At 55.8% G+C, this 111,601-nt stretch carries 117 protein-coding genes, 5 tRNA genes and 3 rRNA genes (2 of these 125 running past the window's edge); 40 read left to right on the forward strand and 85 right to left on the reverse strand.

Annotation, left to right across the window (positions count from 1 at the left end):
* The 5 genes from ACKXGA_RS08005 to ACKXGA_RS08025 all read right to left on the reverse strand — a co-directional run.
* Positions 1–203: the 5' portion of a GNAT family N-acetyltransferase gene (locus ACKXGA_RS08005; RefSeq protein ID WP_423729248.1), read on the reverse strand. Its footprint begins 316 nt before the window's first position; 203 of the gene's 519 nt are visible here — the first part of the coding sequence; the start codon lies at positions 201–203; its stop codon lies beyond the left edge, outside the window.
* 119 nt (positions 204–322) lie between these two features.
* Positions 323–793, reverse strand: a complete 471-nt coding sequence (locus ACKXGA_RS08010; protein WP_005935115.1) for an LURP-one-related/scramblase family protein — start codon at positions 791–793, stop codon at positions 323–325.
* Between the two features lie 145 nt (positions 794–938).
* Positions 939–1,055: ribosomal RNA gene (gene rrf / locus ACKXGA_RS08015) — 5S ribosomal RNA — on the reverse strand.
* A gap of 124 nt (positions 1,056–1,179) precedes the next feature.
* Positions 1,180–4,013: ribosomal RNA gene (locus ACKXGA_RS08020) — 23S ribosomal RNA — on the reverse strand.
* Between the two features lie 272 nt (positions 4,014–4,285).
* Positions 4,286–5,796 (reverse strand): 16S ribosomal RNA (locus tag ACKXGA_RS08025).
* The 16S, 23S and 5S rRNA genes sit together here, the layout of an rRNA operon.
* A gap of 816 nt (positions 5,797–6,612) precedes the next feature.
* On the opposite strand from ACKXGA_RS08025, the gene nrdD reads away from it, so the two are divergent.
* Positions 6,613–8,784: an anaerobic ribonucleoside-triphosphate reductase gene (gene nrdD, locus ACKXGA_RS08030; protein ID WP_117477375.1), complete on the forward strand. Its 2,172-nt coding sequence runs from the start codon at positions 6,613–6,615 to the stop codon at positions 8,782–8,784.
* Complete coding sequence (nrdG, locus tag ACKXGA_RS08035; RefSeq protein ID WP_423729249.1) at positions 8,784–9,335, forward strand: anaerobic ribonucleoside-triphosphate reductase activating protein; 552 nt, start codon at positions 8,784–8,786, stop codon at positions 9,333–9,335. Before nrdD ends, nrdG begins: the two co-directional genes overlap by 1 nt.
* 126 nt (positions 9,336–9,461) lie before the next feature.
* Here nrdG and ACKXGA_RS08040 read toward each other — a convergent pair whose 3' ends face one another.
* Positions 9,462–11,042, reverse strand: coding sequence for a RecQ family ATP-dependent DNA helicase (locus ACKXGA_RS08040; RefSeq protein WP_423729250.1), 1,581 nt, complete (start codon positions 11,040–11,042; stop codon positions 9,462–9,464).
* Positions 11,043–11,302: 260 nt separating this feature from the next.
* Between ACKXGA_RS08040 and ACKXGA_RS08045 the strand changes: the two genes are divergently transcribed.
* Together ACKXGA_RS08045 and ACKXGA_RS08050 are read left to right on the forward strand one after the other, a co-directional pair.
* A complete protein-coding gene (locus tag ACKXGA_RS08045; RefSeq protein ID WP_423729251.1) occupies positions 11,303–12,331 on the forward strand; it encodes a glycosyltransferase family 2 protein in 1,029 nt (342 codons plus the stop codon).
* A gap of 73 nt (positions 12,332–12,404) precedes the next feature.
* The gene (locus ACKXGA_RS08050; protein ID WP_423729252.1) at positions 12,405–13,700 is read left to right on the forward strand and encodes a cation:proton antiporter; all 1,296 of its coding nucleotides are present in this window, start codon (positions 12,405–12,407) and stop codon (positions 13,698–13,700) included.
* 123 nt (positions 13,701–13,823) lie between these two features.
* Here the strand turns inward: ACKXGA_RS08050 and ACKXGA_RS08055 are convergent, their stop codons facing one another.
* From ACKXGA_RS08055 to ruvC, 11 genes are all read right to left on the reverse strand, one after another.
* A complete protein-coding gene (locus ACKXGA_RS08055) occupies positions 13,824–16,127 on the reverse strand; it encodes an ATP-dependent Clp protease ATP-binding subunit (protein WP_098924279.1) in 2,304 nt (767 codons plus the stop codon).
* A 23-nt stretch (positions 16,128–16,150) separates the two neighbouring features.
* Positions 16,151–16,846, reverse strand: coding sequence for a hypothetical protein (locus ACKXGA_RS08060; protein ID WP_423729253.1), 696 nt, complete (start codon positions 16,844–16,846; stop codon positions 16,151–16,153).
* A 186-nt stretch (positions 16,847–17,032) separates the two neighbouring features.
* The gene (locus ACKXGA_RS08065; protein ID WP_423729254.1) at positions 17,033–18,235 is read right to left on the reverse strand and encodes a DUF5711 family protein; all 1,203 of its coding nucleotides are present in this window, start codon (positions 18,233–18,235) and stop codon (positions 17,033–17,035) included.
* Positions 18,232–18,981 (reverse strand): tRNA pseudouridine(38-40) synthase TruA, encoded by a 750-nt coding sequence (truA, locus tag ACKXGA_RS08070; RefSeq protein ID WP_117477367.1) that lies wholly within the window; start codon positions 18,979–18,981, stop codon positions 18,232–18,234. The genes ACKXGA_RS08065 and truA overlap by 4 nt, the downstream gene beginning before the upstream one ends.
* Before the next feature lie 104 nt (positions 18,982–19,085).
* Positions 19,086–19,901, reverse strand: coding sequence for an energy-coupling factor transporter transmembrane component T family protein (locus ACKXGA_RS08075; RefSeq protein WP_005934862.1), 816 nt, complete (start codon positions 19,899–19,901; stop codon positions 19,086–19,088).
* Positions 19,895–20,815, reverse strand: coding sequence for an energy-coupling factor transporter ATPase (locus tag ACKXGA_RS08080; protein ID WP_005934863.1), 921 nt, complete (start codon positions 20,813–20,815; stop codon positions 19,895–19,897). Before ACKXGA_RS08080 ends, ACKXGA_RS08075 begins: the two co-directional genes overlap by 7 nt.
* A gap of 15 nt (positions 20,816–20,830) precedes the next feature.
* Positions 20,831–21,670, reverse strand: coding sequence for an energy-coupling factor transporter ATPase (locus ACKXGA_RS08085; protein ID WP_227612799.1), 840 nt, complete (start codon positions 21,668–21,670; stop codon positions 20,831–20,833).
* 243 nt (positions 21,671–21,913) lie between these two features.
* Positions 21,914–22,789, reverse strand: a complete 876-nt coding sequence (locus tag ACKXGA_RS08090; protein ID WP_097771272.1) for a class I SAM-dependent methyltransferase — start codon at positions 22,787–22,789, stop codon at positions 21,914–21,916.
* 29 nt (positions 22,790–22,818) lie between these two features.
* Positions 22,819–23,874, reverse strand: a complete 1,056-nt coding sequence (ruvB, locus tag ACKXGA_RS08095; protein ID WP_005934866.1) for a Holliday junction branch migration DNA helicase RuvB — start codon at positions 23,872–23,874, stop codon at positions 22,819–22,821.
* Positions 23,875–23,877: 3 nt separating this feature from the next.
* Positions 23,878–24,486, reverse strand: a complete 609-nt coding sequence (gene ruvA / locus ACKXGA_RS08100; protein ID WP_156067035.1) for a Holliday junction branch migration protein RuvA — start codon at positions 24,484–24,486, stop codon at positions 23,878–23,880.
* 176 nt (positions 24,487–24,662) lie between these two features.
* Entirely contained in the window at positions 24,663–25,175 is a 513-nt protein-coding gene (gene ruvC, locus ACKXGA_RS08105) for a crossover junction endodeoxyribonuclease RuvC (protein ID WP_005934868.1), read from the reverse strand.
* Positions 25,176–25,398: 223 nt separating this feature from the next.
* Between ruvC and ACKXGA_RS08110 the strand changes: the two genes are divergently transcribed.
* The 4 genes from ACKXGA_RS08110 (at position 25,399) to ACKXGA_RS08125 (ending at position 27,002) form a co-directional block, all read left to right on the forward strand.
* Positions 25,399–25,474 (forward strand) — tRNA-Val (locus ACKXGA_RS08110).
* Positions 25,475–26,125: 651 nt separating this feature from the next.
* A complete protein-coding gene (locus ACKXGA_RS08115) occupies positions 26,126–26,359 on the forward strand; it encodes a hypothetical protein (protein WP_202183597.1) in 234 nt (77 codons plus the stop codon).
* A 42-nt stretch (positions 26,360–26,401) separates the two neighbouring features.
* Positions 26,402–26,641, forward strand: a complete 240-nt coding sequence (locus ACKXGA_RS08120) for a hypothetical protein (RefSeq protein WP_423729255.1) — start codon at positions 26,402–26,404, stop codon at positions 26,639–26,641.
* Positions 26,634–27,002 (forward strand): hypothetical protein, encoded by a 369-nt coding sequence (locus ACKXGA_RS08125; protein ID WP_423729256.1) that lies wholly within the window; start codon positions 26,634–26,636, stop codon positions 27,000–27,002. The genes ACKXGA_RS08120 and ACKXGA_RS08125 overlap by 8 nt, the downstream gene beginning before the upstream one ends.
* Positions 27,003–28,024: 1,022 nt before the next feature.
* Here the strand turns inward: ACKXGA_RS08125 and ACKXGA_RS08130 are convergent.
* The 5 genes from ACKXGA_RS08130 to ACKXGA_RS08150 all read right to left on the reverse strand — a co-directional run bounded on the left by ACKXGA_RS08130 (position 28,025) and on the right by ACKXGA_RS08150 (position 32,288).
* Positions 28,025–28,156 (reverse strand): hypothetical protein, encoded by a 132-nt coding sequence (locus ACKXGA_RS08130; protein ID WP_423729257.1) that lies wholly within the window; start codon positions 28,154–28,156, stop codon positions 28,025–28,027.
* Between the two features lie 52 nt (positions 28,157–28,208).
* Positions 28,209–28,586 carry a hypothetical protein gene (locus ACKXGA_RS08135; protein WP_423729258.1) on the reverse strand — a complete coding sequence of 126 codons (378 nt, stop codon included), beginning with the start codon at positions 28,584–28,586 and terminating at the stop codon, positions 28,209–28,211.
* Positions 28,558–29,268 carry an ABC transporter ATP-binding protein gene (locus ACKXGA_RS08140; protein ID WP_212791821.1) on the reverse strand — a complete coding sequence of 237 codons (711 nt, stop codon included), beginning with the start codon at positions 29,266–29,268 and terminating at the stop codon, positions 28,558–28,560. Before ACKXGA_RS08140 ends, ACKXGA_RS08135 begins: the two co-directional genes overlap by 29 nt.
* Positions 29,265–31,760 carry an FtsX-like permease family protein gene (locus ACKXGA_RS08145; RefSeq protein ID WP_423729259.1) on the reverse strand — a complete coding sequence of 832 codons (2,496 nt, stop codon included), beginning with the start codon at positions 31,758–31,760 and terminating at the stop codon, positions 29,265–29,267. The genes ACKXGA_RS08140 and ACKXGA_RS08145 overlap by 4 nt, the downstream gene beginning before the upstream one ends.
* A gap of 135 nt (positions 31,761–31,895) precedes the next feature.
* A complete protein-coding gene (locus tag ACKXGA_RS08150; protein ID WP_423729260.1) occupies positions 31,896–32,288 on the reverse strand; it encodes a hypothetical protein in 393 nt (130 codons plus the stop codon).
* A gap of 240 nt (positions 32,289–32,528) precedes the next feature.
* Between ACKXGA_RS08150 and ACKXGA_RS08155 the strand changes: the two genes are divergently transcribed.
* The 16 genes from ACKXGA_RS08155 to ACKXGA_RS08230 all read left to right on the forward strand — a co-directional run bounded on the left by ACKXGA_RS08155 (position 32,529) and on the right by ACKXGA_RS08230 (position 45,667).
* Positions 32,529–33,227: a LytR/AlgR family response regulator transcription factor gene (locus ACKXGA_RS08155; RefSeq protein WP_371293035.1), complete on the forward strand. Its 699-nt coding sequence runs from the start codon at positions 32,529–32,531 to the stop codon at positions 33,225–33,227.
* 1 nt (position 33,228) lies between these two features.
* Positions 33,229–34,491 (forward strand): GHKL domain-containing protein, encoded by a 1,263-nt coding sequence (locus ACKXGA_RS08160; protein WP_423729261.1) that lies wholly within the window; start codon positions 33,229–33,231, stop codon positions 34,489–34,491.
* 347 nt (positions 34,492–34,838) lie between these two features.
* Positions 34,839–35,414 carry an accessory gene regulator B family protein gene (locus tag ACKXGA_RS08165; RefSeq protein ID WP_423729262.1) on the forward strand — a complete coding sequence of 192 codons (576 nt, stop codon included), beginning with the start codon at positions 34,839–34,841 and terminating at the stop codon, positions 35,412–35,414.
* Positions 35,415–35,474: 60 nt separating this feature from the next.
* Positions 35,475–35,615 (forward strand): cyclic lactone autoinducer peptide, encoded by a 141-nt coding sequence (locus ACKXGA_RS08170; protein WP_423729263.1) that lies wholly within the window; start codon positions 35,475–35,477, stop codon positions 35,613–35,615.
* Between the two features lie 37 nt (positions 35,616–35,652).
* Complete coding sequence (locus ACKXGA_RS08175; RefSeq protein ID WP_423729264.1) at positions 35,653–36,111, forward strand: hypothetical protein; 459 nt, start codon at positions 35,653–35,655, stop codon at positions 36,109–36,111.
* Between the two features lie 32 nt (positions 36,112–36,143).
* On the forward strand, positions 36,144–37,277 hold the full coding sequence (locus tag ACKXGA_RS08180; protein ID WP_423729265.1) for a hypothetical protein: 1,134 nt from the start codon (positions 36,144–36,146) through the stop codon (positions 37,275–37,277).
* The gene (locus ACKXGA_RS08185; protein WP_423729266.1) at positions 37,238–38,023 is read left to right on the forward strand and encodes a hypothetical protein; all 786 of its coding nucleotides are present in this window, start codon (positions 37,238–37,240) and stop codon (positions 38,021–38,023) included. The genes ACKXGA_RS08180 and ACKXGA_RS08185 overlap by 40 nt, the downstream gene beginning before the upstream one ends.
* On the forward strand, positions 38,020–38,925 hold the full coding sequence (locus ACKXGA_RS08190; RefSeq protein ID WP_423729267.1) for a hypothetical protein: 906 nt from the start codon (positions 38,020–38,022) through the stop codon (positions 38,923–38,925). The genes ACKXGA_RS08185 and ACKXGA_RS08190 overlap by 4 nt, the downstream gene beginning before the upstream one ends.
* Entirely contained in the window at positions 38,873–39,496 is a 624-nt protein-coding gene (locus ACKXGA_RS08195) for an ABC transporter ATP-binding protein (protein WP_423729268.1), read from the forward strand. Before ACKXGA_RS08190 ends, ACKXGA_RS08195 begins: the two co-directional genes overlap by 53 nt.
* A 156-nt stretch (positions 39,497–39,652) precedes the next feature.
* Entirely contained in the window at positions 39,653–41,188 is a 1,536-nt protein-coding gene (locus tag ACKXGA_RS08200) for a recombinase family protein (RefSeq protein WP_423729269.1), read from the forward strand.
* 47 nt (positions 41,189–41,235) lie between these two features.
* Positions 41,236–41,406: a hypothetical protein gene (locus ACKXGA_RS08205; RefSeq protein ID WP_181966877.1), complete on the forward strand. Its 171-nt coding sequence runs from the start codon at positions 41,236–41,238 to the stop codon at positions 41,404–41,406.
* Positions 41,407–41,431: 25 nt separating this feature from the next.
* Positions 41,432–41,875, forward strand: a complete 444-nt coding sequence (locus ACKXGA_RS08210; protein ID WP_423729270.1) for a GNAT family N-acetyltransferase — start codon at positions 41,432–41,434, stop codon at positions 41,873–41,875.
* Between the two features lie 311 nt (positions 41,876–42,186).
* Positions 42,187–42,789 (forward strand): Type 1 glutamine amidotransferase-like domain-containing protein, encoded by a 603-nt coding sequence (locus tag ACKXGA_RS08215; RefSeq protein WP_423729271.1) that lies wholly within the window; start codon positions 42,187–42,189, stop codon positions 42,787–42,789.
* Between the two features lie 290 nt (positions 42,790–43,079).
* Positions 43,080–43,325 (forward strand): hypothetical protein, encoded by a 246-nt coding sequence (locus ACKXGA_RS08220; protein WP_097771280.1) that lies wholly within the window; start codon positions 43,080–43,082, stop codon positions 43,323–43,325.
* 144 nt (positions 43,326–43,469) lie between these two features.
* A complete protein-coding gene (locus ACKXGA_RS08225) occupies positions 43,470–44,792 on the forward strand; it encodes an MATE family efflux transporter (protein WP_097771281.1) in 1,323 nt (440 codons plus the stop codon).
* Positions 44,793–45,175: 383 nt separating this feature from the next.
* Positions 45,176–45,667: a GNAT family N-acetyltransferase gene (locus ACKXGA_RS08230; RefSeq protein ID WP_186851260.1), complete on the forward strand. Its 492-nt coding sequence runs from the start codon at positions 45,176–45,178 to the stop codon at positions 45,665–45,667.
* A gap of 81 nt (positions 45,668–45,748) precedes the next feature.
* On the opposite strand, the gene ACKXGA_RS08235 is transcribed toward ACKXGA_RS08230, so the two are convergent.
* The 7 genes from ACKXGA_RS08235 to ACKXGA_RS08265 form a co-directional block, all read right to left on the reverse strand.
* The gene (locus ACKXGA_RS08235) at positions 45,749–46,681 is read right to left on the reverse strand and encodes an ABC transporter ATP-binding protein (RefSeq protein WP_098924261.1); all 933 of its coding nucleotides are present in this window, start codon (positions 46,679–46,681) and stop codon (positions 45,749–45,751) included.
* Complete coding sequence (locus ACKXGA_RS08240) at positions 46,682–47,779, reverse strand: ABC transporter ATP-binding protein (protein WP_097771285.1); 1,098 nt, start codon at positions 47,777–47,779, stop codon at positions 46,682–46,684.
* A 13-nt stretch (positions 47,780–47,792) separates the two neighbouring features.
* A complete protein-coding gene (locus tag ACKXGA_RS08245) occupies positions 47,793–48,896 on the reverse strand; it encodes an ABC transporter permease (protein ID WP_423729272.1) in 1,104 nt (367 codons plus the stop codon).
* 1 nt (position 48,897) lies between these two features.
* Positions 48,898–49,833 (reverse strand): ABC transporter permease, encoded by a 936-nt coding sequence (locus tag ACKXGA_RS08250; RefSeq protein WP_097771287.1) that lies wholly within the window; start codon positions 49,831–49,833, stop codon positions 48,898–48,900.
* A 133-nt stretch (positions 49,834–49,966) separates the two neighbouring features.
* Positions 49,967–51,673, reverse strand: a complete 1,707-nt coding sequence (locus ACKXGA_RS08255; protein ID WP_423729273.1) for an ABC transporter substrate-binding protein — start codon at positions 51,671–51,673, stop codon at positions 49,967–49,969.
* 532 nt (positions 51,674–52,205) lie between these two features.
* A complete protein-coding gene (rny, locus tag ACKXGA_RS08260; RefSeq protein ID WP_423729274.1) occupies positions 52,206–53,780 on the reverse strand; it encodes a ribonuclease Y in 1,575 nt (524 codons plus the stop codon).
* Positions 53,781–54,109: 329 nt separating this feature from the next.
* The gene (locus ACKXGA_RS08265) at positions 54,110–55,870 is read right to left on the reverse strand and encodes a tyrosine-protein phosphatase (RefSeq protein ID WP_423729275.1); all 1,761 of its coding nucleotides are present in this window, start codon (positions 55,868–55,870) and stop codon (positions 54,110–54,112) included.
* A gap of 189 nt (positions 55,871–56,059) precedes the next feature.
* On the opposite strand from ACKXGA_RS08265, the gene ACKXGA_RS08270 reads away from it, so the two are divergent.
* Both ACKXGA_RS08270 and asnA read left to right on the forward strand, forming a co-directional pair.
* Complete coding sequence (locus ACKXGA_RS08270) at positions 56,060–56,428, forward strand: RidA family protein (protein ID WP_097773256.1); 369 nt, start codon at positions 56,060–56,062, stop codon at positions 56,426–56,428.
* 137 nt (positions 56,429–56,565) lie between these two features.
* Positions 56,566–57,579: an aspartate--ammonia ligase gene (asnA, locus tag ACKXGA_RS08275; protein ID WP_423729276.1), complete on the forward strand. Its 1,014-nt coding sequence runs from the start codon at positions 56,566–56,568 to the stop codon at positions 57,577–57,579.
* Positions 57,580–57,633: 54 nt separating this feature from the next.
* Here asnA and ACKXGA_RS08280 read toward each other — a convergent pair whose 3' ends face one another.
* The 47 genes from ACKXGA_RS08280 to ACKXGA_RS08510 all read right to left on the reverse strand — a co-directional run bounded on the left by ACKXGA_RS08280 (position 57,634) and on the right by ACKXGA_RS08510 (position 90,267).
* Positions 57,634–58,296 carry a hypothetical protein gene (locus tag ACKXGA_RS08280; protein ID WP_423729277.1) on the reverse strand — a complete coding sequence of 221 codons (663 nt, stop codon included), beginning with the start codon at positions 58,294–58,296 and terminating at the stop codon, positions 57,634–57,636.
* Positions 58,293–58,883, reverse strand: coding sequence for a CDP-diacylglycerol--glycerol-3-phosphate 3-phosphatidyltransferase (pgsA, locus tag ACKXGA_RS08285; protein ID WP_423729278.1), 591 nt, complete (start codon positions 58,881–58,883; stop codon positions 58,293–58,295). The genes ACKXGA_RS08280 and pgsA overlap by 4 nt, the downstream gene beginning before the upstream one ends.
* Positions 58,884–58,901: 18 nt before the next feature.
* Entirely contained in the window at positions 58,902–60,227 is a 1,326-nt protein-coding gene (gene rimO, locus ACKXGA_RS08290) for a 30S ribosomal protein S12 methylthiotransferase RimO (RefSeq protein ID WP_098924252.1), read from the reverse strand.
* A 114-nt stretch (positions 60,228–60,341) separates the two neighbouring features.
* Positions 60,342–60,857: a regulatory protein RecX gene (locus ACKXGA_RS08295; protein ID WP_215665441.1), complete on the reverse strand. Its 516-nt coding sequence runs from the start codon at positions 60,855–60,857 to the stop codon at positions 60,342–60,344.
* The gene (gene recA / locus ACKXGA_RS08300; protein ID WP_082210798.1) at positions 60,858–62,039 is read right to left on the reverse strand and encodes a recombinase RecA; all 1,182 of its coding nucleotides are present in this window, start codon (positions 62,037–62,039) and stop codon (positions 60,858–60,860) included. It lies immediately after the preceding gene.
* A gap of 126 nt (positions 62,040–62,165) precedes the next feature.
* Positions 62,166–63,017: a peptide chain release factor N(5)-glutamine methyltransferase gene (prmC, locus tag ACKXGA_RS08305; RefSeq protein WP_423729279.1), complete on the reverse strand. Its 852-nt coding sequence runs from the start codon at positions 63,015–63,017 to the stop codon at positions 62,166–62,168.
* Positions 63,011–63,958 carry a DUF1385 domain-containing protein gene (locus tag ACKXGA_RS08310; RefSeq protein WP_097771298.1) on the reverse strand — a complete coding sequence of 316 codons (948 nt, stop codon included), beginning with the start codon at positions 63,956–63,958 and terminating at the stop codon, positions 63,011–63,013. The genes prmC and ACKXGA_RS08310 overlap by 7 nt, the downstream gene beginning before the upstream one ends.
* A gap of 81 nt (positions 63,959–64,039) precedes the next feature.
* Positions 64,040–65,461: a sensor histidine kinase gene (locus ACKXGA_RS08315; RefSeq protein ID WP_253494899.1), complete on the reverse strand. Its 1,422-nt coding sequence runs from the start codon at positions 65,459–65,461 to the stop codon at positions 64,040–64,042.
* Between the two features lie 81 nt (positions 65,462–65,542).
* Complete coding sequence (locus ACKXGA_RS08320; protein ID WP_005934889.1) at positions 65,543–66,247, reverse strand: response regulator transcription factor; 705 nt, start codon at positions 66,245–66,247, stop codon at positions 65,543–65,545.
* Positions 66,248–66,363: 116 nt separating this feature from the next.
* Complete coding sequence (locus ACKXGA_RS08325; protein ID WP_423729280.1) at positions 66,364–67,668, reverse strand: hypothetical protein; 1,305 nt, start codon at positions 67,666–67,668, stop codon at positions 66,364–66,366.
* A 299-nt stretch (positions 67,669–67,967) separates the two neighbouring features.
* Positions 67,968–68,309: a 50S ribosomal protein L17 gene (gene rplQ, locus ACKXGA_RS08330; protein ID WP_005934891.1), complete on the reverse strand. Its 342-nt coding sequence runs from the start codon at positions 68,307–68,309 to the stop codon at positions 67,968–67,970.
* 25 nt (positions 68,310–68,334) lie between these two features.
* Positions 68,335–69,291: a DNA-directed RNA polymerase subunit alpha gene (locus ACKXGA_RS08335; RefSeq protein ID WP_035394747.1), complete on the reverse strand. Its 957-nt coding sequence runs from the start codon at positions 69,289–69,291 to the stop codon at positions 68,335–68,337.
* 110 nt (positions 69,292–69,401) lie between these two features.
* The gene (gene rpsD / locus ACKXGA_RS08340; protein ID WP_005934893.1) at positions 69,402–70,004 is read right to left on the reverse strand and encodes a 30S ribosomal protein S4; all 603 of its coding nucleotides are present in this window, start codon (positions 70,002–70,004) and stop codon (positions 69,402–69,404) included.
* Positions 70,005–70,024: 20 nt separating this feature from the next.
* Positions 70,025–70,435 (reverse strand): 30S ribosomal protein S11, encoded by a 411-nt coding sequence (gene rpsK, locus ACKXGA_RS08345; RefSeq protein WP_005934894.1) that lies wholly within the window; start codon positions 70,433–70,435, stop codon positions 70,025–70,027.
* A 14-nt stretch (positions 70,436–70,449) separates the two neighbouring features.
* On the reverse strand, positions 70,450–70,821 hold the full coding sequence (gene rpsM / locus ACKXGA_RS08350) for a 30S ribosomal protein S13 (RefSeq protein ID WP_005937976.1): 372 nt from the start codon (positions 70,819–70,821) through the stop codon (positions 70,450–70,452).
* Positions 70,822–70,902: 81 nt separating this feature from the next.
* The gene (gene rpmJ, locus ACKXGA_RS08355) at positions 70,903–71,016 is read right to left on the reverse strand and encodes a 50S ribosomal protein L36 (RefSeq protein ID WP_005921832.1); all 114 of its coding nucleotides are present in this window, start codon (positions 71,014–71,016) and stop codon (positions 70,903–70,905) included.
* A gap of 35 nt (positions 71,017–71,051) precedes the next feature.
* Complete coding sequence (gene infA, locus ACKXGA_RS08360; protein WP_005937979.1) at positions 71,052–71,303, reverse strand: translation initiation factor IF-1; 252 nt, start codon at positions 71,301–71,303, stop codon at positions 71,052–71,054.
* Between the two features lie 383 nt (positions 71,304–71,686).
* Positions 71,687–72,478, reverse strand: coding sequence for a type I methionyl aminopeptidase (gene map, locus ACKXGA_RS08365; protein ID WP_005934899.1), 792 nt, complete (start codon positions 72,476–72,478; stop codon positions 71,687–71,689).
* Between the two features lie 2 nt (positions 72,479–72,480).
* Positions 72,481–73,113: an adenylate kinase gene (locus tag ACKXGA_RS08370; protein WP_005934900.1), complete on the reverse strand. Its 633-nt coding sequence runs from the start codon at positions 73,111–73,113 to the stop codon at positions 72,481–72,483.
* Between the two features lie 143 nt (positions 73,114–73,256).
* Positions 73,257–74,552 carry a preprotein translocase subunit SecY gene (gene secY, locus ACKXGA_RS08375; RefSeq protein WP_097771299.1) on the reverse strand — a complete coding sequence of 432 codons (1,296 nt, stop codon included), beginning with the start codon at positions 74,550–74,552 and terminating at the stop codon, positions 73,257–73,259.
* A gap of 1 nt (position 74,553) precedes the next feature.
* On the reverse strand, positions 74,554–74,994 hold the full coding sequence (rplO, locus tag ACKXGA_RS08380) for a 50S ribosomal protein L15 (protein WP_005934902.1): 441 nt from the start codon (positions 74,992–74,994) through the stop codon (positions 74,554–74,556).
* 20 nt (positions 74,995–75,014) lie between these two features.
* On the reverse strand, positions 75,015–75,200 hold the full coding sequence (gene rpmD / locus ACKXGA_RS08385; RefSeq protein ID WP_005934904.1) for a 50S ribosomal protein L30: 186 nt from the start codon (positions 75,198–75,200) through the stop codon (positions 75,015–75,017).
* Between the two features lie 14 nt (positions 75,201–75,214).
* Positions 75,215–75,715 carry a 30S ribosomal protein S5 gene (rpsE, locus tag ACKXGA_RS08390; RefSeq protein WP_097771300.1) on the reverse strand — a complete coding sequence of 167 codons (501 nt, stop codon included), beginning with the start codon at positions 75,713–75,715 and terminating at the stop codon, positions 75,215–75,217.
* 19 nt (positions 75,716–75,734) lie between these two features.
* Entirely contained in the window at positions 75,735–76,094 is a 360-nt protein-coding gene (rplR, locus tag ACKXGA_RS08395) for a 50S ribosomal protein L18 (RefSeq protein WP_005934906.1), read from the reverse strand.
* An 18-nt stretch (positions 76,095–76,112) separates the two neighbouring features.
* The gene (rplF, locus tag ACKXGA_RS08400; protein WP_156067074.1) at positions 76,113–76,664 is read right to left on the reverse strand and encodes a 50S ribosomal protein L6; all 552 of its coding nucleotides are present in this window, start codon (positions 76,662–76,664) and stop codon (positions 76,113–76,115) included.
* A gap of 17 nt (positions 76,665–76,681) precedes the next feature.
* Positions 76,682–77,080: a 30S ribosomal protein S8 gene (gene rpsH / locus ACKXGA_RS08405; RefSeq protein WP_005934908.1), complete on the reverse strand. Its 399-nt coding sequence runs from the start codon at positions 77,078–77,080 to the stop codon at positions 76,682–76,684.
* A gap of 110 nt (positions 77,081–77,190) precedes the next feature.
* Positions 77,191–77,376, reverse strand: a complete 186-nt coding sequence (locus ACKXGA_RS08410; protein WP_005921866.1) for a type Z 30S ribosomal protein S14 — start codon at positions 77,374–77,376, stop codon at positions 77,191–77,193.
* A gap of 16 nt (positions 77,377–77,392) precedes the next feature.
* A complete protein-coding gene (gene rplE, locus ACKXGA_RS08415) occupies positions 77,393–77,941 on the reverse strand; it encodes a 50S ribosomal protein L5 (RefSeq protein ID WP_005934909.1) in 549 nt (182 codons plus the stop codon).
* A gap of 18 nt (positions 77,942–77,959) precedes the next feature.
* A complete protein-coding gene (gene rplX / locus ACKXGA_RS08420; RefSeq protein ID WP_005934911.1) occupies positions 77,960–78,274 on the reverse strand; it encodes a 50S ribosomal protein L24 in 315 nt (104 codons plus the stop codon).
* Between the two features lie 13 nt (positions 78,275–78,287).
* On the reverse strand, positions 78,288–78,656 hold the full coding sequence (rplN, locus tag ACKXGA_RS08425) for a 50S ribosomal protein L14 (protein WP_005921875.1): 369 nt from the start codon (positions 78,654–78,656) through the stop codon (positions 78,288–78,290).
* A gap of 43 nt (positions 78,657–78,699) precedes the next feature.
* Positions 78,700–78,957 carry a 30S ribosomal protein S17 gene (gene rpsQ / locus ACKXGA_RS08430; RefSeq protein ID WP_005921877.1) on the reverse strand — a complete coding sequence of 86 codons (258 nt, stop codon included), beginning with the start codon at positions 78,955–78,957 and terminating at the stop codon, positions 78,700–78,702.
* Between the two features lie 12 nt (positions 78,958–78,969).
* Entirely contained in the window at positions 78,970–79,155 is a 186-nt protein-coding gene (gene rpmC / locus ACKXGA_RS08435) for a 50S ribosomal protein L29 (protein ID WP_423729281.1), read from the reverse strand.
* Positions 79,145–79,585, reverse strand: coding sequence for a 50S ribosomal protein L16 (gene rplP / locus ACKXGA_RS08440; RefSeq protein WP_005934913.1), 441 nt, complete (start codon positions 79,583–79,585; stop codon positions 79,145–79,147). The genes rpmC and rplP overlap by 11 nt, the downstream gene beginning before the upstream one ends.
* Positions 79,585–80,289, reverse strand: a complete 705-nt coding sequence (gene rpsC, locus ACKXGA_RS08445; RefSeq protein WP_005934914.1) for a 30S ribosomal protein S3 — start codon at positions 80,287–80,289, stop codon at positions 79,585–79,587. The genes rplP and rpsC overlap by 1 nt, the downstream gene beginning before the upstream one ends.
* A 12-nt stretch (positions 80,290–80,301) precedes the next feature.
* On the reverse strand, positions 80,302–80,637 hold the full coding sequence (rplV, locus tag ACKXGA_RS08450; protein WP_005921882.1) for a 50S ribosomal protein L22: 336 nt from the start codon (positions 80,635–80,637) through the stop codon (positions 80,302–80,304).
* 18 nt (positions 80,638–80,655) lie between these two features.
* Positions 80,656–80,922, reverse strand: coding sequence for a 30S ribosomal protein S19 (gene rpsS, locus ACKXGA_RS08455; protein ID WP_005934915.1), 267 nt, complete (start codon positions 80,920–80,922; stop codon positions 80,656–80,658).
* Positions 80,923–80,939: 17 nt separating this feature from the next.
* Positions 80,940–81,770: a 50S ribosomal protein L2 gene (gene rplB / locus ACKXGA_RS08460; protein WP_097771302.1), complete on the reverse strand. Its 831-nt coding sequence runs from the start codon at positions 81,768–81,770 to the stop codon at positions 80,940–80,942.
* Between the two features lie 78 nt (positions 81,771–81,848).
* Positions 81,849–82,145, reverse strand: a complete 297-nt coding sequence (gene rplW, locus ACKXGA_RS08465; RefSeq protein ID WP_005934919.1) for a 50S ribosomal protein L23 — start codon at positions 82,143–82,145, stop codon at positions 81,849–81,851.
* Positions 82,145–82,768 carry a 50S ribosomal protein L4 gene (gene rplD / locus ACKXGA_RS08470; RefSeq protein ID WP_005934920.1) on the reverse strand — a complete coding sequence of 208 codons (624 nt, stop codon included), beginning with the start codon at positions 82,766–82,768 and terminating at the stop codon, positions 82,145–82,147. Before rplD ends, rplW begins: the two co-directional genes overlap by 1 nt.
* A 14-nt stretch (positions 82,769–82,782) precedes the next feature.
* Positions 82,783–83,415 carry a 50S ribosomal protein L3 gene (gene rplC, locus ACKXGA_RS08475; protein WP_097771303.1) on the reverse strand — a complete coding sequence of 211 codons (633 nt, stop codon included), beginning with the start codon at positions 83,413–83,415 and terminating at the stop codon, positions 82,783–82,785.
* Between the two features lie 93 nt (positions 83,416–83,508).
* The gene (rpsJ, locus tag ACKXGA_RS08480) at positions 83,509–83,820 is read right to left on the reverse strand and encodes a 30S ribosomal protein S10 (protein ID WP_005934923.1); all 312 of its coding nucleotides are present in this window, start codon (positions 83,818–83,820) and stop codon (positions 83,509–83,511) included.
* Between the two features lie 584 nt (positions 83,821–84,404).
* Complete coding sequence (locus tag ACKXGA_RS08485; RefSeq protein WP_423729282.1) at positions 84,405–86,162, reverse strand: Rqc2 family fibronectin-binding protein; 1,758 nt, start codon at positions 86,160–86,162, stop codon at positions 84,405–84,407.
* A 233-nt stretch (positions 86,163–86,395) separates the two neighbouring features.
* Positions 86,396–87,172: a Nif3-like dinuclear metal center hexameric protein gene (locus ACKXGA_RS08490; protein ID WP_423729283.1), complete on the reverse strand. Its 777-nt coding sequence runs from the start codon at positions 87,170–87,172 to the stop codon at positions 86,396–86,398.
* Positions 87,173–87,315: 143 nt separating this feature from the next.
* Positions 87,316–87,987 carry a class I SAM-dependent methyltransferase gene (locus ACKXGA_RS08495; protein WP_097773246.1) on the reverse strand — a complete coding sequence of 224 codons (672 nt, stop codon included), beginning with the start codon at positions 87,985–87,987 and terminating at the stop codon, positions 87,316–87,318.
* On the reverse strand, positions 87,988–88,242 hold the full coding sequence (locus ACKXGA_RS08500) for a DUF1858 domain-containing protein (protein ID WP_005934504.1): 255 nt from the start codon (positions 88,240–88,242) through the stop codon (positions 87,988–87,990).
* Positions 88,243–88,467: 225 nt separating this feature from the next.
* Entirely contained in the window at positions 88,468–88,755 is a 288-nt protein-coding gene (locus ACKXGA_RS08505; protein ID WP_005921120.1) for a zinc-ribbon domain containing protein, read from the reverse strand.
* A 315-nt stretch (positions 88,756–89,070) separates the two neighbouring features.
* Positions 89,071–90,267, reverse strand: a complete 1,197-nt coding sequence (locus tag ACKXGA_RS08510) for an acetate kinase (RefSeq protein WP_317332243.1) — start codon at positions 90,265–90,267, stop codon at positions 89,071–89,073.
* Positions 90,268–90,450: 183 nt separating this feature from the next.
* Here ACKXGA_RS08510 and ACKXGA_RS08515 point away from each other — a divergent pair, with 183 nt between their 5' ends.
* The 6 genes from ACKXGA_RS08515 to ACKXGA_RS08540 all read left to right on the forward strand — a co-directional run bounded on the left by ACKXGA_RS08515 (position 90,451) and on the right by ACKXGA_RS08540 (position 97,705).
* Complete coding sequence (locus ACKXGA_RS08515; RefSeq protein ID WP_423729284.1) at positions 90,451–91,677, forward strand: nucleotidyltransferase family protein; 1,227 nt, start codon at positions 90,451–90,453, stop codon at positions 91,675–91,677.
* Positions 91,678–91,801: 124 nt separating this feature from the next.
* Entirely contained in the window at positions 91,802–93,121 is a 1,320-nt protein-coding gene (locus ACKXGA_RS08520; RefSeq protein WP_423729285.1) for an NAD(P)-dependent oxidoreductase, read from the forward strand.
* Between the two features lie 199 nt (positions 93,122–93,320).
* A complete protein-coding gene (locus tag ACKXGA_RS08525) occupies positions 93,321–94,871 on the forward strand; it encodes a DUF1538 domain-containing protein (RefSeq protein ID WP_005934510.1) in 1,551 nt (516 codons plus the stop codon).
* A gap of 12 nt (positions 94,872–94,883) precedes the next feature.
* On the forward strand, positions 94,884–95,558 hold the full coding sequence (locus ACKXGA_RS08530) for a P-II family nitrogen regulator (protein WP_156182140.1): 675 nt from the start codon (positions 94,884–94,886) through the stop codon (positions 95,556–95,558).
* Positions 95,559–95,712: 154 nt separating this feature from the next.
* Complete coding sequence (locus ACKXGA_RS08535) at positions 95,713–96,582, forward strand: YitT family protein (protein ID WP_186851241.1); 870 nt, start codon at positions 95,713–95,715, stop codon at positions 96,580–96,582.
* A 142-nt stretch (positions 96,583–96,724) separates the two neighbouring features.
* On the forward strand, positions 96,725–97,705 hold the full coding sequence (locus ACKXGA_RS08540; RefSeq protein WP_227622256.1) for an alpha/beta hydrolase: 981 nt from the start codon (positions 96,725–96,727) through the stop codon (positions 97,703–97,705).
* Positions 97,706–97,773: 68 nt separating this feature from the next.
* Here the strand turns inward: ACKXGA_RS08540 and ACKXGA_RS08545 are convergent, their stop codons facing one another.
* Together ACKXGA_RS08545 and ACKXGA_RS08550 are read right to left on the reverse strand one after the other, a co-directional pair.
* Entirely contained in the window at positions 97,774–99,393 is a 1,620-nt protein-coding gene (locus ACKXGA_RS08545) for a phospholipase D-like domain-containing protein (protein ID WP_117533707.1), read from the reverse strand.
* Positions 99,394–99,405: 12 nt separating this feature from the next.
* Complete coding sequence (locus ACKXGA_RS08550) at positions 99,406–100,023, reverse strand: C39 family peptidase (protein WP_423729286.1); 618 nt, start codon at positions 100,021–100,023, stop codon at positions 99,406–99,408.
* 145 nt (positions 100,024–100,168) lie between these two features.
* On the opposite strand from ACKXGA_RS08550, the gene udk reads away from it, so the two are divergent.
* Positions 100,169–100,798 (forward strand): uridine kinase, encoded by a 630-nt coding sequence (gene udk, locus ACKXGA_RS08555; protein ID WP_098924230.1) that lies wholly within the window; start codon positions 100,169–100,171, stop codon positions 100,796–100,798.
* Positions 100,799–100,883: 85 nt separating this feature from the next.
* Here the strand turns inward: udk and nifU are convergent, their stop codons facing one another.
* The 4 genes from nifU to ACKXGA_RS08575 form a co-directional block, all read right to left on the reverse strand.
* Positions 100,884–101,333, reverse strand: coding sequence for a Fe-S cluster assembly scaffold protein NifU (nifU, locus tag ACKXGA_RS08560; RefSeq protein ID WP_005934520.1), 450 nt, complete (start codon positions 101,331–101,333; stop codon positions 100,884–100,886).
* 1 nt (position 101,334) lies between these two features.
* Positions 101,335–102,552, reverse strand: a complete 1,218-nt coding sequence (locus ACKXGA_RS08565; protein ID WP_423729287.1) for a cysteine desulfurase family protein — start codon at positions 102,550–102,552, stop codon at positions 101,335–101,337.
* A 158-nt stretch (positions 102,553–102,710) separates the two neighbouring features.
* Entirely contained in the window at positions 102,711–103,142 is a 432-nt protein-coding gene (locus ACKXGA_RS08570; RefSeq protein ID WP_117533711.1) for a hypothetical protein, read from the reverse strand.
* Between the two features lie 140 nt (positions 103,143–103,282).
* Positions 103,283–103,606 (reverse strand): rhodanese-like domain-containing protein, encoded by a 324-nt coding sequence (locus ACKXGA_RS08575; RefSeq protein ID WP_117477331.1) that lies wholly within the window; start codon positions 103,604–103,606, stop codon positions 103,283–103,285.
* 139 nt (positions 103,607–103,745) lie between these two features.
* Here ACKXGA_RS08575 and ACKXGA_RS08580 point away from each other — a divergent pair, with 139 nt between their 5' ends.
* The 5 genes from ACKXGA_RS08580 (at position 103,746) to ACKXGA_RS08600 (ending at position 106,240) form a co-directional block, all read left to right on the forward strand.
* Positions 103,746–104,195 (forward strand): RrF2 family transcriptional regulator, encoded by a 450-nt coding sequence (locus ACKXGA_RS08580; protein WP_097771320.1) that lies wholly within the window; start codon positions 103,746–103,748, stop codon positions 104,193–104,195.
* A 71-nt stretch (positions 104,196–104,266) separates the two neighbouring features.
* Positions 104,267–104,342 (forward strand) — tRNA-Trp (locus tag ACKXGA_RS08585).
* 284 nt (positions 104,343–104,626) lie between these two features.
* Positions 104,627–104,703 (forward strand) — tRNA-Asp (locus ACKXGA_RS08590).
* A 3-nt stretch (positions 104,704–104,706) separates the two neighbouring features.
* Positions 104,707–104,782 (forward strand) — tRNA-Thr (locus tag ACKXGA_RS08595).
* A 240-nt stretch (positions 104,783–105,022) separates the two neighbouring features.
* On the forward strand, positions 105,023–106,240 hold the full coding sequence (locus ACKXGA_RS08600; RefSeq protein ID WP_423729288.1) for an iron-containing alcohol dehydrogenase: 1,218 nt from the start codon (positions 105,023–105,025) through the stop codon (positions 106,238–106,240).
* Between the two features lie 215 nt (positions 106,241–106,455).
* Here the strand turns inward: ACKXGA_RS08600 and ACKXGA_RS08605 are convergent.
* The 3 genes from ACKXGA_RS08605 to ACKXGA_RS08615 all read right to left on the reverse strand — a co-directional run bounded on the left by ACKXGA_RS08605 (position 106,456) and on the right by ACKXGA_RS08615 (position 109,215).
* A tRNA-Thr gene (locus ACKXGA_RS08605) sits at positions 106,456–106,531 on the reverse strand.
* A gap of 192 nt (positions 106,532–106,723) precedes the next feature.
* On the reverse strand, positions 106,724–107,593 hold the full coding sequence (locus ACKXGA_RS08610) for a patatin family protein (protein WP_423729289.1): 870 nt from the start codon (positions 107,591–107,593) through the stop codon (positions 106,724–106,726).
* A 62-nt stretch (positions 107,594–107,655) separates the two neighbouring features.
* A complete protein-coding gene (locus ACKXGA_RS08615) occupies positions 107,656–109,215 on the reverse strand; it encodes a recombinase family protein (protein WP_423729290.1) in 1,560 nt (519 codons plus the stop codon).
* Positions 109,216–109,649: 434 nt separating this feature from the next.
* Here ACKXGA_RS08615 and ACKXGA_RS08620 point away from each other — a divergent pair, with 434 nt between their 5' ends.
* Both ACKXGA_RS08620 and ACKXGA_RS08625 read left to right on the forward strand, forming a co-directional pair.
* Positions 109,650–110,630, forward strand: coding sequence for a helix-turn-helix transcriptional regulator (locus tag ACKXGA_RS08620; protein WP_156062223.1), 981 nt, complete (start codon positions 109,650–109,652; stop codon positions 110,628–110,630).
* A gap of 78 nt (positions 110,631–110,708) precedes the next feature.
* Positions 110,709–111,601, forward strand: partial view of a GLUG motif-containing protein gene (locus tag ACKXGA_RS08625; RefSeq protein ID WP_156062224.1) — the 5' portion only. It continues 403 nt past the right edge of the window; 893 of the gene's 1,296 nt are visible here — the first part of the coding sequence; its start codon is at positions 110,709–110,711; the stop codon falls past the right edge of the window.

Raw genomic sequence — 111,601 nt, forward strand, 5'->3', positions numbered from 1 at the left:
TTGCGGACAACGCTGTAACGGGTCTGTCCCGCAAATTTCTGCATCAGACGGTCATATTCCTCATCCATTGCATCAAAGGCATGATAACCGCCGCAATCCAGCGTGGTCTGCTCATCCGAGAAAATCGCAAATACGTCCTGCGCGTCCTTCACCCGGAACTGCCGCAGCTGCAGACGCTCTGTCTCGATTTCAAATACTTCCATTTGCACCTCGTTATTTTCAGGTTTTATCGTACTTTTTAATGATACCACTGTTTCCCAACCCATGCAACGTAAAAAGCCCGGCCATGCGGGCACTCCCACACAGTCGGGCCAATTCAATTTCATTTTGCAGAACACTTTTCGGCATCAATAGCCAGCACGAACATCAGCACATGGAGCGCGTCTGCCGGGTCAACGATATCCAGCACATAGGTGTCCGTCCATTGCAGCAGCTCTTTGGAAACCGTTGCGACTGTCTCTCCCACCGGCTTTGTAATGGTGTAATCCCACCCAGGGAAATCTCCCTCCACATGCCAGCCGTTGAAATCGATGTTATACTTGGGCTTGAACCAGCCCAGTTCCTTTTCGAGGCAGCCGATATAATTTTCGCCCTCATAGAGTTCAAACTTGGGCAGCCAGGTCAGCACCTCCTGCTTGACAGTACCAAGCTCGTTCTCTTCCGTGTCGAAGATTTTCAGGCAGTGCCCCCACGAGAGCTGCCCTTTTACCACATAGACCGTGTTCTCGTTTTCATCATAGATATCGTAGCTGTCGAACCACGAAAACATCCGCTGTTTGAATAAAAGCTTCATCCTGCCCCTCCTCTTTTTGCGATCTCACCGCAGACGGAATACATGCTTATCCCATATACGATTCAGGGACGGGTTTTAAGGCAGAAGCTACAAATTTTTTAAGCAACAAACCCCCAAGGAATTTCTTCCTCAGGGGTTTCATGTAAGTCGGCGACTACCTATTTTCACGCGCCGTTTCCAGCGAACTATCTTGGGCACGAGTGAGCTTAACTTCTGTGTTCGGAATGGGAACAGGTGGAACCTCACCGTCATCGTCACCGACCAATATGACTGGTTCAGTATAACATTTCTGTTTTACTTTGTCCAGTATTTCTTGAAGGACGTGCCTTCAAAACTGAATAATCACTGCTCACATTTTATCATTGACTTGAGAATTCAAGCGAATTGTGGTCAAACCCTCGATCTATTAGTACACACTTGCTGAATGGATCACTCCACTTACACATCGTGCCTATCAACCTCGTAGTCTACAAGGGATCTTACCTGATTGAATCAGTGGGATATCTTATCTTTGGGTCGGCTTCACGCTTAGATGCTTTCAGCGTTTATCCGATCCGTACGTAGTTGCCCAGCTATGCTCCTGGCGGAACAACTGGTGCGCCAGAGGTACGTCCGTCCCGGTCCTCTCGTACTAGGGACAGCTCCCATCAAATATCCTGCGCCCACGACAGATAGGGACCGAACTGTCTCACGACGTTCTGAACCCAGCTCGCGTACCGCTTTAATTGGCGAACAGCCAAACCCTTGGGACCGAATACAGCCCCAGGATGCGATGAGCCGACATCGAGGTGCCAAACCTCCCCGTCGATGTGGACTCTTGGGAGAATTAGCCTGTTATCCCCAGGGTAACTTTTATCCGTTGAGCGATGGCATTTCCACTCACATACCACCGGATCACTAACTCCAACTTTCGTTACTGCTCGACCCGTCAGTCTCGCAGTTAGGCTCGCTTCTGCGTTTGCACTCTTTTGCTTGATTTCCGTTCAAGCTGAGCGAACCTTTGAACGCCTCCGTTACTCTTTAGGAGGCGACCGCCCCAGTCAAACTGCCCACCTAACAATGTCCCCCGACTCGATTCAGAGCCGCAGGTTAGAATTCCAATATCGCAAGGATGGTATCCCAACGGCCTCTCCGCCAAAGCCAAAGCCTTGGTTTCCAAGAGTCCCATCTATCCTGTGCATGCAACATCGAAACCCAATATTAGGCTACAGTAAAGCTCCATGGGGTCTTTCCGTCTTGTCGCGGGTAACCGGCATCTTCACCGGTACTACAATTTCGCCGGGCGGGCTGTTGAGACAGTGCCCAAATCATTACGCCTTTCATGCGGGTCAGAACTTACCTGACAAGGAATTTCGCTACCTTAGGACCGTTATAGTTACGGCCGCCGTTCACTGGGGCTTCGATTCAATGCTTGCACATCTCCTCTTAACCTTCCAGCACCGGGCAGGCGTCAGCTCGTATACGTCATCTTTCGATTTAGCACAAACCTGTGTTTTTGGTAAACAGTTGCTTGGGCCGATTCTCTGCGGCTCCATCTCTGGAGCACCCCTTCTCCCGAAGTTACGGGGTCAATTTGCCGAGTTCCTTAACAACCCTTCTCCCGTTGGCCTTAGAATCTTCTTCCTACCTACCTGTGTCGGTTTGCGGTACGGGCACCTCAGAAATACACACAGCTTTTCTCGCCATCTTCCATCTCAGACTTCGGTACTAATTTCCCTCGATCTCTACCGGAACCAACACCCGGCTCTGAGACTTCATATGTGTCCCTGTGCTTAACTCTTTTGGTGGTGACGGAATCTCTACCGTCTGTGCATCGGCTACGCCTTCCGGCCTCACCTTAGCTCCCGACTAACCTGGAGCGGACGAACCTTCCTCCAGAAACCTGAGGCTTTCGGCCATGCAGATTCTCACTGCATTCGCGCTACTCATTCCGGCATTCTCACTTCTATACACTCCACAGCCGCTTACGCTACTGTTTCTCCGCGTATACAACGCTCCCCTACCCAATACATTGCTGTATTGCCTAAGCTTCGGTGTCAGGTTTAGCCCCGTTAAATTCTCCGCGCAAAGACGCTCGACCAGTGAGCTATTACGCACTCTTTGAATGAGTGGCTGCTTCTGAGCCAACATCCTGGTTGTCTGCGTATCTTCACATCGTTTTCCACTTAACCTGACTTTGGGACCTTAGCTGTAGATCTGGGCTGTTTCCCTTTTGACAATGACATTTATCTGACACTGTCTGACTCCCAAGCATCAATACTCTGGCATTCTGAGTTTGATAAGCTTCGCTAACCTCTCGGCCGCTAGGCTATTCAGTGCTTTACCTCCAGGTATCTAACTTGAGGCTAGTCCTAAAACTATTTCGGGGAGAACCAGCTATCTCCGGGTTCGATTGGAATTTCTCCGCTACCCACAGTTCATCCGCCGCCTTTTCAACGGAGGTCGGTTCGGTCCTCCATGGAATTTTACTTCCACTTCAACCTGACCATGGGTAGGTCACCCGGTTTCGGGCCCATTATATGCAACTTAACGCCCTTTTCAAACTCGCTTTCGCTTCGGCTCCAGACCTTAAGTCCTTAACCTTGCTGCATACAATCGCTCGCCGGACCGTTCTACAAAAAGTACCCTATCACGCTTTGACGCGCTCTAGGTGCTTGTAGGCACAGGGTTTCAGGTTCTTTTTCACTCCCCTCCCGGGGTGCTTTTCACCTTTCCTTCACAGTACTATACGCTATCGGTCACTGGGTAGTATTTAGGGTTGGAGGGTGGTCCCCCCGTATTCCGACCAGGTTTCACGTGTCTGGCCGTACTCTGGATCCTGCGCAGCTCTCTCCGTTTTCACCTACGTGGTTCTCACACTCTCTGACCGGCCTTCCCATGCCGTTCGGTTAACAGATTAAGTCTTAAAAGCAGTCCGTACCCCGAAAGTATTTCTACTCTCGGTTTGCCCTCTTCCGCGTTCGCTCGCCACTACTTACGGAATCTCGTTTGATGTCTCTTCCTCGCCCTACTTAGATGTTTCAGTTCAGGCGGTTCCCTCAATACACCTATTTTAAATTTCAATGTATTGTACCTGAGTATGAACCCAGGTGAGTTTCCTCATTCAGAAATCTCCGGATCAATGCTTATTTGCAGCTCCCCGAAGCTTATCGCAGCTTATCACGTCTTTCATCGGCTCCCAGTGCCAAGGCATTCGCCCTGCGCCCTTGTTCGCTTGACCTTTCAAACGTTCTTTCAGAACATTTGGTATCCTCTTGATTCTCTCTTATTGCCAACGAAGATTATTGTTACCCTTCCTTTTGAAATTGCAATGTTTCTTAAAAGAACTTACTATAATCTTTGTTTCGCAGTTATTATTCAGTTTTCAAGGTACGTCTTTGAGTGTCCTTTTCAGGGCCCTCAAAATCGAACAATATCTACTCTGCTTGTATCTGTCACCTGTTCCAGATGGCCGACCATCTTCGATGTTCTTCCATCTGCCTGACTCCTTAGAAAGGAGGTGATCCAGCCGCAGGTTCTCCTACGGCTACCTTGTTACGACTTCACCCCAATCACCAGTTTTACCTTCGGCGGCGTCCTCCTTGCGGTTAGACTACCGACTTCGGGTCCCCCCGGCTCTCATGGTGTGACGGGCGGTGTGTACAAGGCCCGGGAACGTATTCACCGTGGCATGCTGATCCACGATTACTAGCAATTCCGACTTCGTGCAGGCGAGTTGCAGCCTGCAGTCCGAACTGGGACGTTGTTTCTGAGTTTTGCTCCACCTCGCGGTCTTGCTTCTCTTTGTTTAACGCCATTGTAGTACGTGTGTAGCCCAAGTCATAAAGGGCATGATGATTTGACGTCATCCCCACCTTCCTCCGTTTTGTCAACGGCAGTCCTGCCAGAGTCCTCTTGCGTAGTAACTGACAGTAAGGGTTGCGCTCGTTGCGGGACTTAACCCAACATCTCACGACACGAGCTGACGACAACCATGCACCACCTGTCTCTGCGTCCCGAAGGAAAATACTGTTTCCAGCATCGTCGCAGGATGTCAAGACTTGGTAAGGTTCTTCGCGTTGCGTCGAATTAAACCACATACTCCACTGCTTGTGCGGGCCCCCGTCAATTCCTTTGAGTTTCAACCTTGCGGTCGTACTCCCCAGGTGGATTACTTATTGTGTTAACTGCGGCACTGAAGGGGTCAATCCTCCAACACCTAGTAATCATCGTTTACGGTGTGGACTACCAGGGTATCTAATCCTGTTTGCTACCCACACTTTCGAGCCTCAGCGTCAGTTGGTGCCCAGTAGGCCGCCTTCGCCACTGGTGTTCCTCCCGATATCTACGCATTCCACCGCTACACCGGGAATTCCGCCTACCTCTGCACTACTCAAGAAAAACAGTTTTGAAAGCAGTTTATGGGTTGAGCCCATAGATTTCACTTCCAACTTGTCTTCCCGCCTGCGCTCCCTTTACACCCAGTAATTCCGGACAACGCTTGTGACCTACGTTTTACCGCGGCTGCTGGCACGTAGTTAGCCGTCACTTCCTTGTTGAGTACCGTCATTATCTTCCTCAACAACAGGAGTTTACAATCCGAAGACCTTCTTCCTCCACGCGGCGTCGCTGCATCAGGGTTTCCCCCATTGTGCAATATTCCCCACTGCTGCCTCCCGTAGGAGTCTGGGCCGTGTCTCAGTCCCAATGTGGCCGTTCAACCTCTCAGTCCGGCTACCGATCGTTGCCTTGGTGGGCCGTTACCTCACCAACTAGCTAATCGGACGCGAGGCCATCTCAAAGCGGATTGCTCCTTTTCCCTCTGGTCGATGCCGACCCGTGGGCTTATGCGGTATTAGCAGTCGTTTCCAACTGTTGTCCCCCTCTTTGAGGCAGGTTCCTCACGCGTTACTCACCCGTTCGCCACTCGATTGAGGAAGCAAGCTTCCTCTCTCTCGTTCGACTTGCATGTGTTAGGCGCGCCGCCAGCGTTCGTCCTGAGCCAGGATCAAACTCTTTATAAATGACATTTATCACTTAAAAGTGTTAAATCTTGTTTCGCTCAGCACGCAATCGCTTGCGTCCTGTGTGAATTACTTTGTTTGGAATTGTTTAACGTGTTTTTCCAACACGAAAATAGGTTCCGTTACAAGTTTTTCGATATTGTTCAATTTTCAAGGTCCTGTGCGCCTCAGCCTTACGGCTGACGACCTGATTATTTTACCACAGATGTGATTTTTTGTCAAGCACTTTTTTAGAAGCTTTTCGATCTTTTCGAACATAAGTTCCGCTTTTCAGCGTTCCCTCATTGGTTCTTTCGCTTTGCTTCTGCCGCTTTCAGAAGTCATTCTTTCCGGCGGCCCTTGGCGCTCAAGTATAATACCATATCCCGACACGTTTGGCAACCCCTTTTTTCACTTTTTTCTTTTCTTTTTTCGTCTTTGACTTTTTGACTAGTTTTTTAACTGCAATTTACACGTTCCTTGACACGGAAGCTGCGGCGACCTCAGAGGTCATTTTTCTCTATATAATAAGGTATTGTTCTATCCAAACTTCCAGAGAAGTATACACCGTCGTGGATATTACGCCCCGGAATGCAAACACTTTCCTTGCACAGTTTGTCAAGAGCTTTGGCCTCAAATTTTGCTCCAAGATTCTCGGCTCAATTTTGGCGAAACCGCCAAAACACAAAATGTAGTGGTTTCTCCATTGACATATCACTAAATAGTGATATCATAGAATCACATCAATTGAACGCATCCCAAGACTGCTTTGCGGGTGTCTCTTTCGCAAGAGGCACCCGTTTGAACTGTACACAGATAGAACGACGGAGGAACACTATGAAGATCATCAAGCGCAACGGTTCGGAAGTTCCATTTGATATCACCAAGATCATTACTGCGGTCACCAAGGCCAGCGATTCGGTCAGCCGCAAGAGCAGCCTGACCCAGGAGCAGATCCTGTCCATCGCCAACGATGTCACGGAGCAGTGCCAGGCGCTGAACCGTGCCGTGAGCGTGGAGGAGATCCAGGACATGGTGGAGAACAAGCTGATGGACATTCAGGCCCACGATGTAGCCCGCCATTATATCACCTATCGTTATGTGCAGAGCCTGAAGCGCCAGACCAACACCACCGACGAGCGCATCCTCAGCCTGATCGAGTGCCAGAACGAGGAAGTCAAGCAGGAGAACGCCAACAAGAACCCCACCGTGAACAGCGTCCAGCGTGACTATATGGCTGGTGAGATCTCCAAAGACCTGACCGCCCGCCTTCTGCTGGACCCGGAGATCGTCAAGGCACACAACGAGGGCCTGATCCACTTCCACGATTCCGACTACTTTGCGCAGCACATGCACAACTGCGATCTGGTCAACCTGGAGGATATGCTGCAGAACGGCACCGTGATCTCCGGCACCTATATTGAAAAGCCCCACAGCTTTTCCACCGCCTGCAACATTGCCACCCAGATCATTGCGCAGGTGGCATCCAACCAGTACGGCGGCCAGAGCATCAGCCTGACCCATCTGGCTCCCTTTGTGGATGTCTCCCGCAAGAAGATCGCCGCTGAAGTCGAAGCGGAGATGGAAGGGCTGGACGTTACCCCGGAGCGCAAGAAGGAGATCGTGGAGCGCCGCCTGCGCAACGAGATCAACCGCGGTGTCCAGACCATCCAGTATCAGGTCGTGACCCTGATGACCACCAACGGTCAGGCCCCCTTCATCACCGTGTTCATGTATCTGGGGGAAGCCCGCAACCCGCAGGAAAAGGCCGACCTTGCCATCATCATCGAGGAGACCATCCGTCAGCGCTATCAGGGCGTGAAGAACGAGGCCGGTGTCTGGATCACCCCCGCCTTCCCCAAGCTGATCTATGTGCTGGAAGAGGACAACATCCGCCCCGGCACTCCTTATTATTACCTGACCGAATTGGCTGCCAAGTGCACTGCCAAGCGGATGGTGCCCGACTACATCTCCGAGAAGAAGATGCTTGAGCTCAAGGTGGACAAAAACGGTGAGGGCCACTGCTACACATGCATGGGCTGCCGCAGCTTCCTGACTCCCTATGTGGACCCCGAGACCGGCAAGCCCAAATACTACGGCCGCTTCAATCAGGGTGTTGTCACCATCAATCTGGTGGATGTAGCCCTTTCCTCCGGCGGCAACTTCGAGAAGTTCTGGAAGATCTTTGACGAGCGCCTGGCTCTCTGCCACAAGGCACTGCAGGCCCGCCATCAGCGCCTGATGGGCACCCCCAGCGATGCCGCCCCCATTCTGTGGCAGTACGGCGCACTGGCCCGCCTGAAGAAGGGCGAGAAGATCGACAAGCTGCTCTTTGGCGGCTACTCCACCATCAGCCTGGGCTACGCTGGTCTGTATGAGTGCGTGAAGTATATGACCGGCAAGAGCCACACCGATGCCGGTGCCAAGCCTTTTGCCCTGAGCGTGATGCAGCACATGAACGACAAGTGCACCGAGTGGAAGAAGGCCGAGAACATGGATTACTCTCTCTACGGCACCCCGCTGGAATCCACCACCTACAAGTTTGCCAAGTGCCTGCAGAAGCGGTTCGGCATCGTGCCCGGTATCACCGATAAGAACTATATCACCAACAGCTACCACGTCCATGTTTCGGAGCCCATTGATGCCTTCACCAAGCTCAAGTTTGAGAGCGAGTTCCAGAAGCTGTCCCCGGGCGGTGCCATCAGCTATGTGGAAGTGCCCAACATGCAGGACAATCTGGAGGCCGTGATAAGCGTGTTGCAGTTCATCTATGATAACATCATGTACGCCGAGCTGAACACCAAGTCCGATTACTGCCAGTGCTGCGGCTACGACGGAGAGATCAAGATCGTTGAGGATGACGGCAAGCTGGTGTGGGAGTGCCCCAAGTGCGGCAACCGTGACCAGAACAAGCTGAACGTTGCCCGCCGCACCTGCGGTTATATCGGCACCCAGTTCTGGAACCAGGGCCGGACACAAGAGATCAAGGATCGGGTGCTGCATCTGTGATGAATTACGCAACAATCAAGTATTACGACATTGCCAACGGGCCGGGGGTGCGCACCAGCATCTTTGTTTCGGGCTGCAGGCATCACTGCCCGGGCTGCTTCAACGAGGTGGCATGGGATTTCGGGTACGGTCAGCCCTTCGGCAAAGCCGTGCGCAATGAGATCTTTGCATCCTGCCAGCCCGACTATATTGCAGGCATCTCCCTGCTGGGCGGTGAGCCTTTTGAGCCGGAGAATCAGCGGGAGCTGCTGCCCTTTGTCCGCAACTTCAGGGCGTTATACCCGAATAAGAGCGTCTGGTGCTATTCTGGTTACACCTGGGAGCAGCTGACCGGCAGTGTTCCCTGCCCGGCCCGCTGTGAGGTCACCGATGAGCTGCTGAGCCTGCTGGATGTTCTGGTGGACGGCCGCTTTGTGGAAGCCCAGCACGATATCTCCCTGCGCTTCCGGGGCAGCTCCAACCAGCGGCTTCTGGATGTGCCCAAGAGCCTTGCCGCAAAGTCCCCCGTCTGGTGGGAGGACGAACAGGTGTTTGCTACACACACGATGTAATCCTCTCAGTCGCGCTGACGCGCGCCAGGCCCGGGTTGCGGCACCCAGCATACGTCTCGCGTTGTAAACAACGCCCGATTTTCCACGCTCTACGCAGAGCGAGTGGAAAATCGGGCGCTTTGTCATTTAACGGGATGAAACCATATCCTCAATGACACTCAGGAACTCCTGCCCGTAGCGGGCGGCTTTTTTCTCGCCCACACCCGGGATATTGAGCAATTCCTCCACGCTCAGGGGCTTTTTCAGCGCCATCTGGCGGAGGGTGGAATCATTGAACACCATATAGGCAGGGAGCTTCTGCTTTGCGGCCAGCCGCTTGCGCAGGGCATAGAGGGCAGCCAGCAGCTTCTCGTCTGCTTCGCTGAGGGCATCTTCGTCGGCACGGCGGCGGGAGGCCGAGGCCAGCCGCTTTGCACTGGCCGCGGCGCGCTGGCGGGCTTGTGCCGCCTGCTCCTCCACCTGTTCGGCAGCCTGTGCTGCCAGCAGACAGTTGGAACAGTTCTCGCACCTCTGGGGTGCGGCCTCGCCGAAGTAACTCAGCAGATACCCCCGCAGGCAGCGCGGCGTGGTGGAGTAGAAGGTCATGTACTTGAGCCGCTCCTCTGCCTTGCGTGCCGCTTCGGCCTTGACATCCGCAGGCAGGCCGTTGTCAGCCTCCATCTCCTTGTCGATGAAGAACCGGATGGTGCGCACATCGGTGCCGGAATAGAGCAGGGTGCAGCGGGCTGGCTCCCCGTCACGGCCCGCGCGGCCCGCCTCCTGATAATAGCTCTCCAGATCCTTGGGCATATTATAATGGATGACGAACCGGACGTTTGGCTTATCGATGCCCATGCCGAAGGCATTGGTCGCCACCATGATCTGCACCCGGTCATAGAGGAAATCGTCCTGATTCTGCCGCCGGGTGTCCGCATCCAGCTTTGCGTGGTAGGCTGCCGCACGGATGCCCCGGCTCTGCAGCAGGCGGGTGGTCTCGTCCACCTGCCGGGTGGTGCTGCAATAGATGATGCCCGCATGGTCCCGCTCCCTGAGCACAAGGTCGAGCAGAACTTTGGGCTTCTCGCTGGGCAGGGCCCTGCGGGTGGCAAAATAGAGGTTGGGCCGGTCGAAGCTGGTGGTCACCTCGTAGGGGGTGTGGAGTTCCAGATGGGTGCGGATGTCCTCCCGCACATGGGCCGTGGCGGTGGCCGTAAAGGCTCCCACCACCGGGCGCTTGGGCAGGCTGTCCACAAACGCCTTGATGCGCAGGTAGCTGGGGCGGAAATCCTGCCCCCACTGGCTGATGCAGTGGGCCTCGTCCACCGTGACCATGCTGATCTCCCGCTCCTGCGCAAACCGCTGGAAGCCCGGCATCTCCAGCCGCTCCGGAGCCACATAGATGATCTTATACCACCCCTCCCGGGCGCGGCGGAGCATCAGGGCCTTCTGGTTGTCCGTCAGGCTGTTGTTCAGGAAAGCTGCCGCCACACCGGCCTGTACCAGCGCCCCCACCTGATCCTTCATCAGGCTCACCAGCGGCGAGACCACGATGGTGATGCCCGGCAGCAGCAGGGCCGGCACCTGATAGCAGATGGACTTGCCCGCACCTGTGGGCATCACAGCCAGCACATCCTGCCCGGCCAGCAGACGGGAGACGATCTCCTCCTGCCCCGGGCGGAAGCTGTCGTAGCCAAAGACTTTTTTCAGAATACTATGCGGACTTTCCATGGTTCCTCCTATCCATACAAAACCGCTCCATCATTGCTTCGCAATGCCAGCTCCCCTACTAGGGGAGCTGGACGCAAAGCGGCCTGAGAGGTTTATAACCCAATCAGTATACCACAACTCCCCGGATAATTGTAAAACATCTCTGACATTTCCCACGTTCGATAGCATTTCCTGCACAAAAATGCTATAATATGGGTACATATCTCCATCCCGGCCCCTGCCTTGCGCATCTGCCGGAAAAGAGCAAAGGAGTATTTTGTATGGCTCAGAAATTGATCACTTTCGCCGTCCCGTGCTACAACTCGGCGGCATATATGCGCCACTGCATCGAGACCCTGCTCTCCGCCGGGGAGCAGGCCGAGATCATCCTGGTGGACGATGGTTCCACCAGGGATGACACCCCCGCCATCTGCGACGAGTACGCTGCCAAATATCCCACCATCGTCAAGGCCATCCATCAGGAGAACGGCGGCCACGGCGAGGGCGTGAATCAGGGCATCCGCAACGCCACCGGCCTGTATTACAAGGTAGTGGACAGCGACGACTGGCTGGACGAAGCCGCCCTCCGGACCGTGCTGGCCAAGCTGAACACGCTGACTGCCCGGGGCACCGCGCCTGACCTGATGATCTGCAACTATGTCTACGAGCATGTGGAGGACAACACCAGCCACACCGTGCGCTACACCAACGTGTTCCCCCAGAACCGGCTGTTCAACTGGACGCATGTCGGCCACTTCCGGCCCGACCAGAACCTGCTGATGCACTCGGTGATGTACCGCACACAGGTGCTGCGGGACTGCGGCATGGTGCTGCCCAAGCACACCTTCTATGTAGACAACATCTTTGTCTACCAGCCCCTGCCCTTTGTTAAGAGCATGTATTATATGGATCTGGACCTGTACCGCTACTTCATCGGCCGGGCCGACCAGAGCGTGAACGAGAGTGTGATGGTCAAGCGGGTGGATCAGCAGCTGCGGGTGACCCGCCACATGATCGACTGCCAGGACCTGGATGCCCTCAAGGGCCAGAAGAAGCTGCGCAGCTATATGCTGCACTACCTCTCCATGATGATGGCCATCAGCGACATCTTCCTGCTGCTGGACGGCAGCGCCGCCGCCAAGCAGAAGGAAAACGAACTGTGGGCCTACCTCAAGGCACACACCAGTGCCGGGGTCTACCGCTCCATCCGCTACGGCTTTGGCGGCGTGACCAACCTGAAGATCCCCAAGGGCGACAAGCTCGTGCTGGGCGGCTACCGCATTGCACAGAAGATTTTTAAATTCAATTAACAAATGTTGCTTTTCCTCCTCAGATAAGATATACTTTTTAACGTATCTTAATTTCTGAGGAGGATCTTATTTTATGGAGCAATTGCTCATCTGCATGTCTCTTTCGCTCATTGCAGGCCTGTTGGCATCCCGTGCAGCGAAAGCGATCCGCCTGCCGGCCGTCACCTCTTATCTGGTGGCAGGACTTCTGCTGGGACCCTTCTTTCTGGGTCGGCTGGGCCTGAGCGGCTGGGGCTTCGGTTTCGGAAGCCTTGCACAGGTCGAAGGCTACGGCATCATCACACAGGTGGCACTTGGCTTCATCGCCTTTGTCATCGGCAACGAGTTCCGGCTCAGCGCGCTGGAGAGCATGGGCAGGCAGGCGGTCACTGTGGGCATCCTGCAGGCCGTTATCACCACCGTGCTGGTGGATATCGCTCTGGTGGCCCTGCACTTCGCCCGGCCGGATGTCATCTCAATGGCATCCGCCATCACACTGGGTGCCATCGCCTCTGCCACAGCCCCTGCCGCCACCCTGATGGTGGTCAAGCAGTACAAGGCCAGCGGCCCCCTGACCCGTCTGCTGCTGATGGTGGTCGCCATTGATGATGCCGTGGGTCTGGTGCTCTTCTCAGCCTCTTTCGGCATCGCAAACGCGCTGGAGCAGGGCCGCATCGACCCCATCAGCATCCTCCTGGAGCCTCTGGTGGAGATCGTACTCAGCCTGGGTCTGGGCGCACTGGCAGGTCTGCTGCTCAACCAGCTGGAGATCTACTTCCACTCCCGCTCCAAGCGCATGAGCCTTTCGGTGGCCTTTGTGCTGCTGACGGTGGGCCTTTCCATGGTCAGCTTTAAGGTCGGCCCCATCCACTGCAGCTTCTCGCTGCTGCTGGTCTGCATGATGACCGGCACCGTGTTCTGCAACATCTGTCCCACTTCCGATGAGCTGATGGACCGCCTGGACCGCTGGGTAAGCCCGGTAAACATCCTGTTCTTTGTGCTCTCCGGCGCGGAGCTGGACCTGAACATCCTTGCAAACCCCATGGTCCTGCTCATTGGTGCCGTCTATATCGCTTCCCGCTCTCTGGGCAAGATCTCCGGCTCCTATGTCAGCTGCAAAGCCACCCGCTGCAGCGAGAAGATCCAGAAGTATCTGGGCATCACCCTGCTGCCGCAGGCCGGTGTGGCGCTGGGCATGGCCGCCGAAGCTGCGGAGCTTTCCGATGGCCACATGGTGCGCAACGTGGTGCTCTTCTCGGTGCTGGTGTACGAGCTGGTCGGCCCGACCCTGGCCAAGATCAGCCTGACCGCCGCAGGCGAGATCATCCCCGAGGGCCGCACGAGCGCCCGTACCACCAACAAGCCGGAGGAACCGGTCAGCGTGGAGTAACCTCTCCCACAGGGCTTGGCTCCCCTATCAGGGGAGCTGCCGCCGCAGGCGGCTGAGAGGTTTTATACATCACAAAAGCCGCTGCACAGTTGTTACGCTGTGCAGCGGCTTTCTGTTTGCTCTTTATTTCAGCACGATCTCATCGTTCTCAGCATCCACGGTCAGGGTGGAGCCGGAAACAAGGGTACCGTCGATGATCTTTTCAGCGGCGGGGTCTTCCACAGCCTTGCGGATCGTGCGGCGCAGGTCGCGGGCACCAAACTTGCCGCCCTGGCTCTTGTGCACCAGCGCTGCCAGTGCCGCCGGGGTATAGCTGTAGGCAATGCCCTTGGCCTCCATGCTGGGCTTGTACTCGTCCAGCATCAGGGCGGCAATGCCCTGCAGGGTCTCCTCGCTCAGCGGCTTGAAGGTGATGACCTCATCCACGCGGCCCAAAAACTCCGGGCGGAGGAACTGGCTCAGTGCCTTGCGGCTCTTCTCCTCGTTCCGCTCCTCCTCGCTGCGGTTGAAGCCCAGACTTGCGGTGGTCTGGTCGCTGCTGCCCGCATTGGAGGTCATGCAGATGACAGTGTTGGAGAAATCCACGGTGCGGCCCTGGGCATCGTTGATCTTGCCCTCGTCCAGGATCTGCAGCAGGATATTCATCACATCGGGGTGGGCCTTTTCGATTTCATCGAACAGCACCACGCTGTACGGGCGGCGGCGGACCTTTTCGGTCAGCTGACCCGCCTCCTCGTAGCCCACATAGCCCGGAGGGGAACCGATCATGCGGGACACGGCATACTTTTCCATATACTCGCTCATATCCAGCCGGATCAGCGGGTCGGGGCCGTCAAAGAGCTGGTTTGCCAGCTGCTTCACCAGCTCCGTCTTGCCCACGCCGGTGGGGCCCACAAAGATGAAGCTGGCCGGACGGCGGCGGCCCGAGAGGTCGGCGCGGCTGCGCTTGACCGCCTGGGCCACCAGATGCACGGCATCGTCCTGACCGATGATCTTCTTTTTCAGCTCGGTCTCAAGGCTGGCGAGCTTTGCGTACTCGGTCTCCCGGATCTTCACCGCCGGGATGCCCGTCCACAGCTCAATGACCTTGGCCACATCGTCCATGGTCACCTGGATCTCCCCGGCTGCAGCCTGCTTGGCGGGCAGTTCCCGCTCCAGCTGTGCCATCCGGGTCTTGCGCTCTGCCACACGCTCGTAATCGATGGGCTCGTTCACATCGGCGTTTTCCATGTCGGCCTCTTCCTGCTTGAGGGCCTCCAGTTCCTTCTGCATGGTCAGGTACTCGGAGATGACCGGGTGGGCCAGATTGCAGCAGGCACAGGCCTCGTCCAGCAGGTCGATGGCCTTGTCGGGCAGGTAGCGGTCGGTGATATACCGCTCGCTCAGGGTCACGGTGGCGTTCAGCACATCGGCAGGCACCTGCACATGGTGGTGCTCCTCGTAGTAGTGCTTGATGCCGCCCATCACGGCCAGCGTATCAGCAACGCTGGGTTCCTCCACCCGCACGGGCTGGAACCGGCGCTCCAGCGCCTGATCCTTCTCGATATACTTGCGGTACTCGTTGAAGGTGGTAGCACCGATGACCTGGATCTCGCCGCGGGAGAGGGCGGGCTTCAGGATGTTGCCCGCATTCATGGCACCCTCGCTCTCACCGGCGGAGGTAATGGTGTGGATCTCGTCAATGAACAGGATCACATTGCCCGCGGCCTTGACCTCGCTCAGCAGGCCCTTGACCCGCTGCTCGAACTGGCCGCGGAACTGGGTGCCTGCCACAAGGCTGGTCAGGTCGAGCAGGAAGATCTCCTTATCCTGCAGCCCTGCCGGCACCTGCCCCTTGGCGATGCGCTCGGCAATGCCCTCGGCAATGGCGGTCTTGCCAACGCCCGCCTCACCAATGAGGCAGGGGTTGTTCTTCTGGCGGCGGCTCAGGATCTGGATGGTGCGGTAGATCTCCCGGTCGCGGCCGATGATATCATCCAGCTTCCCCTCCCGGGCTTTGCGGGTCAGGTTCTCGCAGTAGGTATCCAGAAACTTGCGTCGGGGCGGCTTTTTGTCGTTTTTGCCCGCCTTCTTTTCGTTTTTGCCGTTCTGGGCACCGCCGTTCACCCCCAGCGGGAAGGTGGCGCTGGAGCCGGGCACAAGGTCGCCGTCCTCCTCGCTCTGGTCCGGCTGGCCCATGCCCATCATCATGGAGAAGGGGTTCATGCTGCTCATGTCCCCCATCTCCTGCATCATGTTTTCCATCCGGTCTTCCATGGCATCCATGTCCTCGTCGGACATACCAAACTGCTTCATCAGATCATCGACCGGTTTGATGTGCATCTCCCGGGCACAGTGCAGGCAGTACCCCTCGTTTTTCATCTGGCCATTTTCCATCCGCTGGACAAAAATAATGGCAGGCCGCTTCTGGCATCGAATGCAGACCATTGTTCCTCCTTTTCCCTCCCCGCTCAGACAAACGGGTTGAACACATTGAATACTTTATAGTAAAGGCTGCCGCTCATCACCGTGTCGTTGAGCATGGTGAGGTTGCCGCCGGTGATCACAATGAGCGCCCAGACCACGCAGAGCACCAGATAGATGTCCACAAGGCTGGCAATGCCGCCCACGCCCCAGCCCAGCCAGTGGTTCACTGCACCGATCACGGGCAGCTTGTTCACCAGCCCCAGCACCGTGACCAGCAGGCTGACCAGCATCCGCAGCAGGGCAAACGCCACAAAGAACAGCACCAGCGAGATCACCGGGGTCAGCAGCGGAGCCAGCACCTTCTGGACGATGGTATCCGCCAGTACAACGGCGTTGTCATTGAGGACGGCAGAGATGGAGCGCTCGCAGGCATCCACGATGGATGACCGGAACGCCTCGGGCAGAAAGCCCGCGTACCGCTGGGCAATGCCATCCAGACTGACGGCTCCCCCTGCGGCGATATTGGCAGCGATCTGGTCCCGGAAGCTTCCGGCGAGGAAGCGCTCGAACACCTGCCCGGCTGCCCAGCCCGAAAAGGCCCTGGCACCGAACAAACTGACAAGGCTGCCCGTCAGCTGCACCACCGAGGCCAGAAAGCCTTTGCGGGCATACCGGACGGCCAGCACCAGCCAGACCACCGTACATAGGATATCAAAAATAAATGACGGATTCTTGAACATACGTTTAACCTTATTCCGAACTGGCTCACCCTCTCAGTCACGACTGCCGTCGTGCCAGCTCCCCCAAAGGGGGAGCCAACGCTTCTGACAGGGGAAGCCACAAAATAAATTGCACTCTTTTTCCTCAAAGCCGCAATTGCCTCTCCCTTTGGGAGAGGTGGCAATGCGAAGCATTGACGGAGAGGTTTAGCTCTCAGGGATTTCCAACTTCTGCACCGTGTTGCCGCTGAACAGCAGCAGATCCTTGCTGTTGGCCAGCAATGCCTGCGGGCTGGTGTCAAGGTTCTGGCTCCACTGCTGGGTGCCGGACGCATCAAAACACTCCACGGCGTTATCGGCCAGCAGATAGAACAGGTTCCCCGCCCGGACAATGGAATTTGCCGCCGAGACAGCAGCGCTGAACTGGACGTTCAGGTTTTTGTCCAGCGTCACAGCCTGAGAGACCTGCCCCGATGCCAGCAGCAGGGCCACATTGCCTGCCGCGTCCACCGAAACATCCTTCAGCTCCGTGCCCGCAAAATCATAGACCGCACGCTCGCCGCCGCCCGCATTGTAGAGCACGGCCCTGGTATCGTAGACAGCCAGGATCGTGGAAGCGGAGGTCCACCCCAGCCACTGGGGCACGCCGCCCTGATTCACCAGACTGACGGGATCGCCCGATGCCAGATTGATGAGGTAGAGGTTGGTCATCACCTGTCCCCCGCTGACGGTGACGGCTGCCGCCGCCAGCTTCCGGCTGTCGGGGGAAAAGGCCATCCGCAGGGGGGTGCCATCGTTAGAGGTCATGCTCCAGCTGAGCTGCTGCTCCATGGAGGGGCTGTATACCAGCAGCTTTGCCATGCTGGTCTGGTCCTCCGTGACCACAGCCAGCGTGCCGTTGTCCGACATGGCGCAGAGGAAAATGCTGTTTTCCAGCTGCTTGGTGTAGAGGTTCTGGGTGCGGCTCTCCACCCGCAGCTCGTTTCCGGAGCGGTTGTAGAGGACAAAGCGGGTCTTGCCTGCGGCCAGCGCCGGGCGGGCATAGCCGCTCTGGATGTTGTTCAGCTTTTTGCCGGTGCGCGACCAGACCACACAGCCCTCGTCCCCCAGCTCCACAAAGCTGCCGGTCAGGGGGGCCATCTGCTCCAGCTCGGCCACACCGGTCTGCTGGGGCCAGCCGGAGCCGGGCAGCAGGGCAATGCGGGCCGTATCGGTCAGGTCCTTCAGGGCCGCCACCGAGCTGCCCGCGATGCCGGTGGCAAACAGCACCACCGCCGTCAGCAGCACCAGCAGCACCGCCGTGCGGCGGATGCGCCTGTTCCGCACACGCTGGCGGGCAGCTTCCAGATATTCGACCCGCCCTTCCGAAAGCGGCTCGTCACTCTCCGGACGGTTGCGATTTTTTCTCATAGGTCGTAGTCCACCTTCTTCAAAAATAGCCCCTTTGCGGGCAGCGTCGGCCCGGCCTGGCTGCGGTCCCGGCTGGCAAGGATGCCGGGGATGGCATCGGGCTGCATCCGGCCCGCCCCCACCTCACACAGGGTGCCTGCCAGAATGCGCACCATGTTATAGAGGTAGCCGTCCGCCGTCACCTCAATGTCCACCTCGTCGCCCTTCCGGGTCACATGGCAGTCGGTGATGGTGCGCACGGTATCTCCGTGGGCAGCAGCAGAGGAACCCGCCGCGCACAGGGCCAGAAAATCGTGCTTTCCCACAAACTGTTCCGCCGCCCTCTGCATGGCATCCACATCCAGCCGCCGGGGCACCCGGGTGTAATATTTTTCATCAAAAGGCGAATCGATGGGGTGGTTGTGGATGCGGTACAGGTAGGTTTTGGTATGGGCGGCATAGCGGGCGTGGAACTCCTCCGGCACCACCCGGGCGCACAGCACCCGGATATCCGGGGGCAGGTGCTGGTTGATGGCCAACGGCAGCTTTTCGGGGGGGATGCGGGTCTCCGCGTGGAAGTTCAGCGCAAAGCCCAGCGCGTGGACACCGGCATCGGTGCGGCTGCACCCCTTGATATCGGGGCGGCTGTGGAGCACCGCTTCCAGCCCATCCTGAAAGGTCTGGGCCACGCTCCGCCCGTTGGGCTGCACCTGAAAGCCGCAGTAGTTGGTGCCATCATAGGCAAGGGTAAGTAGATAGTTCTGCATGGAACTCCTTCCGTCACGGCTTTGCCGTGCCACCTCCCTCAAAGAGGGAGGCTATAAGGCCCCCTCCTCGAGGGGGCTGTCGCCGCAGGCGACTGGGGGAGTTTTTAAAAATTCGGGAACACCAGTCTCGAGCTCAGGATCACCATAAAGCAGACGATGCACACCGCCAGATCGATATAATCCTGCCGGGTGCAGCGCAGCACTTTCAGGCGGGTGCGGCCATCACCGCCGCGGTAGCAGCGGCACTCCATGGCCATGGCCAGCTCATCGGCGCGGCGGAAGGCCGAGATGAACAGCGGGATAAGCACCGGCACCAGCGCCTTGACGCGCTCCATCATGGAGCCGTTGTCCAGCATGGCACCGCGGGCTTTCTGGGCGTTCATGATCTTGTCGGTCTCTTCGATCAGGGTCGGGATAAAGCGCAGGGCAATGCTCATCATCATAGCCAGCTCATGCACCGGGAAGTGCAGCCTGCCCAAAGGCTTGAGCAGCTGCTCAATGGCATCCGTCAGCACGATGGGGCTGGTGGTATAGGTCAGCAGGCTGGTGCCCGCGATCAGTGCCATCACGCGCACCGCCATCAGGATGGCATAGCGCAGGCCTTCGGCGTAGATGTTCAGCACCCAGAAGTGCACCAGCGGTTCGCCCTCACCCGAAACAAAGAAGAGGTTGAGCACCGCGGTAAAGAGGATGATGGGCAAAATGGGCTTCAGGCTCTTGGTGATGAGCTTGAAGGGGATCTTTGCCACGCCGTACATGGCCACAAGGAACACAAGGGACAGCGTCAGGCCCAGCGGGTTAGACGCGGCAAACAGCAGGATGATGTAGACGATGGTCAGCACCAGCTTCATGCGGGGGTCAAACTTATGCACAAGGCTGTCGCCCGGGAAGTGCTGGCCGATGGTGATATCTCTCAGCATGTGGCAGCGCCCCCCTTCTTTGCATCCACACGGGGCAGCACAAGGCTTTCGCCTGCGTCCCGGCGCTTCTTGGCTTCCAAAATCATCTTGACGGCATAGGGCACGGTGTAAACATCCGCCGGGACATCCACCCCCATCTCCCGCAGCTTGAGGAAAATCTTTGTGACCTGCGGCACGCTCAGGCCCAGCGCCAGCAGCTCGGGCGCACGGGCAAACACATTCTCCACGGTGTCGTACATGGCGATCTTCTTGTTGCTCATCACCAGCACACGGTCGGCGTACTTGGCAATATCCTCCATGCTGTGGGAGACCAGCAGCACGGTGGTGCCGGTCTTTTTGTGGTACTCCTTGACCTCAGACAGGATCTCGTCCCGGCCCTCGGGGTCCAGACCGGCGGCAGGCTCATCCAGCACCAGAATGCGGGGCTTCATGGCCATCACACCCGCCACGGCCACCCGGCGCTTCTGGCCGCCGGACAGCTCAAAGGGGCTGCGCTGCAGCAGCGCCTCATCCAGGCCGACAAAGTCCGCTGCTTCATGCACCCGTCTGTCGATCTCGGCCTCGTCCAGCCCCATGTTTCTGGGGCCAAAGGCGATATCCTTATAGCAAGTCTCCTCAAACAGCTGGTACTCCGGGTACTGGAACACCAGACCGGTGAGGAAACGGAATTCCCGGATCTTTTCCGGCTCTGCCCACAGGTCGCGGCCATCGATGATGATGTGACCGCTGGTGGGCTTGTTCAGGCCGTTCATGTGGGTGATGAGGGTGCTCTTGCCGGAGCCGGTGGCACCGATGATGCCCACAAAATCTCCCTCTTCCACCTCAAAGCTCACGTCATCCAGCGCGGTGACGGCATTGGGCATTCCCGGGTTATAGACATAACTCAGGTGATCTACTTTGATAATGCTTCCCATCTTCCGTCCCCTCCCTTACTTCAAAAGCTCATACAGAGCCTGTGCGCACGCGCCGGTGTCGATGATGCCCTCGGGCATGGGGATGCCGGCCTTGACCAGCTCATCCCGCAGCTCGGCAGCCTGCGGCACATCCAGCCGCAGGGCGCGCACCTTTTCGGTCTGGCTGAACACCTCTTTCGGGGTTCCTTCCATGACCACATTGCCCTTGCTCATCACCAGCACGCGGTCGGCCTGAGCAGCTTCTTCCATATAGTGGGTGATGGACACCACCGTGATGCCCATGTTCTTGTTCAGATGGTGGATGGTCTGCATCACCTGCTCCCGGCCCCGGGGATCAAGCATGGCGGTGGCCTCGTCCAGGATCAGGCAGTCGGGCCGCATGGCAACCACGCCCGCAATGGCAACGCGCTGCTTCTGGCCGCCGGACAGGTTGTGGGGTGCACGCTCCCGGTACTCGTAGATGCCCGCCATCTTCATCGCTTCATCCACGCGGCGGCGCATCTCCTCCGGCGGCACGCCCAGATTTTCCAGCGCAAAGGCGACATCTTCCTCCACCACGGTGGCAACGATCTGGTTGTCCGGGCTCTGGAACACCATGCCCACGGTCTGGCGGATATCGTAGATCTTGCCCTCGTCTTTGGTGTCCATCCCCTCCACCAGCACAGTGCCGCTCTCCGGCAGGAGGATGGCGTTGAAGTGCTTGGCCAGCGTGGATTTTCCACAGCCGTTGGCCCCCAGCACTGCCACAAATTCGCCCCGCTTCACCTCAGCCGACACGCCGTTCAGGGCGTAGTCCGGCTGTTCCGGATCATAGCGGAACTTCAGATCTTTCGCAGTTAAAATTGTTTCTTCCATAGGTTTTCTCTTTCCGGTGGTGCGCCCTTCTCAAAAGGGCTGTACCCCATTCTTGGTTCTTCTTCATTTTTTCAGAATGGCTGCCGTCAGGACACTCCCCCAGTCTGCTTCGCAGACAGCCCCCTCTGAGATGGGGCCTCTGGCGCAACCGAGAAGTTTTCCGGCAAACGGTCAACGTTTCCGCCATGCCAAAGGCTCCCTCCCCGAGGGAGCTGGCACGGCGACAGCCGTGACTGAGGGAGTTCATTCTTCCCAAATGGCCGTTGCGCCGCAGGGCACAACGCCGCCGGTGGCGGAAACGGGCAGGCCGATCTCATCACAGCTGGTCTTGCCGCCAAAGCGGGGCACCAGCGTGGTCTTGAGCATATACTCCATGACCGCGGGGGACAGGCCGGTGGTATAGCTGTTGACCGCAAAGAAGAGGGGCGTGTCGCTCAGCACTTCCTCGCACTGGCTGATGAGCTCGTAGATGCAGTCCTCCAGCTTCCAGATCTCGCCGCCGGGGCCGCGGCCGTAGCTGGGCGGGTCCATGATGATGCCATCGTAGGTGTTGCCCCGGCGCTTTTCCCGGGCCACAAACTTGGCACAGTCGTCCACCAGCCAGCGGATGGGCCGGTCCGCCAGACCACTGGCCACAGCGTTGTCCTTGCCCCACGCCACGATGCCCTTGGAAGCATCCACATGGCAGACAGCAGCACCCGCAGCGGCACAGGCCAGCGTTGCGCCGCCGGTGTAGCCAAACAGGTTCAGCACCTTGACAGGGCGGCCTGCCGCGCGGATCTTTCTGGCGTACCAGGCCCAGTTGACAGCCTGCTCCGGGAACACGCCGGTGTGCTTGAAACCGGTGGGGCTGACGATGAGGGTCAGCTTGTCCTCGCCCTCACCGCAGGAGATCTTCCACTTCTCAGGCAGACGGCGGCGGTACTCCCACTCGCCGCCGCCCTGATTGGAGCGGTGGTAGACGGCATCGGCCTTGGCCCAGAGCGGGCTCTGTTTCTCGGTTTTCCACACCACCTGCGGGTCGGGCCGGATGAGGATGGTCTCTCCCCAGCGCTCCAGGCGGTTGCCATCGGTGGCATCCAGCAGCTCATAATCTTTCCAACTATCTGCAGGGCGCATAAGCGTCCTCCTTTCTCTCTTCAAACGGCTCAGAACAGGCTCTGCTGGCCGTTGTCCTCCGGGCTTCCGGTCTCGGGGGCTTTCAGGCCCAGGTGCTCATAGGCAAGGCGGGTGGCACAGCGGCCCCGGGGAGTGCGGGTCAGAAATCCCATCTGCATCAGGTAGGGCTCACACAGGTCCTCCAGCGTCACGGCCTCCTCGCCCAGCGCCGCCGCCAGCGTTTCCAAGCCCACAGGGCCGCCGTTGTACATCTCAATGATGGCGCGAAGCAGGCTGCGGTCCAGCTCGTCCAGACCCAGCGCGTCCACGTCCATCCGCTTCAGACTCATCAGGGAAACATCCCGGTCGATGATGCCATCCCCCAGCACGGTGGCAAAGTCGCGGACACGCTTCAGGAAGCGGTTTGCCACGCGGGGGGTGCCCCTGCTGCATTTGGCCAGCTCGTAAGCGCCCTCCGGGGTGATGGGCTGGTCGAGGATGCCCGCCGAACGCTGGATGATCCGGCTCAGCTCATCGGGGCTGTACAGCTCCAGCTTGAGCAGCACACCGAAGCGGTCCCGCAGGGGGCCGGTGATCTGGCCTGCACGGGTGGTAGCGCCCACCAGCGTGAAGCGGGGCAGGTTGATCCGGATGCTCTGGGCGCTGGGGCCCTTGCCGATCATAATATCCAGCGCGTAATCCTCCAGCGCCGGGTAGAGCACCTCCTCCACCTGCCGGGACAGGCGGTGGATCTCATCAATGAAGAGCACATCGCCCTCCTGCAGATTGGTCAGCAGGGCGGCAAGGTCGCCGGGCTTCTCAATGGCCGGGCCGCTGGTGATGCGGATCTGCACCCCCATCTCGTTGGCGATAATGCCCGCCAGCGTGGTCTTGCCCAGGCCCGGGGGGCCATAGAGCAGGATGTGATCCATGGGCTCGCCGCGCCGCTTGGCGGCTTCCAGATAAATTTTCAGGTTCTGTTTGACCTTGTCCTGTCCGATGTAGTCCTCCAGATGCTGCGGGCGAAGGCTGTTTTCCTCGTTGTCCGCCGCCGTTAAGCCGGGCTGCATCATTTTTGCGCCATAGAGCGCGGTTTCGTCCTGCATGGATTACCTCCTGCCTGCCATGCCCCGCAGGGCCAGCTTGATGATCTCTTCCACGGGAAGGCTTGCGTCGATCTTGGAAACGGCCAGGGCTGCTTCGCTCTGGCTGTACCCCAGCGAGACCAGCGCCGCAATGGCCTGCCCGGCTCCCTGTGCGGCGGGGGCGGCAGTGGCCGCGCCCACATCCTCGAGGTTGATGCCATCCACAAAGCCCTTTGCCACCTTATCCTTCAGCTCCAGCACGATGCGCTGGGCCAGCTTGGGGCCCACGCCGGATGCCGCCTTGAAGGCCTTGTGGTCGCCCGCCGAGATCGCCAGCGCCACCCGATCAGGCTCCATGACACTGAGAATGGCCAGACCCACCTTGGGGCCCACACCGGAAACGGCGGTCAGCAGCTCAAAGCAGCTCTGCTGCTCCTCGGTGGCAAAGCCATACAGGCTGATGTCATTTTCCGTCACGCTCATCACGGTGTAAAGGGTGGCTTCCCGGCCCACCCCGGGCAGTGCGCCCGCAACGCTGGTCGGGCACTGCACATAGTAGCCCACCCCGCCGCAGCTCACCACCACAGCGTTCAGGGTCTTTTTGATGATTTTTCCGGATAGACTGTAAATCATAGTTTTCCTCCAGCAGCCTTCCCCTCTCAGTCTCGCATTCGCTCGCCAGCTCCCCCAAAGGGGGAGCCAAAGCATCGAATTGGGCGGCTGCTACTGTACTCATCCACTGATACCAAAAGCCGCAATTGCCTCTCCCTTCGGGAGAGGTGGCAATGCGCAGCATTGACGGAGAGGGCTCAGATCGGCCCAACGCCCCTTCTTGCAAAGCGGTTCAGCTGGTTGCCGTTGGTATGGCAAAAGGTGATGGCCATGGCCAGTGCATCGGCGGTATCATCGGGCTTGGGCACAGCGGGCAGATGCAGCAGGATGCGGGTCATCTCCTGCACCTGCTTTTTCACGGCCTTGCCGTAACCGGTAACGGCCTGTTTCACCTGCATGGGGGTGTACTCGTAGATGGGGATGCCCGCCTGCGCCGCCGCCAGCAGGATGACCCCGCGGGCCTCGGCCACGCCGATCACAGTGGTCTGGTTGTGCTGGTAGAACAGCTTTTCGATGGCAAGCACCTCAGGCTGTGTCCGCTCGATGACCTCCCGGATGCCGGTATAGACCTCGTCCAGCCGCTGCTCAAACGGCACCCCGGCATCGGTGCACACGGCCCCGAAATCCACCGGTGCAAACCGGTTGCCCGCATAGTCCAAAACGCCCCAGCCCACAATGGCGTAACCCGGGTCGATGCCCAAAACTCTCATTCTGCGATACCTTTCCTATTATAATCAATGTATTATACCACAAACCGGCGTTCAGGGCAACGGAAACGCCTTGAGTCGGTTTACAAAATGTGCGCTGGGCGGCTGATTTTCCATTCCCGGCAAACCAGACTTCAAAAAGTTTGCAGAATTTTCAAAAAAGGGCTTGCTTTTTGCCCGGCGGTATGATATCATAATCAAGCTGATTGCGGCACAAACAGAATATGGACGGTTAGCTCAGCTGGTAGAGCATCTGCTTGACGTGCAGGAGGTCACAGGTTCGAGTCCTGTACCGTCCACCATACAGTTCGTACTCGAACCCGATTCTTTACGAAAAAGGGTTCGGGTACGTTTTTTGTTTGCAGGAGGTTCTGAGAAAGGACTACTCGGAACTGTAAACGAGCAAAGGCAGGGTATCATCGTTGGCGATGGTATCCTGCCTTTTTGTTTTGCGGGATCAAGTTCGCTTTGTGCGAACTTGGTCGTCCCCCCTATATGGCGCGTTTGGGGGTAATCGCTGCGTACGTGCGTACCGGGAGAGCGTGTACACCTCTGGCAAGGTGTAACACACTAGACTTTGTTCCAAAGTCTGTGTGCCAAGGGGCATAGCCCCTTTGGAATCCCTGCGGAGCGTGTACGCACGTACGCAGGAAAATGGCAAAATTTCACTATATCGGGGGTGTTCTTTCATTGGAGAGTATGGTATACTCGGCTTAGCCCAGTAAATCGGGATTGACCGAGCTCTTTGAGTGAGGGATACTTCTTATCCGAAGGGTACGAAGGTGTAATTGAGAATGATTAGAACAATCAGAATTGTTTTAATATGTCTTAGATGCAGAAGGTGAACAAAAAATTGCTTATACTGTGAGAAGTTCGCAGCATGTGGCATGACAGAGTAAAATTTTTAGCTATGAATTTACATATTAAGGTGTTCACTAAGGAGGATGTAGAAGATGATGTATAATAATTTTTCTATAGTTGATTATCAGAAATCCGAGGATGAAAATAAAGCTATTCAAAAACTGGCTGAACATAGAGACATTAAGCTGATGGTTAAAGAGATTGGCGAGAAATATGGAATAGATATTCAATCTACAGAAGGAAATTCACATTTGGGTGATTTTAGCTATCCCAAGGAAGATGAACAAAAGTTAATTGCTATTCTGGATAGGTATTTAAAAGATTAGCGCAGATAATAAATATTGGCAGATGATTGGAGGGAGCCGAGAATGGCTGAAAAAGGTTATGGAGAAATTAAAGCAAGAGCAAAAATTTTTCCAAGTGATATTGATAAATTCAGCGAGCAAGGGGTTGGCATAGCTTTAGTCCAAGCTAAAGCTTCTCCAAAAACGAAGCAAAGGGCTGAAGCAAAAGGGATAAAACTTTACGATGACCTTTCACCTGAAAAAGTTAAAGAAGTTCGTGAAAAAGTGAAAAAAGGGAAAGCTGGAGGTAACAACAATGCTTGATATTACATTTTTCAAAAAACAAAATAATGATAATTTTATTCCTTGTACAATAGAATTGTGTGATGAAGATTACAAAAAGCTAATTGTTTCAAATTTCGCAAAAAGATTTCACTCTGAAAAACAATGCTTAATAGTGGAAGAAGAAGAATACTCTATCGATGCTGTGTATTGTGATGCTCTTGTTTTGGAGGAAGCTAAAGAAATTTGTAATAGATTACTGTTTGAAGAACTTGAGAAAGTACAAAATTACTGTAGTAAAATTGAAGGAGAAACTATAAACAAAAGCAAGTTGAATTTTATGTTTGTACTGAGAGACGTGCTAAATAGTCTCGGCGAATGTCAGTATTTTTCATACGTTTGAAATAAAGGTGTTTTGTATAAACGTACAATCGGAATTTATTGAGGTGTTTAGAATGAAACAGAAAGTACCTATGATATGCAACATTGTGAGTCTCATTCTGTTAATTGTATTTGTTATTAAGAGCATCGTTGATTATACTCAATACTCAACATCGCTAAACTCTGCGCCTTTTTATTTGTGGGTGTTAGTAAATGCTTTGTTTTTGGTAATTCCTGCAATTATTTTGTTCGTTATTGGTTTCGTTGTAAAGAAGAAACAGTAAACAATTCCAGTTTGTCGTACTCGTTCCTAGCAGGGTTTGGGGCAGGCACGCCCCAACAAGAAGCTGTCCCAAAGGGGCAAGAATTTTCAAAAATTGAAAATTTGTGGCCACGGGACGATTCTTGCCCTCTACCGCTTCGCTCAAAACACGCTTTTGGTAATTGTTTCCGAATTGTTAAGACGCAAAAATAAGTAAAGGGTCACTGCTCGTATATAGAATTGCCGATTGACCCGAACGCAGTTCCTGCCCCTGTTTGCGCAGCGGCGTTTTCCGGCTCACCCACAGAAAGTGTGAGGTCACGGCACGATATCACGTTCAGACGGCTTATGAAGGATTCAAGGTACAGTATGAAGAAAGCCGGGCGCAGTGCGGACACGACAACCTGCTTCTTTCAAGTATCAGAATAACACTTTGAGGTTGTGCAGTAAACAACCAAAAACAAATTTTGGAAGATTGAACAACTACATAAGATTTTATTTGTAAAAAAGAAAAATACCGCCCACGCAGCGCAGCGATGATTTTGTCGGGTGAAGTAAGCGGCAAAATGAATCGGGTGTGTTGCGGGGCGGTAAATTCTTTCGCGGACTTTCCCTCACTGAAGTGGTGGGTCTCACGGTGATAACCAACCACTTTCTGCGGCTGTGTTCAGAGCGAACACGACCACATCTTGTGGAGAGATTCGGGCCACTCCACAAAATCAGTGGGATTTACAAGAAAAATACCACTGTATGTGAAAATCGTCAAGAGGGTTTTGGAAAATTTATGGCAATAAAGTGGAGAGAGTAGGACTTATTATAGCAAACAAAGGTGTTGGCATGGGCTTCTTGTCTTGCGATAAAACAAAATCATCATAGATGAAAATCTTGTTTTGTATCCAAATTCCTTTTTTCATGTTGCGCTTCTCCTTTCAGGATCTGCCCATCTTCAATTTGAATGATCTGCCTTTATACGCCGCTATTCCCGCGAGAACTGACGCTCATTGGCGGTGTTGCACTATAAAAAGCTTTGCCGTTTACGGTGCCCTGCGTCATGCCAATCAAATCGATCAACTGATCCTCAGAATATGGAATCTGACAGTTTTTCAACTTCTTGGAGTTGCACGAATAGATTCCATCTAACAGAGTGATCACCCCCATCCGCTCCAGACTTGCCAGCATTTTTCCAAGTTCTTTTCGGTCACATTTTATCCCTTTTTCCGAAATGACCGTTACAATCTGGGATGCCGACAATGTTTTTTCAGTTAGCAACATAGCCAATGCAAGCTTGGCTCCTTTTAAGTAGTAGGGGACGATTTTATTGCGTATCCAAATTCCCTTTTTCATGTTGCGCTTCTCCTTTCAGGATCTGCCCATCCTCGATCCGAATGACTTGCTGCGCCTTCTGCGCAATTTCCGGGTTGTGCGTAACAACGATAAGCGTTTGCCCGAACTCCGCAGCACATTCCATCAACAGCCGCATCGTATCCTCGCCCGTCCGCGTATCCAGATTTCCGGTAGGCTCGTCTGCGAAAACGATGCGGGGTTTTGCGATGAGTGCACGGGCGATTGCCACACGCTGCTGCTGTCCGCCGGAAAGCTGCGCAGGGCGGGAATGCAGTTTGCCCGCAATACCCAAGATCCCGGTCAGCTTATGGAGCATCTGTTCATCCGGTGCTCTATGGTCCAGATAAAACGGGATCAGAATATTATCCCGCACCGTGTACTCCGGGAACAGGCGGAAATCCTGAAAAATAAAGCCGATCTTTTGCCGCCGCACCTGTGCCAGCTGCTCCGCATTCATCGCATAAATATCCTGACCGTCCAGCAGCACCTTACCGGTGGTGGGTGGCAAAAGTCCTCCCAGAATTTTCAGAAGCGTGGATTTTCCGCTGCCGCTGGAACCGATGATGGACGCAAATGTACCGTTTTCAAGGGTCAGGTCGCTATTTCTGAGGGCGTGAACCGCGCTTTCCCCTTCCCCGTAGGTTTTGGAGATCTGCACGGCTTCCAGAATTTTATCTTTCATAAGATATCCCCCTTGGATGCTTTTTTACGAATAAAGGAGAAGATCGGCAGCAACGCTGCGGACAACCAAAACACCATCAGCAGAATGCTGACCATGATCTGACTTCCCACAGGTTTATGGAATACATACACCCGTCCGCTTGTATGGATACGGATCAGGTCGAGAATGCTCTGGATCGGAACGATACGCGAAACTGCCGCATAGACAACGATATTCACAAGCAGCGTCGTCCCAACGATGACCGGGAGCAGCAGCTTTGCATAGGATAGCACCAGTTTTTTCGGGGAAACGCCCAGCGTCAGGAGAAGCGACAGCCGCTGCTGCTGGACTTCATAAGCCGAAAGATTCAAAACCACCAGTAGCGCACACCCCAGAAGGGCTCCGAATACCGCAAGGATGCCGACAAGGAAAGCGCTCTGTGTGCCCTCGGTGTAGCTCTGGCTAATCAGATCGTAGTTATCTGCACGCAGGATACCATTCCTGCGCGTTGCAATGGAGGAAATAGACCGCCGCAAAGAGAAATTGCTGCCAGCAGACAGTTTCACGTTCAGGCTGCTGTATCCTTCCTTTTCCATAAAGAAACTTCCTGCGCTCTCAAACATTTTATGGTAAAGAGCCGTACTGACAAAAATCGTGCCGCTGAAAAGGAGCCGGTCTGTTGTCAACAGCGTGTAGCTGTTCGCAGACTTTACGACCCCGGCAATGGGCAGCTGGGCTGTATACGTCCGGTAGACCTCATTCCCGGCTTCATCCTGCCCGGTATAACGCCGGTATTGGATGCTCAACTTGTCTCCGGCCGCAAAAACCGGTTCAACCAACGTACTGCCATCCGGTTGGAAGCCCTGATAATATTCATCCGCAGCGGGGTCATAATAGCAATCTCCCCACAGGGTCAAAACAGAATCCCCTGCCAGCAGCGTCTCTATTTCCTCGTCCGAAACGCCGGCATCTGCAGCAATGCGGCGTAGTTCATCATCCGGCAAAGCACAGACTGTCGTATTTAGTGTTCCTTTTGAGGCATTTTGCATTAAACTCGGGATGTCCGTATAAAAGCCGTTGTCCTTGACTCGAATATCGGCAAGCATCTGGCTGGACTGGATCTTGTCTGATGTCACGGTATAGATATCGGTCAGATCAATTGCAGCGGAAACCTCTTCCACACCGGGCAATGCAGCGAGGTCATCCTTTAAAGAAAACGGCATCCCGGAGGTTCCGTTCATCTTGATGGACAGACAGGCATACGGTGCATCCAGATCATACGGCAGCATGACACGCCAGCCGACATACAAACAACTGACGGCGATCAGCAATACCGCGCAGCCGACACCGATCTGCGGTGCAAGCGGCAGCTGTGCCAAGCGGAATTTTTTTGCAGGCTTCTCTTTGGGTTTTGCGGTCTGCGGGCGAACCAGCACCGCAGGCAAAAGTGCGCCCAGCAGTACGGAGAGCAGAAACAGCACCGCCAGCGGCACAAGAGATGCAGCGGGGACTGCAAAGAACAAAAGGTGCTTTTGCAACCCCAGACCGACGGCAGCGGCACCGCAGCCCAGTGCAAACCCTGCAGCAACTGCTGCAAGCCCGGCAAAAAGCGCTTCCCACAGGCACATGAGCCGGAGATCCCGATTCTTAGCCCCCAGCGTCAGGAAGGTATTGATGGTATGTACACGCTTGTGCAGAACGATCAGGAAATACTGCGCCACTGCAAAAAAGCTGACCAGAATCGCTGCGACCAGTAAAAAGCGCAGGGAGAACGAGACGGTATCCTCCTGCGGGTAGGCATACTCGTTTGCCACTAAAGCAGGGTCGGTCGAAGCGGTCACGGGTGCGGTTGTATTCAGGTAATAAAACGTCTGGAATTTCTGTCCGTCCAAGGCAAGCGGCTCTGTCACAATGCCGCTGACGGTCAGATTGCCGTTCAGATTCCAATACACATCATAGGCAGGCAAAACACCGCACAGGGTATAGGCCTTTTCCATCACTGTGCCGGAGCCTGCCAGCGGGTCGTAATCATTGGCAGCCACCTTCAGCGTGACCGTCTGCCCTACGTCATAGGAGCAGCCCAGCGCATCCAGCAGCGTCGTCGTCATGGCGATCTCATCGGGCTGCATGGGAAAATTACCGCTGATCGGCACGATACGTCCCAGCTGTGCAAAGATATCGTCTACCGTTCCGATCCCGCCCGCCACGCTATCGTCTGCACCGAGAACGATTCCATTCTGGATCACTGTGCTGACCTGTGCGGATGCGGGCAAGGTGTTTTGTGCCTGTGCAGCGTCCGCAGCAGTATCCGACAAACGCAGGTACTGCCATTTGCCATATAACTCACAGCGGGTGTCCTGCAATGCCTGTGCAGAACTGACGGAGTAGATCACCGCCGCCGTCAGGAACGAGAAAACCAGTGTCAGCAAAAGCAGCAATAGGCTGGTCTGCTTCTTGCGGCCAAGCATCCCATGAAACGCCAGAATGATAGATGGACTTTCTTTGATTTTCATAAGGCATCCTCGCTGCAGGATAGTCAAACATCCTTAATAAAAAACTGTCTGCTCACAAATGCCTGTGAGCAGACAGAAAGTGATTGCTGGTTATATTATTGTATCAAGCACCACTATCTGCTTTTACAGATATTTTTAGCTATGCCATGTGTATTCGGTTGTGTAGTAATATTCACCGCACTTAGTGCAACGATGGATGTAGTCCTGCGCATGGCCAAACATTCCGCTTGAAGAATCGTACACCTCGCGAGGACTGCCAACAGGGGAAGTAATATAGTTATGGTCACAAGCCGGATAAACATCAGCAGGTTCAACCGGATCCACAATGCCTGCTTCGGGCGAAATTTCCGGAATGGCTTTCTCCAGAATGGTATCCGCTTCCATATCAGCTTCGCTCATAGCCATGTCAGGTTCAGAGGATACTTCTTCCATGGCAGTATCAGGCTCCAGTGCAAAAGAAGAAATTGACAGGCAAGCAACCATAGCAAACAACGCAAAGAGCGTAAAAATCTTTTTTAACGATTTCATAGCTATTCCTCCCAGATAAGTTTTCTGCTCTGAGTGTGTCATAATGGTCACAAGGTCTGCATGGGACTCACCTCACCTAGTACATCTTTGTCTTAAAAGTATCATACAATCAGAAAAACACAAGAGCCTTGGCACGAACGGTTTGATTTATGGCAGGAACGGTCGAGTCGATGCCTTGATGATTGTAGATTGAACGCTTATAATAGTTGTAAACACAAAATCTAACTGGAGGATCTTCAGATGGCAAAATATACGGTCGCGGTCTGCGATGATGAAAAAGAAGATTTAAGTTTCATCGTAAGAAAAATCACAGAATACGACACTCACCAGCTCTTTGAAATCAAAACCTATACAGATGGAGAACTACTTTTTGACGAATTAAAATCACAAAAAACATCCATTGACCTCTTGCTTTTGGACATAGAAATGCCATCCAATGGATTTCAACTTGCACGAACTCTACAAGCTTTGCCAAAGCATCCAATGGTGATTTTTGTAACCAGACAGCATGAGTATGCCGTTCAAGGTTATGGAATAGCTTTTCGCTATTTGACAAAACCATTAAATGACCTATTGTTTAAATCCGCAATGGATGCGGCAACTCAAGAACTTGCATCACGTCGATTCCTTGTTGAATGTGATGGTGGAACATTATCACTGGAAACTGCAAATATTTACTATATTGAAAGTTATGGCCATACAATTTTAGTTCACAGCAAAGGTAAAGACTTTCAGCTTCGGATGAATATTCAAGATGCAGCCAAGCAGCTTCCCAAACGTTGCTTTACAGCACCCCATAGGTGCTATCTCGTTAACATGGAACACATCCTTTATACTTCATCAGACGAAATCATGCTTTCCAACGGGGCAAAGCTGCCTATTAGCCGAAGGAAACGTCAGGAATTCAATCAAGCGTTTAACACATATTTAGGACGGTAAAATGTATTATTTTATAGAATTAGCCGGAAGTGTTACAAACATTGCACTGCTCAGTCTGTTTATGAGTCGATTGTTTGTGCGAAACAAGATTCAAAGCAAATGGTACTTCGCCTTTCTTATTTTACTATGCACAGGACAGTGCGTTCTAAGTCTTTTTCCGAATTGGGTGATACCGAGGACGCTTTACTTACTGCTTGGAGGTTTTTTACTAGCAAGGCTGTTCTATGAAGTTCAGACTTGGCCAGCGGCTTTCGCAAGCGGTTCATTTTTTGTCTTGGGTTCCGTGGTAGAGATTCTTGCGATGTTATTGATTGGCGTTCGTCTGCCAGATACAGATCTTTTAATGCAGGCCGGAGCAGCGCGAGTGATTTATGTTGTGTTCTCTAATCTGATTCAAATACCACTTCTTATTTTAGTGTCGCATTTTTTCAACCGCGAAGAAAGTGATTTACGGATTGTATGGCTTCTTCCTCTAATCAGTATTCAACTTGCAAGCATCTCCGTGTGCTATGTTGTACAGTGCCATGCAGCAGATAAAGACTTTCCGGACTATATGGTTTTCTTCATGGCCGTCCTGCTTTTTGTGAATATTATGATCGTTTTCTATGTGGAAGCCCTGCGGAAAAATGAAAAAGAAAAGTATTTGGCAGAACTAACAGAACAGCACTATCATTTACAAATAGAGTACTATCAGCAACTTCTGGAAAAGCAGCAGGAAACAAAGGCCCTTTGGCATGACATTAAAAAATATACCGCCGCAATGCAAGCGGTTGCAGCGCAAAATGACTCTGAACAACTCCGTCAGATTGCTCAAGCAGCTGAGGATGCTTATGAACGTGTGAAAGACATCTCTGCTGTTGGTAATCCTGTGGTCGATGCTTTACTAAATCAATATCTCCGTTCTGCAAAAGAAAATCAGATTCAAGTTCTTTTGGATATAACAATTCCAGAAGTTCTTGCTATCTCAACATTGTTGTTAAGCGTTGTTATTGGTAATACATTCGATAATGCAATTGAAGCTTGCCGACTTATCGCCCCAGAAAAACGGGTGATTCACTTGCAACTACGAAAACAGAACCGAATCCTGTTTTACAGTATCGAAAATCCATATATAGATGCTGTTACCCAGCTGCGCGTAGGGAAGCACCATGGTTACGGGTTGAAAAATGTAGAACGTGCCGTGAATCAAAATAACGGGAATTTTCAGGTGGAGAAAAGTAAGGGACTCTTTGTTATACAGATTCGTTTGAATTGTGAAAGCTAAAGTAAAAACCAAATACTAGATTTGACTTCTTTAAAAATAAGATTGTTTTTGTTTCCTACTGTATCGTTGTGCTGTTGAGCCCTTTTTGATGGGTTACTGACCATTCGTGCCAAAAAGCCGACCATTCATGACAAAGGGATTGCTTTAGTATAAAATTATGGTAATATCAGCTAAACATATATTGATAATTTAATTGATTTCTCGAACGAAATTTAAAAAATCTAAAATCACACCTGCTATCTACTCGTTTAGTTAAAAGAATGGTTTTTATTAACTTCTTGTGAACAGACGGGCATCCGACAAACCAAGAAGGATGCCCGTCTGTTTCTTTATTGATGGAAAATTATATGTTAGAACGTGTTCTCTCTCAAAAAATTGTTAAACGACTATGTGATCATGGAATTGTTGACAGTGCGGAATCAAATGCGTATGTATATGCCTATGAACTATTGATTTCATCCGTGATAAGCGTCCTCATTGTCTTTATATTATCATATATTTGCGGAAATGTGTGGTATTCAGTGTTTTTTCTTGTTGGATTTATTCCACTCCGGATATATATAGGTGGCTACCATGCGTCTTCGCATTTTAATTGTTATTTGGCCTTTTCTTCGGCCTTTCTAGCAAGTGTTATCTTGAGCTGTCGAATCAAAGCAACATATAGATTTCGCTTGATAACGACTTTTATACTATTTACAATTGCATTTTTGTGTGCTCCCATTGAAGCAGAAAATAAACATCTTACAGTGGAGAAACGCGAAAAGTATAGATTTATTGGTATTTGCTTAGCAGGTTTTGATGTTATACTTGCCGCAATTAATATTGTGCCATACTTGAAGTTTGCAACTGTTTACTATTTTTCAAAGTGGGCAGTGGTTGTGTTTGCACTCATCCCATGTTTTACCAGAAAAATCCGAAAGTAAATTCGGCTTCCTTTTGGGATGACCGATTTTCTAATAAATATAAAGAAAGGAGGTGGCAAAATGAAAAAAATAGTGTATTGGCTGAGCAGGCTCACTTGCATTATTGCAATGGGAATGGCCGTAGCAAGTGTAAATAGCACTTGTTTCTTTACTGCATATCAGCCAGACATTCCGGAATCTTTGGAAAAGTTTGGTTCATAACAAGATTATACTATTTGGGCAAGAAAGGAGCTATCTCATGAAGAAAGTTTTTCTGAAAGTTTTCGCCGTAGTTGTTTTGGGGTGCTCGATTGCATCAATGTGCATTGGTGCAGCAGCAGAAAATTCCATCAAGCGAAATGCCAATCGTGCTGCGATGAACTGGTACGCATTTCAACTTTATGTTGGAACGGACGATGACAATGCAATGACTGATCCGGCACTGAGAGACGAAGATTTAACACAAGAAACATATGCAAATGCAGGTTTTACAAAACTTCAAAATGCAGCAAACTCCTTGAATTTCCGGGTATATAAGGTGAATCCTGTAAATGGGGCTATGCACCTTGCAACAAATTCATGTGCTATTACTAGCAATTCGACAACGCAAATTCAAATGAATTACACAAGCCAGTATTTAACGACACAAGGCTGGTTTGCTATGTATGGCTGGACAACTAAAAATGATTGCGTAGCAGAAGGATATTGGGCTCCGTAAAATATTTTTCGTGTATAGTGGGAGGGACACCTGTGGGGATTATATCTGATATGTTTCAGCATCGAATGAAAAGTATTATAGTGCTTTCATTGTCGATGACAGTTGTATTATTACAGACGGGTTGTTCTTTCAAAAACAACGATCAAGCATCAAATTCTATTCCGCAGAAATTATGCGATAATGTTGTTGTATCAGCGAAGCCAGATATTGGAACGCAGGTGACCCTCCCTACTTATACTGCTATAATTGGAGAAAAAAGTGAAAGTTATATCAACGCATTCTTTTCTGATTCTAAAAAAATAACATTTTCAGAACTTGATGATGGAACCGATATTATTAGGTCGGAAAGTGCAAAATTAAGTACGCATGCTGCTATTGCCATGGAGTATTATAAGCTTGATTCAAAAAACAATGGAGAAAAACTTTTTGATAATTATAGCCTGTTTTTTAGCGTTTTTGGGGCAATGTATGATGAAACTCATATACGGCCTTCTGGAGCACATTATAATTATATTCCAGATGCACTAAACTCAACTGATGATTTACAGTTTCAGACAATTGAAGAAACGAAAAGAGCTGTTGACAAACAAATGCAACGGTTTGATGGATATAATTTCACGGCGTATCGAACAGAAGTTATTACAAATGAGGCGTTGCAAAAAATTTATAAGTCACAGAATTTAAAGGAATCGTCTATTAACGCAGGGCTGACAATTACAGATGATTGGCTTGAATCTGCCAGTGGATATAGATTCTTCTATTCAATGAATATTGAAAGCTATCCAATTTATAGAGATAGCCAGATATTAAAAGTCAAGACAACTTCAGAAGGAAATCCAATAATTTGCCCAGAAACAGAATTGTTTGTAACAAAAGATGGCTTGATTTATGTTTATATGAAATCTCCTATTAGTGATTTTCAACGGAGTAATAAAAACGTAACAGTTATAAATGCTTCAATTGCTTGCGAAAGTATAGCCACCTACTTTGAAAATTTAATCTTGAGTTCTGATAATTCTGTTGATATTTATAAAATTCAACTTGAATATGCAGCCTGCCGACAAAATGAAAGTATAGAATTAAAACCCGTGTATGCGTTCTATTATACACAGGGAGGAAACATTGGATGTCTTTTAGTCAATGCACAAAACGGAAAACTTCTATAAATCAGGTGACAACTAATCTTATCATATCCGACCTTTTTTCGACAACATGGATAACTTCGGTATTGCGAAGTACGATAGTTTCTATTTTGTTTGTATTTATTGGAAATGGAGAAGATGTAATAGTTGCATTACAGATGCCAAAAACATTTGATAGTGTAATGTTGATGTACTATGTTCTGGATACAGGATTTTTATTTCAGCTTTGTATTGTTTTAGTTGCAGCATATAGTTCAACGTTATATATTAGGGACAAAGAAAACAACTTTATACTTAACTTGCTATTAAGAATTCCATGTAAATATTATTTAGTGGCACGAGGGTTACAGTGCTTTATATCTGCTTTTGCAGGAACAGGCATACTATGCGTTGTAATGATATTGATATGGTGTGTTTTCTTGCCTGTTGGCTCTCTAAAAGTATTAATATATTTAACCATTGAAACTTCGATTGTTGTAGCATTTTGGTGTGAATGTGGATTGACCTTATCGGTGTTTGTGCCAAACCGTTTTGTTGCTCTAACAAGTCCATTTGTTTTGCAGTACATTATAGGTAGAATTTGTTTTTCTTTCTTGCCAGAAAATTTAAATCCAACTTTATACCTATGCGGAAATCTTTTGGCGTTTGCAGATGACACTTCAAAGCTAGTGGTTTTGATGCAAGGAATTGCTTTGTTTGGCGGAGCGACATTTTTTGTTCTGCTTATATTTTTGGTTAAAGCAAGCAAGGAGATAATGGCAGGAAAATGAAAAATTACCTTTATCGTGGATTATTATATGGATGGCATAATTTTCGCTCATGGGTTATAGATCTACGTACCATTTGCGTGTTTCTATGTGTTATGATTTTTTTATATGAAAATATTTTGGGAGTGGCAACATTTGCAAATAGCTATAATTTGGGATTTACGCCATGGCTGCTTCCTTTTATGGCCACTACAAGAATTGTAGACTTGGTCTTATGGCTGGCACTTCTTCTTTTGTTGTGCGATCTTGGAGTGGAAAAAAGATTTGATATATATGTTCAACTACGTTTGCCAGTATGGGCACTTCGCATTGGAAGATTATTCGCTGCATTTCTTAGGGTTTCTTTTTTTTGGGCAGTCGTTTCAGCCAGTCCAATTTTTCTGTTTTTTAGATACATTGAATGGAATTCGCACTGGGGAAAGGTTATTGGAACTTTGGCACGTGATATACCAGAAAATCTACTTGGAACTTACTCCATCCGTTTCTCATCAATGATTGTCAATCGTTACTCTCCCACATTCGCAACACTTATATGTTTTTTCTTAAGTATTCTAGAGGGCTGGATTTTAGGAATTATTATTTTAATAGGTAATGACATCTACAAAAAAATATTTCTAGGTTCATCGATTGCAGGCTTTTTTGTTTTACTTGATTTTTGGGTAAGAACCGATCCTTTAGCATGTAGTCGATGGCTTCGATTCTCATTTATTACTTTTCACAATTTGCGTTGTATAAGTTCTATACCTAAAATAGGGTATATTACACTAGAATGGGCTGTTGGATTTTGTATCATTAGCGCATTAGCATTAGCAGCCTTTTATATTTTTCAGAAATTCTTTTCTGGGGTGAAATATGCTTCTGATAAAAAATTTATGCAAGTCATTTGGGAAAACACAAGTCCTTGACAACATCAATCTTAGTTTAGATTGTGGAAAAGTACACGGCTTTATTGGAAGAAATGGTTCTGGCAAGACTGTTCTTTTTAAATGCATTTGCGGACTTCTTCCATATGATTGCGGACTTATAGAACTTGATGGAGTTCCTGTTTGTTTTTCAAAACCGCAATTCACTAAAATTGGAGCTCTAATAGAATCTCCAGGGTTTCTTGAAGATCGGTCAGGATATGAAAATTTAAAGCTTCTTGGAAAATTAAGTGGAGTCAATCCAGATGTAGCATATTTTATGAAGTGCGTGGGTCTGGATGAGGCGAGAAATAAAAAAGTTGGACATTATTCATTAGGTATGAAACAACGTCTTGGAATTGCGCAAGCGATTATGGAACAACGTCCATATTTGATTTTGGATGAACCAATGAATTCTTTAGATGAAACAGCGGTTGAGATTGTACGAAATCTTATTTTAACCCAAAAAGCAAAAGGTGTAACGGTTTTAATTGCAAGTCATTATAAAGAAGACATAGAAATGCTGTGCGATACTGTAACATTATTAAAAGACGGAAAAATTGGGAATTCATAATGCTTGAATAAATTACTGAATTTAAAACAAGACATAATATTCACTACGTTATTTAAGGGAGTATAGAATACTTAAATAAGATTTCTTGACATCCAATCATAAAAGTGGTATACACATTATACGAAATTTTACATAGATGTGATATGAGGTGCTACCATGACCGCCGTAATCTACGCCCGCTATTCATCCGACAGCCAGCGCGAAGCGTCCATTGAGGGACAGCTGCGCGACTGCAAGGACTACGCCGAGAAAAACGGCATCACCGTGGTCGGCACCTACATTGACCGTGCATATTCTGCCAAGACGGATGACCGCCCGGAGTTCCAGCACATGATAAAGGACAGCGCGAAGAAAATCTTCGATGTGGTTCTGGTCTGGAAGCTCGACCGTTTTGCCCGAAACCGCTACGATGCCGTGAACTACAAGCACCAGTTGGAAAAGAACGGTGTCCATCTGGTGTCTGCCATGGAACCCATTTCGCAGGGGCCTGAAGGCATTATGGTGGAGAGTATGCTTATTGGCATGGCGGAATACTATTCCGCCGAACTCGCTCTGAAAGTGGCGCGCGGTGAGCGCGAAAATGCCCTCCAGTGCAAATACAACGGCGGTGTTGTACCGCTGGGCTTCACCATTGGCAAGGAGGACAGGCTGTACCATATCGACCCGGAGACGGCTCCCATCGTGCAAGAGATCTTCACCCGGTATGCCGACGGCGAACCGGCTGAGAAGATCGCAGCATCCCTGAACGAGCGCGGCCTGCGTACCCGCACCGGAAAGCCGTTCGTGAAGAACAGCTTCTTCCAGATCTTCCGCAACCGCCGCTACATCGGCGAATACCGCTACAAGGACATTGTGACGCCGGGCGGCATTCCGGCCATTGTTGACCAGGACCTGTTTGACCGGGTGCAGCAGCGTTTTGAGCAGAACAGGATCGCCCATGGTCGGCCTGCAAAAGAGGATGTGAGCTATTTGTTGACCACCAAGCTGTTCTGTGGCAAGTGCGGCACCCTGATGGGTGGCGAAAGCGGCACCAGCCACATGGGAAACACCTACTATTACTACAAGTGCGGCAACGCCAAACGCCACGGCAAGGCGCACTGCGACCTGAAAGCCATCCGCAAGGAGCCGCTGGAACGGTTCGTGGTGGATACCGCCATCAAGGTGATTTTTAACGATGAAATCATCGAACGGCTGATAGATTTGGTCATGGAAGCCCAGCAGAAGGAGAACACCCGGCTGCCTGTCCTGAAAGACCAGCTCAGGGACACGGAGAAACGGCTGGCAAACCTTCTGGAAGCCATTGAACAGGGCATCCTGACCCCGACCACCAAGCAGCGATTAGATGAGCTGGAAGCCCGGAAGGAAGCCCTGAACACCAGCATTCTGGAAGAAGAGCTGAAAAAGCCCGTCCTGACCCGTGAGTGGATTCGGTTCTGGCTTGAAAAATTCCGCAAGGGTGACGTGGGCAGCACGGAACACCAGCGGCAGATCATTGATACCTTTGTCAACTCGGTCTACGTCTTTGATGACCGGGTCGTACTCAATTTCAACTTCACGGATGATGCCAAAACGGTCACCCGTGAGGAAGTGTTGGGTTCGAGTGCTGTGGACAATGCTCCACTCGTGAAAAAGAACCATCGACTTCGGTCGGTGGTTCTTTTTGTTTTGCTGGCGCTTTGCGGGATGGTGTGATATACTCGGCTTAGTTCAACAAATCGGAAGTTGTGGAGGAAACAAACATGGAAGATAATAAATCAACGAATGTCAAGAAAACGGTAAAATCGGGAATAACTTTTGGAAGTGCATTAGCTATGGTTATTAGTTATACAACGTGGAAGTCTGTCGGTTGGGCGATTTTTCATGGATTACTTAGTTGGGTGTATGTCATATATTTTCTTTTGCGTTACTAAATTCCAGTTTGACGGAGTAATGGATATGAAAATCCGAGAAGTGAATGAGAATAAAAAGCAGTTTATATCATTATTGTTATTAGCTGATGAACAGGAGAGCATGGTTGATCGGTATCTTGAAAAAGGTACTATGTATGTGCTTGAAGACAATGATGAAAAAGCAGAATGTGTTGTTACCGATGAAGGTAATGGAATACTCGAAATCAAGAATATCGCAGTCGATCCGGAAAATCAGGGAAAGGGCTATGGCAAAGCACTAATTGATTTTCTTGCCAGTAAATATGCAGATGAATATTCTGTTTTGCAAGTTGGAACAGGTGACAGTCCATTGACGATACCATTTTATGAAAAATGTGGATTTGTTCGTTCTCACAAGATTCCCAATTTCTTTACTGACAATTATGACCACCCAATTTATGAGGGCGGTGTACAGTTGATAGATATGATATATTTGCAAAGATGTTTATAACTTCCCGTTTACCGTACGGACCGCGTTTGCGAAGCGCAGCGGAGCAATGAAAGCCCCAGTGGGGCTTTTAAGCGGCAGCGCGGTCTGCGACAGCAGATGGAGGGGCGTTGCCCCGACAAGCACGCCCAACAAGAGCACTTCAGAAACTCGCAGGAGCTTGAGAAGTGAAGTCCCGGAAGGCCCCTGTTCCACCCGGGGACAAGAACCATCGACTTCGGTCGGTGGTTCTTTTTGTTTTGCTGGCGCTTTGCGGGATGGTGTGGTATACTCAGCTTGGTTCAACAACTCGGAATTTATAAAGGAGAATATTGATGAAACTATTTTTATGTTCGCACTTTTCAAGTGTAGGAAGTCTGATAAAGGAAGAAATTGAAAATAAGAAAGTCGCATTTATTCCAACAGCTTCGCTGCGTGAAGGCTACACCGGTTATGTCGGCTCGGCTCGAAAATTATTCAAAAAGTTGGGAGCAATCGTAACTGAAATTGATATTTCAACGGAGGCTTATTCAACGATACAGTCTGTTTTTGAAGATGCGGATGTGATATATTTTACCGGCGGAAATTCTTTTTTCCTTATAGACCAGCTCCGTAAAACGGGAACGGATGAGCTGTTGAAGAAAGAATTGGCAAAGGGAAAACTGATGATTGGTGAATCGGCAGGCGCAATTATATGCGCTCCAAGCATCCAATATATCGAGCAAATGGATGAAAAGCCGGAGGACTACTCACAAGAAGATGATGCAGGGCTTGATTTGATTGATTTCTATGTTCTTCCGCATTATCTTACAGCACCATTTAAGAAAGTTACCGAGAAAATAATGACTGAGTTTTCGGATTTGAATCTATGCCCAATTAACAACCGTCAGGGAATTGTAATTGATGGTGAAGATTCAAAGGTTATTTGCAAAGCCTAATTTGAAAATTCCAGTTTGTCGTACACGTTCCCGGCAGGGTTTGGGGTGGGACCGCGTTTGCGAAGCGCAGCGAAGCAATGAAAGCCCCAGTGGGGCTTTTAAGCGGCAGCGCGGTCTGCGACAGCAGATGGAGAGGCGTTGCCCCGACAAGCGCACCCCAACAAAAGCACTTCGGAAACTCGCAGGAGCTTGAGAAGTGAAGTCCCGAATGGGCAGAAAATTTTCAAGAATTGAAAATTTGTGGCCACGGGACGGTTCTTTCTCTCACGCCTTTGGGAAAAGGAGTTTTTATGGATATCGAGGTCAACCGAATGTCTCCTTCTACTATGGAACTGCTCGACCAGCTCAGCGTTGTTTGCAAACGTTTCAACGTAGATTATTCTGCCGCTTCCGAAAAGGACAGATTCTTTGTGGAAGCCGTTGCCTTGCACGAATACCAACTGAAAAAAGCACACGAGCAAGGGCTGAAGCGTTCCGAGGTGCCGCCGTTTCTCGGCTTGAAGCGCACCGACCGAAGCAACGATATGCCGGCTTAAAAATTCGCCCGCTGTGGCCCCTGCTCCACCCGCAGAAAAGAACCATCGACTTCGGTCGGTGGTTCTTTTTGTTTTGCTGGCGCTTTGCGGGATGGTGTGGTATACTCGGCTCAGTTCAACAACTCGGAATTTGTGGAGGAAAACATGCAAGGTGAAAGAAAAACGTTGACACAACTATCTGTGCCAATATGTCTAGAAACTTTATTTTATATGCTTTCAGGTATGGTTGATACACTGATGTTATCATCAGTAAGCGACCAGGCTGTTGGGGCTGTCGGAACAGCAAATACATATATAGGTGTTTTTATCATTATGTTCGGGGTAATATCATCTGGTATGGTAGCGGTGATGTCACAGAATATCGGGGCTGGAAGACCTGGAATTGCATATCAGGCGAGACAGCTTGGACTTGTATTTAATGCACTGACAGGTATCTTGATATCTGTTGTTCTTGCTGTCTTTTCAGGAGGGATACTGAGGGCAGTGAGTATTGCTCCTGCTTTGCTTGAATCAGCTGAAACATATCTTAAAATTGTTGGAGGCGCAAGCTTTTTAAATGCGCTTATTCCTATTTTTTCCAGCTATTTAAGAGTATTTGGATATACAAAACATTCCTTGATAGGGACAGTTGTCGGTAATGTAATTAATATTATACTGAATTCAGTATTCCTGTTTGTGTTTCACTGGGGAGTCATGGGAGTTGCTACTGCAACAGTTATTTCAAAAGCTGTGAATCTTATTATTGTAGCGGCAATGGGGGCTGTACTTATAAAAGCAAAGCAGAGTCCTGAACGTGAACAACCACGAAGGATACTTGCACAGATTGTTAAGATTGGGTTTCCTTCTGCATTTGAGACAGCACTTTATAATGTAGCAATGACATTTATAGTGCGTTTTATGAACCAGATGGATACGGATGGAATGAATGTTACAGCTCGTTCGTATGCTATGCAGATAGCCAATTTCTCATATTGTGTGGGGGCAGCACTTGCACAGGCAAATGCTATTATGACTGGCTGGAGAATCGGGGCAAAGAAGTATGAGGAATGCGACAGGGGTACACGGAAAGCTGTGATATATGGTCTTGTAACAGCAACGTGCTTTTCTGTGACATTTGCAATGACCGGACGTTTTATCGTTCATATATTTACGGATGATACACAGATGATTGAGCTTGTAGTAAAATTGTTGATAGTAGATATATTCCTTGAATTTGGAAGAGTGACAAATCTTGTATATGGACAGGCATTAAAAACAAGTGGAGATGCTATTTTTCCAGTTATAATTGGTGCAATATTTATGTATCTGTTTGCAGTTGGTGGAACATATTTTCTTGGAATACACATGGGACTTCTGGCGGTAGGAGCATATATTGCCATGGCGGGTGATGAGTGCGCTAGAGCAATTGGAATGGTGCTTAGATGGAAGAGTGGAAAATGGAAAAGTAAGAGCCTGATAGAATTGTAGATTTGATGTTAAATTCAAGAATACATGATATGGCAAAAGAACTTGGGAAAACATGTATTTACAACTTCCAGTTTGCCATACACGTTCCCGGCAGGGTTTGGGGTGGGACCGCGTTTGCGAAGCGCTGCGGAGCAATGAAAGCCCCAGTGGGGCTTTTAAGCGGCAGCGCGGTCTGCGACAGCAGATGGAGGGGCGTTGCCCCGACAGGCACGCCCAACAAGAGCACTTCGGAAATTCGCAGGAGCTTGAGAAGTGAAGTCCCGGAAGGCCCCTGTTCCACCCGGGGACAAGAACCATCGACTTCGGTCGGTGGTTCTTTTTGTTTTGCTGGCGCTTTGCGGGATGATGTGGTATACTCAGCTCAACAAATCAAACTCTGGAGAATGACTATGCAAAAGATCCGTACTGCCACCTTTGAAGATCTGGATGCCATTGCTGCCGTGGAGGCGGCCTGCTTCCCGGCTGCAGAGGCGGCCACAAAAGAAGAATTCGCCGGGCGGCTGACCCATTATGCCGACCACTTCTGGCTGCTGTTCGAGGACGAAAAGCTCGTCTCCTTTGTGGACGGCTTTGTGACCAATACCCCCGACCTGACAGACGAGATGTACGCCGACGCTTCCCTGCACGATGCCCATGGGGCGTGGCAGATGATCTTTGGGGTGAACACCCTGCCCGAATACCGGAAGCAGGGCCTGGCCGGGCAGCTGCTCCGCCGGGCCATCGCCGATGCAAAGGCTCAGGGCCGCAGGGGGCTGGTGCTCACCTGCAAGGACAGGCTCGTGCACTATTACGCCGGCTTCGGCTTTGTCAGCGAAGGCGTTTCCGGCTCCACCCACGGCGGCGTGGTGTGGTACCAGATGCGGCTGACCTTCTGAACTTCCTACAAAAAGCAGCGCCCCCGCCTGCCGGAAACACCGGTGAGCGGGGGCGCTTTGCATTTGCTGGGAGGATATGGTCTACCTGCACCACTGGGCAAACTCTGCGTCTGTGCACTTGACGTAGTGGCTGCCCGCAACATGGTGGCTGGTACCCAGGCTGTAATCGATGCCGGAGGCGGCGTAATCGTAGGTCTCGGCCACGCGGCGCTTTTCCACAACAGGGTTGGGCAGCGGGATGGCCGACAGCAGGCTCCGGGTGTAGGGGTGGATGGGATGCTCAAAGATCTCCTCGGTGGTGCCGGTCTCCAGCAGGTGGCCCAGATGGAGCACCCCGATGCGATCAGAGATATACTTGACCATGGAAAGGTCATGGGCAATAAAGAGGTAGGCCGTGCCGGTCTCCTGCTGGATATCCTTCATCAGGTTGACCACCTGCGCCTGAATGGACACATCCAGTGCCGAGATGCACTCGTCGGCGATGATGAGCTTGGGGTTCATGATCAGGGCACGGGCGATGCCCACGCGCTGGCGCTGGCCGCCCGAGAACTGATGGGGATAGCGCTCGGCGTGCTCCGGGGCAAGGCCCACCTTGGCCAGAATTTTTTCCACCTTCTCCCGGCGCTCCGCCGGGGTCTTGTACATGTGGTGGATGTCCAATCCCTCGCCGATGATGTCCTCCACCTTTTTGCGGGGGTTCAGGCTGGCCATGGGATCCTGGAAGATCATCTGCATCTGGGTGCGCAGGGTGTTGTTCTGTGCGTGGCTCAGGTGCCCGCTGATGTCCTGCCCGTCAAAGGTGATCTTGCCTGCGGTGGGGTCGTACAGCCGGATGATGCTCCTGCCGATGGTGGACTTGCCGGAGCCGGATTCGCCCACCAGACCATAGGTCTCGCCGGGGTAGATCTCAAAGCTCACGTCGTCCACAGCCTTAACGGTGAAGTTCTTGTTCACCTTGAAATACTGTTTCAGGCCCTCTACTTTCAGAAGCGGGGTCGCGCTCTGTGCAGCCATTTATTCCGCCTCCTTGATCTTTTCTGCATCCGCTTTCATGCGGCTGATGCGCTGGGCCAGCTCCGGCGGCATTTCCACCTTGGGGGCCCGGGGGTCCAGCAGCCAGGTGGCCGCATAGTGGGTCTCGCTGATCTTGAACATGGGAGGATCGACTTCATCATCGATGTGCAGGGCAAAGCGGTTGCGGGGTGCAAAGGCATCGCCCGGCTTCTCATGCAGCAGGTTCGGCGGAGAGCCCGGGATGGTGTACAGACGGTCATCGGCGGTGTCCAGATCAGGCATGGCCGACAGCAGGCCCCAGGTGTAGGGATGCTTGGGGTCGTAGAAGATCTCGTCAATGGTGCCGGTCTCCACGATCTTGCCCGCGTACATGACATCCACATAGTCGGCCACCTTTGCCACAACGCCCAGGTCGTGGGTGATGTAGATGACCGAGATGCCGCGCTCCTTCTGGATGCTGCGGATCAGCTCCAGGATCTTGGCCTGGATCGTCACGTCCAGTGCCGTGGTGGGCTCATCGCAGATGAGCAGGTCGGGGTCGCAGGACAGGGCAATGGCAATGACCACGCGCTGGCGCATACCGCCGGACAGCTGATGGGGGTAATTCTTCATCCGCTTTTCCGCATCGGTGATGCCCACCTCCTCCAGCAGCTCCAGTGCCTTTTTGTAGGCCTCGGCCTTGGGCATCTTGAAGTGCCAGAGCATTCCCTCCATGATCTGCTTGCCGATGGTCATGGTGGGGTCAAGGCTGGTCATGGGGTCCTGGAACACCATGGCGATGCGCTTGCCATTGATGTGGCGGCGGATCCACTTTTTGTCCTTCTGCAGCAGGTCCACCGTCTCGGGAGAGCCGTCTGCATGGTGGTAGCTGAACTGGATGGAGCCGCTGTTCACGGTGGCGTTCTTGGCCAGAATGCCCATGGCGGCCTTCATGGTCACGGACTTGCCGGAGCCGGACTCGCCCACCAGCGCAACGGTCTCGCCCTTGTACAGGTCGATGTTCACACCCCGGATGGCGTGCACCGGGCCTGCGGTGGTCTTAAAAGTGATATCAAGGTCTCGCACCGACAAGACCTGTTCTTTTTTGTTCTCAGGCATGGGGTGTTCCTCCTTACATACTCTTCATCTTGGGGTCTAGGGCCTCGCGCAGACCATCGGCCACCAGATTGAAGCTGAGCATCAGCAGGCTCATCACCACAATGGGCGGAATGATCTGATAGGGGTGGGTGGTGAAACTGTTGTACAGCTCACTGATCAAAGAACCCAGCGAGCACTGGGGCACCGGGATGCCCAGACCCACAAAGGACAGGAATGCTTCGGTAAAGATGGCGGTGGGGATGCTGAACATGACCTGCGTGATGATGGGTCCGATGATGTTGGGCAGCACTTCCTTGAAGATGATGAAGAAGCTGCCTGCACCCAGCGTGCGGGAAGCCAGCACGAATTCCTGATCCTTCAGCTTGAGCATCTCGGCGCGGGCGATGCGGCTCATGCCCACCCACTCGGTCAGCATCAGGGCAAAGATGATGGTGACCATGCCGGGCTGCAGCACCAGCAGCAGCAGCGTAACGATGACCAGACGGGGAATGCCGTTGGCTACCTCGAGGAAGCACTGCATCACCATATCCACCCTGCCGCCAAAGTAGCCGGAGATCAGGCCATAGCTCATGCCGATGACCATATCGATGACAGCGGCGGCCACCGCGATGATCAGGGAGACACGGGCACCCTCCCAGGTGCGGGTCCAGATATCGCGGCCGTACAGGTCACTGCCGAACCAGTAGTAGACATCGTCCTTGCCCTTTTCCACATAGGCGTTGACGCTCTTGCTGCCGGTGGTGGTGCTCATCTTCTCGCTGCCGTCTAGGATGCCGAGGCGCTCGATGCCCGGCACACGGGGAGCAAAGTTCTTCTGGCTCAGATCCTGGCCGGAGTAGGTATAGCTGTTCATGCCCGGGCCAAAAACGGCCAGCAGCACGATGACGACGATCAGGATCAGGCCCAGCACGGCGCTCCTCTTGCCGAAAAAACGGAGGATGGCATCCTTCCAGAAGCTCTGGGCCGCAAAGTTGGTATCCACGGCGATCTCATCGTCGTTGTGCTTGAGGGCAAACTCCTTGTCCTCAAAGGTGTGCTCAGGATACAGGGAATCCACCGCGCTGACAATGGCATCCGCTGTGGATTCGCCGCCCAGGCGGATCGCTTTTTCTGCCATATCAGTCATCCCCCTTTGCCAGACGAATGCGCGGATCGATGATGCCGTAGAGCAGGTCAACGACCAGCATGATGCCAATGTACATAGCGCTGTAAATAAAGCTCAGGCCAATGACCACGTTGTAATCGTTGGACTGGATGGCCGTGACCAGCAGGCTGCCCACGCCGGGAATGGCGAAGATCTTTTCCACCACCAGCGAGCCGGTCATCAGATCCACGATCAGGGGTGCCAGCACCGTGATGATGGGGATGAGGGCATTGCGCAGGGCATGGCGGAAGATCAGCGCCGGGCCGGAGATGCCCTTGCTCTCGGCCAGCAGCATGTAATCGGAATCAAGGACTTCGATCATCTCACTGCGGGTAAAGCGGGCAATGGAGGCCATGGTGAACATGGAAAGCGAGATGCTGGGCAGGACGCTGGAGCCAAAGACATCCTTGGCGGAGAACAGCATCGGGAACCAGCGGAGCTTGAAGCCAAAGGCATAGCTCAGGGCCAGTGCGAACACATAGGAAGGCACCGACACGCCGATGACCGAGATGATGGTGGCGATGGTATCAAAAATGGTATCCCGCTTGAGTGCGGCAATGATGCCCAGCACCAGGCCCACAGCGGCACCCAGCGTCACAGCCATGCCGCCCACCTGAATGGAGATGGGCAGGCGGCTCTGGATGAGCTGGGAGATGGGTGTATTCTTGGAGATGTTATAGCTCACGCCAAGATCTCCGCGGAGCATATTGCCCACATAGCGGAAGAACTGGATGTAGATGGGCTGATCCAGGCCGTACTTTGCGTACAGGGCAGCCCGCATATCGGGTGTCAGCTTTTCATCATTGAAGGGCGAACCGGGCATCAGCTGCATCAGGATAAACAGCACCAGCAAAATTGCCAGCAGTGTGAACAGCGAGGTCAGGATTCGCTTGAGCGTATATTTTTTCACGTCGGGTGGACCCCCTTTTCCTTCCGGGATCTCGCGGTCAGTCGTTCGTCTGCCGCGGACAGGCACAATGCCAAAAAGGCGCACAGTGGCTCTTTGCGGGCCACTGTGCGGCCTTGTTCAGCGATTCAGTTGTTTACTCGCTCTTGGTGGTGTTCTTGTACACACGGTTCAGAGCGCAGGGGTGATGCTCGACACCCTTGACGGCAGAGGAGATCATCTCGGCGTTGCACTGGCCGTACAGGGGGAAGATGACCGCCTGCTCCAGAACGATCTGCTCTGCCTCATACAGGGCAGCCCAGCGGCCCTCGGGGTCGGTGCACAGATCACCAGTGGTGCACTCGTCAATGATGGCATCGTAGTCGGCATCGCTCCACAGACCGTAGTTGTTGGAGTTGCCGGTCACCCACATACCCAGATAGGTCATGGGGTCAGCGTAGTCGGGGCCCCAGCGGGTCAGGCCCAGCTCAAAGGTGCCGTCCTGCATATCCTGCACGCGCTGCTTCTTGGGCTCCACGGTCAGGTTGATGGTCAGGCCCTCCAGCGTGGTCTCCAGCTGCTCCTTGACGACTTGAGCCACCTTCTGGGGTGCATCGTCGGCATCCACCACCATATCAAAGGTGAAGGTATCCTTACCCAGCTCAGCCTTGGCGGTCTCAAAGAACTCCTTGGCCTTCTCGGGGTCATAAGCGCAGTCATCTGCAAACTTGGTCTGGTCGGCGCTGAAATCGCTGCCGTCGGGGCCGGTTGCAAACTGTGCGGGAACAGCGGTGTATGCGGGGGTGGAGCCATCCTTCAGCACATCGCCGGTAATGGCATCCCGATCCAGCGCAAAGGTCATGGCCTTGCGCAGGTTCAGGTTTGCCAGATCAGGCACAGCGTCGATGTTGGGGCTGATGTACCACAGGTAACCGGCACCCACGCTGGTAAACTCGGGATCATCCTTGACCTGATCGACCTGCTCACCGTTCAGCAGGGTGATATCCAGCGTGCCGGTCTGATAGCTCATCAAAGCCTGCTGGCTGTCCTTGATGACCTGATAGGCCAGACCGTCCAGAGCGATCTTATCCGCATCATAGTAATCGGGGTTCTTTTCCATCGCAAAGGCGGTGGCGGCGGGCTGATAATCGGTCAGCACGAACGCGCCGTTGGACAGCACTGTTTCGGGGCTGGTGCCAAAGGTGTCAGCGCAGGTGTTGTAGAAGGCCTCGTTCACCGGGTAGAAGGTGGGGAAGTACATCAGGCTCAGGAAGTAGCTGACAGGAACATTCAGCTGCACCTCCAGGGTCTTGTCATCCACTGCGGTCACGCCCAGGTCGGTAACGGGCTTTTCACCGGCAATGATCTCGGCGGCGTTGACCACCTGACCAATGTCGGACAGCATGTAGGAATACTCGGAAGCGGTGGCGGGGTCTACGGCGCGCTGCCAGCCAAACACAAAGTCGGCGGCGGTCACGGCCTCACCGTTGGACCACTTTGCATCGCGCAGATGGAAGGTGTAGGTCTTGCCGTCCTCGCTGAGGTCATAAGTCTCCGCCATGGCGGGAACTGCTGCACCGTCAGCATCCATCTGCATCAGGCCATCGGTGTAATCCGCGATGACCTCAAAGGAGGTGCCGTCGGTGGCCACCTGGGGGTCCAGAGACTGGACCTCGGTCTCCAGCATGATGTTCAGGGTGCCGCCCTGTGCGGTGCCAGCCGCAGCAGAGGAAGCGCCGCTGGCTGCAGAAGATGCAGCCGTGGAGCTGGAAGAGCCGCCGCAGGCTGTCAGAGCCAGTGCGGCAGAGGTGACACCGGCAGCTGCCAGGAAGCTGCGGCGCGAAATACGACGATCGAATTTCATATATGTTTTCCCCTCTCTTTAATGCTCTACACTGATAAAGCATCAATTTCTGAAAATGCACAAGGGGCTCTGCTCCCCCTCTGGAGCTTCTGCACACCCTTGTGCCATGGCCGCATTATACCGCTGTTCCCCGCCGTTGAAAAGGGTTTTTCGGGAATTTGTCCTCCAAAAAGGCCCATTTCTCCCCTTTGTCCAACATCCCGCCGAAAATGGAAACTAATTTTTGTATAGTTTTTCTCCTGTACTGTATTTTGTGCAAAGACAGTTCTTGCATTAAAGTCATAACTTGTATTCCTACAGAGTACATTTAACTTCGTTCACTTCATTTTATTAAGAGTTGAAATCAGTTCAGCCTATTGCAGTCCTCTTTGTCATTGCTTCGCAATGACACCTCTCCCAGCAGGAGAAGCAGGATAGGCGGTCTCATAAACCTGCACCCCTGCCCGGAGATCTGACACGACGCGCCCGAGAGGCTCACAGACAAAAAAGGAGCCCGCTGTACGAACACAACGGGCTCCTCTTGGTTCTGATCTTACTTCGCGTACTCGATGGCGCGGCTCTCGCGGATGACGTTGACCTTGATCTGGCCGGGATAATCGAGGGTATCCTCGATCTTCTTGGCGATCTGGCGGGCCAGCAGGATGACCTGATCATCGCTGATGACATCAGGCTTGACCATGATGCGGACTTCGCGGCCGGCCTGAACGGCAAAGGCCTGCTCCACGCCCTCAAAGCTGGAAGAGATCTCCTCCAGATTTTCCAGACGCTTGACATAGCTCTCCACGTTCTCGCGGCGGGCACCGGGACGTGCGGCGCTGATGGCATCGCAGGCCTGAATGATAAAGGCCAGCGGGGTCTTGGGCTCCACATCTCCGTGGTGGGCCTCAATGGCATGGATGATCTGGGTGTTTTCCTTGTACTTGCGGCAGATATCCACACCGATCTGGACATGGCTGCCCTCGATCTCGTGGTCAAGGGCCTTGCCGATATCATGCAGCAGACCGGCACGGCGGGCCAGCGTGACGTTCACGCCCATCTCGCCTGCCAGCAGACCGGCCAGCCAGGCCACCTCCATGCTGTGGGTCAGAGCGTTCTGGCCAAAGCTGGTGCGGTACTTCAGGCGGCCGATGAGCTTGATGAGGTCGGGGTGCAGGCCGTGGATGCCAAGTTCCATCACGGCGCGCTCGCCCTCCCGCTTCATCTGCAGCTCAAGGTCGTGGCGGCACTTCTCCACCGTCTCCTCAATGCGGGCGGGGTGGATGCGGCCATCACCGATCAGGCGCTCCAGCGTCATGCGGGCAACCTCGCGGCGGGTCTGGTCAAAGGAGGACAGGGTGATGGCCTCCGGGGTATCGTCGATGATAAGATCCACGCCGGTGGCAGTTTCCAGCGCGCGGATGTTGCGGCCCTCACGGCCAATGATACGGCCCTTCATCTCGTCGCTGGGCAGGGGCACCACGCTGACGGTGGTCTCGCTGCAGTGGTCAGCGGCGCAGCGGCTGATGGCCTGACCGATCATATTGCGGGCGATGTTATCGCAGTTTTCCTTCAGGTCGGTCTCGTAGGCAGCCACACGGACAGCCTTCTCGTGGGTGAGCTCCTCGTCCACCTTGTGCAGCAGCACTTCGCGGGCATCCTCCTGGCTCAGGCCCGCCAGGGTCTCCAGGCGCTCCATCTCCTTGGCACGGATGGCATCCACCTCAGCCAGGCGGCTGTCGGCCTCCTCGTGCTTTTTCTTGAGCTCTTCTTCCTTCTTTTCCAGGGCTTCGGTCTTGCGGTCCAGCGCATTTTCCTTCTGGTCAATGCGGTTCTCCTGGCGGCTGATCTCAGCACGGCGCTGCTTGATCTCCTTGTCGGCCTCTGCCTTCTGGGCATCGACCTCGGCTTTCAGGCGGAAGGCCTCGTCCTTGGCTTCCAGAACAGCTTCTTTTCGTTTTTGGTCAGCGGTCTTGATTGCTTCGTTCACCAGGCGGGTAGCCTCGGCTTCTGCGCTGCCGATCTGTGCCTCGGCGGTCTTTTTACGGTTGTTGTAACCAATAAAATAACCCGCGCCGAAAGCAGCAACAGCAGCAACCACGACCACGATCAACAGAATGATCGGGGACATCGTGTTCACTCTCCTTACAATTAAAGTTCAAAAACAACTAAAATCTGGAGACGCTGCCGCGCAAGGCGTGGGTCAACAATACAAAATCAAGCTCTCAACAACAAAACAGACAACAGCACCGCACAAAAAGGGCATGTCTGCCCCTGCGGCCTGATGCAGCTTTTTTATCTACAAGGTTTTCATATAAAAACGGGCAGATGAAGCCCCATTGAACTTTGGTTGCGGAAGATCCCTGCACGCAGCGTCATGGATTCCATACTACTTCTTATATTACGAAACATTTGGTACAATGTCAAGTAAAGTGAAAGGAATTTTCTAAAAAACAGCCATTATTCCAGATACATCCGCCGCAGCCGCATCAGGCGGGCGGGGGTCAGGCCGTATTCCGCCTCGAGATAGGCATCGGTGGTGCCATACTCTTTGCGGATGGTGTCCAGCACAAAGGGGGCAGACTCCGGGTGGACACCGGCAATGCCCTGATAGAACTGCTTCTGTTCCGGATGTGCCTCGATCTCCTCGGCATGGGCGGCCCAGATCTTTTCCAGCTCCGGGCGGCGGCAGACATTGGTCCGGACAAAATCCTGACAGATCGTTTCATCGGAAGCACCCAGCGCCAGCAGGATGAGCATGGCCGCCACGCCGGTGCGGTCTTTCCCGCCGGAGCAGTGGAACAGGATCGGCGTTTCGCCCGCCTCCAGCGCCCGGAACAGCTCCTTGTAGGCCTTATTGCGGAAGAGCATCTGCTCATACATGGCATCGGCGAGGTTATGCTCCTCGTCCTTCTTGCCCTTGAGCAGCTTTTCAATGTCCCCGGGAGAAAAGGAGATCTCACTTCCGTCCGGGTGGCAAAGCCCGCAGATGCGCACCAGCCGCGCGCCATCGGGCACATAGTCAGGCTGCTCCGCTGCCTCGGACTCGCTGCGCAGGTCAAGGATGAGCCGCAGGCCCAGGCTGTCCAGCAGCTTACGGTCAGCCGCCCCGGTCAGCAGTCCGGTGGGAATGCCGCGGTAGATCTGCCCCCACTTGATATGCTTGCCCTCGTCGGCCTCGTAGCCGCCCAGCTCCCGGAAGTTGTTCCCGCCCGCAAAGGGCAGCTGGGTGCCCGGAGCCGGGTGCTGCGGTGCCGCCTTGGGGGCGGCGCTGGACAGCACCGGGAAGTTGTAGAAGGGCTTTGCCGGGCGGCCCCGCCGGGGCGGCAGGGATGCCGCTCCCCCGATGACCTCCATCAGGTAGCCCCGCAGCAGGTCAAGATAGGCCGAGTTGTGGTCCCGCCGCTGCACCATCGAGACGCAGAGGGGCGGCAGATCTTCCAGCAGCACGTCCCGCACCCGGTCCAGCTCCCGCCGTGCTCCCGGCTCGTAGCGGGTCAGGCAGGTGCAGAGCTGCTCCTGGACCAGATAGTACGCCTGATAGAAGCTGGGGCCGATCTCCGCGTTGGGCGCAAAGCCCTCCCTGGCGCAGGCATCCCACAGGGGGCTGAACAGATCCTGCCGCAGGCTGGGCAGCAGCACCCGCTGGCCCCGCAGGGCCGAAAGCGGCACCCGCTCCTTCTCCCAGAAGGGATGGCCGCGCGGCACCAGCAGGCAGGCCGGGTCGGCCCGCAGGGTGGTGCGGGCCAGCACCGGAGCCGCCGTGCCCAGATCCATCACAAGGCCCGCGTCCAGCTCGCCCTGCTCCACACCATCGGCCACGGCATCGTTTTCCAGCAGGCGGAACCGCATCTCAATGTGGGGGTACTGCTGGCGGAACTTGTCCAGCTGGGTCTCCAGCCCGGGCAGGTAGTCCGGCACCAGCGAGACACTGATGCCGATGCGCACCGGCTGGGCCGACTGGATCTCCGCATGGAGGGCCGCCTGCATCTGCTGGAACTGCTCCACCACCGGGGCCGCATGGCGCTGCAAGCTCAGCCCCCGCTCGGTGAGCGAAAGCTTGTGGTGAGCGCTGACGAACAGCGGGCCGCAGAGCTCGGCTTCCAGCGCCGTGATGCTCTGCCGCAGGGCCTGCCGCGACAGAAACAGCCGCTGTGACGCACGGGTGTAGTTCATTTCTTCGCACAAAACCAGAAAATAGTGCAGCTGGCGGATATCCATGGGTTCCTCCTGAAGGGTGGTGTATCAATAGATTAAGGATACCGCCTTTTTGCCTGCTTGTAAAGGCCGCATGGGCAAAAAGTCCCTCCCGGATTGACACATCCCGCCGCATGGTGTAGACTTCAAGCAGCAGAATTTTTTCCCCGAAGAGAAAAGCTCCATCAAACACACAGAAAGAAGGTATTTTCCATGAAAGTCATCGCTACTGAAAAGGCTCCCGGCGCGATTGGCCCCTACTCCCAGGGCTTCATCGCAGGCGGTTTTGTCTACACCTCCGGCCAGATCCCTGTGAACCCCGCGGACGGCACTGTGCCCGAAGGCATCGCCGCCCAGACCGAGCAGAGCTGTAAGAACGTGGGTGCGATCCTGGAAGCCGCCGGTTCCGGCTACGACAAGGTCATCAAGACCACCTGCTTCCTGGCCGATATCGCCGACTTTGCCGCCTTCAACGAGGTCTACGCAAAGTACTTCACCTCCAAGCCCGCCCGCAGCTGCGTTGCTGTCAAGGATCTGCCCAAGGGTGTCCTGTGCGAGATCGAGGCCGTGGCAGAGGCGTAAGCTCCCGAATTGCACCGGCTTTGCGTTCTCCCCTTTACAACGCTCTGAAATTGTGCCATAATTTACTGTATTAAAGGGAAAGCCGTTCCGGTGCCGCAACTCGGCGGCGGAGAACGGAAAGAGAGGGGTAAACTGTTATGAGCAAAACGATGATCCCGCAGAACTACACACCCGCGCTGAACCTGTACGACACCCAGCGTGCCATCGGCACCGTGAAGCGGCTGTTCGCCGACACCCTGTGTGCTACGCTGAACCTCTACCGCGTGTCGGCTCCGCTGTTTCTGGAGGCTTCCACCGGCCTGAACGACGACCTGAACGGCGTGGAACGCAAGGTCACCTTTGACATCCGGGACAGCGGCATTGAGGCACAGGTGGTGCAGTCGCTGGCAAAGTGGAAGCGTAAGGCTCTGAAGGACTACGGCTTCCGCGTGGGCAAGGGCCTGTACTGCGACATGAACGCCATCCGCCGGGACGAGGAGCTGGACAACCTCCACTCCGTCTATGTGGACCAGTGGGACTGGGAGAAGGTCATCCGCAAGGAGGACCGCAGCGAGGCCTACCTGAAGAACGTGGTGCGCTCCATCGTGTCGGCTGTCTGTGCCACCGAGATGAACCTGCACGCCATGTTCCCCCAGCTGCAGGATCTGCCCCTTCACACCCCCAACGTGACCTTTATCACCACCCAGGAGCTGGAGGACAAGTACCCTGACCTGACCCCGAAGGAGCGCGAGAACGCCTTTGTAAAGGAGAACGGCACCACCTTCCTGATGAAGATCGGTGCTCCCCTGAAGAGCGGCAAGCCCCACGACGGCCGCGCCCCCGACTACGACGACTGGGACCTGAACGGCGACCTGCTGTTCTGGAACGAGCCCCTGCAGTGCAGCTACGAGCTGAGCAGCATGGGTATCCGCGTCAGCCCCGAGAGCATGGACCGGCAGCTGACCATGGCAGGCTGTGACGACCGCCGCGCCCTGCCTTTCCACAAGGCAGTGCTGAGCGGTGAGCTGCCCTACACCATCGGCGGCGGCATCGGCCAGAGCCGTCTGTGCATGCTGCTGCTGGGCAGCGCCCACATCGGCGAAGTACAGGCAAGCGTCTGGGACGAAGCCACCCGCGCGGCCTGCGCAAAGGCCGGGATCCCCCTGCTGTAAGCAAAACACGAGAAAAGGCTCTCTGCCAAAACTGGCAGAGAGCCTTTTTGCATCTCAGCTTCTGAAAAGCAAGCCCACATTTCTCTTTTTGCGGCAGTTCCCGCCCAGCCGCCAGACAAGCCAGGCATAGAGCAGGTTCATGGCCAGGATGGCCGCGCACCACAGCACCGTCTGCCGGGTGGTCTGCTGATAGACCAGCAGGAACGGGTAAGGCCCGGTAATGAGCCGCTGGTAATTGGCCCAGAGGGCCACAGAGCCATAGAGCATCGTGGGAACCAGCGCCAGCGGAACGCACCGCGCAGGCAGCTTTGGCTCCCGTTCCAGCAGGACAAAGGAGACAAAGGCACACAGCGGGTTGAGCAGGTGGTGGTAGAGCATGGAGCTCTCGGTCAGCAGAAACACCACGCCGCCCTGGTCGGCACAGTAGGGCCCCAGCACGAACACCACGGTCAGGAAGGTCATGGTCAGGCAGCAGGTGGCAATGTACTTGAGCGTCTTGACCCAGCGGGGCAGCTGCCGCCCCGTGAACAGGCAGATCACCTGACACACCGCCACCAGCAGGCAGACAAAGAACGCAAAGACATTGGAGTTCTCGGTGTAAAAGGTGAAGGTCTGGCTGCCCACCGCTTCCCAGGTCATCCGGATGGCCACCGGCTCCCACCACACGATGCAGAGGTTCAGGAAAATGGAACAGAGAATGGCGATCTTCTTGATCATTTTGCGGTATTGATGAAGCTGCGGTTGTCCCACAGGTACTTGATGCCGGAGATGGCAGTGGCAATGGCCACCAGCCAGCACAGCCAGTAAGAGAGGAATACGCAGTCAGCGCCTATCATAACGGAATTGCCCCAGGTCAATGCGATGCCGAAGTAGTAGAAGATGATGGTCAGCATCTGCAGCACAGTCTTGACCTTGCCCCACATGTTGGCGGCGATGACCTTGCCGTCTTTGGCACCGGCGGCCACCATGCGCAGACCAGACACGGCAAACTCGCGGGCCAGGATGATGCAGAGCACCACCGGGCTGCACACGCCGTCCCGCAGCATGTAAATGAAGGCCACGGTGGTCAGCAGCTTGTCGGCCAGCGGGTCGGCAAACTTGCCAAAGTCGGTGACCATGTTCCACTTGCGGGCCAGATGGCCGTCCAGAAAATCGGTAAAGCTGGCCGCGGCAAAGATGATGCCCGCCACCAGATACCAGGTGGGGTTGAAATCTTCCATGCCGATCTGGGTCAGGGAAACGAAGACCATGAACACCGGCACCAGAATGATGCGGGTCAGGGTGAGCTTATTGGGCAGATTCATATAGATTCCTCCAATTTGTTATTTTGCAACCGTTCCGTACAGATCGTAAAGGTCGCTGTCCTCCACCAGCACATCATAGAACTGGCCGGGGTAGAGCGGCTCCTCGCTGGAAACGCAGACATTGCCGTCCACCTCGGGGGCATCGCCGGTGGTGCGGCAGAGGTACAGGCCGCTCTCCTCGTCGATGCCGTCACAGAGCACACGGACGGTCTGGCCCACCTTTTCGGCCTGCTTCTGGGCCATGATGCCGGTCTGGATCTGCATCACCAGCTCAGCGCGCCGGTCCTTGGTCTCCTGATCGATCTGGCCGTCCATCTTTGCGGCCACGGTGTTCTCCTCGGCAGAATAGGCAAAGCAGCCCAGACGGTCAAATCTGACTTCCTTGACGAAGTTGCACAGGTCCTCAAACTGCTCCTCGGTCTCGCCGGGGAAGCCTGCGATCAGGGTGGTGCGCAGGGTGATGCCGGGGATCTCCCGGCGCAGCTTGCCGATGACCTCCAGCAGCTCTGCGCGGTTGGAGCGGCGGTTCATGTTTTTGAGGATGGTATCGTTGCAGTGCTGGATGGGCAGGTCGAGGTAAGGCACCACCTTCTCGTTCCGCTTCATGGCAGCAATAAAGTCATCGGTGATGCGCTCGGGGTAGGCGTACATGATGCGGATCCACTCAAGGCCCGGCACCTTGTTCAGCTTGTCCAGCAGCTCACAGATGCTGCCGGGCTTGCCCCAGTCCTCGCCATAGGCGGTGGGGTCCTGGGCCACCACGATCAGCTCCTTCACGCCCTCACCGGCCAGCCAGCGGGCCTCGGCCACGCAGTCGGCCAGATCGCGGCTGTGCAGCGGGCCGCGGATGCCCGGGATGGCGCAGTAGTGGCAGCGGTTGTTGCAGCCCTCTGCGATCTTTAAGTACGCATAGTGGGCAGGCGTGCCGATGACACGCTTGCCGCCCAGCGGGAAGTCCTTTTTGGCACCGTAGCTTTCCAGATGGTTCTCACCGTGGAACAGGCGGGCCACGATGGTGTCAATGGCCTTGTTGGAGGCACAGCCCACCACAGCGTCCACCTCGGGGATCTCCTCCTCGATCTGGCTGCGGTAACGCTCGGCCAGGCAGCCGGTGACGATGACCTTCAGCTCCGGGTTCTGCTGCTTGTAGGCGCAGGCCTCCAGAATGTTCTCAATGGCCTCGGTCTTGGCGCTCTCGATAAAGCCGCAGGTGTTGACCAGAATAACATCGGCTTCACCCAGGTCGGCCACCGTCTCGTGACCGGCCGAAAGCAGGATGTGCACCATCACGTCCAGATCGACCTGGTTCTTGGGGCAGCCAAGGGAAATACATGCAATTTTCATAAGGGATGATACTCTCTTTCTCTTTTGAGGGATGCTTTTGATTTTTTACGATTTGCTCCGGAAAAGCTCCCCCTTCGGGGGAGCTGGCAAAGCCGCAGGCTTTGACTGAGAGGGTTATTCCCCCTCCTCCACCCTGCGAATGGCTTCCTTAATGACGGAATACGAAAATCCCCGCCGCTGCAGAGCCGCAATGACCAGATCCCTGCGGCCCGCTTCCAGCTTTTTGCGGTAATGCCCTTCCACCAGAGCGGCGGCGGCTTCCAGCTCCGGATCCTCGCCGGAAACATCGGGGGTGTAAACAGCATCCAGCGCCTGCTGGATCTCGCCTGCGGCCAGGCCCTTCTGCCGCAGATTCTGGGCAGCGGCGCGGCGGCTCTTTTTTGCCGCCAACAGGGCGTGGGCACGGGTCTCAGCATAGCGGGCATCGTTGATATACTCCCGCTGCACCATCTCTGCCACCACGGCGGCACTGGTCTGCTGGGTATAGCGGCGGTTCAGCCGCTCATACAGCTGGCCCGAGGAAAGCTCCTGCCCGGCCAGCAGCTCCATGGCCCGGGTGCGGGCCTTGGCGGCATCGGTGGATTTTTCCTCTTCGGCCAGCGGGCGGCGGCCACGGCTGTAAAAGGCCATTTACTCTTCCACCATGATATCCAGCTCACTCTCGCTGCTGCGGGCGGGAGCCTTGACCACCGGCTCCTTTGCTGTGGCAGGAGCTGCCGGTTCCCCCTCTGCAGGGGCAGCGGCAGCCTTGCCCCCCGGGCGGCGGGTGGCATAGAGCTTGTCGGCATTGGCGCGCACCTGACCCTCGATATCGTTGGCGATCTCGGGGTTATCGCGCAGGAACTGCTTGGCATTGTCGCGGCCCTGACCCAGGCGGATATCGCCGTAGTTGAACCATGCACCGCTCTTCTGAACGATGCCCAGCTTGACACCCAGATCGATGAGCTCACTCATCTTGGAGATGCCCTCGCCGAACATGATGTCGAACTCCGCCTCACGGAACGGAGGAGCCACCTTGTTCTTGACGATCTTGGCGCGGGTGTGGTTGCCGATGAACTGGCCGGAAGAATCCTTCAGGCCCTCCACGCGGCGGATATCGATGCGGACAGAGGAATAATACTTCAGGGCGCGGCCGCCGGTGGTGACCTCGGGGTTGCCGTAGACCACGCCGACCTTTTCACGCAGCTGGTTGATGAAGATGCAGACGGTGTTGGTCTTGCCGATGACGCTGGTCAGCTTGCGCATGGCCTGGCTCATCAGGCGGGCCTGCAGGCCCACATGGCTGTCGCCCATCTCGCCCTCGATCTCAGCGCGGGGCACCATGGCGGCAACAGAGTCCACAACGATGGCATCAATGGCACCGGAGCGCACCAGCGCCTCGCAGATCTCCATGGCCTGCTCACCGGTATCGGGCTGGCTGACCAGCAGGTTGTTGATGTCCACACCCAGCGCCTCGGCATACACAGGGTCCAGCGCGTGCTCCACGTCGATGAAGGCAACATCGCCGCCCTTCTTCTGGGCTTCGGCCAGAACATGCAGGGCCAGCGTGGTCTTACCACTGGATTCAGGGCCGTACACCTCAATGATGCGGCCCCGGGGCACGCCGCCCACGCCCAGTGCCAGATCCAGGCCGATGCTGCCGGTCGAGATGGCATCCACCTGCATGGCGGCGTTGTCGCCCAGCTTCATCACAGCGCCCTTGCCAAACTGCTTCTCGATCTGGGCCAGTGCCGTGGCCAGCGCATCCTTCTTGGCACCGGGATCGGTCTTCTGGGTCGCCGGGGCAACGTTGTTGTTCTGATTTTTTGCCATAGTGTCATGCTCCTTTGTCATCTGTTCCCGGCGCGGTGCGGCCAAACGCAGGCGCGGGCATTCCAATTCTTTCGGTACTAGTATAACACATTTTACAGATATTACAACAGGAAGTTGTAGATATTTTCACTGTTTTCTCGCCATCACACAGCGGTCATTGCCGCCAAAATCTTTTCTGCACACGATCTCCGTCCACCCGTTGGCGGCAAGCAGGGCCGTTACAGCTTCCCGCTGCTGCCAGCCGATCTCCAGGGCAAGGGCACCGCCGGGGCGCAGAGCTTTCTGGTAGTGTTCCGCAATGGCGCGGTAAAATACCAGCCCATCCTCCCCCGCTTCCAGCGCCATGGCAGGCTCCTGCGCCACCTCGGGCTGCAATGCGCCCATCTCGGCGGCGGTCAGGTAAGGCGGGTTCGACACAATGAGGTCGAGCTGCCCCTCCGGCAGGGTCTGCCAGTAGGTGAACAGATCTTCCTGCACTGGGGTGATGATCAGTACCGGGGAGAGATGGGCGTTCTGCTCCAGATAGCGGTATGCCGCAGGGCTCTTCTCCAGACTGGTGACCTGTGCCGCCGGGCAGAAGCGCTTCACACCCAGCCCCAAACAGCCTGTGCCGGCACAGAGGTCGAGCACCCGGGGTGCCTCCACCCCAGCCAGCATTCCGGCGGCGGCTTCGGCCACCACCTCAGTATCGGCCCGGGGGCAGAGCACGCCGGGGCCGACAGCCAGCTCAAAATCAAGGAAGGGCCAGCTGCCGCAAAGGTATTGCAAAGGCTCCCGGGACGCGCGGCGGGCCGTCAGGGCTTCCAGCCGCTCTGCCTGCTCTGCACCCAGCGGAGCATCGGCAAGGCGGGCATCCCCGCCCACTGCCAGCCGGAAGAGCTCGGCCGCGTCAAAATCTGCGTCGGGGCAGCCTGCGGCGCGCAGGCGTGCCTCCACCTCCCGGACTGCTGCCCGGGGCAGCATCCCTGCGGTTACCATCTGCCGTCCTCCGGGTCCTCGGGCAGGACCGGCGTGACGGCGGCAATGGCCACCTCGATCATGCTGTCGTCCGGCTCAAACACGGTCAGATGCTGCACCCAGATGCCGGGCTGCCGGATGATGCGGGTGGCGATGTTGTCCGACCGGCCGCACCACTTGAGCAGCTCGTAGCTGATGCCCATGACCAGCGGCAGGAGCAGCAGCTTGAACACCACCCGCAGGCTGGTGCTGGACCAGGGCAGCACGCTGTACAGGAACACGCTGACAATGACCACCAGAATCAAAAAGCTGGTGCCGCACCGGGGGTGGAAGCGGGTATATTTGCGGACATTCTCCACCGTGAGGGGGTCTCCGGCCTCGTAGCAGGCAATGGTCTTGTGCTCGGCCCCGTGGTACTCGAACACCCGGTGGATCTCCTTCATCCGGGAGATGGCGGCCATGTAGGTCAGGAAGATGGCGACCTTGAGCACCGCCTCCAGTACCACCTTGGCCCAGCGGCCCAGCGGCACCAGATGGTTCAGGCCGCCCACCAGCACCGTGGGCAGAACGGTGAAGAGCAGGATGGCAAACAGCCCGCCGATCACGGCAGCTGCCGCCAGCATGATATCTTCGGCCTTTTTGCCCAGATGGTCGCCCACCCATTTTTCAAAGGCGGTCTCCTCTTCGGCGGGGTCGTAGTCATCCCCCATGCTCACCTGTGCCGAGTACATCATGTACTTGTATCCCATGATCAGGCTTTCGATCATCGAGATGGCGCCCCGCACCAGCGGGATCTTTGTCCACACGCCGTGGGTGGGGGTTGGCTCGACCTTGGTCTCAATGGTTCCATCGGGCTTGCGGACAGCACAGCAGATATTTTTCGGGCCCCGCATCATAATGCCCTCCATCAGGGCCTGCCCGCCCACACTCGTCTTGAAGCGTTCCTTGTTCGGTTGATTCATTGGCTCTCCTATGGGGCGCTGCGGCCCCTCTCTATCGTAAAAACTGCCCCTCTATCTTACCAGATAAATATGGACAATCTCTTATCGTTTGTAGATCGGCAGGCCCAGGGTGACCACTGTGCCCCGGCCCAGCGTGCTCTTGAGGTCCATGGTGCCGTCCAGTGCGGTCATAATGGAATCCACCAGCGCAAGGCCGATGCCGCTGCCCCGCACCGAGTTGCTGCCCTTGTAAAACTTGGTCTTGACGTTTTCCAGATCCTCCGGCGGGATGCCGCGGCCCTGATCGATGATCTCGATGAAGGCTTTGTACTCGCCCTGCCAGATCTTGACCGTGATGCGTCCGCCGGGGGCCGAATACTTGATGGCATTGTCCAGAATGTTGATGAACACCTGCCGCAGGCGGTCGGGGTCGGCGTAGACCGGAATCATCTCCTCCGGCTCCGCATAGGCCAGCAGAAGCCCCTCCCGCTGGATGCGCGCTTCACAGAAAAGGACAGCGTCCGTCAGCTCGGCCACAAGGTCCAGGGGGCGGCACTCCATTTTCAGGCGGCCATTCTGCAGGCGGCTGAAATCCAGCAGCTCCTCCACCATGTTGTACAGGCGGGCGGTCTCGTTGTTGATGATCTCCAGCCCCTTGCGGTAGTTCTCATCGGTGGGATCATCCAGGGTGCGCAGGGTCTCCACCCAGCCCCGGATGGAGGTGAGCGGCGTGCGCAGCTCATGGGAGACCGAGCTGATGAATTCGTTTTTCATCTTCTCCGTCTCTTCCAGCCCCTCGGCCATCTGATTGATGGTGCCGCGCAGGCGGTCCACCTCGTCCCGCTCGTCACCGGTCACAGGCAGGCGGACATCCAGTTCTCCCCGGGCGATGCTGGCAGCGATCCGCTCCACCTGCCCCAGCGGCACCACGATGCCCCGCACGAAGTACAGACCAGAGGCCACTGTAAAGCCCAGAATGGCCGCCACCACGATCAGACTGACGATGAAAACGCTCTTCAGCTGCGCCTGCACCAGCGTCAGGCTGGTGACAAGGCGCATGGCAGCCACGTCCTCGGCCGCATAGGGCACCAGACTGCACACAGCCATGACCGTTTCCCCGCTGGCGGTGCGGTAGATGGCCACACCCACGCCGTCTGGTGCATCCTGTGCCTTGTTAAAGTCGTCCTGCACCACGATGCCGTCCGCACCTGTGCCGCTGGAGGAGGCGATCACGCCGCCGTAGCCGTCCAGCAGCATGAACTCATATTTGTCTTTATCCGCAAACTGCTCCACCATCCGGCGCAGGGCCACACTGCGGTTGGCCGCGGTCTTCTGGGCCGTGTCGCCGGTGTACATTTTCAGCTGACCGTTGATGGAGGAAAAACGCCGCATCATGGTCTGCTGGACGCTGTTGTAGTAGCTGCGGCCGAAGTTGTACACGAACATGCTTTCCACCAGCAGCACCAGCAGCACCGTCAGGAACAGGCTTCCCCGCAGCCAGCGGCGGGTAATACCACTGCGCATTGCTTTTCCTCCTTTCTGTCAGTAATCCTGGCTCTCCTATTGGGAGAGCAGTCGAGCACAGCGCAACTGAGAGGTTTTTCTTCACTCCTCCCACCGGTAGCCGTAGCCCCACACTGTCATAATGTGGGTGGGGTGGCTGGGCTCATCTTCCACCTTCATCCGCAGGCGGCGGATGTTCACATCCACGATCTTCACATCGCCGAAGTAGTTCTCACCCCACACGCCCTTCAGGATCTTTTCCCGCACCAGCGCGATGCCGGGGTTGTGGAAGAACAGCTCCATGATCTGGAACTCCACCTGGGTCAGCTCGATCTGCCGTCCGGCCTTAAGGAGAACACGGCGGTTCTCATCCAGCACAAATTCCCCGCTGACCAGTGTGGTGGGGGCATTTTCGTCGGCAGCGGAGCCGCCGCCCGAGCGGCCCACACGGCGGCAGAGGGCCTCCACACGGGCCAGCAGCTCACTGACACTGAAGGGCTTGGTCATATAGTCATCCGCACCGATGGACAGGCCGCGGATCTTATCCTGCTCCTGTCCCTTGGCACTCAGGATGATGATGCCGATTTTCTGATCAGTGCGGCGGATGGTCTCGCAGAGCGAGAACCCATTCATGCCGGGCAGCATCACATCCAGAATGGCAGCATCACAGCCGGGCTTCTGCTCCAGCAGAGGCAGGGCGGCTTCGGCGCTGTCGGCCTCCACCGCCTCCATCCCCGCCAGCCGCAGGTTCAGCGCGATCATCTCGCGGATGCTGGCTTCATCCTCTACCACAAGTACCTTGACCATCTAAGACCTCCATATTTTTCTGCCTTCTCCCTCTGTCCAAGAGCACACGGAGAAGCATTTCACCTCAGAACACCCAGCCTGCATCCGGTAAACTTCTGCAAAACTGAGCGGCATCATCAATTCAACCGATACAACGACCGGGACAGTCGATAGCTCTGATCCTTCAGCACCACGTCCGGCCCAAACCTGGCCTGCATCTGGCGGGATGCCACCACGCCCAGGCGGGTCCAGCCCGCCGCGCTCTCGCTGGAAGGAACCAGGCGCATGGTCAGCACCAGTTTCCCCTCGTCCACGGTGCGCAGCTCCACGGCTTCCTCTCCCTCAGCGCTGTCGGTGAGCATCAGGTTGCCCTCCCACTCGGCAGGCAGCTCAATGTAGCAGCTGCTCTCCTCGTCCAACAGGCCGAAGCTCTTTTCCGGCTCCGGGCTGGTGTAGTCCATCCAGACGATAAAATCCATTCGTCGGCTCTGGCTCAGGTTCAGCAGGCCCGCTTCGTCAGGCTGGGTGGGGATCTCCACGATGCCGTCGCCGTCCAGATCCCGGCTGACCAGCGTGGAGACATTGCGCAGGGACGCATTGTACAGCTCACTGGTGCTGATCTGCTCCGCGGGCAGCATCTGCTGGCTTTCCTCATCGAAGTAGAGCAGCACCGTGGCCAGATTGTTGCCCGAAAGGCCGGTCCAGCCGTCCAGCACCAGATAGCGCTTGCCGTCCGCTCCCAGGCCCGCCGCCACAGCGGCGCAGCCCGAGAACTTATCTGCCGAAAGGCCCATGACAGCCACCTGCTGGAACATCCCGTCCCGGTCAACGGTCAGCAGCTCGATCTGCACCCCGCCGTCCTCCAGCGTGGACATCAGGATCAGATCCTCGTTGCCGCCGCCGGTGATATCCTCCACCAGATACTGCTCATAGGACTGTTCCAGAATGGCATTGACCGTGCCGTTCTCGTAGGAGTACACCGCCAGATAGCTGTCCCCCTGCGCGGCGAGGTACCCCACCACCAGCTGGGTTGCGGAACCATCCTGCAGCTGTGCCAGCCGGACATTGTCCACTGTATCCGCCAGACCCTCGATGCTCTGGCGGACCTGCCACACGCCTGCGGCATCCTTCTGCAAAAATGCAATGCAGACGTTGGAGCTCTGGGCCGTGGTGTAAAGAACAGCAGCATCCTGCTGGCCGTCACCATCCAGATCCTGCAAAAGGAACGGCGAGAGCAGCTCCCCCTGCATCGGGTATTTCAGCTGGGCGCTCTCCCCCAGCCACTCATTCAGGGCATTTTGCAGTGCACCGTAGTCGCCCGGAAGGCGCGGGGCACGCAGCAGCTCCTCCACCTGCACATTTTCCGACATCGGAAGGCCGCACGCCGAGAGCAGGCCCATCATGCAGCCTGCACTCAGCACCAGAAACCGTCGTCTTTTCAACCACCGCCCCTCCCTTCTGTGGAAAATTCGCAAAGTCGTGCAGAAATACAGTATAATTATAGCATTCTTGTCCCGCCATCACAAGCCCCAGCTGCTAACGCCCAACCGGGCAGCGCGGCATTCCCACGCAAGTGAAACGGGCCATTCCATCGCCCGCCCTACTGCCTGCGGCAGCAGGGTCCCACCCCAGCGGACACTTGCTTTGGGAACACCCCGCTGCCCGGCCCACACGATGCAAAAAAGGCCCTTTCCCCGAAGGGAAAGAGCCTTTGTTACACTGTTTGAACAGTCAGAGTCGATCAGACGAGCTCCAGAACTGCCATCTCAGCAGCGTCGCCGCGGCGAGCGCCGATCTTGATGATGCGGGTGTAGCCGCCGTTGCGGTCAGCGTACTTGGGGCTGATCTCATCAAACAGCTTCTTTGCAACATCTTCCTTGGTGATGTAGGCGTAGACCTGACGCTTGGTGTGCAGGTCGCTGGCCTTACCCAGGGTGATCATCTTCTCGGCCATGGAACGAACGTCCTTAGCGCGAGTGACAGTGGTCTCAATCTTGCCATTCTCTAACAGGTAGGTGACCATAGCGCGCATCATAGCGTTGCGGCTGTCGCTGGTTCTACCGAGCTTTCTGGTACCGGGCATCCCGTTTCACTCCTTATTATTTTAGTTACTCATCGTCTGTGTTCAGCTTGAAGCCCAGGGAGTCCAGCTTTGCCATGACTTCTTCCAGGCTCTTGCGGCCGAGGTTACGGACTTTCATCATCTCGTCCTCGCTCTTGCTGACCAGATCCTCCACCGTGTTGATACCGGCGCGCTTCAGGCAGTTGAAGGAACGGACGCTCAGATCCAGCTCTTCGATGGTCATCTCCAGAGCCTTTTCCTTATCGTCGTTGGTCTTCTCCACCATGATCTCCGTACCGGCAGCCTCATCGGACAGGTTGACGAAGAGGTTCAGGTGCTCGGTCAGCACACGGGCAGCCAGAGAAACGGCTTCCTGTGCATTGATCGTGCCATCCGTCCAAACCTCGATGGTCAGCTTGTCGTAATCGATGGCCTGTCCAACGCGGGTGCTCTCAACGTTATAATTCACCTTGAGCACGGGGGTGTAAATGCTATCGACGGGAAGAGTGTTGATATCGTTCTTCTCGACGATGGCCTGCTTGTTGCGCTCTGCAGGCACATAACCGCGGCCCTTATCGAAGGTGAGCTCCATGACGAGCTTGCCGCCCTCGCCCAGGGTTGCAATGTGCCATTCAGGGTTCAGGATCTCAATATCGTCGCCCTGCTTGATGTTGTCCGCAGTAACCTCACAAGGGCCGACTGCCTCAACACGCACTGTCTTCGGCCCGTCGGTGTACAGCTTTGCAGCAATACCCTTCAGGTTCAGGACAATTTCGGTAACGTCTTCCTTGACGCCCTCAATGGTGGAGAACTCGTGAACCACGCCGTCGATCTTGACGCTGGTCACGGCGACACCGGGCAGAGAGGAAAGAAGCACACGACGCAGGCTGTTGCCCAGTGTGATGCCAAAGCCACGCTCCAGAGGCTCCGCCACGAATCTGCCGTAGCGGCCGTCCGGGGACAGGCTTGCCGTTTCGATTTTGGGACGTTCAATCTCCATCATATCTATGCCCTCCTTGTCAAACCGATGTTGCCATCGGCCCATTATTAAATTCTTTTAAAAAGAATGCGAAAGGTCGCCATCCAGAAGGAAGGCCTCCCCTTCTTAATGGATTACTTGGAGTACAGCTCGACGATGAGGTGCTCTGCAACTTCGTAGTCGATGTCGCTGCGCTCGGGGAGCTTGGTCACAACACCCTTCAGGGTGCCGGCCTCACGGTTCAGCCAGGAAGGCAGAGCCACAACGGGAGCCTCGGGGCCAACGAGCTTTGCGAACTTAGCAGAAGAGCGGCTGGACTCACGGACCTCAATCACGTCACCGGCCTTGACCTGGTAGGAAGGAATGTTGACCTTCTTGCCATTGACGGTGAAGTGAGCGTGGCTCACCAGCTGACGAGCGTCGCGGCGGGTCTGAGCAAAGCCCAGGCGGAACACGACGTTGTCCAGACGGCACTCCATGATCTGGAGCAGGTTCTCACCGGTCTTGCCGGGGCGAGCCTCAGCACGCAGGTAAGCATTGTGGAACTGCTTCTCCAGAACGCCGTAGATAAACTTGACCTTCTGCTTCTCCTTCAGCTGAGATGCGTACTCAGACTGCTTCTTGCGGACATTGCCGTTGGAGTTGCGGGTGGTATTCTTCTTTGCATAGCCCATGACCGCAGGAGAAATGCCCAGGGCCTTGCAACGCTTTGCGATAGGCTGCGTATTCTTTGCCATAATTCAATTTCCTCCTTCGATCAGACACGACGGCGCTTCGGGGGACGGCAGCCGTTGTGGGGGATGGGAGTCACGTCCTTGATCAGGGTGACTTCCAGGCCGGTAGCCTGCAGCGCACGGATAGCGGACTCACGGCCAGCGCCGGGGCCCTTGACGTAGACTTCAACAGTCTTCATGCCATGCTCGATTGCAACCTTGGCTGCGGTCTCGGCAGCAGACTGGGCTGCGAACGGGGTGCTCTTACGGCTGCCACGGAAGTTCAGGGAGCCAGAGGAGCACCAGGACACTGCATTACCCTGCAGGTCGGTGATGGTAACGACAGTATTGTTGAAGGTAGACTGGATATGAGCCTGACCAGCAGCAATGTTCTTGCGCTCTTTCCGCTTCATGCGGACATTTGCGCCCTTCTTGGCGTTATTTGCACTTGCCATTTCTCAAATCCTCCTTACTTCTTCTTGTTAGCGACAGTGCGCTTGGGACCCTTGCAGGTACGTGCATTGGTCTTGGTGCGCTGGCCGCGGCAGGGCAGATTCTTGCGATGGCGGGTGCCACGGAAGGACTGGATCTCAACCAGGCGCTTGATGTCCAGAGCAACGTTGCGGCGCAGGTCGCCCTCAACGATGATGTTAGCCTGATCGATGTAGTCACGGATCTTAGCCTCTTCTTCCAGAGTCAGGTCCTTGACGCGGGTATCGGGGTTGATGCCAGTTGCTTCCAGGATCTTGTTAGCAGTGGTCTGACCGATACCGTAAACGTAGGTGAGACCCACCTGAACGCGCTTCTCGCGGGGCAGGTCAACGCCGGCAATACGTGCCATAGTAGTATCCTCCAAAATCATCCCATGTCAGTGTCGGGGTCTGCGCCGGGACTCTACGCACTTGACCCCCAGGCGCCCGAATTAGCCCTGGCGCTGCTTATGCTTGGGGTTCTGGCAGATGACCATCACGCGGCCTTTGCGGCGGATGACCTTGCACTTTTCGCAGATGGGTTTCACGGAAGGCTTGACCTTCATGATGTTGAACCTCCTTTTGATTGATGCCCTGGCACTTATTTGGAGCGCCAGGTGATGCGGCCCTTTGACAAGTCATAGGGCGACATTTCTACGGTAACCTTGTCCCCGGGCAGGATACGGATGAAATTGGTCCGCAGCTTGCCGGAGATGTGCGCTAAGAGGATGTGCCCGCTGGGAGTGAGCTTCCCGGTGTTCTTATCCTCGCTCAACATTTCCACCTTAAAGATGGCGTTGGGCATGGCTTCACGCACGATGCCTTCGATCTCGATAACGTCTTCTTTAGACAAGCTATTTGCCTCCTCATTGGATCTGCTCAGTTTGCCATGAATTGACGGACAGGCGGCGATAACCGCCACATACTTCTTCTCCTGCGGCACAAAATCCGCAAAGTGGGCAGAAAATCCCTGTCCACCGAGAAAGCATCTGGCTGTCACGGCCATTTATAGATTATACACCTTTTGCAATGGATTTGCAAGTGTTTTTTCCGTATTTCCGATAAAAAATTCTCGCATTTTCAAACCGACTGTTTCCCCGCCCCGGTTTTGCGCTTCTCCACCGGGAAGATGAAAATTTTTCACTAAAACTTGTCAGAATTGCACAAAGGACCTGCTCCGGATGCAAAAAGACCTCCCGTTTCCGGGAGGCCTTGGGGGATGCTGTACCGGTTTGCTTACTTCAGGCAGAAGGTCTCGGGATCAAAATCGGGATCATCCCAGAAGCGGGTCATGATCTCGGTGTGATCCTTCAGGATCGCGTTCGAGTGCTCGAAGTGCGCTGCCAGACCGCCGTCCTTGGTCTTGACCGTCCAGCCGTCCTTGGCCTGGGTGATCTTGCAGTCGTACTGGCAGATCATGGGCTCAATGGCAATGGTCATGCCGGGCACAAGGCGGGGGCCGCGGCCCTGATGGCCGTAGTTGGGCACCTCGGGGTCCTCGTGCAGTTCACGGCCGGTGCCGTGGCCCACGAACTCCCGGACCACGGAGAAACCTGCGTCCTCGCAGTAGCTCTGCACCGCATAGCCGATATCACCGATGCGGTTGCCGGCCTTTGCCTGCTCGATGCCCTTGTAGAGGGCTGCCTTGGTCACATCCAGCAGGCGCTGTGCTTCCAGGTCGATCTTACCCACCGCATAGGTGCAGGCGTTGTCGCCATTGAAGCCATCGACCTTTGCACCGGTGTCGATGCTGACGATGTCGCCCGGGCGGATGACGATATCATGCGACGGGATGCCATGGATGATGGTATCATTCAGGCTGATGCAGGCCGTTCCCGGGAAACCGTACAGTCCCTTGAAGTTGGGGGTACCGCCGTGCTTTACGATGAAATCGTAGATCAGCTTATCCAGTTCCCAGGTGGTCATGCCAGCCTCAATGTGCTGGCCGCCGTACTTCAGGGCAGCTGCGCTCAGGGCATTGGCCCTGCGCATTCCGTCCAGTTCTTTCGCATTCTTGATTTGGATCACGATTATGCCTCCAGTGCCTTCATCACTTCAGCGGTCGTCTCCTCGATGGAGGGGCAGAAGGGGATCACGGCCAGTTTGCCGCGCTCACGGTAGAACGCCACCAGCGGCTCGGTCTGCTCGTGGTAAGCCTTCAGGCGATCCAGAACGGTAGCGGGCTGGTCATCCTTGCGGATGACGGTCTTGCCGCCGCACAGGTCGCACACGCCCTCGACCTTGCTCTTCTTGTTGATGATGTGGTAGCTTGCGCCGCACTTTTCGCAGACGCGGCGGCCGCTCATCCGCTCCACGATGACATCGTCCGCCACAGACAGCTCCAGCACCTTGTCGATGCGGATGCCCATGGTCTCGATGGCCTCGGCCTGAGCGATGGTGCGGGGCACGCCGTCCAGGATGAAGCCATTGGCGCAGTCGTCCTGTGCCAGGCGTTCCTTCAGGATGCCGATGATGACCTCATCGGGCACCAGAGCGCCAGCATCCATGAAGCTCTTTGCCTTCAGGCCCATCTCGGTGCCTTCCTTGACAGCAGCGCGCAGGATGTTGCCGGTGCTGATGGAGGGGATGTTCAGCTTTGCGCAGATGATCTCGGCCTGGGTGCCTTTGCCCGCGCCGGGTGCGCCTAACAGAATCAGATTCATAGGTATTCTTCCTTTCCTCTATCAAAGGAGCCTCTTATTTGATGTTTGAAGGAACTAACGCCCCTTCAAAGCAAAAAAGCACTGAAAAGTACGAGCATGCTCTCCTTTCCAGTGCTTTCTCACATCAGTGCTTTTGTTTTAGATCAGCCAAGGAAACCCTTGTGGTTGCGCATCGTCATAAAGCTGTCGAGGCTGCGGGTGGTATCAAGTGCCACACCAACCACGATCAGCAGGCTGGTACCGCCCAGCTGGATGCTCATACCGGTCAGGTTGCCCAGAATGATCGGCAGTACAGCCACCGCAGCCAGGAAGATGGCACCCATGAGGGTGATCTTATTCAGGGTGCGGGTCAGGAAATCGCTGGTCGGCTTGCCGGGACGGAAGCCGGGGATCGAGCCGTTGTTGCGGCGCAGATTGTTGGCGATCTCAACGGGGTTGTACTGGATGGCCACATAGAAGTAGTTGAAGGCCAGGATCAGCAGCAGGTAGATCACGATGTAGAGCAGCGACGTGTAGTTGAAGGTATGGAAGAAAGCATACCAGAACGGATGTGCTGCCTGATCGATCTGCAGGAAGCTGCCGATGGTGCCGGGGATCGAAACCATCGCGGAAGCGAAGATGATGGGCATCACGCCGCTCATGTTCAGCTTCAGGGGCAGGTAGCTGTTCTGCCCGCCCATCTGCTTGCGGCCCACCACACGCTTGGCATACTGGATGGTGATGCGGCGCTCAGCGTTGGTCATAACAACGATGAACACGATCACAACCAGTGCCAGAACCAGCAGCAGGGGCAGCAGGATATAGAACCGGGTCTCGCCTGCAGCGGCGCGGGTCAGCAGACCCGTGACGGTGGTGTAGACACCGGACCAGTTGGAAACGATCGAGGAGAAGATCAACAGAGAGATACCGTTGCCGATACCCTTGTCGTCGATCTGCTCACCACACCAGGTGATCAGCTGCGCACCTGCGGTAAAGGTGGCAATGATGACAACGGCGGTAAAGATACCGGCCGCGCCGCTGGTGTACTTCAGTGCGCCCATATTGCGGATCACGAAGTAGTAGCCGAGGCTCATCACCAGAGCAATGACACCGCCGACATACCGGGTGATCTGCTGCATCTTCTGCTGGCCGTCGGCTTCCTTCGCCATGTTTTCCAGGGCGGGGATCGCAACGGTGAGCAGCTGCACAATGATGGAAGCGTTGATATAAGGCGTCACACCTAACGCGAAGAGTGTGCACCGAGACAGGGCACCACCGCTCATCATATCAAGATACGAGAGCATATTGCCGTTGGAGAACATCTGGTTCAGTGCAGAACCGGTGATGAACGGAACGGGGATGGCGCTGCCCAGACGATACACCACGAGGATCGCCAGCGTGAACAGGAGACGATTTTTAAGCTCGGGAATCTTCCATGCGTTACGGAATGTCTGGAACACCTTACATCACCTCAGCCTTTCCGCCTGCCTTCTCGATTTTCTCTTTGGCAGAAGCGGAATAGGCTGCGGCCTTGACGGTCAGAGCCTTGGTCAGCTCGCCGTTGCCCAGGACCTTAACACCGTCCAGAGTCTTCTTGACCAGACCCTTTGCCTTCAGAGCCTCGGTGTCAACGACATCGCCAGCGTTGAAAGCTGCTTCCAGGTCAGCCACGTTAACAATGGCGTACTGGGTAGCAAAGATGTTGTTAAAGCCAACCTTCGGCAGGCGGCGTGCCAGAGGCATCTGGCCGCCCTCGAAACCAGCGTGCTTCACGCCGGAACGGGCCTTCTGGCCCTTGCTGCCGAAACCGGCAGTCTTGCCATTGCCGGAGCCAATGCCGCGGCCCTTGCGGGTCACAGCCTTGTTTGCACCGGGAATAGCGTGCAGTTCATGAAGTTTCATTATGCGTATACCCCCTGCTATTAGGCTTCGGTGACGCTGAGCATAAAGCCGATCTTTGCGATCTTGCCCTGCGTAGCGGCATTGTCAGGCTGAACGGTAACGTCGCCCGGCTTCTTCAGGCCCAGGGCCTCAGCGGTAGCGATCTGCTTAGCGCCGCGGCCGATCAGGCTCTTCTTCAGCTCGATCTTGAGCATCTTATCTGCCATGGTTTGTTACCTCCTTAACCCAGAATCTCACTCACGGTCTTGCCGCGCTTCTCAGCGACGGACTCCGCGCTGACCAGGCCGCACAGACCTGCGAAGGTAGCAGAAACAACGTTGATGGGGTTGTTGGAACGCATAGACTTCGCACGGATGTCCTTGATGCCAGCAGCCTCAATGACGGCACGCACAGGGCCGCCGGCGATCATGCCGGTACCGGGTGCAGCCGGCTTGAGCAGAACGGCGCCTGCGCCGTACTTGCCGACGATCTCGTGGGGGATGGTGGTGCCCTTCAGGGCAACCTTGTGCATATTCTTCTTTGCAGCAGCCTCGCCCTTGCGGATTGCCTCAGGCACTTCGCCAGACTTGCCGATGCCATAACCGATGGTGCCCTTGCCGTCGCCCACGACAACCAGAGCGGCAAACTTCATAATGCGGCCGCCCTTGACAGTCTTGGAAACGCGGTTGATGGAGACAACCTTGGTGATCATGCCGTCGTCTTCACGGTTTCTCATAGCCATAATGTGTTTCCTCCTCTCATTACAGCTTCAGGCCGCCCTCACGGGCGCCATCAGCCAGGGCCTTAACACGGCCATGATAAACGTAGCCACCACGGTCGAACACGACCTCGGTGATGCCCTTTTCCAGAGCCTTTGCTGCGACCTTTTTGCCGATCTCAGCTGCGGCCTCGACGTTGCCGCCGAAACCATTGAAGTCCTTGTCCATAGTGGATGCAGACACCAGGGTCACGCCCTGCTCATCATCGATGATCTGAGCGTAAATGTGCTTGGCGGAGCGGAAAACATCCAGACGGGGACGTGCTGCGGTGCCGCTGATCTTGTTGCGAACGCGGCGATGACGACGAAGACGAGCTTCGTTCTTGTCGATCTGCTTAACCATTGTCTTTCACTCCTTACCTTATTTCTTGCCCTTGCCGGCCTTGCCTTCTTTGTGCTTGACAACCTCGCCCACATAGCGGATGCCCTTGCCCTTGTAGGGTTCGGGCGGCTTCTTGGCGCGGATCTCGGCGGCGTACTGGCCCACCTTCTGCTTGTCAATACCGGTAACAGAGAAGTGGTTGGGGTCCTGCCACACGATGGTGCAGTCCTCGGTATCGGGGACATTCACCTGGTGGGAGAAGCCCAGGTTCATAACCAGGTTGGAGCCCTGCTTCTGGCAGCGCAGGCCAACGCCCACGATCTCCAGCTTCTTCTCGTAGCCGTTCACAACACCGTTGACCATGTTAGCGATGTTGGTACGGGTCAGGCCGTGCAGGCTGCGGGCCTGGGGATCGTCATTGGGGCGGGTAACCAGAACTTCATTGCCCTCGACCTTAACGGTCATCAGGGGGTGGAAGTTGGAATTCAGGCTGCCCTTGGGGCCCTTGACAGCGACGGTGTGTGCTGCTTCATCAACAGTAACAGTGACGCCGGCAGGAATGACGATGGGTTTTCTTCCAATTCTCGACATTGTCTTTTACCCCTTTCTTACCACACAAAGGCCAGGACCTCGCCGCCAACGTGCGCAGCACGAGCAGCCTTATCGGTCATGATGCCCTTAGAGGTGGAAATGATTGCGGTGCCCAGGCCCTTCATGACCTTCGGCATATCCTCGCAGTTGGTGTAGATGCGCAGGCCGGGCTTGGACACGCGGCGCAGGCCAGCGATAACGGGCTCGCCGTTAGCCTGGTACTTCAGGGTGACAACGATGGTGCCCTGAACGGTGTCGTTCTTCACCTGCATGCCCTTGATGTAGCCCTCGTCAACCAGAATCTGGCAGATAGCCTTCTTCATGTTGGAAGCGGGGATCTCCACAGAAGGGTGTTTGGCAGTGCTAGCGTTGCGGATGCGAGTCAGCAGGTCCGCGATAGGATCAGTAATCTGCATGTGCCACTAACCTCCTTAGATTAGCTCTCATTTGTTTTATAATGATACCGCCCCGAAACATGCTTGCCCCGGGGCGGATATCCGACATTCTATCCAGCCCTCTGGCTTGATTACCAGGAAGCCTTCTTCACGCCCGGGATCTCGCCCTTGTAGGCCAGCTCACGGAAGCACACACGGCACACGCCGTACTTGCGCAGCACGGAGTGGGGGCGGCCGCAGATGCGGCAGCGGGTGTATGCACGGGTAGAGAACTTAGCAGGACGAGACTGCTTCAGCTTCATAGACAGTTTAGCCATTGTATCAATCTCCTCCTTAGTTATTCTCGGTAGCGAACGGAGCGCCCAGAGCCTTCAGCAGCTCCTTGCCCTCTTCGTCGGTCTTAGCGGTGGTAACAAAGCAGACATCCATGCCGCGGACTGCATCGACCTTATCAAAGTCGATCTCGGGGAAGATGATCTGCTCCTTGATGCCGCATGCAAAGTTGCCGCGGCCGTCAAAGCCGTTGCCGTTGATGCCGCGGAAGTCGCGGACACGAGGCAGAGCGACGTTGAAGAAACGATCGACAAACTCGTACATACGCTCACCACGCAGGGTGACCTTGCAGCCGATGGGAGTGCCCTGGCGCAGCTTGAAGTTAGCAACGCTCTTCTTGGCACGGCAGACGACTGCCTTCTGGCCAGTGATCTGGCCCAGATCCTTCATAACAGCTTCCAGGATCTTCTCGTTGTCCTTGGCTTCGCCGCAGGCAACGTTGATGACGACCTTGTCCAGCTTGGGGATCTGCATAACGCTCTTGTAACCGAACTTAGAGTTCAGAGCAGGAGCAATTTCATTGACATACTGTTCTTTCAAACGAGCCATTGTTCCTTACTCCTTTCCTTACAGCTCAGCGCCGCACTTCTTGCAGACGCGGACCATCTTACCGTCCTTCTCGACGTGGCCCACGCGCACGGCCTTGCCGCACTTGGGGCAGATGGGCATGACCTTGGATGCGTACATAGCACCCTCAGCCTTCACGATGCCGCCCTGCTCGCCCTGACGACGAGGCTTGACGTGCTTGGTAACCATGTTCTGGCCCTCAACGATGACCTTGTTCTCAGAGGGGCTGACCTGCAGGACCTTACCAGTGTGGCCCTTGTCCTTGCCGCTGATGATCATAACGTTGTCGCCGGTTTTAACATGAAGATTATTCATTTTTAAAACCTCCTTACAGCGATTCCGGAGCCAGGCTCAGGATCTTGGTGTAGCCGGCATCACGCAGCTCGCGAGCAACAGGTCCAAAGATACGGGTACCCTTGGGGTTCTTGTCGGCCATAACGATAACGGCGGCGTTCTCATCAAAACGGATGTAGGAACCGTCGTCGCGGCGCACGCCATGCTTGCTGCGCACGATGACAGCCTTGACGACGTCGCCCTTCTTAACGGAGCCGCCGGGGGCTGCCTTCTTGACAGAGCAGACCACGACGTCACCAATGTTTGCGTATCTCTTGCGGGTGCCGCCCAGCACACGGAAGCACATCAGCTCCTTGGCACCGGTGTTGTCGGCAACTTTGAGATAAGTTTGCATCTGAACCATTTCAGATATCTCCTTTCAAACTGTTCAAAGCAGCGGGCAAAGATTACTTTGCCTTCTCAACGATACGGACCAGGCGCCAGCGCACATCCTTGCTCAGGGGGCGGCACTCCATGATCTCAACACGGTCACCGATACCGCACTCGTTCTGCTCGTCACGAGCCTTGAACTTCACGGTACGCTTCAGGATCTTCTTGTACAGGGGGTGCTGCACGCTATCCTTAACGGCAACCACGATGGTCTTATCCATCTTGTCGGACACGACAACGCCGACGCGGGTCTTTCTCAGATTACGTTCTTCCATCGTTTAACCTCCTTACTGCTTCTCAGCCAGAACGGTCATCACGCGGGCGATGTCCTTCTTGACTGCGTCGATGCGGCCGGGGTTCTCCAGCTGGTTGATGGCATGCTGGAAGCGCAGGTTAAACAGCTCAGCCTTCAGATCGGCCAGCTTGCTGGTCAGCTCTGCGGTCTGCATTTCGCGGAGTTCATTAGCCTTCATTGGTGCCATCCTCCTTCACGGAGTCCTCACGGACTGCAAATTTGCACTTGATGGGCAGCTTGTGCATAGCCAGGCGCAGAGCCTCGCGGGCAGTTGCCTCATCGACATCTGCCAGCTCGAACAGAACGCGGCCGGGCTTAACGACAGCGACCCAGTACTCGGGAGAGCCTTTACCGGAACCCATGCGGGTCTCAGCGGGCTTCTCAGTAACGGGCTTATCGGGGAAGATCTTGATCCACACCTTGCCGCCACGCTTGATGTAACGAGTCATGGCAACACGAGCAGCCTCGATCTGGGTGGAAGAGATCCATGCCGGCTCCAGAGCAACAAGGCCGTACTGGCCCTGGCACACCACGTTGCCGCGGGTAGCCTTGCCGGTCATGCGGCCGCGCTGAACGCGGCGGTACTTAACACGCTTAGGCAGTAACATTACTTGTTGCCTCCTTCCTTCTTCTGAGCGGTCTTAGCGCTCTTCAGGACCTCGCCCTTGTAGACCCACACCTTAACGCCGATGCGGCCGTAGGTGGTAGCAGCCTCAGCAAAGCCGTAGTCGATGTCGGCACGCAGGGTCTGCAGGGGGATGGTGCCCTCGTGATAGCTCTCAGTACGAGCGATATCAGCGCCGCCCAGACGGCCGGAGCACATAGCCTTGATGCCCTTAGCGGGAACGGTGGAACGATCGCGGGGGCTCATAGCATTGCGCATGCACTGCTTCATGGCACGGCGGAAGGTCACACGGTTCTCCAGCTGACGAGCGATGTCCTCAGCAACCAGCTGTGCGTTGGTGGAAGCGCTCTTGACCTCGATGACATTGACGATCACAGTCTTGCCATACTCCTTGGTCAGCTTGTTCTGCAGAGCAACGCGCTCCTCACCGCCCTTGCCGATGACCATGCCCGGCTTAGCGCAGTAGATGTTAACAGTCACGCGAGGAGCGGAAGTGGAAGGATCCACAGTACGCTCGATCTCGATCTTGGGGACACCAGCGTCCTTCAGCTGAGCCTTCAGCTCAGTGCGGATCTTGTGATCCTCGACGAGGTTATCGCTGAAATCCTTCTTGGAGGCAAACCAGCGGCTGTCCCAGTCTTTAATAACGCCGACACGAATGCCGTGCGGATTTACTTTCTGGCCCATTGTTTTCCCTCCTTACTCTTTCTCTTTCAGAACAACGGTCATGTGGCTGGTGCGCTTCAGGATGCGGTAGCCGCGGCCCTGTGCACGAGGCATCATGCGCTTCAGCGTGGGGCCGGGGCACACGTAGCACTCAGCAACGTACAGATTGTTCTTGTCCATATTGAAGTTGTTTTCCGCATTAGCGGCTGCAGACTTCACCAGCTTCAGAAGGGGCTCACAAGCGGCCTTCGGGGTGTACTGCAGGATTGCCAGCGCTTCGTCCAGGGGCTTGTTACGGATCAGGTCCATAACGATAGACACCTTACGGGGACTAATGCGGGCATAACGAAGAATTGCCCGAGCTTCCATGTTGTGTTCCTCCCTCTATTATTTAGAATTACCGGTGTGGCCCTTGAAGGTACGGGTGGGAACGAACTCACCCAGCTTGTGGCCAACCATGTCCTCAGTCACATACACAGGCACATGCTTGCGGCCGTCGTGAACGGCAAAGGTGTGACCAACGAATTCGGGGAAGATCGTGGAGGCGCGGCTCCAGGTCTTGATGACCTGCTTCTTGCCGGAAGCGTTCATTGCTTCAACGTGCTTCAGAAGAGCAGCCTGGACGAAAGGTCCTTTTTTAATGCTTCTACCCATTGTCTTAAACTCCTCTCTTACTTACCTGCACGCTTCACGATGAGCTTATCGGAGCGCTTATGATGCTTGCGAGTCTTGAGACCCAGAGCGGGCTTGCCCCAGGGAGTCATAGGACCGGAGTGGCCAACAGGTGCGCGGCCCTCGCCACCGCCGTGGGGGTGGTCGCAGGGGTTCATAACGGTACCACGGCTGCCGGGACGAACGCCCATGTGGCGCTTACGGCCGGCCTTGCCCAGGTTGACGTTCTCGTGGTCGATGTTGGAAACCTGGCCCACAACTGCGGTGCAGTTCACGGGCACGTTGCGCATCTCACCGGAGGGCAGACGAACCAGAGCGTAGCCATTCTCCTTAGCCATCAGCTGAGCCATGTTGCCAGCGGAACGAACCAGCTGAGCGCCGCGGCCGGGATACAGCTCGATGTTGTGGATGATGGTACCAACGGGGATGTTCTCGAAGGGCAGGCAGTTGCCGGGCTTGATGTCGGCAGACTTGCTGCTGATGACCACATCGCCCACCTTCAGGCCATCGGGAGCAATGATGTAGCTCTTAACGCCATCGGTGTACTCGACCAGAGCGATGAATGCGCTGCGGTTCGGATCATACTCGAGAGTCTTGACGGTAGCGGGGATATCGGTCTTCTGACGCTTGAAGTCGATGACACGATACTTGGTGCGGTTGCCGCCGCCCTGGTGGCGGACGGTGATACGACCGGTGTTGTTGCGGCCGCTGTGCTTCTTCATGGGCTCCAGCAGGCTGCGCTCGGGAGCGACCTTGCTCAGGACGCTGTAATCCGTGACGGTCATGCCGCGGCGGCCCGGAGTAGTGGGGCCATACTTCTTGATAGCCATTGTGCTATTCTCCTTTGTTTATCTTATGAATTATTATCGGGGTCATATCCCCATAGAGGAACCCTCGGCGGGTTCGGTTTAGACCATGCTGTTGAAGAACTCGATTTCCTTGGAGTCCTTGGTCAGGGTCACGATTGCCTTCTTGGAAGCGGCAGTGTAACCAGCATGCATGCCCTGGCGGCGGAAGCGGCCACGCACGGAAATGGTGTTGACCTTAGCGACCTTAGCGCCGGGGAACAGGGTCTCGACAGCCTGAGCGATCTCGACCTTGGTGGCATCAGTAGCAACCTTGAAGGTGTACTTCTTATCAGCGATGCCAGCCATGGAGTTCTCGGTAATGACCGGCTTCAGGATGATATCATGTGCGGTTTTCATTAGCCAAGCACCTCCTCGAGCTTCTTCGCTGCGTCGACGCTGATGATCAGCTTGTCGGCGTTCAGCACATCGTAGGTGTTCACGCTGCCTGCAAAGGTGGTCTTGACACCGGCAATGTTGCCAGCGCTCTTGACGAACTTTGCATCGACGGTCTCGTTGACCAGCAGGTTCTTCTTGCCAGCGCCAACAGCGTTCAGCATTGCAACCACAGCCTTGGTCTTGTACTCGTCGCAGGTGAACTTATCAACAACGACCATGTTGCCATTGGCAGCCTTGTCAGACAGAACGCTCAGCAGAGCCAGGCGCTTGACCTTGTTGTTGATGTGGTAGTTGTAGCTGCGGGGCTTGGGGCCCAGAGCAACGCCGCCGTGAGTCCACTGGGGAGCACGGATGGAGCCCTGACGAGCGTGGCCGGTGCCCTTCTGACGCCAGGGCTTCTTGCCGCCGCCGGAAACTTCCATGCGGATCTTGGTGTTCTGGGTGCCCTGACGCTGGTTGGCCAGGAAGTTCACCACAGCAATGTGGACAGCCTTCTCGTTCGGGGTGATACCGAACACGGCGTCGGAAAGCTCGATCTCGCTAACGTGCTGACCGTTCATATCGACTACATTAAACTTTGCCATTGTAGCTTTCCTCCTTACGCCTTCACGCTGTTGGCCAGAGTGACGATGGTGCCCTTGGAGCCGGGAACCGCACCCTTGACAGCGATCAGATTGTTCTCGGTGTCAACCTTGACAACGGTCAGGTTCTGCACGGTGACCCGCACAAAGCCCATGTGACCGGGCAGGCGCTTGCCGGGGAACACACGAGAGGGGTTGGAAATAGCGCCCATAGAACCTGCATGACGAGCAACAGGGCCGGTGCCGTGGCTCTCACGCAGACGGTGCTGGCCAAAGCGCTTGATAACGCCCTGGTAGCCCTTGCCCTTGGAAACGCCTGCAACGTCAACCTTGTCGCCTGCTGCGAAGACATCAGCCTTCAGCACGTCGCCAACGTTCATTGCGGAAACATCTTCCAGACGGAACTCGCGCAGGGTCTTCTTGGGGGCAACGTTTGCCTTCTTGAAGTGACCTGCAGCTGCCTTGTTGACCTTCTTGGCGGAAACCTCGCCGAAGCCCAGCTGGACAGCCTGGTAACCATCGCTCTCGACGGTCTTCTTCTGCACCACGGTGCAGGGACCAGCCTCGATGACAGTTACGGGAATAACCTTGCCGTTCTCATCGAACAGCTGGGTCATACCGACTTTCTTGCCGATAATGCCTTTAACCATTTTCTTTTCCTCCTGTAAAGGTTATTGGTTGGCGGCGCACGTCACCGCCAACATGACCCCTCGGGAAACGAGGAGCATCGCTTGAATCAGCTGTTACAGCTTGATCTCGATGTCCACGCCAGCGGGGAGCTGGAGGCTCATCAGAGCCTCGACCGTCTTGTTGGACGGCTTCAGAATGTCGATCAGACGCTTATGAGTGCGGCTCTCGAACTGCTCGCGGCTATCCTTGTACTTGTGGGTAGCACGCAGAACGGTAACGATCTCACGATCGGTGGGCAGGGGGATGGGGCCGGACACGCGGGCACCAGTGTGCTTTGCGGTCTCCACGATCTTCTCTGCTGCGGCATCGATCAGCTGAGCATCATAGCTCTGCAGACGGATTCTGATTTTCTCTTTGACTGCCATTGCTTACGCCTCCTGAAAAAATTGATTTTGCCCTAGGCGAGCCGATAAATTGCTCTACACAGTTCCGGGTGTTCCTCGATTTGGCACTAGAAAAACCGGTGAACCGCCTGGCAGTTCTCCCGGAGATATATTAGCAAATCAAATCCGAACATTGGTTCCGCCCGTTTCGCAGGTTGCCCCGCCGAGGGAACGTATTCCATCGCTGTCAGTAATTTTTTCGCCCGGTTCTAAGATCGGACATACTCCGCGGAAATAACCCATCACGACTATTGCCGGATGACAACCTCCCGCATCTACGCATATCGCTGGCCTGCACGACTTGTATCGCACAAGCCCTTTGCAGCCGAGAGATATTTTATCACATCTGCGTGCATTTGGCAAGTGTTTTTTCAAAAAAATCGTATTTTTCTTTTTTATTTTCTCCGCACGGTCTTTTGGCGCATTTTTTGTGCATTTTGCATACCGCGTTCCACGTTTTCGCGTGGAAAACTCCCCTGCCTCTCAGGATGCACCGGAATGGGGCGCTTTATACAAAAAGGCCCTCTCCGTCAGGGCCCGCAGGCTTTGACGGAGAGGGTCATTCTTTACTTTTTCTGTTTCAGCTGTTCTTCCAACCCATCCCGGGGAGTGATGTAGACGGTGGTGTACACCTCATACAGAACCATGCCGGGCTTTGCGCCGTTGGCTTTCCAGATGTTCTTCACCTCGGTGGTGTCCACGGCCACCTTGGCACCGGTCCCGGCCTTGTAGGCGCTGGAATAGATCACGGCCAGCTCGGCGGCCTCCTGCCGAGTGGTGTCCGGGATATCCTCCCCCCGGCTCATCACGACCACATGGCTGCCGGGAGCCTTCTGGACATGGAACCAGAGGTCCTTGCCCCGGGCGGTGTGGAGGGTCAGCTTGTCGTTCTGGGCGTTGTTGCGGCCCACAAGAATTTCAAAGCCATCGCTGGAGGTAAAGCGCAGGAAGTCGGCAGGCTTCTGGCGCTTGTCGCGCTGCTTGTAGTATTTCAGGTAGCCCTGACTCTTGAGCTCGGCCCGGATCTCGTTCAGTGCCGCCTCACCGGCGGCGGTCTCCACCTCATAGAGTACGGTTTCCAGATAGGCGATCTCCTTTTCCCCCTCTGCCAGCAGGTCTACCAGCATCCGGGCGGCGGTCTGCTTCTTCTTGTAGTTCTTGAAGAAGTTCTGGGCGTTCTGGCTGGGGCTGAACCGCAGGTCCAGCGGGATGGTCACTTCCTTGCCCTCATCGTACCAGTTGGGCACGGTGATGCTCTTCATTCCCTTCTGGGCCAAATAGAGGTTGGCCGAAAGCAGCTCCCCGTAGAGCCGCAGCTTCTCGCTCTTGCCGCTGGCGGCCAGCTCCTCCTGCCGTGCGGCCTGCTTACGGACCGCACGCTCGTACATGTTGTGCACGGCCTTGTGCAGCTCCTTACTCTTGGTGCGCAGGCGCTCGGCGCGGTCCTTCTCGGCATAGTAGCCCTCGAGCAGGGCGTTGAAGGACGGCCATTCTTTTATAATATAGGTATCGCCGTACTGCAAGGGCCGGAAGAAGGTGAACTCCACCGGCTTGCCGTCCGGGGCTGTCACGCTGCAGGGACAGCCGCCGTTGTGGTGGAGCTCCTTCAGCTCGTCGATGGCGGCCATCAGCTTCCGCTTCTGTGCATCGTCCAGCTCGTTGGCCAGCAGGTGTTCCCCGTCGAAGGCGCGCCAGGCGGCTTCCCGGCAGACCACCGGGCCGACACCGGCCACGGTCTTGTTCAGGGCATCGGCCACAGGCAGGTCCCGCTCACAGGCCGCCGCCACAATAGATGCGGCGCTCACCTGCAAAAAGTCGGGGCGGGCCGGTTTGGGCGGAATGGTGTAGGGCAGGCCCGGCAGCAGCTGCCGGACATCGCTGTCCTCAAAATCCACCCGCTTGAGGGCATCGATGATCTTGCCGTTCTGCACCAGCACCAGATTGGAGTAGCGGCCCATCAGCTCAGCGCAGAGGATGTTCTGCACCAGGTCCCCCATCTCGTTGGTGCACTGGAAGGTAAAGTACACGATGCGGTCACCCGGCTCCATCTGCACATCCAGCAGCTTGCCGCCGGTCAGATGCTTGCGCATCAGCATACAGAAGGAGGGCGGTGTCTCGGGGTTCTCGAAGCTCTCTTCGGTCAGGCAGACCCGGGCCGAGCCGCTGCGTGCCGAGAGCAGCAGCGCATAGGTCTCGGTGCGGGTGCGCAGGGTCAGCACCAGTTCATCGCGGGTGGGTTCAAATATTTTTGCGATCTTCGCATCGGTCAGGGTCTGTTTCAGCTCCCCAGCCGTCAGCGCCAGCGTCGCGGCATCAAGTGCCATCTTATAATCACCTGTTTCTCTGATAGAATCTCTTATTCGTTTACGCAAAACACTCCGGTTTTGCCAAGGGCTCCCCTACTAGGCAACGACGACGACCGCCGCCAGTGGCGGATGAAGGGAGGAGTTGTTGGGGCCGCGGCCAGCAGGACACGAGTGCAATCCTTTGCACGAAGTGGATGCTGGGAGCCGCAACCCGTATGCTGGCGCAAAGCGCCTGAGAGGTTTAATCCTTATTATATATAAGTAAACGGATCTCTGTTCTCTCCGCTCACCCGCACCTCCAGCTCCGGGAACGCAGCGTGCAGACGGTCAGCGATGGCGGCACACACCGGGAACTCGGTGGCGTAGTGCCCCGCCGCCACCAGCGACAGCCCCAGCCGCACGGCATCTATGGCCGCGTGGTGGTTGGCCTCGCCAGTCAGCAGACAGTCCGCCCCCACGGCAAGGGCATCCTCGAACATGCTTCCGCCTGCGCCGCTGATGACCGCCAGCCGCTTTACAGTCTTGCCGCTATCCGCAAACTTGACCTGCACCGCGGGGCCGCTCCGGGGCCGGTTGCACCGCCCGCCCAGCACAGCCTGCGCCTTGCGGGCCAGCTCCGGCACCGTGATGGGCTCAACCTCACCCACCCGGCCGCAGCCATCGGCAAACACTTCCCAGTCCCGCATCCCGAAGATGCCCGCCAGCACCTCGTTCACGCCGCCCTCGGCGGCATCCAGATTGGTGTGCATACAGATGGCAGAGATGCCCTTTTGCACCAGCTGGAAGGATACATCCCGGGGGGTCAGCTTTTTCAGCGGGCTGAAGATGACCGGGTGGTGGGACACGATGAGCTCGCAGCCCCCGGCCGCAGCTTCCTCCACCACCTCGGGGGTGATGTCCAGCGTTACCAGCACCCGGGACACCTCACGGCCGCAGTCCACCAGCAGGCCGGGGTTATCCCAGCTCTCTGCCAGTTCCAGCGGCGCATAGCGCTGCATCTCAGCGTAAATATCATTGGTTGTAGCCATAAAGCTGTACCTCCAATTTCAGCAGCCTCACCCTCTCCGTCATTGCTGCGCAATGCCACCTCTCCCGAAGGGCGAGGTTTTGACAATCCCCGCAAAGTTTCCGGTTTTGCCAAGGGCTCCCCCTTTGGGGGAGCTGGCGAGCGTCAGCGAGTCTGAGAGGGCGAGCCATCTAACAATTTATCGATCTCCTCCGCCAGCTCCGTCCCATCCGGCACGCCCAGCCGGAAACGGGGGAGCTTGGCCTTCTGCCAGGCGGCATATCCTGCCCCCTCGGGCCATTCAGCTGTTCTGCCGAACAGGCACTCGGTAAAGGTGGGGGTGCGCACCTCGCCGGTGTACTCGGCAGCCATCACGGCGTACCAGCGGCCCGCCGCCTGCACGGGGCGGTCTGCCGCCAGCGCAAAGCCGTGCTCCCACAGCCAGCGGCGCAGCTCGCTGTGGCGGGTGGCCGGCACCATCACCAGCCGGGGCCCGCCGACCTGCGACACCCACGGGGCCTGTTCGATGATCTCCCAGGTGGTCTGTGCCGAAACGCCCGCCAGCACAATGGTACCCACCTCGCCCGCAGACAACACAGAAAGACCGTCGCCGAGCCGAAGCTCAACGCGGTCTTTGCATCCTGCATGTTCCAGCGTCTGTTCTGCCTTTGCCAGCGGGCCGGGGCGCAGATCGGCCCCGATGACCCGGGGGTATTTCCCCGAGGCCGCCAGCACCGCTGTCAGCTTGCCGTGGTCACAGCCGATGTCGGCCACCGGCTTGCCCGGCAGCACCAGCTCGGCGGCGGCGGTCAGACGCGCATCCAGTGTGGGGAGCACTCAGGCCTTCTTGGAAGCCAGATGGGCGTTCAGCTTCTCCAGCAGCTCGTCGCAGTCCACACCGTGGACCTCACAGGCCTCAGCGATGGTCTCGCCGCGGGAAGCGGGGCAGCCCAGGCAGTGCATACCGATCTCCATAAAATAGGGAGCGGTGGTCTGATCCATATCCAGAATATCGCCAATGATGGTCTCGCGGGTCACCTGCATCGTCTTGTTCTCCTCATTCTTCTTGAGCATATTAAAAATATCAAACATGATGGGATTCCTTTCTGTTGTGGGTGTTTTCGTGGTCAAACAGACCATTCGTATATACTATACCCTATTACTAGGTATTTTTGCAAGTAGTTGACACAATTTTTAGCGACCTCACCCTCTCCGTCATTGCTTCGGCTTTGACTGAGAGGGTGAGCAACTTCCCAGCAAAAAGCCCCCGCCATCTTGCGACAGCGGGGGCCAAGCTTCAGATTTAAAAATCAGCGCTTAGTTCTGCTTCATACGAGCGAAGCAGTCGGAGCAGTAGACCGGACGGTCCTCACGGGGCTGGAAGGGAACCTTGCAAGCCTTGCCGCAAGCTGCGCAGACAGCATCGAACATCTGGCGCTCACCGCTGTTGCTGCGTGCGCCGCCGTTCTTGCGAGCGTCACGGCAGGGCTTGCAGCGCTGGGGCTGGTTCTCAAAGCCGCGAGATGCGTAGAACTCCTGCTCACCAGCAGTCCAAACAAACTCCTTGCCGCAGTCTTTGCAAACTAAAGTCTTGTCTTCGAACATAGTAGTATCTCCTCTTTGTTTAGTTCTTGCCCGCGGAAGGATTGTAACCATACCTTTGGTTTTTAGGGACCATCGCGCTGATCGTAAGCTACCAGGGGCTTGAATGATAGAACATCCTCTGGTTGAGGACTTCTCTATTGTACCGTTCTTTTTTTGATTTGTCAACCAAAAAACAAACCTTCGGCTTCATTTTTGTGCATTCGGCCCAATTAGACAGGGTTTGCGTCCCGGAAAACAGCAAAAGGGAACGCGCCCCATCCAGAAGCGCGTTCCCCTTTTTATTGCATTGTAAAAACCGCGTAAAATACAAACGGCTTACTTCTCGACAACTTCCTTGGTGTCGCGGGCGATCATCAGCTCCTCATTGGTAGCAATGACCAGCGTGCGGACCTTTGCGCCCCAGGCAGTGATCTCACAGACATCGCCCTGGATGTGCTTGTTCTTGTCGGTATCGATGCGGATCCCCAGCCAATCCATGTGGTGGCAGATCTTTGCACGGGCAGCAGCATCATGCTCGCCGATGCCGCCGGTAAAGACGATGGCATCCACGCCGCCCATGGCGGCAATGTAGCTGCCGATGGTCTTCTTGATCTGGTAGTTCAGCATGTCAGAAGCCAGCTGTGCGCGCTTGTTGCCGGCAGCAGCTGCCTCCTCCACATCGCGCTTGTCGCTGGAGACACCGGAGATGCCCAGCAGGCCGGACTTCTTGTTCAGGATCTCATCCAGCTCGTGGCCGGTGATGTTCAGGGTGTACTTCAGGTAGTTGACCACAGAGGGGTCCAGGTCGCCGCAGCGGGTACCCATCATCAGGCCGGCCAGCGGGGTCATACCCATGGAGGTATCCACGACCTTGCCCTGGTCCACAGCGGCAATGGAAGAACCGTTGCCCAGGTGGCAGGTGATCAGCTTCAGGCGCTCAATGGGCTCCTCCAGGTACTCGGCAGCCTTGTATGCAACATACTTGTGGCTGGTGCCGTGGAAGCCGTAACGGCGGACACCGTACTTCTCATAGTACTCGTAGGGGATGGCGTACATATAAGCCTTCGGAGGCATGGTGCTGTGGAAAGCGGTATCGAACACAGCGACCATGGGGATGTTGCCGAACACCTTGCGTGCAGCCTCAATGCCCAGGATGCCTGCGGGGTTGTGCAGGGGGGCCAGAGGGCTCAGCTCCCGGAGGGTATTGATGACTTCATCGGTGATCAGGCAGCTGGCCTTGAACTTCTCGCCGCCGTGGACAACGCGGTGGCCGATGGCGTTGATCTCGCTGATATCGTCGATGCACTTGCCCTCGCCGGTGGTCATCTTCTTCACCACCTCAGCAAAAGCCTCGGTGTGGGTGGGGAAGATCGCCGGGGTGGTGGCCTTGTGGCCGTTGGCCTCGTGGGTGATCATGCTGCTTTCCATGCCAATGCGCTCGCACAGGCCCTTGCACAGCACCTTCTCGCCGTCCATATCGATCAGCTGATACTTCAGGGAAGAAGAGCCGCAGTTAATAACCAGAACTTTCATCTTCTTGTGCCTCCATATTCTTTTCGGTTCGCAGATGCGGACAGAATTTTACAGATTCCTAGAAATATTATATAATAGGTTCCAAGGGTTTTCAAGCCGCAACCGGGCAAAGGGTTCCACAAAGTATCCATGCTTTTTTGTACACCCTGCCCACAAATGGAAAGAGACACAGGTTATTTCTGTATGAACGATATAAATTTCACAATGTACAAGCTCGCCGGGATCATTGCCGAATACGATCCCTTCCACAACGGCCACGCCTGGCAGCTGCAGCAGGCAAAGGCACTGGGTGCTCAGCGGGTGGCGGTGGCCATGAGCTGCGGGCTGACCCAGCGGGGCGCGCTGCCCCTGCTGCCCGAAAGCGTGCGGGTGCAGGCCGCACTGACCTGCGGGGCCGACCTCGTGTTCGCCCTGCCCGCCCCTTATGCCTGTTCCGGGGCGGAATGCTTTGCCCGGGCCGGGGTGCAGCTGCTGGCCGCCGCCGGGTGCGACGCTCTGGTGTTCGGAGCCGAGACCCCGGATGCGGCGCTTCTGATGGAAGCCGCCCGGGTGCTCTCCGGCGCGGAATACCGCACTGCCCTCAAGGCCCGGCTTGCTGCCGGGGCCCGCAGCTTTGCGGCAGCCCGGCAGGCAGCGGTGGAAGCAGTCTGCCCGGGCACCGGCCTTGCCGCCCTGCTGGACAAGCCCAACAACAATCTGGCCGTGGAATACTGCAAGGCTATTCTGGAGCTGGGGGCTTCTCTGGTGCCGATCCCCCTGCCCCGGCAGGGTGCCGGTCATGGGCAGGCCCTGACCGAAACAGGGGGGCAGTTTGCCAGTGCCAGCGCCCTGCGCACGCTCTGGCAGAACGGCGGAGCGGATGCCGCTGCTCCCTATGTTCCGGCGGAAGTCCTGCCGCTCTACCGGGAAGCCTTTGCCGCCGGGCAGTACACCGATCTTGCGGCCGCCCAGCGCTGTCAGCTGGCGCTTCTGCGCAGCCGGTGCGCAGGAACCGCGCCGTTTGCCCAGGTGCGGGGCATTTCGGAAGGTCTGGAGCACCGGCTGGAAGCCGCCGTGCGTTCCAGCACCACCCATGCGGAGCTGCTGGACAGCCTGACCACCGTGCGCTATCCACGGGCACGGATGCGCCGCCTGGCCATGGATGCCGCTCTGGACTATTCTGCCGATGCCTTCCCCGCCCTGCCGCCCTATCTCCACCTGCTGGGGGCGCAGAAGGATGCCCTTCCCCTCCTGAAGGCTGCCGCACTGCCGGTGTCCCACTCCCTTGCACGGCTGGCCGAACAGAACGTCCCCTGCCGGGCGGTGGTGGACGCTCAGCTGCGGGCCTGTGATTTTGGCGCGCTGTGTCGTAAAAAGCCGGAGCCGATGGGGAGTGCACTTCGTCAAAAAATTATCTTTTTGACGAAATAGCAAAATTTTCTCCTGAAATTTTTACATTTCCACACTTGTATCCCGGCAGCGGTTCGGTGTATCATAATGATAGTATTGGATACAACGAAGCGTCCCCAGCCTGTGGGACAAGAGGAGGAACTCCATGGCATTACACGTTCTGGACGAAGCCAACCGCTGCCTCGGCTGCAAAAAGCCGATGTGCCAGCAGGGCTGTCCCATCCACACCAACATCCCCGAGGTCATCCGTCTGCTCAAGGCAAACGAGCTGGATGCCGCAGGCCGGATGCTGTTTGAGAACAACCCCCTGACCACGGTCTGCTCTCTGGTCTGCAACCACGAGAACCAGTGCGAGGGCCACTGCATCCGCAACCGGATGCCCAGCCACGATCCTGTCCACTTTTCCATCATCGAGGACTATATCTCCACCACCTATGCCAACAAGATGACCAAGGGCCCCGCCCCCAAGAACGGCATGAAGGCCGCCGTGGTGGGTGCAGGCCCTGCCGGCCTGACCATTGCCGTGCTGCTGGCGCGCTGGGGCTATGATATCACCATTTTTGATGCCCGGGATAAGATCGGCGGCGTGATGCGGTACGGCATCCCCAACTACCGCCTGCCCGACAGCGTGCTGGACGATTTCCAGTACCGCCACCTTGAGCTCAAGGGCATCCATGTCCGACCCAACACAACCATCGGCAAGACCATCACCATCGACGACCTGTTCCGCGACGGCTACAAGAGCGTGTTCATCGGTGCCGGTCTGTGGAAGGCCAACGCCATGCACATCAAGGGTGAGACCCTGGGCAACGTGGCCTTCGGCATCGACTATCTGGCCAACTCCAAGGCCTTCCGGCTGGGGGACGACATCGCCGTGATCGGCGTGGGCAACTCGGCCATGGACTGCGCCCGCACTGCCATCCGCAACGGTGCCCGCCATGTCACCTGCTATGCCCGCCGGGACGAGAGCTGCATCAGCGCCTCTGAGTACGAGGTCAGCTATGCCAGGCTCGAGGGCGTGGGCTTCCGCTTCTGCAAGGCCCCGGTGGAGATCCGGGAAAACGGCCTGATCTGCCGCGACACGGTCAAGAACGAAGAGGGCAAGTTCGTGCAGGTGGAGAGCAGCGAGACCTTCTACCCCCACACCGGTGTCATCGTCTCGGTGAGCCAGGGCTCGGAGAGCAACCTCGTCAAGACCACCACCGGCATCGAGACCAACCAGAAGGGCCTGCTGACCGTCAGCGAGGACGGCAGCACCACCCGCGAGGGCGTGTTTGCCGGCGGCGATGCCGTTATGGGTGCCCGTACCGTGGTCGAGGCCGTGGCCATTGCCAAGCAGGTGGCCGAATCCATGGACAAGTACATGAAGAGCCTGCCTGCCGATACGACCCCCGATCCCTACGCCGCCATCCCCACCTTCCAGACCCCCACCTCAGACGTTCTGGGCAAACAGGAAGTCAAATAATGCTTTTCCCGCCCGGCCGGTCTGTCCCGCCGGGCATTTTATTTCTCATCAGGTTCCATTTAATTTCCAATTTGTAAATTTTGCATTCATTTATCCATCTTTACCGTTTCTTAGTTGACCCCCTCTTTCGTTTTTCGGTATACTATTCATATATCCGCACATTTTTTGTACGCTGCGGAAATATTTTCTCGAAAGGTCGGTGGACATTATTCTCAAGGCATCCATCCCCAAACTGCGGGAAAAATTATTGGAAGCGCTTCAGGCGGTGCTGCCCATCGTGGCCATTGTGCTGGTGCTCTGCTTCTCCATTGCTCCCGTCTCCCCCAGCATCCTGCTCTGCTTCCTGCTGGGCGCGGCTATGATCATTGTGGGCATCATGTTCTTTACGCTGGGCGCGGAGATGAGCATGAGCCCCATGGGCGAGCGGGTGGGCGCAATGCTCACCAAAAGCCGGAGCGTACCGCTCATCATCGGTGTCGGCTTTCTGCTGGGCTTCCTCATCACCATCTCGGAGCCCGACTTACAGGTATTGGCCAATCAGGTGCCCTCCATCCCCAACATGACCCTCATCCTCTCGGTGGCGGCAGGCGTGGGTCTGTTCCTCGTGGTCGCCTTCCTGCGTATGCTGCTGGGCATTGCCCTGCCCAAACTGCTGGTGGTGTTCTACGGGCTCATCTTTGTGCTGGCCGCCTTTGTGCCAAAGGAATTTCTTTCCGTGGCCTTTGATTCCGGCGGCGTGACCACCGGCCCCATCACCGTTCCCTTCATCATGGCGCTGGGTGTCGGCGTGGCCGCCATCCGTTCTGACCGCCATGCCGCGGACGACAGCTTTGGTCTGGTGGCGCTCTGTTCCATCGGCCCCATTCTGGCGGTGCTCATTCTGGGCATTGCGTTCCAGGCCAGCGACAGCACCTACGTTCCGCCCATCCTGCCCAACGTCAGCGATTCTGTGGAGCTGTGGCAGCTCTTCCACGAGGGCCTGCCCACCTACATCAAGGAGATCGCCACCTCCCTGCTGCCCATCATCGCCATGTTCGGCGTGTTCCAGCTGGCGGCCCTCAAGCTCGACCGGCGGACGCTGGGCCGCATCGGCGTGGGCCTGGCCTATACTTATCTCGGTCTTGTGCTATTCCTCGCAGGCGCAAACATCGGCTTTATGCCTGCCGGTAATTATCTGGGTCAGGTACTGGCAGGCCAGAGCTTCCGCTGGCTGCTGGTGCCCATCGGGATGCTCATCGGCTACTTCATCGTCAAGGCCGAGCCCGCCGTCTATGTGCTGAACAAGCAGGTCGAGGAAGTGACCGACGGTGCCATCTCCGCCAGCACCATGGGCGCGGCCCTCTCGGCAGGCGTTTCCCTCTCGGTGGGTCTTGCCATGGTGCGGGTGCTCACCGGCATCTCCATCCTGTGGTTCCTCATCCCGGGCTATGCCTTTGCCATCGGCATCTCCTTCGTGGTGCCCAAGCTCTACACCGCCATCGCCTTTGACGCGGGCGGCGTTGCTTCCGGCCCCATGACGGCCACCTTCCTGCTGCCGCTGGCGCAGGGTGCCTGTGTGGCTGTGGGCGGCAATATCGTCACCGATGCCTTCGGCGTGGTGGCTATGGTCGCCATGACCCCCCTCATCACGGTGCAGCTCATGGGTCTGATGGCCCAGCTCAAGCAGCGCCGGGCCCGGCAGGCACAGCCTGTGCCCGCCGCCGCGCTGGCCTTTGCCGACCTGCCGGATGATGCCATCATCGAGCTGTAAGGAGGTCCTGCTGTGAATACTTTATACTGGCTCATCACCATCACCGACCGCCACTCCACCGATGCCTTTCTGGCCCTTTACGAGGAGCACGGCATCACGGTCAGCCTGCGCACGGTGGGTGCAGGCACGGCGGTGCGGGAGACCCTTTCCACCCTGGGGCTGGAGCAGACCGAAAAGGCCGTGCTCTTTGCCATGATCACCGCCGAGACCTGGCCCGGCCTGCAAAAAGACCTGCGCCGCAAAATGCGCATCGATGTGCCGGGCACCGGCATCGCGTTCATCATCCCGGTCAGCAGCATCGGCGGCAAGCGGGCGCTGCAATTCCTGACCGAACACCAGACCTTTGCACTGAAGGAGGAAAGCACCTTGAAGGATACCCGCTATGAGCTGCTGCTCGTCATTGCCAATCAGGGCCACACCGGCTCCATCATGGACGCGGCCCGCGCCGCCGGAGCTGGCGGCGGCACCGTCATCCATGCAAAGGGCACCGGCATGGAGGGTGCCGCCCACTTTATGGGGGTGGAGCTGGTCAACGAGAAGGAGCTGGTGCTCATCGTGTCCCGCACCACCCTGAAAAACCAGATCATGCAAGCCATCATGCAGGGGGCAGACCCCAAGGCGGGAGCCATCGTATTCTCCCTGCCCGTGACCGATACGGCGGGTCTGCGGCTGCTGGACGAGGAGTAACGGTCTCGCCCTCTCAGGCGCTTCGCGCCAGCTCCCCCAAAGGGGGAGCCCTTGGCAGCCACATCAATCCCGCTGTTCTGATGGGAAGCAACCGCATCGGGTGGATTTTCTTGAAGTTTTCCTGTATTATAAGGATAGTATGGGAGGTACTGCTATGAAATCTACTCGTCGCTGGCAGCAGCTTTTGCTGAACAGTCTGGCTATCATCCTGGGCAACGCGCTGTATTCGCTGGCGGTGGCCCTGTTTCTGGAGCCCGCCGGGCTCATCACGGGCGGTGCCACCGGCATCGCGCTGGCCTTCGGGCGGCTGACGGGGCTCTCCGTCTCCGGTTTCCTCTTTCTCTTCAACATGTCCATGCTGGTGTGGGGCTGGGCGGTGCTGGGCAAGAAGTTCGCACTGAACACCCTTGCCAGCAGCGTGCTGAGCCCCGCCTTTCTGGGGCTGTTTGAGCGGCTGCTGGACGGCCGGGTGCTGACTGAGGATATCTTCCTCTGTACCATCTTCTCGGGTCTGGGCATCGGCGTTGCGCTGGGCATGGTCATCCGGGCGGGCGCTTCCACCGGCGGCATGGATATCCCTCCGCTGGTGCTGCAGAAATGGTTCCGCTGGCCGGTGTCCATCACCATGATGCTCTTTGATATCGCCATCCTGCTGGTGCAGGCAGCGTTCAGCCAGCCGGAGCAGGTGCTCTACGGCATCGTGCTGGTCATCACCCACACCATCGTCATGGACAAGATGCTGATGCTGGGCGACAGCCGCACCGAGGTCAAGATCATCAGCACCCGGTCGGATGAGATCCGCACCGCCATTCTGGCTGAAATCGACCGCGGCGTGACCGTGCTCCACGGCGAGGGCGGCTACACCGGCGAGCCCAGCGAGGTGCTGCTCAGCGTCATCTCCAACCGGGAGCTGCCCCGGCTGGAAAAGCTGGTCCATTCCATCGACCCCGCCTGTTTCCTCATCGTCAGCCGCGTGACCGAAGTCAGCGGCCGGGGCTTCTCGATGGAAAAGGAATACCAGTAAATCTCCTTGACAGTGTTTCTGCTATCTGCTATATTGATATCGGAATAACAAAGTCGATTTTGGGCTTTCGCACAGGGACCCCCCTGCCTTTTGGGGTTATCTGTACGAAGGCCCGTTTTACTACAGGAAAAAGGAGCCAACTATGAAAATCACTCAGATCCCCATGGGGGCCCACAATGCCCAGCTGACCTGCTACCTGCAGGATCCCTGCACCGAAATGCCTGCTCTGGACCGCTGTCCTGCGATCCTGATCTTTCCGGGCGGAGCCTATGCCTTCTGCTCAGACCGGGAAGCCGATCCTGTAGCGCTGGCCTTCCTGAACGCAGGCTACAATGCCTTTGTGCTGCGGTACAGCGTCTCCCAGAACTGTCCGGTGGAGGAGGTCTATACCAATGCCTTTGCCGAGGCGCAGGAGGCCATGGACTACCTGCATCAGAACGCAGGTGACCTGCACATCGACCCGGAGCAGATCGCCGTGGTAGGCTTCTCTGCCGGCGGGCATCTTGCCGCCTCGGTGGGCACCATGGGCCGGGTCCGTCCTGCGGCCATGCTGCTGGGCTACGCTGTGTTCAGCGTCCCGGGCAAGGCGTTGGGCATGGAGCTGCCGGACCTGCTGCAACAGGTGGATGACCAGACTCCCCCTGCCTTCCTTTTTGCCACTCAGGGCGACCATCTGGTGCCCGCCACACAGTCCCTGCAGTTTGCCACCCTGTTGGCAGAGCGGAAGATCCCCTATGAGATGCATATCTTTGCTTACGGCGACCACGGCTTCTCCACCGGCAGCCGCCACATCGCCAATCCCCAAAACCCGGAAAACCCGGAATCCGCAGTGTGGCAGGGCATGGCACTCGGCTTCCTGAACCACATTTTCAACCACGACGTGCTGGTGCCCGCCCCGGAGGAAGTCAAGGAATTCTGTCTTGATATGAAGATCGGCACCCTGCTGGACACTCCTCAGTCCGCTGCCCTGATCCAGCAGCTGCTGCCGGAGCTGGCCCAATATGTGCAGCAGGAGCCCGGCTCCCGGGGCATTTCGGTGAACGACCTGCAATTCTACAGCAACAAAATGTTCGATGAAGAAAAGCTGGCCGCACTGAACGAAGCTCTGGTGAAGCTGAACTGAACCACACACAGAAACAGCCCTCTCAGGCCCATAAGCCTGAGGGGGCTGTTGTTCTGTTAATTCAGCTGTTACAGCAGCGGTGCAATGACCTTGAGCAGCATTCCGGTGGCACGGAGCAGATACTGCTTCTGCCAGATGCTGGCCGAGGTATTTTCCACCGTGCGGCACTGCTCCAGCGTGTGCTGGAAATCCTGCTCAATGTCCCGGATACAGGGAGCATCCACCATCCAGACGGCATCCTCAAAGTGATGGTACAGGCTGCGGTAGTCCAGATTGATGGTGCCCACCACTGCTTCCCTGCCATCCACCACGAACACCTTTGCATGGACAAAGCCGGGGCTCCACTCGCTGATCTTCACGCCCGAATCCAGCAGGGCCGAATAGTGGCTCTTTGCCAGTGCGTAGGGGAACTGCTTGTCCGGCTTTCCGGGCAGGATCAGGTGGACATCCACGCCCCGTTCAGCGGCAAATTTCAGGGCGGTCTCCAGTTCGCCGTCTAGAATGAGGTAGGGGGTCATAATGTGGATGTAATCCCTGGCCCGGTTGAGCAGGTCGATGTAGACCATCTCGCCCACCCGCTCGCCGTCCAGCGGACAGTCCCCGTAGGGAGCCGCCACGCCCTTTGCATTTTCCGGCACCGGAATGGGCCGGGTCAAGAACTGCTCATATTCCGGCTCCTTCAGGATGCCCCACATCTGCAGAAACTGAGCCGTCAGCGAACGGACTGCCTCGCCCTCCAGCATCACGGCGGCATCCTTCCAGCGGCCATGCTTCTGGATGTGGTTGATGTACTCGTCGGCAAGATTCACGCCGCCGGTAAAACCGACCCGCCCGTCAATGACAAGAATTTTCCGGTGGTCGCGGTAATTGTAATGGGTAGAGACGAACGGCTGCACCGGGCTGAACACCTTGCACTGGATGTTCAGCTTCTCCAGCAGCCGGGGGTAATTGCGGGGCAGGGTGGAGAACTCACAGGTGCCGTCGTACATCACCCGGACATCCACGCCCTGCAGCGCCTTGCGGGCCAGCACTTCCAGGATCTTACCCCACATCAGGCCCTCGTCGATGATGAAATACTCCACAAAGATATATTCTTCTGCCGTTTCCAGCTGGCGCAGCAGTTCCTCAAACTTTGCTTCGCCGCCGGGGAAATAGGTCATGGCGGTGTTCTGGTACACCGGAAAGCCGCCGCCCCGCCCATACAGGTACTTTGCCAGCGAAGCCGCGCCGGGTTCGAGCGCTTTCAGCTGCTCCACGGCCTTTTGGCTCTGCGGCAGCCAGCCGCGCAGCTGATCCTCCAGCTCCAGCAGCCGTTTGCGCAGGATGTTGTGCCCGAAATTGCTCTTGACATAGAAGAACATCGGAATGCCCACCACCGGTGCGATGGCAACCACCACCATCCAGGTGATCTTGGCGCTGTTGTCCATCTTGCTGTTGAGCAGGTAGATGACCATGGCCGATGTAACGACCACGCTGCCGCCAAAGTAATGGGGCCACAGGTTGCCGAACCACCGGAAGATGCTGAACAACAGCCCCACCTGCAGCAGCAGGAGGATCAGCACCAGGCCAAAGCGGCTGAAGATGGCGTGGATCACGCCCTTCTGCCCCTTTCTCAGCAACCGCAGGCCGCCATCCTCAAACTGATGAACATAGCCCTTGACGTTCTGTTTCAGTTTCTCTGTTTTCATGTTCCGCCTTTCTTATTTCCGCCGCAGGGTCACCGCATAGGAGTCCTGTGCCGCGTGGCAGCGCTCCACCAGCTCCTTGGGCTGGGCGCAGACCCCGTGGTCATGCCACGGGTCATTGAACCAGTAGCTTTCCTCATCGTAGCCCACCAGCAGCAGGCAGTGCTCGTGGCACTTCCAGGCAAAGTCGGTGCCATCGGCCAGCAGCCAGTGATCCCGCTCCTCGGGCACCGGGGTAAAATCCAGCGTTGCCCAGAACACCACCGGCATTCCCTCGTCAATGAACCGGCACAGCTGCGCCGCAGTCTCACCGCTCACGTCCAGCACCTCGAACCGGTCCGCCGCCCCTTCATGCTTCAACGCGCTCTGCAAGGCCTGCACGATGCAGGGGGCATAGCAGCCGTACCCGGTGTGGTCGTGGGGGTCGCCGGGGTAGACGAACATCGGGTCAGGCCCGTAGAGCCTGCCCTCCTGTTCCCAGTAGGGGGCGTGGGGCAGGTCGCGCTCAATGAACACGTCCGGGTCAATGGGGATGCCCACGGCCTGCAGCAGCATCACGCTGCTGATGCTCTCGCAGCCGTTCACCCAGCGGGCAGTCTGGTCGATATACGGGGCCGGAATGATCTTTTTCATCAATTTTCCTCTTACTCTGTCAAAAACAGTGGTTTTGTGATATCATAAGCAGTGAGAAACAGGGGTGTTCCCCAACAATATACCTATTATAGCTTATTCTGACCGATTTTTCTACCGGAATCGGCAGGCGGGAGGATTTTGGGACATGAACAATCTGATCATCGGCATCGCAGGCGGCTCGGGCAGCGGCAAGACCACGCTGGCTTACCGGCTCAAGGAGCGGTTCGGGGAGGACGAGGTGCGTCTGATCTCCCACGACAGCTACTACAAGCGCCACGATGAACTGCCTTTTTCAGAGCGCTGCAAGCTGAACTATGACCACCCGGACGCGTTCGACAACGACCTGCTCATCCAGCACCTGAAGGAGCTGAAAGCGGGCCGCGCCATCGACTGCCCCGTGTACGATTACGCCAACCACAACCGCAGCAGCGAGGTGCAGCATATTGAGCCTGCCCCCGTCCTCATCGTGGAGGGCATTCTGCCCCTGGCTGAGCCGGAGCTGTGCAGCCTGTTCGATTACAAGATCTATGTAGACACCGACGCGGACGAGCGGATCCTCCGCCGCATCCTGCGGGATGTCAAGGAGCGGGGCCGCTCTCTGGACAGTGTCATTGCCCAGTACCGCGCCACCGTCAAGCCCATGCATGAGGCTTTTGTGGAGCCCAGCAAGCGCAACGCCGATATCATCATCCCCAATGGCGGTGAAAACGGCCCCGCCATCGAGATGCTGGTCCACCATATCCGCAGCCTGATCCAGAAGGCAAATCTGCGCTGAACTTTCACCGCAGCTCCGTATGATACCAAAAAAGGGGTGGTTCCCGACCGGGAACCACCCCTTTTTATGATTCTGCGGATCCTGCTCAGACCTTGCAGCTCTCACCGCTGCAATGGTCACAATCTTCTTCCAGCTTGCCCACAATGGGTTCCGGATCAATGCCCTGACGGCGGTAGTAATCGGACAGAGCGGCCTTGACCGCCTGCTCGGCCAGCACAGAGCAGTGCACCTTGATGGGGGGCAGACCTTCCAGAGCTTCCACAACGGCCTTGTTGGTCAGCTTCAGGGCCTCGTCAATGGTCTTGCCCTTGATGAGGTCGGTGGCCATGCTGCTGGTGGCAATGGCGGCACCGCAGCCAAAGGTCAGGAACTTGACATCAACGATCACGTTGTTCTCGATCTTCAGGTACATGCGCATGATATCGCCGCACTTGGGGTTGCCGACTTCACCCACGCCGTTTGCATCGGGGATCTCGCCGACATTGTGCGGGTTTGCGAAATGCTCCATGACCTTTGCGCTATACATACTTGCCATCTTAGTTTTCTCCCTTCAGGCTGAACTGGCGGGCGGTGTTCTGGCCCTGCAGCCACATACAACTCATAGCACGGCGGCGGGGAATGACCTCCTCCAGCACGTCGCACAGATATTTTGCTTCCTCCATGGTATTCTGCGGGCCAAAGGTGAACCGCATGGAACCATGACCGATCTCCTCCGGCACGCCGATGCTCAGCAGAACATGGCTGGGGTCCAGGCTGTCGGAGTTGCAGGCAGAGCCGGTGGATGCGCAGATGTTGTGCATATCCAGATCCAGCAGGATGGTCTCGCCCTCCAGGCCCGGGAAGCTGATGTTCGCATTGCCGGGCAGGCGGTGCTCCAGGCCGCCGTTCAGGCGGGCCTCCGGGATGTTCTTGAGCACGCGGTCAATGACGTAATCACGCAGCTCTTTCTCGTGGGCCATCCGCTCGTCCAGGTGGGCGACGGCCATTTCCAGGGCCTTGCCCATACCGGCGATACCGGCCACGTTCTCGGTGCCGGCGCGGTGGCGGGCCTCCTGGCTGCCGCCGTCGATCAGGTTCTGGGGCCAGATGCCCTTGCGGCAGTACAGTGCGCCCATGCCCTTGGGGCCATTGAACTTGTGGGCGCTCATGGACAGCATATCCACGCCCAGCTCCTTGACATCCACCGGAATGGTGCCAACGGCCTGCACCGCATCGGTGTGCATCCACACGCCATGCTTGTGGGCGATCTCCGCAATTTCCTTGATGGGCTGGATGGTGCCGATCTCGTTGTTGGCCATCATAATGCTGACCAGCGCGGTATCGGGACGGATGGCAGCCTCCACATCCTCCGGGCGGATATAACCTTCCGGGGTGGGCTTGATATAAGTGACCTCAAAGCCCATGCGCTCCAGCGCAGCCATGCTGTGCATGATGGCATGGTGCTCAAAAGCACTGGTGATGAGGTGCTTCTTATTCTGGCGGGCCTTGGTGAAGGCAGTGCCCTTCACGGCCCAGTTGTCGGCCTCAGAGCCGCAGCCGGTAAAGAAGATCTCCGCCGGAGCCGCGTTGATGGCTTTTGCCACCTGGGCGCGGCCGGTATCCACAAACTCCTTGGCTTCGTAGCCGATGCTGTAATGGCTGCTGGGGTTGCCGCAGGCTCCGCTCAGGGCCTCGACCATAACAGCCAGTGCTTCAGGGGCGCAGGCAGTTGTTGCGGCATTGTCGAGATAAACCACTTTCTCGCTGATTTCCATAGGAAGAATCCTTTCTAAGCACAATACAGATATCTTTCCGTATTGCCGGGCTTCGGCCCGGTCTCAATACTCTTTGACGCTGACAGTATACCATATCATTCCCTAGTAGGTCAATAGGAATACTCTGATTTCATCATTTCGTAAGATTCTTTGCAAAATCAGCGGCCTTTTCCGGCCAGCTTTCCCAGAACCACCTTCCATTTGGGGTAGCCCCAGCGCCGATCTTCGGCAAAATCGTCGGCCAGCTTCCAGGGAAAGGTGCTGCCATCGAAGTACAGATTACCCGCTTCGTCCACACGATCCAGCTTTTTGGGCAGGTACTCCTCATCATAATAGCTCTTGCGCTTATCCGGCAGGGCCCAGTGCAGGGTGCCGTCGGCATCCATGCCGGAAGCCCACACGCCGAACACAAAGGTCGCCGCCTCGCCGTAGCAGTGCTGCTCAAAGCGGATGGCACCATCATAATAGAATTTGATGACCTCCAGCGTACCGGATTCCTTTTTGCCATCCCGGCCCAGCGTGGGGCGGTAGTCCTGCTGATACCGGCAGCCGCAATGGGCTCCGGCAAACTTTTTCGGGTCGAACGCCATAAGTGCACATCCTTTCTTTTGCACAAAACTCCCTCCGTCATCGCTGTGCGCTGCCACCTCCCTCTAGGAGGGAGGCTTACCGCACGGATAGGCCCCATCTCAGAGGGGGCTGTCTGCGAAGCAGACTGGGGGAGTTTCCTTTAAAAATGCCCCTCAAAATCGCCCTCGATCTCATACGGCCAGCTCAGGATGCCGCCGAGATCACGCAGGCGGGTGTAGCCCTGCGCCTCCAGCTTCTGTGCGGCATCGGCGCTGCGGCGGCCGGTGCGGCAGTAGATCAGCCACTGGGCGTTTTTGTCCGGCATGACCTCCTCTGCACGGGTCAGCACGTCACCCAGGGGCAGCAGCTTTGCGCCAGGGATATGCCCCACGGCAAATTCGTCCGGCTCCCGGACATCCACGGCCTGCGCCTTGCCTGCATCCAGCAGGCGGATGGCTTCGGCCGGAGTGATCTTCTCTACCATTGTCTCATCTCCAAGTTCCGATAATTTCTCTATTATATGATAACAGACGTTTTTTGTTTCGGCAAGAGAAACCGGCGTTTTCGCTTTGCAAAACCTGTACCGCGTGGTATACTAAGGAGAGAAGCAAGGAGAGTAGACCATGAAATTTTCCACAAAGAGCCGCTACGCCCTGCGGCTGATGGCCGAGTTGGCCCGCTACGCACCGGGCACCACCGTCTCCCTGAAGGAGATCAGCGAGCGGCAGAACCTGAGCCTGAAATATCTGGAACAGATCGTCACCCCGCTGGCCCGGGTGGGGCTTGTGAAAAGTGAGCGCGGCAGCCAGGGCGGCTACCGGCTGACCAAGGCCCCCGCCGACTACACCGCCGGTGAGATCCTGCGCGCCATTGAGGGCAGCGTGGCCCCCATCCCCTGCCTTGGCAGCGAGACCAACGAGTGCCCCATGTCCGAGCAGTGCTTCACCCTGCCGTTCTGGGCCGGGCTGGACGAGGTCATCAACCAGTACATCGACAGCGTCACTCTGGAGCAGCTGGCCCAGAGCCTGCCCGCCGCCAAGGACGGCTGCTGCGGCTGCAACACCAAGATCTGAAAATTTATGCTTGACATTTTGCGCCGAATCTTATATAATAAGCAGGCATTCAGCGAATGCAGCATAGATTTAGGGGTATAGCTCAGTTGGTAGAGCAGCGGTCTCCAAAACCGCGTGCCGTGAGTTCGAGACTTACTACCCCTGCCACAAACCTCCGGAGCAGCCGCTCCGGAGGTTTTGTTTTTGCGCAAACATACTCCCCCAGTCATCGCTGCACGATGCCAGCCCCCTCTGGGATGGGGCCTTTGTGCCCCTGCAAAGAGGCTCCCTCATTGAAGGAGTTGGCTGCGAATGCAGTGAGCAGACTGAGGAAGTCCGCCTTTTTCATCTTTTTTGCGGCTTTTTTGTTTTTTCCGCTTGACAAGCCGCCCATCTTCCGGTATAATAAGGCACGTTCCGGCGGTAAACGCCGCACGAACTTGAGCGATCATGGCCCGGTAGCTCAGTTGGTTAGAGCACCAGCCTGTCACGCTGGGGGTCGTCGGTTCGAGCCCGATCCGGGTCGCCATTTGCTGCTATAGCTCAGTTGGTAGAGCGCATCCTTGGTAAGGATGAGGTCTCCAGTTCGAATCTGGATAGCAGCTCCATTGAAAAAACCACTTGAAGTCTTAGAGCTTCAGGTGGTTTTTTGTTTGCCATTTTCCCGGTTTCTCCGGCCGGGAAGCCCTCTCTTTCCAGCGAAATGCCCAAAATTGGGTCTGATTTTTCCACATTCCGGCAATTGAACTTTTGGATGGTTTGCAGTACACTTTGTGTAAGAGAGTTGGTTATTTTTGTGTCAAACATCCACAAACCAGAGAGTTTTGATTGAATCGGAGGTATTTCCTATGGCTCGTTTTACTCTTCCCCGCGATCTGTACCACGGCAAGGGTGCTCTGGAAGCCCTGAAGTCCTTTACCGGCAAAAAGGCCATGATCTGTGTCGGCGGCGGTTCCATGAAGCGGTTCGGCTTCCTTGACCGCGCTGTTGGCTACCTGAAGGAAGCCGGCATGGAAGTGGAGCTGTTTGAGGGCATCGAGCCCGATCCCTCTGTTGAGACCGTCATGCGCGGCGCAGAGGCCATGCTGAAGTTTGAGCCCGACTGGATCATTGCCATGGGCGGCGGCTCCCCCATTGATGCCGCAAAGGCCATGTGGATCAAGTACGAGTACCCTGGGATCACCTTTGAGGAGATGTGCAAGGTGTTCGGCATTCCGCCGCTCCGCCGCAAGGCCCACTTCTGCGCCATCTCTTCCACCTCCGGCACCGCCACTGAGGTGACCGCCTTCTCCATCATCACCGATTATCAGAAGGGCATCAAGTACCCCATCGCTGACTTTGAGATCACCCCCGATGTCGCCATCGTCGATCCCGATCTGGCCGAAACCATGCCCAAGAAGCTGGTTGCCCACACCGGTATGGATGCAATGACCCACGCCATCGAGGCTTATGTTTCCACCGCCCACTGCGACTACACCGACCCGCTGGCCATCTTCGCCATCCGGATGATCCAGGGCGATCTGGTGGACAGCTACAACGGCGATATGTCCAAGCGCGATTCTATGCACAACGCACAGTGCCTGGCCGGTATGGCATTCTCCAATGCGCTGCTGGGCATCGTCCACTCCATGGCACACAAGACCGGTGCTGCCTTTGCCGACTACGGTGCACACATCATCCACGGTGCTGCCAACGCCATGTATCTGCCCAAGGTCATCGCCTTCAACGCCAAGGACCCCGAGGCCAAGAAGCGCTATGGTGTCATCGCTGACGAGATGAAGCTGGGCGGTTCCAACGACGACGAGAAGGTCAAGCTGCTCATCGAGTACCTGCGCGGCATGAACGATGCACTGAACATCCCCCACTGCATCAAAAACTACGGCCCCGATTCCTACCCCACCGAGCAGGGCTTTGTTCCCGAGGAAGTGTTCCTGGAGCGTCTGCCCGAGATCGCAAAGAACGCCATCGGCGATGCCTGCACCGGCTCCAATCCCCGCCAGCCCAGTCAGGAGGAGATGGAGAAGCTGCTCAAGTGCTGCTACTACGACACTGAGGTCGACTTCTGATTAAAACCGACATTTTACAGACACTTTTACCTCTTTCCCATAACAGCAAAGCCGCAAGCCCTTAACAGGCCTGCGGCTTTGTTGTTTGATGGGCCTCTCAGGCGCTCCGCGCCAGCTCCCCCTGACTGGGGCTGCCAGGCTTGCGCCGCTGCAGACGGCAGAGCGATGGATACAAAAAAACCGCCCTGACGGTTTCCCATCAAGGCGGTTTGAGCTGGAGCTGCTATCCAGATTCGAACTGGAGACCTCATCCTTACCAAGGATGCGCTCTACCAACTGAGCTATAGCAGCACAATCACAGCTCAATTATTTTACCACAAGAATTCCTTCTTTGCAAGTGTTTTTTGCAAAAAATCCAATTTTTCTGTTCCAAAGCAAAAAAGCCCAGAGCGATACCGCTCCAGGCTCCTTTGTCTGTATGTACATATCATGTGTATAATGTCCGGGGCGGATATTGTCAAGGGAAGTGAACGGGTTTCATCTCTAGGTACCCACCGATTCATCTTGTTTGGTGTTTTGCATCCACCGCACCAGCGCTTCGGCATCCTGTTTGCCTTTGGCGTACATTTTTTCAAGGCCGGCGCGGTTCTTGGTCAGGGTGGACATTCCCTCGGTGCTGTCCGGGGCGATGATGCAGACAAGGCCCTGCCGCTCCAGCTCCCGCGCCCGCTGGACAGCCGTGTTGTACCGCCCTGCCCGGCGGCGCAGCCCCTCGGCTGCAGCGGGGTAATGCGACTGCAGCAGGTGTGCCAGATGCTCGTCCAGGGCATCACTCCTCACCAGCCCAATGGGCTTGGTCAAGATGAGAGCCACCCGGTCGCAGCCGTGGGCAAAGGCCCATTCCAGCGGGACGGGGTCGGCCAGGCCGCCATCAAAATAAGGCACGCCGTCGATGACGCAGGGCTGGTCGATGACCGGGATGCAGCAGGATGCCATGAGGATGCGGTAGTCGTCCGGGTGGAGGTCTGCCTTGGTGAAATACTGCGCCTCGCCGTTCTGTGCATTGGCGGCCACCACGCAGAGCTCTGCCGGGCTGCGGGCAAGCGCCGCGTAATCCAGCGGATTCTCGCCGCCTGCATTGCTGAGGGTGCCGTAGACATAGCCCAGATCGAGATAGGAGTGCTTGTGGATGAGGTTGTGCACGCTCATGTACTCCCTGCGGAAGGAGTATTCATCGTAAAAGGGCTTGTTCCGCCCATGCTGGCCTGCCAGATAGGACGCCATATTGGCGCTGCCCGCCGAAACGCCGATGCAGAGATCGAAGCGGAGGTCCTCCTCCAGGCAGCGGTCCAGCACGCCAGCGCCGTAAATGCCCCGCAGGCCGCCGCCCACATCGATGACACCGTATTTCATGGTCTGTTCCTCCATCGTTTCATTCCATTTCCCTCCCAGTATAACGGGACGGCGGGAAATACTCATTGAGCAAACGGCGGCATCTGATGCAATTTGCGGCAGAAAGCAGGATCTGCCGCAAAAGAAAAGCACGAGACCGAAATCTCGTGCTTTTTTAGTGGAGCATTCTCCACAGCACTCGAACCCAAAACCTCTTCACGGGAGATGGTTTTGGAATCATCCGTGAAGTTGAAATTGAGCACGACCCGGTCGTCAAAGACGTAGACCGAGTTGACAAAGGTATCCATGATCTGCCGCTGGTGTTCCATGTCTCTCATGTCACCCTTGCGGAATTTTTCAAACCAGAACCGCATCCATTCGCGGGTCAGGACGGGCTTTTTCAGCTCTTCTTCCAGAATGCTGGTATTCAGAGCTTCTTTCCGGGCTTCCAGTTCGTCCAGCCGCTGCTTGGTGGTCGGGGTCAGGATGCCCTGTTCAATGGCTTCCAGAAGATTTGCCAGCCGCTTCTCTGTATCCCGGAGCTGGTCTTTCAGGACAGGCAGCCGGGTGTTCTCCTGCTGCTGGGCTTCCATAATTAAATCTATCAGCCGTTCGATGATTTCATCGCTGAAAATCACCTTGATGGCGGTATCCACCACGAACCGTTCCAGCGGCTCCTTGCGAATGGCTTTCAGGTCACAGTGCGCCTTGCCGTGGCGTTTGGCGTTGCCGCACTTGTAGTAATAGTAGGTATTTCCCATGTGGCTGGTGCCGCTTTCGCCGCCCATCAGGGTGCCGCACTTGCCGCAGAACAGTTTAGTGGTCAGCAGATAGCTCACATCCTCTTTCGCAGGGCGACCGTGGGCGATCTTGTTCTGCTCGAAACGTTGCTGCACCCGGTTGAACAAGTCCTCATCCACGATGGCGGGAATGCCGCCCGGTGTCACGATGTCCTTATATCGGTATTCACCTATGTAACGGCGGTTCCGGAAAATCTGGAAGAAGCTGTTCTTCACGAACGGCTTCCCGGTGCGGGTGCGCAGCCCTCGCTCATTCAGGGATGCTGCGATTTTCTCGGCAGGCTCGCCGTTGGCGTACCGGGTGAAGATCTCCTGCACAATGGGAGCTGTCTCCGGGTCGATATGGTACAGCCTGTCCTCCTTGCCAATGGTGAAGCCCAGCGGAACGATCCCGCCGTTGTACTTGCACTGGAGTGCATTTTCGCGCTCACCGCGCGCTACTTTCAGGGCGAGTTCGGCGGAATAGTATTCCGCCATGCCGATCAGCATACTCTCCACCATAATGCCTTCAGGCCCTTGCGAGATGGGTTCCATGGCAGACACCAGATGGACACCGTTCTTTTCCAGCTGGTACTTGTAGTTCACGGCATCGTAGCGGTTCCGGGCAAAGCGGTCCAGCTTCCAGACCAGAACCACATCGAAGATTTTCTTCGCGCTGTCCTTTATCATGTGCTGGAACTCCGGGCGGTCATCCGTCTTGGCAGAGTAGGCACGGTCAATGTAGGTGCCGACCACGGTGATGCCGTTTTTCTCGGCGTAGTCCTTGCAGTCGCGCAGCTGTCCCTCAATGGACGCTTCGCGCTGGCTATCGGATGAATAGCGGGCGTAGATTACGGCGGTCATGGCTGCACCTCTCTTTACACATCATTGAATGTCAGGTTATTCAATCGAAGCAATGTTTCGTATAACCTATATACCATATTTCGCACCCGTTTGCAAGAAAAACAAAACAGAAAAGTGGTGGTGCTCACCGTGAACACCACCACTTCAGAAGAAAAAGGTTCTTTGCTTGCTTTATGCGTCTTAACAATTTGGAAACAATTGCGCAAAAGCTGTTTTGAGCGAATTAGCTGAGAGCAAGAATCGTCCCGTGGCCACAAATTTTCAATTCTTGAAAATTCTCGCCACTTCGGGACTGCTTCTTGTTGGGGCGTGCCTGCCCCAAACCCTGCTAGGAACACGTGCTATAAGCTGGAATTTATAGATTCAATCGATAAAGGTGTGGCTTGTTCCAAACCCATGAATTTATTATAATAGGGCTGTGAGGAGGTGCTGGAATGAAGCAGTGTCCCATTGATTTCTTTGACCCGGAGGTGCAGCATTTAGCCGCATCCGCCGGGTGCAGACTTTACCGGATGCAGAACGACACCGGCGAAGGGCTCATCTCTGAATATCCGATCCTGCCGGGGATTGATCTTTTCTACAACGACTTTCACATGAAGGACGGGCAGAATCAGAACAAACGCCCCATGCCGGATACCATCGAAATCAATCACTGCTGGGAAGGGCGGTTTGAGTGCGAGTTTCAGAACGGCGATTATCAGTATATCGGTGCGGGCGACCTGTCCATTCACCGGCTGAGCCACACCACCCGGCAGACCTGTTTTCCATTGGCACACTATCACGGCATTTCCATCACCATCGACTTGCCGCAGGCGCAGCAGACGCTTTCTTCTCTGGAAGCCATCATGGGCGATCTTGACATCCATTTGGAAACCATCGCCGAGCGTTTCTGCCGAGAAGAGAGCTGCTATGTGCTGCGCAGCAACCGGGAAGTCGCGCACATTTTTTCGGAGCTGTACGCTGCCCCACCGGAAAGGATGGCCCACTACCTGAAAGCCAAGGTGCTGGAGTTGCTCATGCTCCTAAACGACCTGCCGCAGGAGTCCTTCTCCGAAAAGCGACAGTTTTTCTCCCGCAGTCAAGTCATAACTGTTCGGGCGATGCACGATGCAATGATACAGGATCTCAGTCACCATTACACATTGGCTGAGCTTTCCCGGCAGTTCGGCATTGCGCAAACTTCCATGAAGCTCTGCTTCAAAGCCGTTTATGGCAGCTCCATTTATCAATACATGAAATCCTACCGGATGCAGACTGCCCGCGTCCTTTTGCAGGATACAAGTCACAGTGTAACCGAGATCGCAGCTACACTCGGCTATGATAACCCTAGCAAATTTTCGGAAGCGTTCAAAAAGGAATACGGCATAAGCCCCACTCTGTTCCGAAACTCGCCGTCCGAATTGGATGTTTCCTGACGGTTCGGAGTGGCAGACCGTCTTTGTTTTGTTATACTTTCTGGTTAGAAGAAACTAACAAAGAAAGGATATTCCATTATGAGACGAATTCAAACCGGCGTGATTGCCGTATGCCTCGCCGCCGCTCTCCTGTCAGGCTGTGCAGGTTCTTCCGCCCAGAGTACCGCAAGCAGCACTGCCGCAAGTTCTGCGGCTGCTTCTTCCGTCAGCACCACTGCTGTTTCCGCCAACTATGACGGCGGTTCCGGCACGCAGGAAGACCCCTACCAGATCAACAGCGTGGATTCCCTGCTGACCTTTGCTTCCAATGTCAACGATGGCTCGCAGGGCGGCTACGCCGGTGTTTGCTTCAAACTGACCAGTGATCTGGACCTGTCCGGTGTCGAGTGGGCTCCCATCGGCAATATGAACGACATGGAGACACACTCCACCCTGTTCCTCGGCTCCTTTGACGGAGACGGCCACACTATTTCCAACCTGAGCTATACTTCGGATACCTATAACTGCGGTGCCGGTCTGTTCGGCGTGAGCTGCGGTGAGGTGAAAAACCTGACTCTGGAAGATGCCACGGTCACAGTAACGGAAGGCACTTCCATGGCCATTGGCGGCGTTGTGGGCTACAACATGGGTTCTGTGGATAACGTCACACTGAAGGGCGATTCCACCATTACCGGCAATAACTGTGTCGGCGGTATTGTGGGCGGTAACAACAACTCTATCACCAACTGCATGGTGGAGGGGGCTACCGTGGTCGTCATCGGTGACAACCACTTTACCGATAAGATCGTTCAGGCAGACGTTGCCGAGTGCGGCGGTCTGGTAGTCGGCGGCGGCTTTGGCGGCAGCATCGACAACTGCACAGCATCCGGCACCGTGAAAGCCACCGGCAACGAGCCGGTGGGTCTGGGCGGCATTGGTGGCTGTCTGGAAATGATGGACACCATCACCAACTGCACCGCTGATGTGACTAT

The organism is Faecalibacterium hominis (ex Afrizal et al. 2022) (assembly GCF_049545105.1).
In the GTDB taxonomy this organism is placed as follows: Bacteria; Bacillota; Clostridia; order Oscillospirales; family Ruminococcaceae; genus Faecalibacterium; species Faecalibacterium duncaniae.

Excerpts from the sequence above, each read along its gene's own strand:
- ACKXGA_RS08515 (WP_423729284.1), top strand. The coding sequence starts at position 90,451 with ATGAACGATATAAATTTCACAATGTACAAGCTCGCCGGGATCATTGCC.
- ACKXGA_RS08060 (WP_423729253.1), bottom strand. The coding sequence starts at position 16,846 with ATGTTCAAGAATCCGTCATTTATTTTTGATATCCTATGTACGGTGGTC.
- ACKXGA_RS08065 (WP_423729254.1), bottom strand. The coding sequence starts at position 18,235 with ATGAGAAAAAATCGCAACCGTCCGGAGAGTGACGAGCCGCTTTCGGAA.
- ACKXGA_RS08055 (WP_098924279.1), bottom strand. The coding sequence starts at position 16,127 with ATGGTCTGCATTCGATGCCAGAAGCGGCCTGCCATTATTTTTGTCCAG.
- nrdD (WP_117477375.1), top strand. The coding sequence starts at position 6,613 with ATGAAGATCATCAAGCGCAACGGTTCGGAAGTTCCATTTGATATCACC.
- recA (WP_082210798.1), bottom strand. The coding sequence starts at position 62,039 with ATGGCAAAAAATCAGAACAACAACGTTGCCCCGGCGACCCAGAAGACC.
- ACKXGA_RS08580 (WP_097771320.1), top strand. The coding sequence starts at position 103,746 with ATGAAATTTTCCACAAAGAGCCGCTACGCCCTGCGGCTGATGGCCGAG.
- ACKXGA_RS08010 (WP_005935115.1), bottom strand. The coding sequence starts at position 793 with ATGAAGCTTTTATTCAAACAGCGGATGTTTTCGTGGTTCGACAGCTAC.
- ACKXGA_RS08320 (WP_005934889.1), bottom strand. The coding sequence starts at position 66,247 with ATGGTCAAGGTACTTGTGGTAGAGGATGAAGCCAGCATCCGCGAGATG.
- rpmJ (WP_005921832.1), bottom strand. The coding sequence starts at position 71,016 with ATGAAGGTCAAGCCTTCCGTGAAACCCATCTGCGAAAAGTGCAAGGTC.
- ACKXGA_RS08160 (WP_423729261.1), top strand. The coding sequence starts at position 33,229 with ATGTATTATTTTATAGAATTAGCCGGAAGTGTTACAAACATTGCACTG.
- rpsH (WP_005934908.1), bottom strand. The coding sequence starts at position 77,080 with ATGCAGATTACTGATCCTATCGCGGACCTGCTGACTCGCATCCGCAAC.
- ACKXGA_RS08115 (WP_202183597.1), top strand. The coding sequence starts at position 26,126 with ATGATGTATAATAATTTTTCTATAGTTGATTATCAGAAATCCGAGGAT.
- ACKXGA_RS08540 (WP_227622256.1), top strand. The coding sequence starts at position 96,725 with ATGAAAATCACTCAGATCCCCATGGGGGCCCACAATGCCCAGCTGACC.
- ACKXGA_RS08510 (WP_317332243.1), bottom strand. The coding sequence starts at position 90,267 with ATGAAAGTTCTGGTTATTAACTGCGGCTCTTCTTCCCTGAAGTATCAG.
- ACKXGA_RS08245 (WP_423729272.1), bottom strand. The coding sequence starts at position 48,896 with ATGGCAGAAAAAGCGATCCGCCTGGGCGGCGAATCCACAGCGGATGCC.
- ACKXGA_RS08270 (WP_097773256.1), top strand. The coding sequence starts at position 56,060 with ATGAAAGTCATCGCTACTGAAAAGGCTCCCGGCGCGATTGGCCCCTAC.
- rplO (WP_005934902.1), bottom strand. The coding sequence starts at position 74,994 with ATGAAACTTCATGAACTGCACGCTATTCCCGGTGCAAACAAGGCTGTG.
- ACKXGA_RS08505 (WP_005921120.1), bottom strand. The coding sequence starts at position 88,755 with ATGTTCGAAGACAAGACTTTAGTTTGCAAAGACTGCGGCAAGGAGTTT.
- ACKXGA_RS08255 (WP_423729273.1), bottom strand. The coding sequence starts at position 51,673 with ATGAAATTCGATCGTCGTATTTCGCGCCGCAGCTTCCTGGCAGCTGCC.
- rpsQ (WP_005921877.1), bottom strand. The coding sequence starts at position 78,957 with ATGGAAGAACGTAATCTGAGAAAGACCCGCGTCGGCGTTGTCGTGTCC.
- ACKXGA_RS08195 (WP_423729268.1), top strand. The coding sequence starts at position 38,873 with ATGCTTCTGATAAAAAATTTATGCAAGTCATTTGGGAAAACACAAGTC.
- ACKXGA_RS08620 (WP_156062223.1), top strand. The coding sequence starts at position 109,650 with ATGAAGCAGTGTCCCATTGATTTCTTTGACCCGGAGGTGCAGCATTTA.
- ACKXGA_RS08265 (WP_423729275.1), bottom strand. The coding sequence starts at position 55,870 with ATGGATATCCGCCAGCTGCACTATTTTCTGGTTTTGTGCGAAGAAATG.
- rplC (WP_097771303.1), bottom strand. The coding sequence starts at position 83,415 with ATGGTTAAAGGCATTATCGGCAAGAAAGTCGGTATGACCCAGCTGTTC.
- ACKXGA_RS08600 (WP_423729288.1), top strand. The coding sequence starts at position 105,023 with ATGGCTCGTTTTACTCTTCCCCGCGATCTGTACCACGGCAAGGGTGCT.
- ACKXGA_RS08040 (WP_423729250.1), bottom strand. The coding sequence starts at position 11,042 with ATGGAAAGTCCGCATAGTATTCTGAAAAAAGTCTTTGGCTACGACAGC.
- ACKXGA_RS08295 (WP_215665441.1), bottom strand. The coding sequence starts at position 60,857 with ATGGCCTTTTACAGCCGTGGCCGCCGCCCGCTGGCCGAAGAGGAAAAA.
- ACKXGA_RS08575 (WP_117477331.1), bottom strand. The coding sequence starts at position 103,606 with ATGGTAGAGAAGATCACTCCGGCCGAAGCCATCCGCCTGCTGGATGCA.
- ACKXGA_RS08410 (WP_005921866.1), bottom strand. The coding sequence starts at position 77,376 with ATGGCTAAACTGTCTATGAAGCTGAAGCAGTCTCGTCCTGCTAAGTTC.
- rpsM (WP_005937976.1), bottom strand. The coding sequence starts at position 70,821 with ATGGCACGTATTGCCGGCGTTGACCTGCCCCGCGAGAAGCGCGTTCAG.
- rplE (WP_005934909.1), bottom strand. The coding sequence starts at position 77,941 with ATGGCTCGTTTGAAAGAACAGTATGTCAATGAAATTGCTCCTGCTCTG.
- nifU (WP_005934520.1), bottom strand. The coding sequence starts at position 101,333 with ATGGCAAGTATGTATAGCGCAAAGGTCATGGAGCATTTCGCAAACCCG.
- ACKXGA_RS08125 (WP_423729256.1), top strand. The coding sequence starts at position 26,634 with ATGCTTGATATTACATTTTTCAAAAAACAAAATAATGATAATTTTATT.
- pgsA (WP_423729278.1), bottom strand. The coding sequence starts at position 58,883 with ATGAATCTGCCCAATAAGCTCACCCTGACCCGCATCATTCTGGTGCCG.
- ruvA (WP_156067035.1), bottom strand. The coding sequence starts at position 24,486 with ATGATTTACAGTCTATCCGGAAAAATCATCAAAAAGACCCTGAACGCT.
- ruvC (WP_005934868.1), bottom strand. The coding sequence starts at position 25,175 with ATGAGAGTTTTGGGCATCGACCCGGGTTACGCCATTGTGGGCTGGGGC.
- ACKXGA_RS08155 (WP_371293035.1), top strand. The coding sequence starts at position 32,529 with ATGGCAAAATATACGGTCGCGGTCTGCGATGATGAAAAAGAAGATTTA.
- ACKXGA_RS08145 (WP_423729259.1), bottom strand. The coding sequence starts at position 31,760 with ATGAAAATCAAAGAAAGTCCATCTATCATTCTGGCGTTTCATGGGATG.
- ACKXGA_RS08075 (WP_005934862.1), bottom strand. The coding sequence starts at position 19,901 with ATGCTGAGAGATATCACCATCGGCCAGCACTTCCCGGGCGACAGCCTT.
- ACKXGA_RS08205 (WP_181966877.1), top strand. The coding sequence starts at position 41,236 with ATGGAAGATAATAAATCAACGAATGTCAAGAAAACGGTAAAATCGGGA.
- ACKXGA_RS08090 (WP_097771272.1), bottom strand. The coding sequence starts at position 22,789 with ATGCGCCCTGCAGATAGTTGGAAAGATTATGAGCTGCTGGATGCCACC.
- rplB (WP_097771302.1), bottom strand. The coding sequence starts at position 81,770 with ATGGCTATCAAGAAGTATGGCCCCACTACTCCGGGCCGCCGCGGCATG.
- rplV (WP_005921882.1), bottom strand. The coding sequence starts at position 80,637 with ATGGAAGCTCGGGCAATTCTTCGTTATGCCCGCATTAGTCCCCGTAAG.
- ACKXGA_RS08200 (WP_423729269.1), top strand. The coding sequence starts at position 39,653 with ATGACCGCCGTAATCTACGCCCGCTATTCATCCGACAGCCAGCGCGAA.
- rplQ (WP_005934891.1), bottom strand. The coding sequence starts at position 68,309 with ATGCCCGGTACCAGAAAGCTCGGTAGAACCAGCGACAGCCGCAACGCT.
- ACKXGA_RS08615 (WP_423729290.1), bottom strand. The coding sequence starts at position 109,215 with ATGACCGCCGTAATCTACGCCCGCTATTCATCCGATAGCCAGCGCGAA.
- ACKXGA_RS08370 (WP_005934900.1), bottom strand. The coding sequence starts at position 73,113 with ATGAATCTGATTCTGTTAGGCGCACCCGGCGCGGGCAAAGGCACCCAG.
- ACKXGA_RS08610 (WP_423729289.1), bottom strand. The coding sequence starts at position 107,593 with ATGAAATACGGTGTCATCGATGTGGGCGGCGGCCTGCGGGGCATTTAC.
- truA (WP_117477367.1), bottom strand. The coding sequence starts at position 18,981 with ATGCAGAACTATCTACTTACCCTTGCCTATGATGGCACCAACTACTGC.
- rpsE (WP_097771300.1), bottom strand. The coding sequence starts at position 75,715 with ATGGCTATGAGAAACCGTGAAGACGACGGCATGATCACCAAGGTTGTC.
- ACKXGA_RS08170 (WP_423729263.1), top strand. The coding sequence starts at position 35,475 with ATGAAAAAAATAGTGTATTGGCTGAGCAGGCTCACTTGCATTATTGCA.
- ACKXGA_RS08520 (WP_423729285.1), top strand. The coding sequence starts at position 91,802 with ATGGCATTACACGTTCTGGACGAAGCCAACCGCTGCCTCGGCTGCAAA.
- ACKXGA_RS08190 (WP_423729267.1), top strand. The coding sequence starts at position 38,020 with ATGAAAAATTACCTTTATCGTGGATTATTATATGGATGGCATAATTTT.
- asnA (WP_423729276.1), top strand. The coding sequence starts at position 56,566 with ATGAGCAAAACGATGATCCCGCAGAACTACACACCCGCGCTGAACCTG.
- ACKXGA_RS08545 (WP_117533707.1), bottom strand. The coding sequence starts at position 99,393 with ATGAAAACAGAGAAACTGAAACAGAACGTCAAGGGCTATGTTCATCAG.
- ACKXGA_RS08310 (WP_097771298.1), bottom strand. The coding sequence starts at position 63,958 with ATGAATCAACCGAACAAGGAACGCTTCAAGACGAGTGTGGGCGGGCAG.
- rpsJ (WP_005934923.1), bottom strand. The coding sequence starts at position 83,820 with ATGGCAGTCAAAGAGAAAATCAGAATCCGTCTGCAGAGCTATGATGCT.
- ACKXGA_RS08120 (WP_423729255.1), top strand. The coding sequence starts at position 26,402 with ATGGCTGAAAAAGGTTATGGAGAAATTAAAGCAAGAGCAAAAATTTTT.
- ACKXGA_RS08215 (WP_423729271.1), top strand. The coding sequence starts at position 42,187 with ATGAAACTATTTTTATGTTCGCACTTTTCAAGTGTAGGAAGTCTGATA.
- nrdG (WP_423729249.1), top strand. The coding sequence starts at position 8,784 with ATGAATTACGCAACAATCAAGTATTACGACATTGCCAACGGGCCGGGG.
- ACKXGA_RS08130 (WP_423729257.1), bottom strand. The coding sequence starts at position 28,156 with ATGAAAAAAGGAATTTGGATACAAAACAAGATTTTCATCTATGATGAT.
- rpsD (WP_005934893.1), bottom strand. The coding sequence starts at position 70,004 with ATGGCAAAGAATACGCAGCCTATCGCAAAGCGTTGCAAGGCCCTGGGC.
- rplF (WP_156067074.1), bottom strand. The coding sequence starts at position 76,664 with ATGTCGAGAATTGGAAGAAAACCCATCGTCATTCCTGCCGGCGTCACT.
- rpmC (WP_423729281.1), bottom strand. The coding sequence starts at position 79,155 with ATGAAGGCTAATGAACTCCGCGAAATGCAGACCGCAGAGCTGACCAGC.
- rpsK (WP_005934894.1), bottom strand. The coding sequence starts at position 70,435 with ATGGCAAGTGCAAATAACGCCAAGAAGGGCGCAAATGTCCGCATGAAG.
- rpsS (WP_005934915.1), bottom strand. The coding sequence starts at position 80,922 with ATGGGTAGAAGCATTAAAAAAGGACCTTTCGTCCAGGCTGCTCTTCTG.
- ACKXGA_RS08045 (WP_423729251.1), top strand. The coding sequence starts at position 11,303 with ATGGCTCAGAAATTGATCACTTTCGCCGTCCCGTGCTACAACTCGGCG.
- rplX (WP_005934911.1), bottom strand. The coding sequence starts at position 78,274 with ATGAATAATCTTCATGTTAAAACCGGCGACAACGTTATGATCATCAGC.
- ACKXGA_RS08570 (WP_117533711.1), bottom strand. The coding sequence starts at position 103,142 with ATGGCGTTCGACCCGAAAAAGTTTGCCGGAGCCCATTGCGGCTGCCGG.
- ACKXGA_RS08335 (WP_035394747.1), bottom strand. The coding sequence starts at position 69,291 with ATGATGGAGATTGAACGTCCCAAAATCGAAACGGCAAGCCTGTCCCCG.
- rpsC (WP_005934914.1), bottom strand. The coding sequence starts at position 80,289 with ATGGGCCAGAAAGTAAATCCGCACGGCATTCGTGTCGGCGTTATTAAA.
- ACKXGA_RS08135 (WP_423729258.1), bottom strand. The coding sequence starts at position 28,586 with ATGAAAAAGGGAATTTGGATACGCAATAAAATCGTCCCCTACTACTTA.
- prmC (WP_423729279.1), bottom strand. The coding sequence starts at position 63,017 with ATGGTAACCGCAGGGATGCTGCCCCGGGCAGCAGTCCGGGAGGTGGAG.
- ACKXGA_RS08485 (WP_423729282.1), bottom strand. The coding sequence starts at position 86,162 with ATGGCACTTGATGCCGCGACGCTGGCGCTGACGGCTGGGGAGCTGAAA.
- ACKXGA_RS08220 (WP_097771280.1), top strand. The coding sequence starts at position 43,080 with ATGGATATCGAGGTCAACCGAATGTCTCCTTCTACTATGGAACTGCTC.
- ACKXGA_RS08230 (WP_186851260.1), top strand. The coding sequence starts at position 45,176 with ATGACTATGCAAAAGATCCGTACTGCCACCTTTGAAGATCTGGATGCC.
- rplD (WP_005934920.1), bottom strand. The coding sequence starts at position 82,768 with ATGGCAAAGTTTAATGTAGTCGATATGAACGGTCAGCACGTTAGCGAG.
- ACKXGA_RS08050 (WP_423729252.1), top strand. The coding sequence starts at position 12,405 with ATGGAGCAATTGCTCATCTGCATGTCTCTTTCGCTCATTGCAGGCCTG.
- rplW (WP_005934919.1), bottom strand. The coding sequence starts at position 82,145 with ATGAAAACCGCACATGATATCATCCTGAAGCCGGTCATTACCGAGAAC.
- ACKXGA_RS08165 (WP_423729262.1), top strand. The coding sequence starts at position 34,839 with ATGTTAGAACGTGTTCTCTCTCAAAAAATTGTTAAACGACTATGTGAT.
- ACKXGA_RS08500 (WP_005934504.1), bottom strand. The coding sequence starts at position 88,242 with ATGTTTGATATTTTTAATATGCTCAAGAAGAATGAGGAGAACAAGACG.
- ruvB (WP_005934866.1), bottom strand. The coding sequence starts at position 23,874 with ATGCAGGACGAAACCGCGCTCTATGGCGCAAAAATGATGCAGCCCGGC.
- rny (WP_423729274.1), bottom strand. The coding sequence starts at position 53,780 with ATGTCCCCGATCATTCTGTTGATCGTGGTCGTGGTTGCTGCTGTTGCT.
- rplN (WP_005921875.1), bottom strand. The coding sequence starts at position 78,656 with ATGGTTCAGATGCAAACTTATCTCAAAGTTGCCGACAACACCGGTGCC.
- ACKXGA_RS08490 (WP_423729283.1), bottom strand. The coding sequence starts at position 87,172 with ATGGCTACAACCAATGATATTTACGCTGAGATGCAGCGCTATGCGCCG.
- ACKXGA_RS08280 (WP_423729277.1), bottom strand. The coding sequence starts at position 58,296 with ATGATCAAGAAGATCGCCATTCTCTGTTCCATTTTCCTGAACCTCTGC.
- ACKXGA_RS08210 (WP_423729270.1), top strand. The coding sequence starts at position 41,432 with ATGAAAATCCGAGAAGTGAATGAGAATAAAAAGCAGTTTATATCATTA.
- ACKXGA_RS08550 (WP_423729286.1), bottom strand. The coding sequence starts at position 100,023 with ATGAAAAAGATCATTCCGGCCCCGTATATCGACCAGACTGCCCGCTGG.
- ACKXGA_RS08175 (WP_423729264.1), top strand. The coding sequence starts at position 35,653 with ATGAAGAAAGTTTTTCTGAAAGTTTTCGCCGTAGTTGTTTTGGGGTGC.
- rpmD (WP_005934904.1), bottom strand. The coding sequence starts at position 75,200 with ATGGCAGATAAGATGCTCAAGATCGAGCTGAAGAAGAGCCTGATCGGC.
- ACKXGA_RS08225 (WP_097771281.1), top strand. The coding sequence starts at position 43,470 with ATGCAAGGTGAAAGAAAAACGTTGACACAACTATCTGTGCCAATATGT.
- ACKXGA_RS08150 (WP_423729260.1), bottom strand. The coding sequence starts at position 32,288 with ATGAAATCGTTAAAAAAGATTTTTACGCTCTTTGCGTTGTTTGCTATG.
- ACKXGA_RS08535 (WP_186851241.1), top strand. The coding sequence starts at position 95,713 with ATGAAATCTACTCGTCGCTGGCAGCAGCTTTTGCTGAACAGTCTGGCT.
- udk (WP_098924230.1), top strand. The coding sequence starts at position 100,169 with ATGAACAATCTGATCATCGGCATCGCAGGCGGCTCGGGCAGCGGCAAG.
- ACKXGA_RS08080 (WP_005934863.1), bottom strand. The coding sequence starts at position 20,815 with ATGGGAAGCATTATCAAAGTAGATCACCTGAGTTATGTCTATAACCCG.
- ACKXGA_RS08235 (WP_098924261.1), bottom strand. The coding sequence starts at position 46,681 with ATGGCTGCACAGAGCGCGACCCCGCTTCTGAAAGTAGAGGGCCTGAAA.
- rplP (WP_005934913.1), bottom strand. The coding sequence starts at position 79,585 with ATGTTACTGCCTAAGCGTGTTAAGTACCGCCGCGTTCAGCGCGGCCGC.
- ACKXGA_RS08085 (WP_227612799.1), bottom strand. The coding sequence starts at position 21,670 with ATGGAAGAAACAATTTTAACTGCGAAAGATCTGAAGTTCCGCTATGAT.
- ACKXGA_RS08240 (WP_097771285.1), bottom strand. The coding sequence starts at position 47,779 with ATGCCTGAGAACAAAAAAGAACAGGTCTTGTCGGTGCGAGACCTTGAT.
- rplR (WP_005934906.1), bottom strand. The coding sequence starts at position 76,094 with ATGGTTAAGCAGATCGACAAGAACGAAGCTCGTCTTCGTCGTCATCGC.
- ACKXGA_RS08140 (WP_212791821.1), bottom strand. The coding sequence starts at position 29,268 with ATGAAAGATAAAATTCTGGAAGCCGTGCAGATCTCCAAAACCTACGGG.
- rimO (WP_098924252.1), bottom strand. The coding sequence starts at position 60,227 with ATGAAAATTGCATGTATTTCCCTTGGCTGCCCCAAGAACCAGGTCGAT.
- ACKXGA_RS08565 (WP_423729287.1), bottom strand. The coding sequence starts at position 102,552 with ATGGAAATCAGCGAGAAAGTGGTTTATCTCGACAATGCCGCAACAACT.
- ACKXGA_RS08315 (WP_253494899.1), bottom strand. The coding sequence starts at position 65,461 with ATGCGCAGTGGTATTACCCGCCGCTGGCTGCGGGGAAGCCTGTTCCTG.
- ACKXGA_RS08185 (WP_423729266.1), top strand. The coding sequence starts at position 37,238 with ATGTCTTTTAGTCAATGCACAAAACGGAAAACTTCTATAAATCAGGTG.